This is a genomic window from Saccharibacillus sacchari (genome assembly GCF_037722395.1).
GTDB lineage: Bacteria > Bacillota > Bacilli > Paenibacillales > Paenibacillaceae > Saccharibacillus > Saccharibacillus sacchari_A.
The window spans coordinates 57,672-173,014 of record NZ_JBBKAR010000033.1 but is presented as its reverse complement, the minus strand read 5'-3'; the positions used below and the strand labels follow the sequence as shown (position 1 = coordinate 173,014).

Genomic DNA, 115,343 nt, shown 5'->3' with positions numbered 1-115,343 from the left:
AAATACTATAATTAGCCTCTGGCGTGATTCTACGCAGAAACTGCTTGGTCCGGTCTTCTTTCGGATGTTGGAACACTTCGTCCGGGGTTCCTTCTTCGACGATCACGCCGCCGTCCATAAATACGACGCGGTTCGCGACGTCGCGGGCGAAGCCCATTTCGTGGGTGACGACGATCATGGTGATGCCTTCGCGGGCGATCCCGCGGATGACTTCCAGCACTTCGCCGACCAGTTCGGGGTCGAGGGCGGACGTCGGTTCGTCGAACAGAATCACTTCCGGTTCGAGTGCCAGCGCTCGGGCGATGCCGACGCGCTGCTGCTGTCCGCCGGACAGACGGCTCGGATATTCGTTCAGTTTGGCGCCGAGGCCGACTTTTTCCAGCAGCGCGATACTTCGTTTGCGGGCTTCGGCGGCAGGCAGTTTTTTGACAACCAGCAGCGCCTCCATCACGTTTTCCAAAGCCGTTTTATGCCGGAACAGATTGTACTGCTGGAACACCATCGCCGTTTTGCGCCGAAGCTGCAAAATATCGCCGCGACGCGCGCGCGAGCAATCGACCTGAAAATCGCCGACGGCGATCTGTCCGCTGCCCGGCTTTTCCAAGTAGTTCACGCAACGCAGCAAAGTCGTTTTGCCCGATCCGCTCGGCCCTAGAATCACGACCACTTCACCTGTATTGACGTTCAAGCTGATATCCTGAAGCACCTGATTGCGCCCGAACGATTTGGATATATGGCTCAATGCGATCATGCGACACCTCCCCGATTGTATGCGCCGACTCTTTTTTCGATCAAAGCCGCGACGCGTTCGATCAACACCGTCAATCCCCAGAAGATCAGCGCCGCCGCCAGATAAGCCTCGAAAAACTTCCAATTGGTCGAAGCCACGATCTGGGCTTTGGCGTTAATATCCACGACCGATACGGCAAAAGCGAGCGTCGAACCGTGCAGCATGCCGATCACCGAGTTCGCCAAGTTCGGTAGCGCCGCCGCCAATGCTTGCGGGAACACGATACGGCGCAGCGATTGGAACGTGGTCATGCCGACGGATTGCGCCGCTTCGACTTGTCCGCGATCCACGGCCAGAATCCCCGCGCGCACCACTTCCGACATATAAGCGCCCGCCGTGATCGAGAACGAGATGTACGCAAAGCCGATCATCGGAATCGACACGGAGCGGAAGCTCCAGCCGAAGTGTTCAGCCAATCCGTCGATCACCATCGGCAGACCGAAATAAATGATCAACAGATGCGTCAGCATCGGCGTTCCCCGGATAAAGGTGACGTAAGCCGAAGCGATTTGCGCCAACACGGGAACCCGGTACATGCGAAGCATCGCCGTGACTGCCCCGATCACGAATCCGGCCAATACGGATACTACCGTAATCGACAGCGTGGTCGGAATCGCGCCGAGCAGCTGCCAAAAGGCCGTCCAAATAAATGAAGGATCAAGTTGCATCAGGCTCCGCCTCCTTTCCCGGTGTTGATATCGGCAATCACGGTCCGGTACGAACCGCGCTTTTTCAATCGGAAGGTCGATTCGCGCTTATCCTCCCTATTCTCATGGCGCGTCAAACGGCGTTCGGCGGCAAGCAGCAGTTTTTCCAAAGTGAAGCTGATAATCAGATAGATGAACGCCAGCGCAATATACGTCTCGATAAAATGTTGGGTCAACGTACCAAGCGTTTGCGCTTTGCCTGTCATCTCCATCACGCCCAGCGTAAACGCCAGCGAGGTATCTTTGAGCAAGGCGATAACCAGGTTGGAAAAGACCGGTACCGCAATTCCCAAAGCTTGAGGCAAGATTATGCGCGAAAAAGCTTGATACGGCGTCATTCCTGCAGCATAGGCGGCTTCCACTTGCCCCCGATCCACCGCTTCGACCGAAGCGCGAATCATCTCCGCCGCATAAGCCCCCGTGTGCAGTCCGTAAGTCAAAATGACAAAAAACATCACCGGAGCGCGGGTCAGATCGAGTCCGACCAGCTTCAGAATCTCCGGCAGACCGTAATAGAACAGGAACAATTGAATCAGAATCGGCGTACCGCGGAAAAAGGACAAATAAATGCCTGACAGTGTCCGCAGCACCGGAATTTTATACATGCGAGGGAGCGCGACCAGAAACCCGGCCACGATCCCCGTCAATAGCGAGCCGGCGACGATCATGAGCGTAACGCCCAAGGTGTCCAGCAGCTTCGGCAGGAACGAAAAGACGTAGCCGATATCAAAAGGCGCGCCCATCGAAAGTCTCCTTTCCCCAAACCCTTATAATGGTGCGGATGCCGACAGGTCGACGATCTGGCTGTCGCTCCGAGGCATCCGCTTGAATACATATACGCGATCGAATTATTCGGCGTGGTCGCCGGTTACGTCGCTGCCCAGCCATTCGGTGCTCAGCGCGCTCAAAGTTCCGTCTTCTTTCAGTTCTTTGACCGCGCCGTCGATCGCGTCGGACAGCGCTTTTTCGTCGGCGTCGTCTTTACGGAATACGTACAGCACGTCATCCGACGTCAATTCTTCGCCCGTTTGCTTCAGTTGGCCTTGCGGATCGATGATCGGCAAAACGAAATCGGCTGCGATCGTCGCGTCGACGCGTCCCGAGACGACTTGGCTGACCGTGTCGTTGGCTTGTCCGCTTTGGTACACGATATCGATTTTTTTATCATGGTCTTTATTGTAGTTTTCCAAAATTTGCGCTTCGGCGCTGGTTGCGCTGGTCAGCACTTTTTTGCCTTGCAGATCGTCCAGCGATTGGATCGAATCATTGTCTTTGGCGACGACGATCCGGTTGCGCCAGTGCGCGTATGCTTCGGAGTTGAACGCGTACTTCTCTTCGCGCTCCGGATTTTTTTCCATGACGTGGGCGACCAGGTCGATCTTGTCTGTCTCCAGGCTCAGCAGCAGGTTGCCGAAGTCCATCGTCTGGAACTCGAATTCGTATTGCGGCAGCAATTCGTCGATCTTGCGCAGCAGCTCTACGTCGAATCCGGTCAGCTTGCCGTTTTCGTCGATAAAGCATACCTGCGGGAACCCTGTGCCTGTGCCGACAACGATCTTTGTGACTTTCCCGCTTGTCGCAGCCGCGTCCGAACCGGAAGCTTGCGCCGCAGGTTCGCTGTTACTTCCGCACCCGGAAGCCAAAATCATCAGACCCAGTGCAGATACGATCAAGCTTTTTTTTCTGTTTTTGAAATTCATTTTATTTATCCCCTTTGAATGTGGTTGATATTATGGCGATTCGTTAAGCTTGGTTCACAACGCGGTCCGCATATGCATAGTCCGCGATATTTTTTCGGAACAGATACATGATCCCGTCCCCGTTTTTGGCATCGATCTCCAGAATGCGCTCGTACCCGCGGCGCTCGTACATCTCGACCAGCCACGGATGTTTTTTCGCCGTCGCCAGCGTGACTTCGCCGTGTCCGTGTTTGCCGAGAATGATTTCCCGCTCGACCCAATCGAGCAGCCGCCCGCCGTAGCCTTTGTTGGAATATTCGGGATCGACCGCGAACCATTTGATAAAAGGCAACTCTGTGATCGCTTTGGCTTCCCCGCTGGTAGAGTAGGTGACCGTGGCGACCACGATTCCGTTCTCCTCCAGCACGTAACACTCGTTGGCCTCGATGTTTTGCAGCACCATCGGAATATCGGCATGGGCCGCGGGCCAGTGCAATCCCAACTCGCGAATCAGCTCGTAGGCTCCGTACGTAACGTCGACCAGCCGCTGGGCATCTTCAGCCACGGCTCTCCGGAAAACCTCACTCATTTTGTGCACCCCCGCTTTAATTTTATATCACCCATTTGTTTACTCGGGATTGATTGCTGTTAACTTTATCACTCTGAAACGCCTCCGGCTAATAGAGTTTTTCGATTTGCTTATATAAAACATTGATAAGCGAACCTTGAAAGCTATATCGGCGCATGAAAAAAGAGCGAAAGGTTATTTCGCTCAGGGTGTGGTGCGGGAGGAAGCGAGAAGACTCCGAGAAAAATTCGTTCCGGTCGCGTGTTGAAATCGAGAAAATGGATTGAATTTTATTGGAATTTTCTCGATTTCAAAGGCGAACATTTCATTCCTACACTGAATTTATCTCTACGTCTTCTCGCTTCCAGTTAGGTTGGAGTTTTTAAAACCTGAAGTCAAAAGCGAAACAAACTTGCACTCATCCCGCTTCAAGACCGTCCAACATCTCCAAATACATCACTTGCAAAAACTTTTTAATACTCACTTTCGTGCGGCCTTCGCCCTGGTGTTCGTCGATTTCTTTCATTTTGGCGCGGACGTCTTCGAAATCGAAATAGAGCGGCGCGTAGTGTTCGAATTTGGGATTGCCGTAATCGGTTAGTCCGATTGAAGCGAGGTGGCTGAGCGCGACGATGACGGTGCGGCGGATGCGTTGTTCGACCGCTTTCGTTTCGCGGTCGTTGACGTGCGGCGCTCCGCCGCGATGCGCGGCCGCTTCTTCGTACAGTTGGCGCAGCGGGGGAAAATCTCCCTGCTCGCCGCGCTGCACCAGGCCTTCCATAATGGCCGTGATGTCCGTGCAGCCCGCTTCGCCAAGAATACCAAGATTCATATAGATCGGCCGAAGCACTTCGGCCGCGCTTTTGCGCTTGGCCGCCGAGGCGTTCGCGCGTCCCGTGCCGCCCAGCCGGTCGAGCCGGGACAGCGAACTTTTGAGTTCGTTCAAATATTGGCTCAATTCGAAATGTTCGCTGACGCGAGACAGCACCGATTCCACTTCGATCCGATTGATCGGTTTGCGGATAAAAAATTCGATGCCCGACCGATACGCTTCGCCGACCATCTCGCGGTCTTCGATCTGCGAGATCATCACGCATTTTCCGCCGAAGCCTTGTTCTTTGAGCTGTTCCAGCGTTTCCAGTCCGTCCTGATCCGGCATCAGCCAGTCGATCAGCACCACGTCGGCCGAAGTCTCCAGCACGACGCGCACGCCTTCTTCGCCGCCGCGCGCCGTTCCGACCACTTCGCCGAGTCCGCTATGTTCGATAATATTGGCGAGCATGGCCCGTACGGCCGGATCATCGTCGATAATACAAAAAGACGCCATGCGTCTACTCCCCCTTTTTCAGCTTATCGGTCGGAAAGTTAGCTTCGAACGCCGTGCTCCAAACGTTGCCTTCCGGCCGAAATAACGTAATATTCCCGCCCAGATCCACCACGATGTCATGCACGTGCGACAAGCCGATTCCCGTAGCCGCCACGCCGCTGTCGCCGAACTTCGTCGTAAAGCCCGGATCGAAAACATGCTCGCGGTCTTTGCTGGAGATGCCGCGGCCCGTATCGGTCACGGTGAGCCAGGTGAATCCGCCTTTTTCGCGAATTTCCAGACCCACCACGCCGGAATATTCGATCGCTTCGACCGCGTTGGCGAGCAGATTGTTCAGCAGCGACAGTAGCGGCAGATGGTTGGGCGTCGCGTAGTCGGAATGAATCCGCACGTCGAACACGACCTGCTTGTTGAGCATCAGCGCATACTTCTGATTGCCGCGCACGGCGTACCGGGCGACTTCGCCCAGCGAAAGCAGCACTTTGGATTCCTGATCGAACAGCTTCAGCAAGCCGGCCGCGATCCGCTGGGAATCTTTTTTCACCTCGTGCATCTCCTGCGTGATCCCGAGCTGGCGACGGCTGTATTCGTCCAGCCCTTCGCGCTTGAGATCGGTATACAAGCGGTAGCTGCTGGCCGTCACCCGTTCGATCGTGTCCATGGACTTGTGCAAATAAAACACTTCGCCGTACAGCCCCGAACTGATCGCCAGCATCTGTTCCATTCGTTTGGTTTGTTCCAGGTTCAGCGCCCTCACTTGGCTCACGGCGATGCTGCTGTATAGTCCCGTCATAAAAAAGCCCCGTACGACGCCGACCAGTACGATATAGCCCCAAGTCGCCGGGTTGGCGATGTCCGATGCCCCAAGCAGCGAACGGCTGAACATCTCGACCGCGTTCGACGTAAAGTCGATGCAAGCGCAGATGCCGCCCAGCACCAACAGATTCATCCGGTCGAGCCGCCGCTGCACGGCCAGCATCCCGAACGCGAAAGTCAGATAATACAGACCGCTGGACGTATGCGTTTGCAAGCTACCGAGCAGATCGAACGGAGGAACCGCAAAGATCACGTCGAGCAACGTGCGGAAAACGATAACCGTCACGGCTGTCCATATGCCCGCCTTGATATACGAAATCCGGTTCATCAAAAGCAAAAAAAGCAAAAAAGCACTGCCCCCGAGCGCGATCCGAAACAGATCGCCGGGCACAGGATTGATCTTGAACTCGCCGGCGGCCGCCGTTCCCAGCGCCACCGCGAGCAGTTGAACTTTTTCGTTGCGGAAAAACGCATGCACGGTCCGCCGTTCCTCCTTGCCGGTCGGCGCGTCGTCACGCTCTGCAAAAGTATGCGCGAGCGACGCTTGCTTCTTTTTGTTGTGTGTATATGGTATCATACGCCGCCTCCCCTGTGGGAAAAATACAACGTTCCGCACACTTCCGGCACACGTTCTTGAAGAACGGGTTTACGCCGTGCGGGCCTCCAGCCTGCGCGATAGAAGCGACAGCGCGTAATTGATCACGAAATACACCACCGCGATCAGCAGTAGAATCGGAATCGGATAATTGTGGTTTTGCGCCATCACGATCTGCGCGTTGTGCATCAACTCGGCCAACGCCACGATCACGGCGAGCGACGTGTCTTTCAGCAGCGAGATAAATTGGCTTACCAGCGGAGGAACCATGCGCCGTAGGCCTTGCGGCAGCACGACGTAACGAAGATTTTGCAGCGAAGTCAGACCCGACGAACGCGCCGCTTCGCTTTGTCCTTTGGGAATCGACTTCAATCCCGCACGCACGATCTCGGAGATCATCGCCGCTTCGAATAGCGTAAGCGCGGTGATAACCCCGGCCGTGACGGTGAATTTGAATCCGACCTCCGGCAATGCGAATTGGATGAAGAAAATGATCAGCAGCAGCGGCAAATTGCGCAAAATCTCGACTACGACCGCCAAAACCGGTGACAACACCGGAACTTGCATATACCGAATCGTTCCGACGATCGTGCCGAACGCGAAACTGAGCACGATCGACACGGCGGCCACGTACAGCGTGAGCTTCAAGCCTTCCGCCAAAAAAAGCAAATTGTCCGCCGAATAAGCGCCTATAAAGTCCATGCGTCGATCCTCCTTTTTTGTCGGTTACAGCCGATAGGCACTCAAGTACGCCCAACCGCCGATCACGCGCTTCGCGCCAGTCTTTTTTCCAAAGCCAAAGCGGCAAAGCTGAGCGGCAGCGTCAACACCAGATAGAAAACGGCCGCGAAAATATAGGTGCTGAACGTGACATACGTGTCGCTGCTGATAATGTCCGCGAAATACATCAGATCCAGCCCGGCGACGATCGTAAGCACAGACGAGTTTTTGATCAGATTGATAAACTGGTTGCTGAGCGGCGGAATGACCAGTTTGATCGCTTGAGGCAAAACGACATGCAGCATCGTCTGCATATAGGTCATGCCCGACGAACGCGCCGCTTCGCTCTGCCCTTGCGGCACAGACAGAATGCCCGCCCGGATCGCTTCCGCGATAAATGCCGCCGTATAGACGGTCAACCCCAGCGTGCCGGCCGTAAAGCCGTCCAGCCGCAGTCCCAGCGAAGGCAAGCCCAGGAAAAAAAACAACACGACGATCAAGATCGGGATATTGCGAATAAACTCCACGTAAGCCGTTCCGAGCGCCCGCAGGATTTTGAACCCGCTGATCCGCATTACCGCGATGACCGTGCCCAAAATAAAGCTGCCGATCAGCGCGAACACGCTGGCTTTGACCGTGTTCAGAAATCCTTCCATATAATCGGGAAAATGCTCCGTCAAAATCGAAAAATCCAGCATCTCGCTTGCACCTCCTTCAAATCGTTATGCGTTCGCGCTTTCCGGCAACCCGGTCGCCAAGCTCCGTTTTATTCCGCCGCCGGTTCTTTGCCGATCCATTTTTTATAGATTTCGTTATACGAGCCGTCCGCTTTCATATCGCCCAGCCCTTTGTTGACCGCTTCGACCAACGCCGTTTCGCCTTTTTTCATGGCGATGCCGTAAGGCTCGTCGGAAAACGGTTCGCCGACCACTTCGAAGTTCGGGTCTTGAGCGGCCATGCCGTACAGGATAGCGTCGTCGGTCGTGAGCGCGTCGCCTTGTCCGGCTTTGAGCGCGTTGAACGCGTCTTGATAGTTATCGAATTGCAGCACTTTGACGCCCGGCACTTTCTCTTCGATATTGGCGATCGACGTCGCGCCTTTGGAAGCCAGCACGGTAGTATCGGCGGTCACGTCGTCGATCCCGGCGATCGGGCTGCCTTTTTTCACGAGCAGCGATTGTCCGGCCTGGAAGTAGACGTCCGAGAAATCGACTTCTTTTTTGCGTTCGTCCGTGATCGTCATCGTCGCGATAACCATGTCGATATCGCCGTTGTTAAGCATCGGAATCCGCGTTTTGGACGTCACTTCTTTCAGTTCCACTTTGCTTTCGTCGCCGAGGATGCTTTTGGCCAGCGCGTGCGCCATATCGATATCGAAGCCTTCCACGTCGCCGCTGGCCGGATCTTTCAGACCGAACAGCTTGGTATCGTACTTGACGCCGACGACCAGCGTGCCGCGTTCTTTGATGCTATCCAGTTGGGAAGCCGCCGAGCCGGACGTACCGCCGGAAGCGGTCGTTCCTCCGCCCGTCGTGCTGCACGCGCCGAGCAAAGCGGTCAACGACAACAAACCGGCCAACAATAAGGAAGATCTTTTTTTCGAATATTTTTGCATAACAATCCCTCTTCTCTATAAATTTAGTGGTTGAGCAAACGGCTGAGGAACAACTGCGCCCGTTCTTCGCGAGGCTCCAGGAAAAATTGCTCCGGCGGCGCTTCTTCGACGATCCGGCCCTGGTCCATGAATACGACGCGATCCGCCACTTCTCGGGCAAAGCCCATCTCGTGCGTGACCACGACCATCGTCATGCCTTCGCGGGCCAATGCTTTCATGACGTCCAGCACTTCGCCGACCATCTCCGGATCGAGCGCGGACGTCGGTTCGTCGAACAGCATGATCTGCGGCTTCATCGCAAGTCCGCGGGCGATCGCCACGCGCTGCTGCTGGCCGCCGGACAACTGCGACGGGAACGACTGCGCTTTGTCGGCGATGCCGACTTTTTCCAGATAGTGCATCGCGGTTTTTTCCGCTTCCGATTTCGAAACGCCGAGCGCTTTGATCGGAGCCAGCGTAATATTGTCGATCACTTTTTTGTGCGGATACAGATTGAAATGCTGGAACACCATCCCGATATTGCGTCTGAGCTTGTTCAGATCCGTTTTACGTTCGTCGACCCGGGTTCCGTTTACCGTCAATTGCCCGCCGTTCGTTTCTTCCAGCCGGTTGATGCAGCGTAGCATGGTACTTTTGCCCGAACCCGAAGGACCCAACACGACCACGACTTCTCCGGATTTCACATGCAGATTGATATCCGACAACACTTGAAAGTCTCCATAGAATTTGTCTACTTCATGGAAGGTTATCATCCACATCCTCCTTTTTTCTTGAGACGAATAGCTTAAAACTCTTTTTAAAGTCATATAATCTAACATTTTTCTCAATCTTAAATTCGACCTACAAAAAACTATGTAATCCGACGAAAAACATTCTAAATTCAGCTTTAAAGTCTAAACTTTGCGTAAAAACACACAAAAAAAGACGAACCGAAGATTCGTCTTTCCCGTTTTTAAAGTTATATTTTCTCACATCATCGCAGCAGTTGATTTCCAAGTATTGCCGTTTGATCGGTTACTTGTTCGTTATTCGGCGTCGCCGGAATCGGAGCGAATGTAATAACCTGGGGCAACGTGGCTTGAGCCTGCGCTGCAACATCGAGCATCCCGTCGAATTCCAGCAGCAGGCACGTTCCTTCGGAATTCGTATACAGAAACATCCGGTCTGCCGAAGCGTACATCAAACCGAATCCTCTTCCCAACGAACGTTTGCTGCTATAGCCGGACACCACAAACGTTTTCGGCAACTCATACAGGGCAATCCCCGAGCCTTCGTCATGCACCAGGACTTGAAGCGAGCCTTCGCGCGCGAAGGCGGTAACCTCGCCGCCCAGCGCATGCTTGAGCAGATTGGTCGCCGCTTCGGATACGGCCAGCTTCACCTGCATAATCCGTTTGGGATCGCCTTGCGGCATATAGCTTGCAGCCAGGTCGCGGCTTCGGGCAATATCCGTGCGTCCGGCTACCGTGACGGCTTCCAGACGTTCCCCCAGCCGGCCGAACAGTTCTTCTTTGGTCAGGCACAACGACACCTTGCCTTCCGACAACGCCGACATGATCTCCCGATAAGCATTCAGCGTCTCGGCATGCAGCTTGTCCCGATAAGCGATCGCTGGCGTAATATCCGTCAATACGATACGTACCTCGCCGTGTTCCGGATAGAAATGCGCTTCGTACGTCCGATCTTCACTGGACAGCATTTCGTAAAAAGACGTCTGCTCCGTGTCGGCGCGTTTGGCCAACCGCACGATCGAAGCTTCAAGCGAAGGTTGTTCCAAGCCGTATAACAAACCGTCTGCCGCCAATTTCAACATCGTGCTCATGCCTACGTAAGAACCTTGCCCTTCATCCGAATTCGAACGGCGTTCCGCCGTTTGGGCATACTCGTAAGACTCTTGCGGTTCGGGCAAAGGCCCCGATACAAGACCTCTTTGCTCCAGTTTCTCGCGCAGTCCCTGCACGAAGTTCATATCCACCGCGGCAGCAAGCTGCGGATCAAGTTCCCGACCTGCCAAACGCTGCATGTATGCGCAGACCGCTTCGTCGTCACGTTCGCGTTTGACTACATGGTCAAGTCGACTGGCGATCGACAGAATACGGGATTCGTAAGGGATGCCTTTGCCTTTTAGCGCCGACGGAAAGCCTTTGCCATCCCAACGCTCATGATGATGCCGCACCCATTCTGCCGCACGCGCATCCTCCGTCAGCGTGAAAATGATCTCCGCGCCTTTTTCGCTATGGGAACGATATTCGTCTTCTTCGGACAAAGAAAGCGCGCCCCGCTTGTTGAACAGATACGCAGGCAGCGTCGATTTGCCGATATCATGCTGAATCGCAACCTGCACCAATACTCTTTTTTTCTCCCGGGGATAAGAAAGCCGATCCAGCAAATGGTCCGCGATCACGCCGCTTCGGATGCCGTGTCCTTCAAGATCCGGCGATAACCGGGATTCGAATAACAGGCTGAATCGTTCGAACGTGCGCCGCCAACCGGCAACTTCCCGAACGTATATCGTGGAAAAGTACAAAATGAAAAACAGCAACAGTCCGGTGTATACCAATTCGTAAGCCGTATCGTTTTCGAACAAATTGCCGAGAAAATGCGGAATGACCAAAATGCAGAGCAAAATCGGCACGATCGTTTCGCGCAGCCTGCCCCGAATTCCCGCCAACCAGTGCGTCCCCGACAACAGCTTGCGCATGCCCGCATCCAGCGGAAGCTTAACCGATTTAAACACCAGAGCCGCCAATGCCGCTTTGGCATATAAAGGCACATCCGGCCATGAAGCAATCAATCCGCTCAACGCCAATGCGGCTCCGCATGTGCTCAACGTATAGATCGCGAGCCGGGTCAGCCAGCGCAGCGAATCAAAATCTTTCGGCCGGAATCCGCTTTGCCGAGCCTCGTTCGCCAAGCAACTGATAAACACGCCCAACAACGCCGTATACAGCCCGAATCCGATAAGCAGCGACAAAAAGCCGATCAAACCGGCCCCGAACTCGTCTCCGCTGATCAAGCGAATCGGGAACAAATCAAGCAATAGCGTAAGCAGCAAAATCGGCAGTACATGCGCCCAAGGAACGTGTCCGGCCCCGACGGCGAGAATCGCCCCGTAGAGAAAGCCGGTCAACGCCCAAAAAGGATAAGGCGCAGGGCTGGTGGTATTCGGTGGTATTTTCACGCTCATCGGTTCCTTTCCTGTAGGATGTCGAGGTCAAACTCCGGTATGGCGGGGTCTAGTACCTTTTCAACTCTTAATCAGAGGTTATGTTCGACTGAAACGTACGCGCTTTAGGTGCGTTTCAGTCGGGCGTAACCTTACCTTTAGCGTTGACAAGGTACTGGCTACGAAACTGGTTTTATTCAAAAAATGTCCTCGCCAAGGATCTCGCGAATCTGCAACAGCTCGAAGACTTCCATCACTTCCGGGCGTACATGCTCGATTTTTACCGAACGCCCACCTTCTCTTAATTCGTCGACGGTGCGGATAATCAGACCGATTCCGGACGAGTCCACAAAGTACACTTCAGCAAAATTCAGACGTACGTTCGGATATTCCGATACGATCGGCAAAATATCCTCTTCCAATACCTCGCCGCTCTCAATATCCAGATCGCCTTCAAAGATAACGACCGCTTCTTCCTCGCTTTTAGTAATCTGATAAGCAAACATGCTGTTCCTCCTTTTTGGCTCTAAACGGAATATGGATCAGAACAATAACAGATCGCCGGTCGGGCTAAGACGGGCATGCACGTTCGACGCCGCTTCAACGAACTGGAAAGAACGGTGGCCGATTTGCACAACGGTTCCTTCCATCACCCGGGTCGCACGGATCATTGCGGTTTCCGGCACCTGGAGCTTTGTGGCTACGCCGCCGGGAGCACCGACTTCCTTGACCTTGATTCCCCGCCCCGCAAAGTAGACGCCGCCTCTCAGCGTGCCGCCTGCCTCCAATTCGCCCTGACAGTAGATCGTGGCATTGTAGGCTCCTTTTGCGACGCGCACTTGACCTCCGCAATAGACATGGCTGTTTTGCACGTATCGAAGCTCTGCGAAAATAGGTCGGTCCTCCGGCCCGCTCACCGATTCGGCCAGCTCCAGCGTCCGTCTGCGGAACGCATCCAGCTCGGCGGCATCGCGCAGGCCGCCATGCCGCAAATCCAAAAATCCATATTGGAGACGCTGCGCGTAATCTTTCCAATCGACGTCAAGCTGCGCCTCGTTTTTTGCGGCTTGCTCCGAGAAACGGCTCAGTACCGCATGCAGCGCTTTGAACTTGCCCCGAAGCAAAACGCTTAACAGCGCTCCGAGCCCGGTCTGCTGAATATCGTTCAATTTGAACGCGGCGGTCTGGCCGAGCTGCTCGATCGCCGATTGCAGCAACTGGGTTTGCGAAGCGATCTCCAGCAGCAGCGGTTCCACCTGGTCGAAAAACTCGCTCCGTTTGCCCACGCTGACATGCGCGCCGATCAGATTGCCGGAAGCGATCAACGAATAAGCGGCCTCGACCGTCGCGGAACCGATCGGTCCCCGGATATTGATACTGCCGATCGCTTCCACGTTCATTCCGTTTTGAACGCCGCCGGAAATCTCGACATCCCCGCGGAAACGGATATTGCCGGATTTCAGATCCACGTCGCCGCGATGCGACAACTTCGGCAGCACCGACAGATGGACACGGAAGCCTTGATGCTTGATGCGCGGCATGCCCGAACGAATCGCCACGGCCCGCCGGCCGTCCTCGGTAATCGACACGCCTTCTCCCGCCGCCAACTGAATCGAATGCACCGCAAGCGGTTGGATCGGCCGATCCAACAGATCCCGTCCGGGACGCCCCGGTCTGGCCGGCAACGTCCGAACCAGAACATGCCCTTCGATCACGGTCGGAAACTCGACGATTTCCCGGTAATCGATCGTGCCGTCTTCCCGGCTTTGCGGATTCAGGCGTTTCGTTTCGGTTTCGAAGTTGGTCGTAAACGTTCCGTTGGCGCCTTCGGCCGCCGGCGTGCCTTCCGCTATCATGAAAACGCCGGCTTCTTCCGAACGGCAAGCTTGCGCCAGAATTTCGGCACGAATGCCGTACACGATCCCCATTTCTTTCAAAGCGGCTCTGACTTCGGCTTCGGCAATCGGCAAAAAGGTGCGCTGTTCCGATACCGGCACGGCCAAATGCGCCTGGGGCTTGCAATCCAGCAGCATGAACTTGCGTTCGAAGCCCGGACGCACATGCAGTTGGGCATGCAGGCAGGCGTGGTCCATGTCGATCCGCCAGACCGGTTCTTCTTTTTTCGGAGCCTGTTCCAATTCCAGCACATCGCCGGCCGCCACCGATACTTTGCCTTCGACCTGCACGCCGTTGCGGTACAAAACGGCTCCCGGCGGAGGCGTCAGCAGCGGAAGCCGGCTGCCTGTCGCGCGGATACGGAACTGTCCGTTTTGGACCCCGATCTCACCTTGTTCTTCGGCAACCGCGGCATTTCCGGTCGAAGGACCCGCGACCGAAGACGAAGAAGCGGCATTCCGGACTTGATCAGACGAAGAATCGGCGGTCAAGGTCTCGCGTTCCGGCGATCCGGCATCCGGTAAGATCGAATCGGCCGGTCGGGAAAAGGCTTCCCCTGCTCCGGAATCGATGACCGTCACTTTGACCACCGCCAACCGCGTTCCCAATCCGAGCACGCCCCGCCCACCCGGTTCCAAGATTTCGATGTGTACCGATTCTTTGGCAACCGACAGCAATTTGAGCGCTTCGTCAACCGCCGATTCGGCGCTTTTGGCTCTGGTAATAATCGATCTTTCCATGGGCATTCCTTCCTTCCCGCAAAGCTATAACTTGGTCGTCTCCGACCTTATTCGTTCAATTGAATCGATACAATGCAGACATCGTCGTTTTTATCCTGCCCGAGCAGCGCCAACTTCTCGGTAAAGCGGTCGTTGGGCAAATAACGGATACGCGACGCATGCTTTTCCAAACCGCCGATTCCTTCACGGATCGAAGCTCTCGGCGTTTCGACCAAGCCGTCGGTATACAGCAAAATTTTCCCCGTTCCTTCGTACCGGTAAACGCCGCTCCCGCCTTCGATTTTTTTGCGAATCCCCAGCGGCACGCCTGTCCTTTCCAGATAATGCGCTTTCCGATCCGCTTGAAAAAACAAGCCCGGCGGATGTCCCGCATTGAAGTAACGGATTTCTTTGGCTTCCTGGTCGATCAGCAAATAAATCGCGGTCATATAGATCGAGTCGCGGCTTCCGCCGAACAAACTGAACATCTGGCTATTCAATTCCTGGCAAACCTCGGAAGGCTCGGAGATACGTTTCACCATTCCGGCGAGCAAAGCGCGAACCGACATGCTGATAAGCGCCGAGGACAATCCATGACCCGCCACATCGATCAACATAATACCGTAGCGGTGTTCGTCGATCCGTGTCCAGTAAAACATATCTCCCGACACCTCGTCCGACTGGATATACTGAGCGTGAATTTCGATGCTGCGCTCAAGCAGCGGAGGCGGAAGCACCGTTTTCTGCACCCTCTTCGCCAATTGTAACTCTTTGACCAGTCCGGCTTCCCGGCTTTTGCGGATTTCCGTTTCTTTTTTCAGCCGGATCGCCGATTGCACGCGTGCGAGCAGCTCGTACTCTGGCGCTCCTTTTTCGATAAAATCCATGCCGCCTGCTCCAAAAGCTTCCTTAAAATGCCGGCGGTCGCCCGTCAGAAAAATGATCGGCAAATCGGCGTAAGGCGGGCAGGCTTTGATGAGTCGACAGGCTTCGATTCCATCCATGTCCGGCATCACGATATCGAGCAGAATCAGATCGAAGGCAGCGGCTTTACGCGGAATGCGTTCGCCGTTCATACCGAGCCGTTCAAGGGCGACTTCCGCCGAGGAAGCCGTCTCAATCCCCGAGTAACCGGCTTCGGACAGCACCTGTTTGAAATAAGCGAGATTCATCATCGAGTCGTCGACGATCAGTATGCTCATGGCGTTTCTCCTCCGGTGCACCAGGGCCTCTACGCAACGGTCAAACGACTCCTGTCGCCGCGTTTGCGTATGCACTTGGATAATCGTGATCGATAACCTGTTTGTTTGCAAGCCAAATAAAGTCAAACAGGGTTATCTATATCATCGACAACGGAAGTCCGTTTGTTGAGAAGATCGAGACGGATGCTCGATCGCGAATAAAAAAAACTCCTGCTCCCGTACGATCGCCTTCTCAACGCCAAAGGCAACCTACGGGCAAAGCGGAGTTTTTGAGATCAACCAACTGTTCAAAAAATCACGATGCCTGCCACTGCGGACAACAGCAACACTACGACAGGATGCAGCTTGTATTTGACGATCGCCAACAGGCAACCGCCGCAAATCAACAGCATGCCCAGCGTTTCCCAACCGAACAGCCCTCCCGCTTCCGCCTGTCCGCCGAATCCGAAAGAAATCGCGGCGTACACAATCAGCGCGGTAATAACGGGGCGCAATCCGTAAAAGGCGGATCGAACGCTCAGGCGGTCATGCAATCGGATAAAAAAAGCAGCGAGCACCGCCACCAGGATCAGCGAAGGCAAAATCATTCCGGTTGTCGCAGCGATCGCTCCGGCCAGACCTCCCTGCTCATAACCGATCAACGTCGCGCTATTGGTGGCAATCGAACCCGGCGCCATCCCCGACAACGCCCCGATTTCCTGAAACTGTTCGATGCCGATCCAGCCCATTCCGGCAGTCTCCCGCTGAATCAGACTCATGACCGCGTACCCGCCGCCAAAAGCCAAACATCCAACGCGAAAAAAAACAATAAAAATCTCCCACAGCATGGCATTCACCTTCAAATATAGTATTCGGGCAACATCGCTTCTTTAGCCGATCTTTCCGACACCGGTTCGGTCCGCACATTCAGCTTTTTCGATTGACGGATGCCCATCGCGGCCATGCCGATCACCGGACCGCCCAATATCAGCCAAAACGAGCTTACATTCGTGAACAGCAGTACCGCCAGAGCAACTGCCGCAAGCGTATAGGTGAGCGTATCGAATAACGAAGCTCGTGCCATTTTCCAAGCCGCCACCAGAATTAGGGCCACGACCGCCGCATGAATGCCTTTAAGCGCCGCTTGAACCTTGACGTAGTCTTTGAAAAAAGAATAGGTCAGACTCAACAGCAAAATGATCGCCAGCGTAGGCAGCGTGATCCCGACCACAGCAGCGATCGCTCCTATCACTCCGCCGAGCCGATAGCCGATAAAAGCCGCCGAATTGACGGCTACTCCGCCTGGCGCGGAACCGGCAACCGAGACCATGTCTCCCATCTCCTCGGCCTTCATCCATCCTTGGCGCTCTACGACTTCTTTTTCAATCGTGGCCATCATGGCATAACCGCCGCCAAAAGTGGAAGGACCGATCTTTAGAAAAGCGATAAAGATCTGCGGAAGCATCCGAAGCTCTGCCGACGTGACAGCCGCAAGTTTCATTCGGTTCGCCTCTTTTCCTTTTTACGTTTTTACAACATTCCAATCACTTTATGATAACACATTTTATCATTTTGGATTTAAGTTCGATGAGAAAACAAAGAAAATAATGAAAAAAAGATGTAAAATACTTCTTATCGCGATCTTAAATCCGACTATTAACCAAATTGAAATTAAGTCGATTATTCCTATGCTTTAAGTATAGAAAAGAGGCTGGCTGTGCTTTATACTGATTAATAACCAACCAACAAACTCGGAAATGGAGAGATACGACTGATGATCGCCCGTTCTCAAACGTCTATCCGCAAGGATGTTTACCAGCGCATTCTCGAACTCGGCACCGTGTCCAAAGCCGAGCTGATGCAGGAATTCGCACTGACCAGCAGTAGCATGACCCGGCTTCTCGACGACCTGACCGCTCAGGAAATTATTCGGGTGTCGGGACTCGGCAGTTCGACAGGCGGACGCAAACCGATCCTGTTCCAGACCAACCCTACATACCGTTATCTGCTTGGGCTCGAAATCTCACGGATCTATTCAACGCTGGCGCTTTATGATATGCACTTGAATTTATTGGTTTCTACACGCTGGAAAATGGACGCGAACATGACGCCGGGACGTCTGGTCGAACGCGTAGGCAAGGAGGCCGAACGGTTTCTCGCTGAACATGAGTTGAAAACGGACCATTTGCTGGGTATCGGAATCGGCTCTGTCGGTCCGCTCGACCGGGAACAAGGCGTGATACGCCAACCGGAGTTTTTCGCGGCGCCGGGTTGGAATGAAGTCCCGATCTGCGAACTGCTGGAGCAGCGTCTCGGTGTTGCCGCGCGGCTGGATAACGGTTCGAATACCGCACTGCTTGGCGAACATTGGGCTTTGCGGGGAAGAAGCGCGCAGCATCTGCTGTATGTCCATGCTGGAATCGGCCTGCGGGCCGCGATGATGTCCGAAGGACGCCTGATCCGCGGAGCCGCCGATGCCGAAGGAGCCGTAGGCCAGATGATTATCGCGACGGACGGGCCGCGCTTTGAAGGGCGGGGCAATCACGGCGCATGGGAGGCTTTCGTATCCGTACGCGCTCTGGAGCATCGGGTTCGCAACCAATTGAAAATCGGCCGTCCAAGCGTGCTGACCGGACGTCATCCGGATGAAATTACGTTCGCCGACCTAACGGAAGCTTTAGACGCGGACGATGCACTCGTGAAGGAACAGTTTACCGAAGCGGCCGCATACTTGGGGATCGGACTTGCCAATCTGATCAATGTGCTTCACCCGGACAATGTGGTGCTGGGCGGGCCGCTGATCGAAGCCCATCCGCTCGTTTACGAGACGGCTGTCGCGACCGCTTTGAAAAACATTGCACGCGGACGGCAATACAGCCCCGCTTTTTCGCTCGCGGAGCTGAAAGAGAACGCCGTGGCGGCAGGAGCCGCTTTTATGCTGTTGCAGGAATGGGCCGTATAGCCGCCGGTTCGATCTAGCGCATATGCCGCTGCCGGAAGCGAAGCGGCGAGATGCCGAAACGTTCCGCAAAACGGCGCGAAAAATAAGGAGCGGTCTCAAACCCTACCTTTTCCGCCACGGAGGCTACAGAAGCTTCCGTGCGCAGCAGCAACAAGCGAGCCTGCTCCAAGCGGCATTCCTCCAGATATTCCATAGGCGTCAGACCGTTGACACGCTTCATGCAGCGGGTCAAATAGTTATAGTGGAAATGCAGCTCGTTCGATAGGATCGCCCCGGTTAACGGCTCCGCGTAATGCGCACGAATATAGCGTTCCGTCCGTTCAGCTACGCTTTCTGCCGGACTGCCGGACGGATCGCGGCGGCGCAGATCGAGCGAACGCAGCAGTTCCTCGAACAACCGTTGGCGCTCCCATACCGCCCCCGATAAGCTTCGTTCCTCCAAACGCAACAGTCTTTCCCCTTCTCCGCTACCTCCGGGCGCGCCGGGAAGCGTACCCAACTGCGGAAGCCGGATCGTATACGGCGGCGTACCGAATTGCGCCGCATGTCGATCCCGGTCCGCGAACGCAGGCTCGGCCTCTTCCGCTATCCCCCATTCGCCCAAAACGCGAAAATGAATCCAGGTGAAGCTCGTCTCCTCTTCGCAGGGACGAACCGAATAATGATATCGGTCCGGGAGCAACAGCAACGTATTGCCCGCCCCAACTTCCCACTGCCGATCTTCTTCTCCCATATACAGCATTCCCCGTTCAACCAGAATCAGGTCAAACAGGCCGAGCGCCCTGCGGCTGGGATGCGCGTCTCCCGGTGCATAGACGCTTCGGCCGCATTCGGTAAAGTACGGAAAAGGCGGTGCGGCAAAATAAACGGTCGGTTCTCCTTGTTGAATCATGCTCGGTTATACTCTCCTTCTGCTATCCATGTCCCGCTTCGTTTTCCGCTCAAATTTGCAAACGCAATCATAAAGAAGCAATATCGCTCGCATTTGAGTGTGAAATCGGACAAGAATTCGGGGCATTTTAGGAATCGTTCCCTTTTATTTTAAGGAATATAATGAAATCATGCCAGGCTTAAATCACACCTAAATCTACGCTCCGAAAGGAAGAATCGTAATGAACCCAATTCCGAAACCATCCGATGTACCGCAGCGCGCAGCCGTTTCGCCAACAGGCGTCACCTTGAGCGATCCGTTCTGGTCCCCGTATACCGACCTTGTGCAAAACGTCGTCATCCCTTATCAATATGAAGCGCTGCATGATCGGGCGCCCGGAGCCGAACCGAGCGGCGCGATTCAGAATTTCCGTATTGCCGCCGGGCAGGCGGAAGGCGAATATGTCGGCTGGGTATTCCAGGACAGCGATCTAGCCAAATGGCTGGAGGCCGTCGGCTATTCGCTTCAAATCAAGCGTGACGCCGATCTCGAACGCCGCGCCGACGAGCTGATCGAGCTAATCGAAGCCGCTCAGCACCCCGACGGGTATCTCAATACGTATTTCACGATCAAGGAGCCGGGTAAGCGCTGGACAAATCTCACGGACTGCCATGAGTTATACTGTGCCGGACATATGATCGAAGCGGCCGTTTCCTACTACGAAGCGACAGGCAAAGACAAACTTTTGAATGTCATGAAACGCATGATCGAACATATCGAGACTGTATTCGGTAAGGGTGAAGGTCAACTTCGCGGGTACGACGGTCACCAGGAGATCGAATTGGCGCTGGTCAAGTTGTATACCCTGACCGAAGAAGAACGATATTTGAAGCTTGCCGCTTTCTTCGTCAACGAGCGCGGTCAGGAACCGAACTTCCTTCGCCAAGAATGGGAGCAACGCGGTCGCCGAGGCCATTTCAACCCCAATCTGCAAGATCGGATCGACACTTCGTATTATCAGGCAGACAAGCCGGTGCGCGAACAAACCGTCGCGGTCGGTCACGCCGTTCGCGCCGTATACATGTACACCGCAATGGCGGACCTGGCCCGCTTGACCGGAGATCAGGAACTGGAAGCGGCCTGCCGCACGCTGTGGCATAATGTCACACGTAGCCAGATGTACGTCACGGGAGGGATTGGCTCGACCCATCACGGCGAAGCGTTCACCTTCGATTATGATCTGCCAAACGACACGATCTATGCGGAGACCTGTGCTTCGATCGGCCTGATCTTTTTCGCCCAACGTATGCTTCTGCTTGAACCGAAGTCCGAATATGCGGACGTGATGGAACGTGCCTTGTACAACAACGTGCTCGGCTCCATGGCCCAGGACGGCAAGCATTACTTCTACGTCAATCCGCTGGAAGTGTGGCCGCAAGCCTGCTCCTGCAACCCGGGCAAGCATCATGTGAAGTCGGAGCGTCAAGCCTGGTTCGGCTGCGCCTGCTGCCCGCCGAACGTCGCCCGTCTGCTCACTTCGCTCAACCGTTATGTCTATACGCAGCGCGGCGATACGTTATATGCCAATCTGTATATCGGCAGCGAACTGTCAGCCGAGCTTGGCGGAACAAGCGTGCAAATCAAGCAGCATGCCGAGCTTCCTTGGAACGGAGTGGTTCGGTTCGAGATCGCGGCGGAGCAGGAAGCCCGCTTCGCGCTTGCGCTCCGCGTGCCGAACTGGTCCCCGGACATGAACGTCTCCATTAACGGTGAAAACCTGAATTTTTCGGCCGCCGAGCTTCAGGACGGTTATCTGCTGCTTGAACGCGACTGGAAAAACGGTGACGTGGTGGAAATCTTGTTGACCATCCAAACGACATTGGTTTACGCCGATATCCGCGTCCGCGCCGACGTCCACAAAGCAGCGATCCAACGCGGCCCGCTGGTCTATTGCGCGGAAAGCGCCGATAACGGCGAACCGATCGTCGCTTTGCGCTTGAGCCAACACGCTACTTTCTCCGAACGCCCCGCCACCGATCTTCCCGGCGGCGCGATCGCGGTAGAAACCGAGGCCCTGCGCAGCGTAACGACTGCCACCGACAACGAAGCAGGCAGCCTGTACCGAACAAAACCGCCTGTGCTTGAGCCAACCAAACTAACCGCCGTCCCTTACTACCTCTGGGGCAACCGCGGCCAAGGCGAAATGACCGTATGGCTGAATACGTCGGAAAAGTGATCTTCCAAACCATCGCTTATCCGTGACTGACGTTTTGACACCTAGCCGAACGTTCCGACATCCGGGATCGGAAGGATGTAATCCCCTTTTAGAATAAGGATTATTTCATGCTGGTCTATAGATATTTTCGCTTGGATATTCAAACGGAACCTTCGCAAACCTAACCTTTTGACACTTATTCAAACGTTGCACCATTTACGCGGATACAAGCGGTCGGTAAGCTGAAAAAGAGAACGATATCTTTTATTCCCGACAGACAGGAGAATGGCTATGCCGACCGAATTTTCTGCGCCAACCGCACGGCTCGACGATTATCGCCTTGACCGCGTGCGTATCGACGACGCTTATTTACAGAATGCTTTTGCGAATGAGATCCGTTATTTGAAAAATTACGAGAACGACCGTCTGTTAGCCGGATTTCGCGAAACACGCGGACTGATCCCGCTGGCCGAAAAGTATCCGGGCTGGGAAACGACCGAGATTCGCGGCCATACGCTCGGACATTACCTGAAGGCGGCAGCCCAAGCTTACGCCGTATCCGGTGATGGCGAACTGCTGGAGCAATTAAACCAATTGATTGACGGCCTGGCGAAATGCCGCTTCGAAAACGGCTATCTGTCGGCTTTCCCGGAGGAACTGTTCGACCGGGTCGAGCGGCGTAAGCCGGCCTGGGTTCCGTGGTACACGATGCACAAGATCGTGGCCGGATTAACGGCGACGTTCGAATATACGGATAATCGGCTGGCCTTGGAACTGGCTTCGGCTCTTGGCGACTGGATCGCGACGCGCACATCGGCCTGGACGCCGGACATTCAAACTGCCGTTCTATCCGTGGAATACGGCGGCATGAACGATTGCCTGTACGACCTGTACAAACTGACCCGCCAGCCCGCCCATTTGCAAGCCGCGCACGCTTTTGATGAAATGACCTTGTTCGGCCCGGTGCGCGAAGGCCGGGACATTCTGACAGGCAAGCATGCCAACACGACCATTCCGAAGTTTTTGGGAGCGCTCAACCGCTACCGCACGTTGGGCGAAAGCGAGCGCTTTTATCTGGAAGCGGCGGAAAGCTTTTGGACGATGGTCGTGGAACATCATAGCTATGTGACCGGCGGCAACAGCGAATGGGAGCATTTCGGCGAGCCGGACCGTCTGGATCGCGAACGCTCCAACTTCACCGCCGAGACCTGCAATACGTACAATATGCTCAAGCTGACGCGCGAGCTGTTCAAGTTGAGCGGCGACGTCAAATATGCGGACTTTTACGAAAACACGTTCCTGAACGCGATTTTGTCGTCGCAGCATCCGCACACCGGCATGACGATGTATTTCCAGCCGATGGCGACCGGCTATTTCAAAGTCTACAGTTCGCCATTCGAGCATTTCTGGTGCTGCACGGGCACAGGCATGGAGAGCTTCACCAAGCTGAACGACAGCTTGTATTTCCGCGGCGAGGACAGCATCGTCGTCCACCAATACATCTCCTCGGAACTGAATGCCGAGGAATTCGGCCTTCTGTTGAACCAGCGCTCCGCTTTGCCGGAGTACGATACGGCGGTCTTCACCGTATCGACGACCCGGCCGCAAAGCAGCCGGATCACGCTGCGCTTCCGCCTGCCGGAGTGGCTGGCCGGCGAAGCCGAGCTGACGCTGAACGGCAAGCGCCTCACTGCCGGCGCCGCGGACGGCTTCGCCGCAGTGACCCGCGTCTGGGCCGACGGCGATAGAATCGAGCTTCGCCTGCCGATGACGCTGCGCGCGGTCGGCCTGCCCGACGCGCCGCATGCGGTCGCTTTCAAATACGGCCCGACCGTGCTTAGCGCCGGACTCGGTCGCGAAGACTTGACCGAATCCGCCACCGGCGTGGCGGTCAGCGTGCCGACGAGAAGCATGCTCGTCAAAGACTTCCTGACGGTCGAAGGCAGCCCGGCCGATTGGCTGGAATCTTTCGCTGCGCGCTGGCAGCAGCGCGGCGACAAGCCCGAATTCGTTCTCCAAGGCACCGACGAGGACGAACGGTTGGTCTTCGCGCCGCACTACAAGCGGCACGGCGAACGTTACGGGATCTATTGGCGAGTCGTCCAAGCGGATTCGCCGGAACTTCAACAGCATATTCTGGACGGCAAACGCAACAGCCGGGTCGAAGACGCGACGATCGACAGCCTGCCTGTCGGCAACGATCAATACGAACTGGAGCACAAGATCCGCGGCGACAAAACATTTGTCGATGTGTGGGACGGCAGCACCACGCGGCGTGCGGAGACAGGCGGCTCGTTCGGCTATACGCTCAAAGCCGAACCGAACGAAAAGCATGTGCTGGAAGTGACCTTCTTTTCCGGCCATCGGGGAGACCGCCCGATCACTATCGAGGCCGATGGCACGATCATCGCCGACGGCGTTCCGCCTTCCCGGATCGGACGCGGATTCCATACGCACCGCTACACGCTTCCCGCTGATCTGATCGGCAACCGCGACTCGCTTGATATCACCTTCCGGGTCAGCGGCGAAGAAACCGGGATCTTCGATATCTTGCGCATCATGAGCCCGTACGACACCGAACCTTCGCTGCGCCGCCTGGAATTTGCTAGCGGACAACTGGATACGCCGTTCGAGCCGTCTCGTATGCGTTACACGCTGAGCGTTCCTGCGGATACGGAAGAAGTCACCTTCCAGGCTACGCCCGCACGCAAAAACGGCTTGGTTTATGCCGACGGCGTATTGATCGAAGACACGCTGCGTCGCAGTATGCAACTCCAGAGCGCGACGACGGTTCTCCGCCTGACCTCCAAAGCGGAAGATCATGAGACGGCCAGAGATTATGTGATCAATATCGTGAAAGTTTAAGACCGTACAGTACAAAGTAGCCTTTTCCCCGTCCACAAAAAAGACCTTTCACCGCACTCTGCGCGGCAAAAGGTCTTTTTTTCGTAAACCCGTTTTTTCTATAATATATGCCCGTTTATCGTGATCCGTTACTTGCCCGCTATATCCGCACCTTCGACTACAGCCGTATCCCGCCCAGGCACGCCGAAATCCGGCAGCCCATCCTCTCTCCACGTAAAAGCTTTCACCCTCGCATGTCGGTTCGGATCGTATAACGGGTCGCCTTGAATCTCCTTGTAACTGCGAGCATGATACACCAACAGATCTTCGCCGTTTTCTCCGACCGTGAAGCAGTTATGCCCCGGACCGTATTGGCCGTTCTCCTCGTTCGTTTGGAACACAGGCTCCGATCCCTTCGTCCATGAGGCCGCATCCAGCAGATCGTCTTCTTCGTCGGCGAACAGCAATCCCATGCAGTAATGATGGTCCGTCGCGCTGCCCGAGAAGGTCATCCATACTTTGCCTCCATGCTTCACCACGGCCGCGCCTTCATTTACGGAAAAGCCGATTTTTTCCCAGTCGTATTCCGGTTTGCTAATCATCGTTTGCGGGCCTTTCAGCGTCCAGCCGTTCTCCATCGCGGATATGTACAGGTTGGAGTTGCCCGGGATCTTCGGATCTTTTTGCGCCCAGACATAATAATGCGTTCCCCGATGTTCAAAAGAAGTCGCGTCCAGCGCGAAAGACTCCCACGCCGTTTGGATCTGTCCTTTTTCCGTCCATTGTCCTTCGAGCGGATTGTCCGACGGATTTTCCAGCGCGTACATCCGATGATCGAACAGCCCTTCATCCGTTTCCGTCGTATGGGCCGCCGCGAAATAGATGTACCATTTCCCGTCTATCCGATGCAGTTCGGGAGCCCAGATATTGGCGCTAAGCTGTCCTTTTTCCCGTTTCCGCCAAACGACCGTCGCTTGAGCTTCACGCAGCCCTTCGATCGTCGTCGCCCGGCGCAGTTCGATCCGGTCGTACTCCGGCACCGAAGCGGTAAAATAGTAATAGCCGTCTTCATGCTTATAAATAAAAGGATCTGCACGTTGTTCGATCAGGGGATTCGGATATATTCTCGACACGTCCATCATCATCTCTCTCCTTGCCCAACTCAGAATAAAAATCCGTTTAACCTTTCACCGCGCCCGCCGTCATCCCGTCGATAAAGTATTTTTGGAACGCGATAAACAGAATAAAGATCGGGATGATGGAGAAAAAGGAACCGACAATCAGCAGATCATAGTTATTGCCGTAAGGCGTAAGCAGTGTTTTCAGACCGATCGGCAGCGTATATTTGCGTTCGTCGCTCAGTACCATGAACGGCCACAGGAAGTTGTTCCAGCTATTCATCCCGTTCAGGATCGCCATCGCCGCGAAAGAAGGCTTCATAATCGGCAAAATCAAACGCAGGTAGATCCCGTATTCGCTTGCCCCGTCCACGCGCCCCGCCGCAATGATCTCTTTGGGAATGCCGCTGAGATACTGCCGGAAAAAGAAGATCGTCGCCGCGCTGGCTATGCCCGGAAGAACGATCGCCGAATACGTGTTCATCATGCCCAGGTTGAAAATGAGCGTGTACAGCGGCAGCAGCAAAATTTCGAACGGAACCATCATGATCAGCAGCACGCAGATAAACAGAAAGTTTTTCCCTTTAAACTCGTACGCGGAAAAGCCGTAAGCCACCGTCGCGCTGACCAACAGCGTAAGCGCCACCTGCACGACCGTCAGCAACAACGAGTTGAAAAACCAGGTGAAATAAGCATGCTGTCCGGTAAACAGGTACGTATAATTGTCCAGACTCATCACGGACAGATCGAACTTCAGGTTCAACCCGTAGCGGATCAGCTCTTCCCCCGGCTTGAACGACGCGAGAGCGATCGCGTAGAACGGAATCAAAATGATCGCGCAAAGAATCGTAAACAGCACGAACAGCACGATTTTGAGCGGAAGCTCTTTTTTCGAACGCGTGACCGTATTCTCTTGCAGATTCAGCGCAGCTTCTCTTTTCATGTCAATCCTCCTTTTTGAACAGGCCGGAGAAGGCGAGCTGGATCATATTGATCGTCATCGCCAGCACCAACAGCACGATGCCGACGGCCGCCGCGTAACCGAGGTTGCTTTTCTCGATCCCTTGGCGATACAGGTAACCGACAATCGTGAGGCCGATGTTTTTCGGAGAATTGTTGCCGTTCCAGAGCATCAAGCTTTCGATAAACATCGCCAGACCCGCATAGATGCTGATGGTCAGCACATAGATCGTCGTCGGCTTGAGCAGCGGCATGGTGATCATGCGGAACTTTTGCCACGCCGACGCGCCGTCGATCGAAGCGGCTTCGTAATAATCGTCCGGAATATTTTTGAGCCCCGACAGGAAGTACAGCATATTCACGCCCAGCCAGCGCCAGGTCGCCAGTGCCAGCAGCGCGATAAAGCCTGTCACCTGCCCTTTCAGGAACTTGACCGGCTCGATGCCGAACCAGCCCAGGAAGCTGTTGATCAGCGAGCCGTCCATTTCCCCGAACATCAAGCGGAATACCGTGCCTGCGACGACGACCGATGTCAGCGCCGGGAAAAACAGCGAGGATTTGAAAAATTCACGGCCCCACATGAATTTATTGTTGATCAGCACCGCGAGCAGCATCGGCAGCGGAATCAGAATAAGCAGCGTACAGATCATATACACCGCACTGTTCATCATCGCTTTGAGGAAAATCTTATCGCCGAGCAGCTTCGTATAGTTGTCCAGGCCGATCCATTCGGTTTCTTGCCCCAACGTGATCTTTTGAAAACTCATCGTGACGGAACTGCCGAGCGGATACACCCAGAAGATCAGGAAAACAAGGATAAAAGGCAACACAAATACGTAGGGAGCCACCTTTTGCGAGTAAAGAAATCTTTTTAGCATCGCTTTGCACCTTCTTTATAAACGGTCTCCCGCTCACGCCGCATCCCAGGTTCAGAAGCAGCGAGCGGGAGACCCGTCGGAATAAAAAACCTATAGGGATGCGTTATTGCAATTCCTGCTCGACTTGTGCCTGCGCTTCGTCGAGAGCCGTCTGAATATCTTTGCCGTCCTCGAAGATTTCATTCAACGTAACTGTATTCAGTACGTTATTGATCGTCGGAGAAGCCGGCGTGGACTTGATTAATTGAATCTCATCCTTGATCTCGTTCAGGATATCGAATGGATTGTTTTTGAAATACTGCACGAATTCGTTATCCGGGTTATGCGTCACGTCTTCCATATCCCATACCGCCATGTTAACAGGGTCAAAGCCGAGCGTATTCCAGATTGCGATATTGCCTTCTTCCGACAGCTTGGCGTAAGCGACAAATTCTTTGGCTAGCTGAACGTCCTTCGCTGTCTTGGTTACGACCGTCCCCGTACCGCCGCCACCGTACGATCTCGGCATGCCTTTTTCGATAACCGGGATCGGCGCGATTGCGATTTTGCCTTTCAGGTCCGGCATATAGTTGGTGTAACGGGACATTTCCCACAGCGGCATGAAGGCGGTTGCATAATTGCCGGAGTTAAACTCGCCGTAAGCTTCTTCGGTATCCGGCTGCCCGCCCGCGATCGTCGCGATCACGTTGCTGTCTTGCAGGTCTTTGAGCACGGTGAGTCCTCTGACCATCTCCGGCGAATTAAGCTGCGGATTGCCGTCGGCGTCGGTATAGTCCGATTTTTGCTGGGCGAGCATCATCGACGTTTGCCAGTTGGCGCTGGTGTCGGCGGTTCCCATGTATTTGCCCGTCGCTTCGTACACTTTGATACCGGCTTGCTTGAAATCTTCCCAAGTCGCGATATCCTCGTAGTTGACGCCGGCCTCTTCCAGAATTTCCGTGTTATAAAAAGCAACCGAAGCGCCGACATGGGTCGTGGCTCCGTACACTTGTCCATCTTTGCTATACAGATCGAGCTGCGAAGGAACGATGGTGTCTTTGTACGGCTCGATGACATCGTTCAACGATTCCAACTGCGGCGTGCCTTTGAGGAAATCCGGGAATTTGCCGATTTCGATATCCGCGATATCCGGCGCTCCCGTTCCCGTTTGCAGGGCGATCGACAATTTATTATGCATATCGTCGTACGGCATAACGGTAACGTTCAGCTTGATTTGGCGATCCGGGTTTTTCTCGTTCCATTTGGCGAGCATATCTTCGAAAAATTTGCCGTGCAGTTCGACGAACGTCCAATAGGACAGTTCCGTTGCCCCTTCGCCCGCTCCCGCGTCGATCACCGATTTTTCGCCATCCGCAGCCGTGCTGGACGTTGAATTTCCGCAGCCCGTGATCGCCAATAACAGAGCCATCAGCGTGATTAAAACGATTCCTTTTTTCTTCATTTCTGACCCTCCCGGATATGGTTTGTTGAATCTCGGATCGTCCAGTGAAAAGTTGCCAGTTGCCGCATATAAGCCGCTATGTAGAGGACGAGAGACGTAAATACTTCGCCAAGCCAATGCCAAACCGTAAAACGAGTGTTTCCCCGAGCTGTAGAAGCGCTGCTTGTCCCTCCTCTTTTATTTTAGTAGAACATAAAATAGTTTATGCTATACTGAATGTATCCGCTTTCAGGAATAAAATAACATACCGTTTTTGGGATGTAAACAAGTAAATTTAAATCTTTTTAGCTTTACCTAAAGCATTCTTTGCAGTTTTCGCCTAGTGTTTTGTAAAAGGTTCATGTGATGATTTCGCCTTTTCATTTTAAGTTTTCTTGAATGAAACCGTCGTTTCTTTCTACTCTTTTTATCGAATTTTGATGAATTTCGGCGGAAAGGTCAAAATTTTCATTTTAACCGGCCTTAAGTTTATAATGGATTAAAATAAGAAAACGTTTCAGGACTATGCGCGAAAGCGAGGAGAACTGCGATGATTTATATTAAAGATTTGATGAGCGGAATCGATATTTTTAAAGCCCTAAGCTCCGAGATCCGGATTCAGATCCTGGAGATGCTCGCCGGAGACGAAGAATTGAACTTGAACGAGATTGCCCGAAGACTGGGTCTGAGCAACGGGGCTGTGACTCTGCATATCAAAAAGCTGGAGGATTGCGGCCTGATCGAGATCCGAACCGCTGGCGGCAAACACGGGATTCAGAAGCTTTGTTACTTGAATAAAGAAAAGCTGATGGTCGATCTGCGCAGCAAAGAAGCGGATAATTTGTACGAAGTCGAAATTCAGGTCGGTCATTACAGTGATTACAAAGCGCTTCCAACCTGCGGACTCGCAACCAAAGACAGCATCATCGGCGATTTCGACGATCCCCGTTATTTTGCCGACCCGCAGCGGATTCATGCCGAGATCATTTGGCTGGCGGAAGGTTTCCTGGAATACCGTATTCCGAATTATTTGAAGCCGAACCAAAGCTTTCGCGAGATTCAGCTCTCGCTGGAGATCGGTTCGGAGGCGCCGGGATTCAATAACTTTTATCCGTCGGATATTCATTTTTCCATTAATGAGATTGAGATCGGCTGCTGGACCAGCCCCGGCGACTTCGGCGATGTGCGCGGCACGTTCAACCCGGACTGGTGGCCGCCGCATCTCAATCAGTACGGCATGCTGAAGCTGCTGCGGATCAACAGCGACGGCAGCTTTATCGACGGATGCCGGATTTCGGATGTGACGCTCGCGGATATCCAATTGGATTACCGCAGTGAGCTGACGTTCCGGATCGCGGTGACGGATCAGACGGCGAATAAGCGAGGCTTGACGCTGTTCGGGCGACGCTTCGGGAATTATAGTCAGCATTTGCTCGCGAGGGTGCTGTATCACGTACATGAGGGTGGATTTGTTGAAGAGGGCGTGGGGGTGGCGCTTAAATAAACTTTAGATAGGAAAGATGCACTGGACCTGTAGGTCCAGTGCGCTTTTTCTGCGTAAACGATTTTAACAGCTTGATTTGCGGTAAAAAATATACTCGTTGAGTTTGGAGACATCCCCTTCCGAACGGTGAAGCCGCCCTTCTTTACGGATCGGTTTGATTCGGAGAACGAGTTTTATAAATAAGTGCGCTTATACACTTATTTCGTTCGATTTGCTTCTGAATGTTCGAATAAGTGCGGATATACACCTATTTGAAGAGAATCGGCACAAAAGAGCATAAAACCGAGGAATTAAGTGTATATTCGCATCTAATCTCTCCAAATCAAAAAAATCCGGGCAAATAGTAGCTTTTCTTGCTTTAATCTGAGGTTTGTGCGGGCTTGGCATTATAAATTCAGAGCTTGGAAATAAAAACTTCGGAAATCGAGAATTAAAATTGGAGACTCAGGGAGCGGAACTCAGCGTTTGGCACTCGCAACTTGAAACTCATCGCTTTTCCCCTCCCTTTGCTTCTCCGATCTTCTCTTCGCTCTCTCCTTGCTTTTCCGCCTGTCCACACCCGGCATTTTCCTGACTGCGTTTGCGCTGAACAGCTATCGTTCTTAGGCTTAACCGTTTACTCGTTTTCTTCCCCGTCCGTGTGGCCGATGCGGCGGTCGGGGTGAGGAGAGATCCGATTGTACATATAGGTCCAGCGCATGGCGGGGATTCGATAATAGGGTTCGAAGGTGCGGGTGAGGTGGGCGTAGCCTGCGACATGGCCGGGAACGGTTCGGAAAACGTACGGAGCGCCGGCAGACTCCTCGTCGGACGGGCGTATCCAGTCGGCGGGAGCGGAAGCGTCGCCGATGAAGCGGGTCATGCTGTCGGCAGCGAGAACCAGAGGGCCGTAGCTCAAGGCGGCGACGTCCGGGCTGACGCGGTCGACAGGGCGGAAACGCAGCGTAAAAGGCAGGCGCAGTTCGACCCGGTCGCCGTGCTGCCAGTTGCGTTCAACGGTCGCCCATTGTCCCGGCACGGCAGAAATCGGTTGCGGTTCGCCGTTGATACGGACGGATGCGCCGTCGGCCCAGTCGGGAATGCGCAGATTGAGCGTAAAAGCGGCCCGTACATCGGCTGAGACTTCGGAACTGCCGTTTTTCGAATTTACGCTTTTCGAATCCGCGTTTTTCGAATCCACCGCATCTATTCCGATACGGAACACGACTGGGCTTTCTTTTTCGGGAAAAGCAGATACGTTCGTCACATGTACTTCATGCGCTCCGACTGTCCATTGAACCGAAGACGGCAGGTATTGCGAGACGTAAAGGTTTTCTTCCTCACGGTAATACAGCATATTGGCGTATTCGGCTACGTCTTGAGGGAAGGTTCCGGTGCAGCATTGCCATTCGAACGATTGGCCGCCTTCCTGCAAACGCCGGTCTTCGGTCGTTTTGATGGCACCGTCGAGAAAATAATTGGCGTAATACATCACTTTGCCGCCCGGTTCGACCGGCAGCTGCGCGCCCGTGCCGTTGTACAGCATCTTTTCCGCCCATTCGCCGTATTTGGCTTCGCCCGTGAAGCGCAGCAAATAATGGCACAGCTTGAATACCGCCCAGGCGCAGCAGGAGACTTCGCAACTTCCCCACGTATCGTCGCGAGTGACTTCGTTGCCTGTAAAGTTGGTGTAGGTCAGACTGGCGCGCGAGGCGTCCCAGGTCGACTTCAACGAATCGCCGAGATAGCCTTCCGCATCGGTGAACAAACATTCTGCCGGACCGTACCCGCCTGTCGCAAAAATATGCCGGGTCGTAATAAGCTCGTACGCGATCTTCATCGCATTCAAATAACGTTCATCCCCTGTTGCTTCATAAGCCCGCGCTGCGCTGGACAAGCTGTTGACCTGACTGTAGGCATGACGCGGACCGATCCGAAAATCGCCGGCGAGCAATTTGTCCCACAAATAATCGTAGTCCCATTCCTTCGCGAATTCGGCAAAGCGTTCTTCTCCGGTTAGTTGATAAGCCCGATACAGATTTTCCGGCAGCGTATACCATTCGATCATGCGGTTGGTCCACAGTCCCGCATCCTGCAATCCGTCCCGCTTAATATCCCGTTTGAATGTCGATGCGGCGGCTTCCGTCAGTTTTTGCAAATGAATGCGTGCGCGTTCGTAGCCCAAATATTCGTATAGGTCCAACAAACCGCCCATCAGTTTATCGTATACATACGTGTCATGCTCGTACAGCTTATCCGAAGCATCCGCGCAATCCGCCCACCCGTCCGCCAACCGCAGCGCTTTGTCCTTAAGCCGTTCGTCCCCTGTAACGAGATAGAGTTTCGCGAATGCGCCCAATTTTTGACCGAATGTACTCGCGCCCGCACCATACCAACCGGTCAAGCCATGCCCTTCCGGATTCAAGCCTGCTTTTTCCCGAAAAATATGCAGCAGCCGTTCGTCCGGAATCGCGAGATAAGTCTCGACGGTCTCGTCGCGCTGCTTTTTCCAATGTCCTTCTCCCAGCTTGACGCGACGATAATGAAACCCTTGAAGACGGTCGGCCGCTTTGTTTTTTACTTTATTCACGATTCGACATCCTCCTCAGCCTTTAACGGAACCGATCATGACGCCTTTATCGAAATACTTTTGCAGGAACGGATACACGAGCAGGATCGGCAGCGTGGACACGATGATAACGCCGTATTTGACCTGGTCGGCATACTGCTGCGCATAACCGCCCGCCGCACCGCCGGAACCCGCGCCTTGCGAGAATACCTGATTGGACAACAGAATATCGCGCAGCACGATCTGAAGCGGTTGAAGATCATTGCTGCGGATATAGATCAGGCCCGTGAAAAAGTCGTTCCAGTGCGCAACCAGATAATACAAGCCGATAACCGACACGATCGCTTTGGACAACGGAAGCACGACCGAGCCGAAGTAACGGAAATGCGAACAGCCGTCCATCGCCGCCGCTTCGTACAGCTCTTTCGGAATGGAGCTTTCGAAAAAGGACCGGGCGATAATCAGGTTGTACACGTTGACGCTGAACGGCAGGATAAACACCCACATCGTATTCAACAGGTGCAGGTCCTTCATCAGCAGGTATGTCGGGATCAAACCGCCGCCGAAGAATAAGGTTACGACAAAAGCGAACATAATAAACCGTCTAGCCCGGAACTCCTGTCTGGATAATACGTATGCGGCCGGCAGCGTGAACAGCAGATTGACCGCCGTTCCCAGCACCGTGTACAGAATCGTATTGCCGTAGCCGGTCCAGATCCGCTGGTCTTTGAAAATCTCCGAATAACCGAAAAAGCTGATGTCTTTCGGGAAGATCGTCACCTGTCCGGTCGAGACGAGCGTGGAGTTGCTGATCGAAGCAATGACGACGAAATACAGCGGATACACGATACTGAGAAAAATCAACAGACAGATCGCGAATACGACCGCATCGAACATCCACTCGCCGAAATTCCGTTTATGCGCCACCGCTTTTTGCTTTTTTTGTACAAGCTGCATAAGCTATTCGCTCCTTTCTTCGGGAGACCGCCCGCGTTACCACAGACTGGTCTCCGATGTTTTTCTCGCCACCAGATTCATTGTGTACAGGAAGAAGAAGTTGATCAGCGTGTTAAACAATCCGATAGCCGCCGAGTAGCTGAACTGATTGCTCACGATCCCGATCTTGTACACGTAAGTCGAAATGACTTCGGATACGGGGAGGTTGAGCGAGTTTTGCATTAAGAAAATTTTCTCGAAACCGGTGCTGAGTACGCTGCCCATACTGAGTACGAACAAAATGATAATCGTCGGGATCAGCGCCGGAATCTCGATATTGCGGATCGTTTGCCAGCGGCTCGCGCCGTCGATCTTCGAAGCGTCGTACAATTGCGGGTCGACGGTCGACAACGCCGCTAAGTAAATGATGCTGTTCCACCCGCAGTGCTGCCAGATCTCGGACAAGACATAGACCGGCACGAACGTCGACGTGGAGCCGAGCAGATTGACGTTGCCCAGCCCGATCGACTGAAGCAAATGGCCGATAACCCCGGAGTTCGGTGACAGCAGCACGTTCAACAGACCGACCATAACGACGATCGAGATAAAGTGCGGCAGATAAACGGTTGTTTGCAGCGCTTTTTTCGCCCGTTTCCAGCGCAATTGATTGATAAGCAACGCCAGAATGATCGGAGCCGGGAAGCTGAGCACGACCGTGGACAAGCTGATTACGATCGTGTTTTTCATCAAATCCGCAAACTGGTAGCTTTCGAAAAATTGTTTGAAATAAAACAGCCCGCGCCATTCGCCGCCGGTCAAGCCTTTGGCAAAGTTGTAATCGCGGAATGCAAGCTGTATCCCGTACATCGGAATGTAGTTGAAAATAAAGATCACGACGATTGCGGGTAAAATCATAATCCATAGCTGATAGTCGCGCACGAACGTATTAAGTACCGTCGGCTTTTTCTTTTTATAAGCTCGCAGGTTGACCGGATGCTCATAGGGATTTTTGGGAACCATCGGCAGACCTCTCCTTTCGCGAAAACGGGGGCCGCTTCCGAAGTCTCCCGGAAACGGCCTCCTTTTCTCGATTGCTTAGTTTTTGCTCATATAATCGTCGTAGTATTTTTGAATGATTTCGATGTTTCGGTCCACGCCCGTTTTTTTCACGTTATCGACGTAGCCGGCCCATTGATCTTCCACGCCGCCTTTGGTGATCCATTCCGCCCATTTGGACATCGTGAGCGACAGCATAGCCGTATTATTCAAACTCATCGCATTGTTGTCTTCCACGCTGTACTTGATAAACATGCTCGGCAGCACGTCTTTTTCTTTGTCGATACCGTCCAGCGCCGCCTTCAGCGGTTCCGTCTGCGCGCCGACCGACTGCATATCCGTGCCGAGTTCCAGCTTGAGCGAATCGGAGATATACATCGGCCCGTTATCCGCCCAGCTTGTCGTCCATTTCCACGTGCCCGGGTCCATAGCTTTGTCCTCCGGAGGCAGCACCGCGTAGGAACCGTCGCCGTTGTCTTTGATATTCGTGCCGAGCGAACCGAACAAGACCTGCATGCTCACCGTCGGATCGTACAGCTCGTTGATGAACTTCATCGCGGCGTCTTTGTTTTTCGACGTGGACGCCAGCGATACCATATTCACGCCGTAGTTGAGCGAGTTGTAATCGTACGACCAGGACAGTTGATCGGTCGACGACGCGGTCTCTTTGAGCGGCGCGATCGATTCGTACTGCGGCGCGAGCGTGTTGCCGACGCGGTCGGTCACTTCCCAACCCCACGTGAAGCCGACAGCCGCCGTGTCTCCGTTGCCGCGCGCCACCGATTGATACTTCGTGTAGTCCTGCGTGAACACTTCCGGGTTAATCAAGCCTGCCGCAAAGCATTTATGCAGGAACGCGACCAGGTCTTTGTACCGTTCGTCCGTGAAAAAGTTTTTGACCTGGCCATCTTCGACGAAGTAGCCGAGGCCGCTGTTGTCCGTCAGCGTGATGCCCTGGCTGCCCAGCAGCATGGTCGGCATGAACGCTCCGAATCCGCCCGTGCCGCTCGGCGCGAAGTCCATCGGGATCTCGTCGTTTGCGTCTCCGTTGCCGTTGGCGTCTTTTTCTTTGAACGCGACCAGCACGTCATACAGCTCGTCCCAGTTGGTCGGTTCTTTCAAGCCCAGATTGTCGAGCCATTGCTTGTTGATATACTGGCGCGTCGTGGTATCCGGCCAAAAACGTTGATATTTCGGCAAACCGTAGATTTTACCGTCAAGCTGCGTCGCGATCGCTTTGGTTTCCGGTTTTTCGTCGAACATTTTCTGCACGTTCGGCGCATCGGCGGTGATTAGCGGCGTCATATCCTCGAACAAACCCGGGAACTGCGCATAGTCGGCGTCCGTGATCGCATTCGGTCCAATGATCAGGTCCGGGATATCGCCGCCTGCGAGCAAAGCGCCCTTTTTCTGTCCCCAATCCGCGCTGACTTCCTGCCATTCGATCTCGACGCCCGCTTTTTCTTCCGCTTTTTGTAACCATTCCATTTTGGAAAATTCCTGCGTCAACGGGTGCTTGGTCATAATCGCCGTCAGCTTGACCTTGCCGTCCGGCGTCGTTTTCCCGCTCTCGCTGCTCCCTTCGTCCGAACCTCCGCAACCCGACAGCAGACCTGCTCCAAGTGCCAGAACCGCCAGAATCGACATGCTTTTTTTCATTCCGATCCCCTCCATTTTTTGATTGCCGGATTGACGCGGAGAAGCATAAAAGCATATATGTATAGCGCTTCTCCGTCTGCCTCCACGGCCCCCTTTTCATTTTCGAAGCTTTTTTTGAATCCGCTTTCAAATCGATTTGATGATTCTAGATTAATCGCTTTTGACGGTCCGACAAATAGTTTAAAGTTCGAATAAGTGTCAAAAGGTTAGGTTTGTACGGGAGGGTATCTAGTCGGGGGAGGGGTTTTGTGTTAGCTTTACATTAGGGAAGCCATGCGAAAAAAGGACAAAATCAGACAAAGGGGGCTCTGCTTTGATGATTGCGTACGAACTATCTGTAGACACTCCGGTTGAGCTTGCGATTACCGGCAAATTCGTCGCGCCCGACGCCAATTGGATTCATTTGAGCCGGACTCTGACCGACTATGAGCTGATGGTCGTGACAGAGGGCGTATTGTATCTGGCCGACGGTTCTCAACAATTTACGGTATCCCAGGGCGAATATCTGCTGCTTCCGCCTTCCACCCGGCAATACGGCTATCAGGTATCGTCGTGCAGCTTCTATTGGTTGCATTTTTCTTCCAAAGACCAGAAGGTCGTCACTGTGGATGCAACGGAAGGATTACCCGGCAAGGAGGATCAGAAGATCGTTCTTCCGCGCTACGGCAAGCTGAAAAGCCTGGAGAAAATGATCGTGATGATGAAGCAGCTCCAGGACTCGGTACGCAGCTACGATATGTCGTCGCTCAACAATTACATGTCTACCGTCATTCTGTGCGAATTATATAACCAACTTTTCTACACCGATTCCACCATGCTCAAAAAGACCAGGCAGGAACAGCTTTACCACGATATCGTGGATTACATCAAATGGAGCCGCGGCGAACCCGTCAAGGTATCGCAGATCGCGGACGTGTTCGGCTACAACGAAAAATATCTGTCGCACCTCTTCTCCTCGATTGCGGGCGTCTCGCTCAAACAGTATATTTTGCAGCAAAAAATGGAACTGGCCAAATACCTGCTCACCGATACCAACCAAAATATCAGCGAAGTATCCGTCAAGCTGGGCTATACCGATTCCCATAACTTCATGAAAGCGTTTAAAAAGATCGTCGGCCTGACGCCAAGCGATTTCCGTAATGCGTATGCCAAGCGGTTGTTGTTTTACGAGTGAGTTCCAACCGATCAAGCGACAAAAACTTTTCGGCTTTTTCCGCGTATAACGAAGACATAAGGCTGTTGTTTCGGGTAAAGATGTAATACGCGTGAAGCCGAGATGACGTATTCGTTTGCCGGAAAGGAGCTGATAGGCATCATGTTTCTGTTTTTTCTGATTCTTATTGCGATTGGAGCAGTTAATGTGTTAACGCCGCAGTTCGTCTGGCGAATTCGATATGGACGAACGGCTGAAGGAAATTCCGAGCCTAATCCGTCTTTTTTGACGCTGAGCCGTTTGGCGGGGATGATGGCTTTGGTGGGGGCGACGTTGATTTTGACGAATGGGCTGTGAAAAAGGCCTATTCGGGGCACTGCGGGGAAAATTCGTTCAAAACGCTGTCTCACGCAGAAAGCCTCCGGCTTTCCGCGTTCAAAGGCGTATTGAACTGAATTTGCCTCTTCGCCTGCCGCTTCGTACGAATAAAACCTTTTTTTAGCGCATTAGGGTTAAAGGGGACGGGCTTTTTTCTATTTGACCGCTACGTAGAATAAACGCTCCGATTCGTCGTCATCTTTTTTCCATTCAAAATCGGCATAAGTCTCTACGTTCGAAAAGCCTGCTCGCAGCAGTGCTTCTTGAAGCCATTGAGGATCGTAGGCACGTTCTACGTGAAATTCGTCGAAACGATCGTAAGTGTTTTTCGAGGGACTTGAATCCTCTTGCCGGCGTACGAAAATTCGCAGATGATGCTCGATCTCTACCCGTTCTTCGTCCAATCCGCAGGTCCAAATGTACGAAATATCGCCTTCGTCCAGCACGAAAGGCTGCTCTTCTTCGTAACGGCGCAATGTATTCGGGTGGTGGACGTCGAACAAAAAAGTTCCGCCCGGCTTCAGCCCCTCACAAGTCGCACGAAAAGTAGCTTCGATCTGCTCTTCTTCCGTCAGATAATTCAAACAATCGCAAAACGAAATGACCGAATCGACAGGCTCGGGCGCAGCCCATTCCGTCATATCCTGACAAGCGAAACGAAGGCTTCCGCTGCGAAGCAGTCCCTGAAGCATCGGACGCTCATCCGCTTTGTCGCGCGCCACGGCCAACATATCTTCCGACAAATCGATTCCCGTCATTCGATATCCCTGTTCGGCCAGCATCGCAGTTAGCGTCCCCGTCCCGCATCCCAGTTCAACGACCTCACTCGGGTTTCCGTATTTTTTCCAGGCTTCCAGCGTGAATCTTTGCCACTTGGCATAAGGCATATCCTGCATGAGTTCATCGTATACGTAGGCGAATTTTCCGTAAGACATCTGTATTCCCCTTTCTTTTTGAGCAGATATTTCGTTGGTTTTCTCCATGAAAAAACGGCTCTTTCCTTTCTCGGAAACGAGCCGTTTTTACTCTTGATGATTTAGGATTCCACGATTACTCCGCGTCGGAAGAAGCTTCGTCAGACGACTTCAGGCGCGTCCAGTTCTCATCCTGCTCGATAAGACCCTGTTTCATCAATCGGCCCAAAGCGCGTTTGAATGCGGCTTTGCTGATCCCGAAGCGAAGCTTGATGATATCCGGTCCGGTTTTGTCCGAGTACGGCATCTGATTACCTTCGCGGGTACGCATATAGGCCAGAATCTTTTCCGCATCCTCGTCCATCCCGATTTCTTTCGGCTGGGCCATCGAGAGATTCACACGGCCGTCTTCTTCGCGAATCCGTGTGACACGTACATCCACCACTTCACCCAGACGCAACGGACGCGGACGTTCGGACGAATGGATCAAGCCGATTGCGCCGAAGCCCAGCACGCCGCCTTCGATAATGACGAACGTTCCCATCTGAAGCGGACGGTATACAGTCGCTTTCATCCATTGGTTTTTCCACGATTCCGGAGCGTTGAAGCACAGCGGCGACAACTCTTCCTCGCCCGATGTACGGGCAAGCAAACGTCCCTGTTTATCGCGGTCCATCCGTACGTAAATCCGGTCGCCGACTTCCGGTTGAAGCTCCGGTGTTTCCGGCAGTTCGCGCTTGGGCAGCAAAAGCTGACGGCCCAAACCCATCTCCAGGAAGCAGCCCAGGCGCGGGTGGATATCGGCTACTTCGAGCGCGGCGATTTCGCCGAATGTCAGCAGCGGTTTTTTCATCGTTGCGATCAGACGGTCTTCGGAGTCATGGTGAATAAAGACTTCCGTTTCCTGACCGTTGCGGAATTTCATATTGCCTGTGCGTTCCGTATACGGAAGCAGCACTTCTTCCTCGCCGTTTGTCATGAAAAAGCCGTGCGGCGACACTTCGCGTGCAACCTTCAGCTTGACGATTGTACCGGCTTCGAGACTCATACCGTTTCCACCACTTTCGCATCCGACCAGACGCGTTCAATATTGTAATATTCGCGCTCGTCGCGGTGGAACACATGCACGATCACGTCGCCGAGATCGATCAGCACCCAGCGTGCCGAGTCCATGCCTTCAATGCCGCGGATCGGCGCGCCGGCATCGTTTGCGCGTTTGCGTACTTCGCTTGCGATCGCTTGAACCTGCGTATCGGAGTTACCGTGGCACACGACAAAATAGTCGGCCACGAGCGAGATTCCGGTCAGGTCCAAAGCGACTACGTTCATGGCTTTTCTTTCCGCAACGGCCTCCGTCGCAAGTTGAAGCAATTCTTTTGGTTTTACACTCATTCGTTATCCTCCCTTATTTTCGGTAACCGGCTTCGCCTGACCCGCCTGCTCGCGCTGAGCAAGTTGGCGGATCAGATCGTTACGGGCCAGCACCGTTGTCGGAAATATCGTTTGTCCCCGTTCGACCAGTACGCGAAGCGTCGAGTCGAATCCGGCGATCAGTCCTTCTTCCAGGCTAAGCTGTGCTTTTTCCCGAATTAGATCCACGCCCGGAAAATCGCGTCCCGGCTCGATATAATCGGCCAGGCATACAATTTTGTCAAGCAGTGTCATATCTTCGCGCCCCGACGTATGATAACGGATCGCATCGATCACTTCACGGTCTTCGATTCCATACTCGTGTTCCGCCACATAAGCGCCGACTTCCGAATGCCACATCGGAGCATCGTAGTCGAGCAGTTCGACATTAAGCCCATGATCGGCAATCACGGCGGCTTGACGCTGAACGGGCCAATACTTGGCTACATCATGGATGATCGCGGCAAGTTCTGCCCGAACCGGATCGGCGCCGTAGCGCTCGGCCAATTCAATCGCCGATTGCATGACTCCAAGGGTATGGCGCCATCTGCGAGCCGGCATCTGCGACGACACTTGCTCAATCAGTTCCTCGCGTGAATGTCGCATGCTTTCCGCTCCTTTGCAAATAATCATAGACCTTGTCCGGTACGAGATAACGGGCTGAACGACCGCTTTTCAATCGCTCGCGGATCTCGGTTGACGAGATTTCAAGCTGCGGCATATCGACATGGTCGATCACGTCAGCTACCGCTTCCGGAAGGATGGATTTATCCAGCACATAACCGGCACGGCCAACCGCGGCAAAGCGTGTCAGGGTCGCCAGATCTTCGATTCGCTCCCATTTCGGCAGATAGTTGACCATGTCCGTCCCGATAATAAAATGAAAATCGTCGTGAGGATGTCGGCCAGTCAATGCCTCCATCGTATCAGCACTGTACGACACGCCTCCCCGGCGCAGCTCGATATCCAATGTCCGAAAAGCAGGCTGTTCGCTGATTGCCAACTCTACCATGCGCAACCGTTCTTCGCTGGAAAATCCGGCTTCGGCTTTATGCGGAGGGATATGGGAAGGCATGAACCAGACTTCATCCAAATCGAGCGCCTCGCGCACTGTTTCAGCGGCAACCAGGTGCCCGATATGAATCGGATCAAACGTTCCGCCCATAATTCCGATTTTCAAAACCGTCCACTCCTCCGCTTGCCTTTTTACGGCAGTTGAATTTCTTTGTGTTCGCGCGATTCTTTGTACAGGATGATCGTACGACCGATCACTTGTACCAATTCAGCTTCCGCGGCTTCAGCCAGCTCGACTCCGAGTTGCTTCGGCTCTTCCGCGCAGTTATTCAGCACCGATACTTTCATCAATTCCCGCAGCTCGATCGCCTCGTTGATATGACGAACCAGTTGGTCATTGAGACCTCCCTTACCGATTTGGAAGATAGCATCGAGATGATGAGCCTGCGAACGCAGGTAGCGTTTTTGTTTGCCTGTCAGCATAAGTTTGATTGACTCCTCTTTTTTGAAAATAACTGTGCTTACCGTTTATTTACCCATTTCAAATCGCGTAGCGGTCAGAGCGCCATATTCGCCAGTACCACACTTCGCATCGCATCGACCGGCGCGGATACCCCGGTCCAATATTCAAAGGCATACGCCCCCTGATAGACGAACATCCCCAAGCCTCCGTGTACACGGCAGCCTTTTTGGCGCGCGAATTGCAGCAACCGGGTTTCCAGCGGATTATAAATCAAATCGCTGACGATCTCCGTGCCTTTCAGCAGCTCGATATCCAGCGGAACGCCTTCCGTATGCGGATGCATGCCGACCGAAGTCGTATTGATCACAAGATCCGCATCTTGCAAAGCTTCGGCGGTACGAGACGAAGGCAGCGCCACAATATCGGCCAGATCGTTCCACTCGGCAGCCAGTGCTTCGGCCCGCTCCGGTGTCCGGTTCAGTAAGGTGATCCGGTCAGGATTTTCGGCAGCCAGCGCATAAATGATGCCGCGAGCGGCTCCGCCAGCCCCGAGCACAACGATGCGGCGGCCTGTAAGTTCAGCCGCCGCCTCTTCCTTCAGAGATCGAACATAACCGATCCCGTCCGTATTGCGACCGATCAGGCGACCGGCTTCATTCACGATCGTGTTGACCGCTCCTATTCGCCGGGCATCCTCGGTCAAATCATCGAGATACTGCATGACATGCTCTTTGTGGGGAATCGTAACGTTAAGGCCGCGATAGCCTTCTTCCCGCATCGTACGGATCATGTCTTCGAGCTGGTCCGGTTTCACATGCAGCGCCGCGTAATCGCCGGCGATACCCCGCTCACGCAGCGCAGCCGCATGCATGATCGGCGACTTGGAATGCGCAATCGGATCTCCGATCACGCCAAGCTTCAACGGTTGATTCAACGTTTCTTCCTCCTCAGCCTCAAGTTAAATCAGCGAATCCCGCATGATGACCTTAACGCCTTTCGGCGCATGCACCGCAACTTTCGCTCCGCTTTCACCGTTTGCTTTCACCCAGCCAAGACCGGAAACGAACAGGTCCTGTGCGCCGCCTTTCGGAATACGGAACTCATGGCGCGTCCAGTCCGGCATTTTTTCCGCTTCTTCACGCGACGGCGGAGTCAGCAGCTCGCCGATATGATCGGCGTACAGTTCGTCCGCGCGCCCAAGCTTGGTCCGATGCAGATTCAAAGCTCCGCTTGTGTAGAACGTGAACGATTGGCGCGCGCCTTCGATAAAGTCGAAACGAGCCAGTCCTCCGATAAACAGCGTCTGTCCTTCGTTCAGTTGATAGACAGCCGGCTTCAGCGGCTTCTCCGGCATGATTTTGACCAGATCGCCCGGCGTTACCAGTTCCGTATAACGGGACGGATACACGATTCCCGGCGTATCCACGATATAACGTCCGTCGTCAAGCGGGATATTGACCATATCCAGCGTCGTGCCCGGATAACGCGAAGTCGTCAATTCTTCTTCAAGGTCGCTATAATCGGTAATCAGACGGTTGATCAATGTCGATTTGCCGACATTGGTCGAACCCACGACATAGACGTCGCGATCTCCTCGACGCTCTGCGACTTCCTGAAGCAAGCGGTCGAAGCCCAGATTCTTTTTCGCACTGCATAGCACGATTTCTTCTGTTTTCAAGCCCAGTTCCTTCGCTTGCTTCTGCACCCAGTTCCGAACCTTGTTCCAGTTCGTTACTTTCGGCAGCAGGTCGATCTTGTTGACCGCGAGAATAACCGGATTGCTGCCAACGAAGCGTTGCAGTCCGGTAATCACGCTGCCCTGGAAGTCGAACAAATCGACGATATGAATAACCAGTGCTTTGCGTTCGCCGATTTGGCCCAGCATACGCAGGAACTCGTCTTGATTCATCGCGACCGATGCAACCTCATTGTAGTTTTTGATACGGAAGCAACGGCGGCAGATTTGCGCCCCGTCTTCCTTCAGTTTCGGAATATATCCGATTCCTGCCGGATCTTCCGTTTGAAGCGGCGCTCCGCAACCGTTACAACGGATCACTGCGGAGCCTTCCAGTCTTTCTGTCATTTCTTCTTTTCCTCCTCAAGCCATTTGCCCATTTTGCGCAGACGTCCGACCGCGACCCGCTCGACTCTGCGATTGAAGCGCGTGCGCCAGCCTTCGTCGCCAACAGCGATCGGCAGCACCAGCACGGTGTACAAACCCAGTCTGTTTCCTCCGAGCACATCGGTCAGCAGTTGATCGCCTACGACGATCGTCTGCTTTTCGCTCAATTCCATAAGCTTCATCGCTTTGCGGAAAGGGGCATGAGACGGCTTGCGTGCCGCATGCACGAATCGGATATCGAGCGGCGTCGCAAAAACAGACACGCGGTTCATATTATTATTGGATACAATCACAAGCTGAAAACCGAGTTCCTTCACTTTTGCAAACCATGCAATGAGTTCAGGCGTAGCGTTGGGCGCTTTCGCTCCGACCAGCGTGTTATCCAGGTCGGTGACGATCCCCCGGTAGCCCCGGTTATACAAATCTTCCAGATCAATATCGAATACAGTATCAACTTGGAGCTTCGGCAACAGTGCATCGAACAAGTTGTGGTCACCTCGTTGCATTAGTCTTTAAACTCAAACTATATCACAGTGAACGCTCCGCGTCAGCTACCGGATTGCGGCAAATTCGGCAGAACCGGATAGTGCCCTTTCCAACTTTTCCGCAGGCTGGAAGAATAACGCTGCATCTCTGCCCATTCCTCTGCGGTGACGCGTTCCGGGCTGTACCGGGCTTTTTCAAACATTCTTAAGATCGGCGCCAACGCGGCCTCCGTCCCGGTCACCGTAGTCTCCCACCGCGCAACAGATTCACGCAGCGTCTCGTTTTCTTCGCGTTTCAGCCCTTTTTGCTTCAGGAAGCGCAGGAAACGCTCGGTTTCCAGCACGATTTTTTGACCGTCCGTAAGCGGACCTCCCATTCGCAGTCCCATGAAGAAGAAATAAATCGATCGACGACGAAGCCAGAGCAGATAACCGCCCCAAGCCGCCACAACGACAGCCGCAGCAGCGACAACAATCGGCACGATGTTCGAATCTTCTTGATCTGTCGAAGCGGAAGCGGCCTGTTCGGCTTGTTCTTCCGGCTGTTCCGGTTGTGGCTCCTGTTCTTGCGTGACATCGGCATCGGCCGGAGTCACGGCTTCTTGCAGCAGCGGCATATTGAATCCTCGCGTGGCTTCAACCGGTACCCAACCATAATCGCCGAAATACACTTCAGCCCAAGAGTGCGCGTTAGCATTCGTCACTTCATACTGCGAGCTGTTTTCGTTCTCGGCAAACTGCTGCGGAATATCGGTTGTCGCCGGGTTGCCCGGCGAATACCCTTTGACCCAGCGCGCCGGAATGCCTTGCGAACGAGCCATCATCACCATAGCCGTGGAGAAATAATCGCAATACCCCTCTTGGATTTCGAACAGGAAACTTTCGACGAAGTCGTCGCTTTCCCGGCGGGACAACGCTGGATTGTTCGTGTACGTATAATTTTGCTGTAGATATTGCTGAAGCAGATAGACCTTTTCATACGGGGTCTGTCCGTCTTTTGTAATATCGGTAGCCAGATCCGTTACACGTTGCGGAAAACCGCGCGGAACCTGTACGTATCTCGGATCGACGCCGTTCGGATACAGCTCCGCAGATGTCGCGGCTTTAAGCGAATCAACCGGAATCACCGGAACTTCGGATGTGATCGTGTACGTTTTCGGATAGACCGTCGTTCCGCGGCCGGCACGTTCCTGCCAATGCAGCTCGCCCTGTTCGGGCTTCCACTGCATACGGGCTTCGCCGTTTTCAATATCCAGACTCTCTACCTTATTAATGGAAAAGGCTCCGAACAATACGGGATACGTGGCATCGCCTTGCATCGTGATCCGCTGGCGAACCGTCTTGGTCGGAGTAAGCGGCGCGGCTTCGCGTTCCAAAGCTTCTTCGCGCACCACGTCTTCGAGAGTGCCCCAACCGCTGTCCGCATCCCAACCGCTTCCGGTGTATGTCATTCTCGTCTCGCCCCGCCAGTAGCTGCGCTCTGTCGACTCGACCGTCATCACCGGCGTAAAGTCGAAATTGAATCCTCCGCCGAGCTGCCCGTCTTCCCGGCTGTATCCCGAAGCGGAAGCCTGTCCCTGAAGCAGACCGTTTCCGTTAAACGCTACATTCGAGGTTCCCTGCATCTGTCTCCAGGCTGTATAAGGGTCTGTCAGCACGGGCTGCACAAACGGCATATTCACGCCCGCCAGAATGACCAGTGAAAAAACAACCGCCGTATTGATAAACAACTTGAACGGATTGCGGCGAATCGCTTTCCACCCTTTAGGAAAACGGGATTGGAAACGGCGGAAGTGGTCGCATACCAACCATCCCATCGTCGCAAAAACAATCCAGGCAACCGCCTTCCACAACGATACGACCGTAAAGGAATCCAGTGCCGCCAACGGTACAATATTCAGAAAAGCAAAGACCAGAATTCGCCGTTGACTATTGACAGCCCGGACACAAAATTCAAATAACAACCAAGCGATCAAAGCAAACCAAACGTAAGGGAATATCGCCTCGGAAAATTGTTCGGCTCTTGCAGCCAGCATTCCTTCCGGTTGAAAAATGTCGTACCGCTCCAGTGTCGTATACATCACGATCACAAAAAGAACGGCTTTAAGTCCCAAGCGCAGCCAGGAATCGTTCGGCAGCAGCACATGAACGATCGCAACCGCCGTCAAAACGCCGAGCACCAGCGCATTCGTCTCATCGAACCAGATGGTTCGTGTATAAGTTAACCACTGAAGGGCAATAATCATTAACCAGACCGTCGAGACGCCCATATACCAAGATGACTTAAATGATTCTACCCATTTTTTCATCGGATTCCTCCTTCCAGCACGGTCGACAGCTCATCGAGACTGCCAACCCGGTAAGCGGCGACTCCTTTGGTCCGAAGTGTAGAGACCCACTGCCTGGACGCGTTGGAACTTTCCCCTTCCGATACAGGAGTTTCTGCAATCTGAACGTGGCAAAAGCTCATCTGATGCGTCTGCGCAAAGCGCACCAATTCCATTACGGGGCCATCCGAGAGCGGTGTGACCACAACAAGAATGACTCCTTTCGGTAAACGCGTCAACGCTGATTCCAACCCGGTAAGCAGGGAACCTCCGCCTTTAGGGTCCAAATCAACCAGATGATCCATCATTGCATGCAATCTGGATCGTCCCTGTGCAGGCTCGAACACACGCACTTCGCTTCCGAGCGAACACATTCCCATCGGGATAGACTCACGCCCTCCGTATTCTAGCAGTGAAGCCGCCGTCGAGACCGCTGTCTCGAACTGCCTAGCCGAGCGATAGTGATTCTCGTACGTATCGAGCACCACCATCGTTTTGGGAATCGATTCATATTCGAATTCTTTGGACTTCCATTCTCCCGTGCGTGCCGTAGCGTTCCAGTGAATCCGCGAGATCCGATCCCCATACACGTAATCACGCACGCCCCCAACCTGATTGGTTTCACGACCCGACACATGTCCCACTGACTGCGGTCCCAGAAGTCGATTGCGTCGATCCAGCAGCTGCCACCTTGCAATATGAGCCGTTCTTGGCAGCACACGGAATTCCCCGCGTGCCGAAAACGACCCCCGATGCTCAATCAGGCCGAAAATATCTTCCGTCACACACTCTGTCTCGGAAAAGGCATAACGGCCACGCTCCAGCGGAGGCGTCTGAAACAACAGCTCGCCTCGTCCGTTCAAACTAGGCACCAGACTTTCTTCAAAAGACCAAGTCTCGCCACTATGACGCTTGAGCGTCTCCCGCACGATCACATAAGGCAAAGGCAGAAATCCGGGGATTTCCAAATGCAGACGAACGCGAATCTGGTCGCCTTCATGTAGCACACCGCCCCATTCGCCCGGTTCGCCGGAAAACTGACGCTCGCCGCGAGCGCGCGCGATTCCATTCAGGCCGCCAAATAATAGGTACAAACCGAACAACGTCACCATGGCGAACAACATGATCGAAGTCTTGCCGCCCTGGAACAGCAAATAAAACAGACAACACATCCAGATCGATAGCAGCATCGACATTTTGGCCGGGGAAAGCTTCGGCTTGAAAAGATTCCAGATTTCCCGCATCCGTTAGCGTCCCATCGATACCGGCACGCTGCTGGCAGCCAGCAGATTACGGATAAGCGATTCGGCATTCAGACTGTCGAGACGTGCTTCCGGGCGGATCAGAATACGATGCGGCAGTACATAAGGCGCCAATTCCTTGATATCGTCAGGCAAAACAAAGTCGCGTTCGTTAATGAAGGCATACGCCTTCGCCGCAAGCGAGAACGAGATCGAAGCGCGCGGGCTGGCCCCCAGCAGTACGGATGGATGCTCGCGCGTTGCGCGGATGATGCCCAACATATACGAAGTAACCGCGTCATTCATATGCACTTCGCGCACTTCACGCTGGATACCGGCAATCGTCGCCATATCCGTAACCGCATGAAGCTGATCGGCCGGTTGACCGACACGGTTCGCGCCGATCAGGCTTTTCTCCGTCTCCAGATCCGGATAGCCCATATGCAGCTTCATCATAAAGCGGTCAAGCTGCGCCTCCGGAAGAACGTAAGTGCCTTCGAAGTCGATAGGGTTCTGCGTTGCGCATAACATGAACGGATGCGGCAAAGGATGCGTTTCTCCGTCAACGGTTACGCTGCGTTCTTCCATAGCTTCCAAAAGGGCAGATTGCGTTTTGGTCGTAGCCCGGTTGATCTCGTCCGCAAGCAGAATATGGGACATGATCGGACCCGGACGGAATTGGAAACGTTCTTCGCGGGGATGGTAGATGGATACGCCTGTAATATCGGTCGGCAGCAAATCGGGGTTGCATTGAACGCGTCGGTACACGCCCTCCATCGAGCGGGACAAAGCTTTAATCATCTGCGTTTTTCCGGTACCGGGTACATCTTCGATCAAGACATGTCCTCCGGCAAGCAACGCGGTCATCAATAATTTTATCTCAAAGGTTTTCCCTAATATGCATGATTCAAGATTGGACCTTACTGCGGTAACGATCTGCATAGATTCGGAACTTACGGACATATGGACAACCTCCTAAGTCATTTTGCTGTATTTCTTGCAAAAGTCACTTTACTAGTGCCTAAGGTATCGAGAATACCTAACATAGCTGGAAGCGAGAAGACGCAGAGAGAAATTCAGTGAAGGAAAGGAATGTTCGCCTTTGAAATCGGGAAAATACAAATAAAGTTTCAATCCTTTTTCCCGATTTCAACACGCGACCTGAAGCATTTCGAAGAAATGCACTTCGGAAGCGTATGCTGGCAATTTCTCTCGGAGTTTTCTCGCTTCCCGCGTCTAAGTCACTTCTCAACAGTCTATGCACTTCAGTAGTGCCTATATTGTACATGATCGAAGCCTCGAACGCACATCCTCCGCCGGAAAAGAAGATTTGGACGCGTGCCCGTGACAATTGTTGCCTAACCCTGCATACTAGAAGGATAGCGAACGTGGGGTTTCCATGTTTCGGATTTTTTTTGATGGGAGAGTGCATGTATGAATAACGAAACATTAGCATTATTCAAAGAGCTGACCGAGTTCCCGGCAGCACCGGGATTTGAGCGGGATTTGCGCGCATTGGTCAAAGATAAGCTGTCTGCTTATACGGAGGAATTCGTGCAGGATCGTATCGGCAGTTTGTTTGGAGTTAAACGCGGTCCCGAGGACGGGCCAAAAGTTATGGTTGCCGGACATTTCGATGAGGTCGGCTTCCTCGTAAACGGCATTACCGAAACCGGACTTGTCCGTTTTCAACCGCTCGGCGGTTGGTGGAGCCAGGTTGTTCTGGGTCAACGTCTTCAAATCATCACCGAAAACGGTCCCGTTGTCGGGGTAGTCGGCTCGACGCCGAAGCATTTGCTCGGCGAAGCGGAAGCCAGCCGTCCCGTGGACCTCAAAATCATGTATATTGATCTCGGCGCTGACGATCGTGCAGAAGCGGAAAGCTTCGGCATCAAAGTCGGTCAGCAGATCCTGCCGATCTGCGAGTTCACGCCCCTATCCAACCCCAAGAAGATTATGGCGAAAGCCTGGGATAACCGTTATGGCGTAGGTCTTGCGATTGAATTAATGAAAGAAGTACACGGCGTGCAATTGCCGAATACGCTGTACAGCGGAGCAACGGTTCAAGAAGAGGTTGGCCTGCGCGGAGCACGCACAGCGGCTAACTTGATCCAGCCCGATATTTTCTTCGCGCTGGACTGTAGCGCTGCGAACGATATGACCGGCGACCGCAATCTGTTCGGGCATTTGGGACAAGGCGCGCTGCTTCGTATCTTCGACCCAACCATGATTACTCACCGCGGCCTGCTGGAATATATCCAGGACACGGCTTCTACGCACAATGTCAAAGTACAACCTTTTATCTCGCCGGGCGGTACGGACGCAGGTCAGGTGCATTTGAGCGGAATCGGTGTTCCTTCCACGGTTATCGGAATCTGCGGACGCTATATCCATACTTCATCGTCGATCATCCACACGGATGACTATGCAGCAGCAAAAGAGCTTTTGATCCGTCTCGTGCGCGGATTGGACCGCACGACGCTCAATACGATTATTGAACGAGCGTAAAGTCAACCCGCATTTGTTCAACAAACAATCTTTTTTATTATTTTTTAACCTTTACTTGTAAAAAACCATAAGAAAAAAACTATCCCGTCCGATATAAGTCTTAAGGGGTGGTTTTAGTGGCAACTAAAGGACAAACATTTTGCAAGTACAGCTACGAAACAAAGTTGAGAGCCGTTCAAATGCGTATGGACGGAATGACTAAAAAGCAGGTGGCGAAAGAGCTCGGCATCTACGATCTCAATCGTCTGAAGATTTGGATGCGTAAATATAAGGCTGAAGGCGAACTAGGTCTAATTGACCACAGAGGCAGACGGGAAGATTCATTCTTGGAGCAGGATTTCATGGAAACCGAGATGGCTGCCCAAACCGTCTAATGAATGATCGATCCGATTGCTTATCGCTCGTTGCACAAAAAGCGGCAAACCCGAATCCAAGCTGAATCTCAGCCCGGGGACGCCGCTTTTTGGCGTATATTGACCGAAATACGATTCAAGCACGAATGGAGGCCTTTCGCATGGTCGCTTCTTTTTTCTCTTCAACGATTTCCGAGCCGTTTTCTGCGTTCTCTACCGCTCATCTGAGCGCATTGGGTTTATTTGCGGTTTTCGCTATTCTGATGTTTATTTTTCGAGATAAGATCCGCTCCAAGCCCAAGCTTACGCAGGCGATACGCTTCACTCTTCTTGCCGCCTTGGTTGCCGCCGAAGTTTCTTTACATATCTGGTATATCGCATCCGACGTATGGAGCGCCCAGTATACGCTGCCGCTTGAGTTATGCAGCCTTATGCTGCTTGCCGCAATCCTTATGCTGATTACGCGAAGCCGCTTTTTGGCCGGGCTTGTCTTTTTTGCGGGTATCGGAGGCGCTTTGCAGGCACTTTTGACGCCTAATCTGGCCTATGCGTACCCGCATTTTCGTTTTGTACAGTTTTTTGTCGCGCATGCCGCCATCATTCTGTCTGCGCTGTATATGATCTGGATCGAGCGCTTCCGTCCGACTTGGCGAACCGTATGGACCGCGCTGCTGTCGCTGAACGTTATTGCGCTGATCGTCTACCTGCTCGACTGGCTGCTCGATGCCAATTATATGTTCTTGCGCGGAAAGCCGGATACCCCATCCATCCTTGATATGTTCGGCGACTATCCGCTTTACCTTTTGGCCGAAGAACTGTTGGCGCTTTTCACGTTCGTCACGCTTTATATCATGTTCTTCGTCATTCCCGATGCGTTACGGCGAAAAAAGCAGTAACCCGCGTCGGTCAAAGAAGCGATTCGGCGCCGTCCACGAAGATTTCCGTGCCGCTGATATGCGAAGAGTCGTCGGAGCCCAAAAACAAAACCAGCTTGGCGACTTCTTCCGGTTTGCCGGGACGTCCTTCCAGCGGATGGCTGCCTTCGGGATATTCGACCGGGATGGCGATTTTTTTCAGATCGTCGCTCGGGAACGTATTTTTACCGATATTCGTTTCGATCGCGCCCGGACAAATCACATTGACGCGAATCTTGTAGCGGGCCAACTCCAACGCCGCCATTTTCGCAAACGCGACTTGCCCTGCTTTCGAGGAAGAATACGCCGAAAAACCGGTTCCCGAAAATGCCCGGCTTCCGTTGATGGAACTTGTGATCACGATGCTTCCTCCCTGCTTTTTCAAAAAGGGAATGGTGTATTTGACCGTGGCGAACGTGCCGCGCAGATTCGTCTCCAACGTCCGGTTCCAATCTTCGATCTCCATCGTTTCGATCGGAGCGGCCGCCCCGTTAATTCCGGCGTTCGCGAAAACGACATCGATTCGTCCCCATGTCTCGCCTGTGCGCTGAACGGCCGCCTGCACGGATTCCGGACGCGATACGTCGCATTCGATCACAAGCGCTTCGCCGCCGGCTTTCTCGATTTCCCGCTTCGTTTGCTCCGCCGTATCGGCCGTGACTTCCAGCAACGCGACTTTCGCGCCTTCGGCGGCCAACAGAATAGCGCTTGCTTTTCCGATTCCCGATCCGGCTCCTGTCACCACCGCTACTTTTCCGGCCATTTTTCCGTTTGTCATCAGCATGATCCTCCCGATTTCTTTAAAATGTTTATGGGCATAAAAAGCGTTTTCTCGTTTTCCGTCATGTATTCGGTAACCTTCTCGCTTTCCTCTGAAACCGTTTACGCAGAACCCGCTCAAAATGTTTTCGAAAAATTGAAGCTTTGCTATTGAACGAGGCTTCGCGATATGTTAAATTGAATAAGAACTTGAGAGTGAGTCTCATTCTCCCGAGAATAAAACTCATTATCTCGACAATGAAAATCATCCTCATCATTTCCGAACATTATCGGCATTTTTATTGCTGATTATTCATATTTTTTATCAAACGCGGGTTGCGGACCTGCTTATTTGTGTTATATTGGATTTAGAAGTTTTGTTGCCTCGTCGGTGAGTTTGCAGCAAACCAATCCAATATGACACGGAGGTTTTACACATGTCCACCATCCAATGCCAAGTTTCCGATTGCACGAACTGGGAGTCCAACACTTGCACAGCCGAGAAAATCGAAGTTGTTTTCGCTCCCGATCACACTGCTGAATGTACAACGTTCGAAGAAAAGCAAGAAGCTTAATTCTCTGTTCATCAAAAAGAAGCAACTCCTCAGGAGCTGCTTCTTTTTTTTCATTTTAACATGCTTCGGTACTGGATGCGATCCGATAGATGGCAGACTGATACGGTAACAATCGGAGAACATCCCCCTCTTGCTGCCGCTGAAGCGGAACGTTGAGTTCCGGTGATCCCGAACGCTCCGCCGTGCTACCCAGCAGTAACTCCCCCTGTTCAATAAGGTTTGCCCATTCTTCGTCAATCGCACAGCTTCGGGGTTGATCCGAGAAGTTAATCAACACCATCCAGCGCTCGCCTGCTATTTCACGAAGATAGGCCAATACCCATTCATCCTCCAACGCAAGCATGTTCAAGTCCCCCCGCGCAGGCACCAAAGACATTCGACGCAACTGAATCAGTTGTCGATAATGGTTCAACACAGATGCAGAATCACGCTGTTCATTTTCCACATTCGCGCTGTGCCCTTCGGGATTCATCGGAATCCACGGCGTCCCTTCTGTAAAACCGGCCGATCGCCCTTCTGTCCACTGCATCGGTGAACGCGCGCCGTCTCGGCTCCGTGCATGCAGGCTGGCTAGAATAGCCGACTCCGATTCCCCTTCAGCTAACCGCTTTTGATAAGCACTAACGGTCCCTTTATCCCGATAGTCTTCGAGTGAGCGATAATTCGCATTTGGCATGCCCAACTCTTCGCCTTGGTAGACAAGCGGAGTTCCAGGCAGCGTATGTAAAAAGGTACCGATCGCTTTGGCCGCGGCATCGTTCCAAGCCTTGCCTTCCGCTCCTCCCACGCCTGCACGATCGCCGAACAAAGTACCGACCATACGCGGGTGGTCATGCGTGCTGAGATACAGCGCATAGGCTCCCTTGCCAAATACCTCTTGATACCAGCGTACGACGCTTTCTTTGAGCAGGGCAGGCGACCAATCGGGGTCCGTTTTCCACGGATTGCCGAAGTCTTTCCCCATGCGAACCAGCTCCATCTGAAGCACCATATCCATTTCGTTGCGCTCCGGCGCCGTGTAACGGACCACCTCGTCCATCGTCACCGTCGGGGCTTCGCCCAATGTCAGCGTTCCCGGATAACGTCCGAACGTGGCCTCGTGCAGCTCGCGCAGCATCTCGTGGATACGCGGACCGTTTTTATAAAACTGCTGTCCTCTCGGATGTCTGGCATCTTGCGGCGCATCCGGAAAATCCGGGTGCTTGGAGATCATATTGATCGCATCCAGCCGAAAGCCGTCTACGCCTTTTTCCAGCCAAAACGTAATCATTTGATAAAGGTCCCGGCGCATATTCTCGCTTTCCCAATTCAAATCCGGCTGCTTTTTATCAAAAATATGCAAATAGTATTCGCCGGTTTGCTTATCGAATTCCCAGGCCGACTCTTCGGAAAAAGAGCGCCAGTTGTTCGGGGGGCCTCCGTCTTCCGCAGGCGGCTTCCAAATGTAGTAGTCTCGATACGGATTGCTTTTCGAAGATCGGGAAGCTTCAAACCAGGGATGTTCGTCCGACGTGTGGTTAATCACCAGGTCCATGATAAGCTTGATGTCGCGTTCGTGTAGCTTGACAAGTAATTCCTCGAACTGCTTCATCGTCCCGTACGCGTCGTGAATCTTATAGTAATCCCGAATATCGTAACCGTTATCTTCCATTGGAGAATCGCATATAGGTCCGATCCATACTGCGCTTACCCCAAGCTCGGCCAGATAGTCTACCTTTTCCAGCATCCCGCCGATATCTCCCCATCCGTCGCCGTTGCTGTCTTTAAAACTCGGCGGATACAACTGATACAATACGCCTTCCTGCCACTCTTGCTCGTTGCTTTGCTGCTTGTCGGCTGTGTCGATTTCGTCGTTTGTCGCTTCCACCTTTTCCCTCCTCGCTGTTCTTCTTAGGGGATAACCGAAAAAAGACACCGCTAAACAACGAATGCCCTCAAGCGCGCCGCTTATTCTCTGTATAGGAAAAAGTTTTTCAATCCATGTCGCAATATTGAATATTAAATGTCGTATGCTTTTAGTGAATTAGCCATTTCCCTATGCTATTTTAAGTATGGAAATGTCAGGATTTTAGATATCGAGTACAGGAGGGTTATACATTGGGAATTCGCATAGGCAAAGTCAGTCTGTGGCATGTTCATGCCTGGGATTACATCGGTCAAGCGCAAGCTCACCCCGACACCGAAATTACGGCCGTATGGGATGAGATTCCGGAAAGAGGCCGTGAAGCAGCCGAACGGCTGGGCGTGCCTTACCATGACACCTTGGATGAACTGCTGGCTTCGGACGAAGTGGACGCGGTCATCGTAGATGCACCGACGAACCGGCATAAGGAAGTCATGATCGCTGCCGCTCGCGCGGGCAAGCATATCTTTACCGAAAAGGTGATCGCTCCAACCGAAGCCGAAGTGGACGAGATCATCGCGGAAGTGCAACAGGCAGGCATCAAATTGACCGTTTCCCTTCCCCGTCTGAACGACGGCTACACGCTGGCGATTCAGGATATTTTGGAGCGCGGGCTTTTGGGTCAAGTCACGTATGTCCGGGCAAGGTTATCGCATGACGGCGCATTGGCGAACTGGCTGCCGGAGCACTTCTACAATGCCGAGCAGTGCGGCGGTGGCGCTTTGATCGACCTGGGCTGTCACCCGATGTATCTGTCCGCGCTGTTCCTTGGAGAACCGATCACAGGCGTCAGCGCCAACTTCGGCTACATAACGGGCAAAGAAGTCGAAGACAATGCTCTGGCTACTTTGTTCACTGCGTCGGGCGCGATCGCTTCGGTTGAAGCCGGCTTCATTAACGCGTACTCCCCGTTCACCGTTGAGGTGCACGGGACGGAAGGGACCGTTCTTTACGGTACGCCAGACAGCAAGCTGTTGCTTCGTTCGAAGAAAGATGAAGCCGCTGCCGAATGGATCGAACAATCCCTGCCCGCCAACCGGGAAAGCGCGTTTGAGCAATGGGTGCGTCATATTCAGGAGGATACGCTCGCTTCGGAAAATATCGCCTCGGCTATCCAGCTTACGCGTCTGATGGAAGCGGCCAACCGCTCGGCAAAAACAGGCACTGTCGTTTCTCCGCAAGAGCTGAACCGTTAATATGAGCGGACCTATTGCGCACGCTGTGCCTTTTCCCTACGAGACGATGTTTGAAAAAAGCGATTTGCTGGAGCGGCTTGAGATTGCGGTGACTTGGGGTCACTACGAGATTCGCGTGCTGCGCTTCCATCTCACATCGTTCGAACCGGGGCGCGTGATCAGCTTTCACAATCATTCGACTTACGAATTTCATTTTATTCCACGCGGAGCGGGTCGGGTCATTCTTGGCGATCAGCCTTACTCGTTGTCGGACGGCATGCTTTATCTGACCGGTCCGGGCGTCATGCATTATCAAGAAGCCGATTCGCAGCAGACGATGGAAGAGTTATGCCTGCATCTGGACATCGTTCCCAATCACAATCCTTCTGTCGATCCGTGGGAAGCTGCGGAAGCGGAGGAATGTATGCAGAAGTTGAACGCGCTTCCTCCAAGACCCGCACAGGACAGTTACGGGGCTATGCCTTGTTTTCTGGATGCTTATGAAGCCTGCGAAAGCAAGCGTATCGGCTACTACACGGATATTCGGATGCAGGTCATTTCGATTCTGCTGAAAACGATCCAAGCCTACGATTCGGGCGACGTCGGCATGGAAGCCCCTAGTCGCGATATGGTAGCCTACCGATACGAATACGCGGTCCGTTATATGGAAGCGAACTATACCTCCGGATTGCGTTTGGAAGACGTGGCGGAAAAGTTGGATCTTAGCCCTCGGCAGCTCCAGCGCATTTTCCGCGATATCGATCCGACCCGTCCGTTCAGCCGCGTGCTGGAGGATATCCGTCTGCGGGCGGTGTGCGATCGTCTGCGAACCGGAAGCCTGTCGATCGAACGGATTGCCGAACTTGAAGGATTCTCGACAGCGGCTTATCTGCATACTGTTTTTCGCAAACGCATGGGCATGTCGCCTTCCGTATACCGGAGAACGAAACAATCCGAGCTGCACCGTCAGCCGGCTGAAGCCCCGATCTCCCTTTTTTCCCATTCCAAAAACGAGGTGAAACCTTCATGAGTCAAACGTATAAAATCGGTATCGTCGGTTGCGGCGGTATTGCCAACGGCAAACATCTTCCGAGTCTGAGCAAACTGAAAAACGTCGAGCTGGTTGCGTTCTGCGATCTGGTCCCGGAACGCGCCGAAGAAGCCGCAGCGAAATACGGCAGCGAAGGCGCGAAAGTCTACAGCGACTATAACGAACTGCTGAAAGACGGTTCAATCGACATCGTGCACGTGCTAACGCCGAATGAATCGCATGCACGCATCTCTATTGCCGCTCTTGAATCGGACAAGCATGTCATGTGTGAAAAACCGATGGCCAAAACAGCAGCCGAAGCCCGTCAAATGGTCGAAGCGGCGAAAAAGTCCGGCAAGAAGCTGACTGTCGGTTACAACAACCGTTTCCGCCGCGACAGCCAGCATCTGAAGCGTATCTGCGAAGCCGGCACGCTCGGTAATATCTATTATGCAAAAGCACATGCGATTCGCCGCAGAGCCGTTCCGACATGGGGCGTATTCCTGGACGAAGAAAAGCAAGGCGGCGGTCCGTTGATCGATATCGGGACTCACGCGCTGGATCTCACGCTGTGGATGATGGACAATTACAAGCCGAAAGTCGTACTGGGCACGAAATACCATGAGCTGTCCCAGCGCGAAAACGCAGCGAATGCCTGGGGACCTTGGGACCCTGAAAAGTTCAAGGTGGAAGACTCCGCATTCGGCATGATCGTGATGGAAAACGGAGCCACCGTCGTACTGGAATCGAGCTGGGCGATCAACTCGCTGGACGTGGACGAAGCGAAATGCAGCCTCAGCGGCAGCGAAGGCGGAGCGGACATGAAAGGCGGCCTGCGTATCAACGGCGAAGAGTTCGGCCGTCTGTATACGAAAGAAGTCGATCTGTCTTCCGGCGGCGTCGCGTTCTACGAAGGCAAAGCGGAAAGCGATTCCGATCTGGAAATGTATCGCTGGATCGATGCCATCGAAAACGATCTGACGCCAACGGTTACGCCGGAGCAGGCTTGCGTGGTGTCGGAGATTCTCGAAGCGATCTATGAATCGGCACGGACGGGAAAAGCAGTGTACCTCAACGAGTGAGAACGAGCGGCGCTGCGGGAGAAGTTCGTTAAATCCGCTGTCTCACTCGGAAAAGTCGATTGGAATTTTTAGTGGAAGTTTTCCAAGTCCAAAGGCGGATTTAACTGAACTTCTCCCTCCGCTTGGCGTTTCGCTCGGAGGTGTGGGAAGGGAAGAAATGAAGAGCAATGCGGCTTTTTGTTTGAGCCGCCGTATATGAATTTTTTGCAATTATCTACTGCGCTGTATTTTGAACATAGAAAAGCCCCGGAAATTTTCCGGGGCTTTTTCGGTGCGCTATCGGTTTTGAAGATTTTCGTTACGATCCGGATCGGCTTGGCGGAATCGGCGGAATCAGATTCCCGCGCCGCGGTCGACGTCGCTTTTCGGGGCTTCGTCGGCGGGAACGTCCGAAGACGAATCTTCGGTATGCAAAGCGGTGGGCTCCGCTTCTGCGTCTGCGGCGGGTTGGACCGAAGCTTCCGGTTGAGCGGGCGCTTCGCCTTCGGATTCAGCTTTCGGAACTTTTTGGGCCGCGCGGTCGGCGGCTTCCTGTTCCAGACGGGCAAACTTCGCTTGTTCGGCCGGGATCGCGGACTCGTCCAGCGCTTCGGCGGTGACGCGGAACTCACCGCTGCGGATACGCAGGCGAATCCAGCCGCCGGTGATCGCGGTCAGGTCGAGATAGCGGTCGGCGGCGATGTCTTTTTTCTCCCATTCTTCGTGGCGCACGATAAAGCCGAGGCTCGTCACGTCGGGCGCGACTTCCAACAATACCGAAGCGATCCCGTCCTGCTCGCCTGCGAAGTCGACGCGGCGGTTGCCGAACGAAGCGCCCCACATCCACAGATTCCAACCGCGGTAATCGCGGTCTTCGCGTTCGTATTCCAGCACCAGCTTGCGGGGCTTGTACTCGCGCACTTCCAGCGCGAGTTGCGCTTGCACGCCGTCGCCGAACACGGAAATGACGGCGCGGCCCGGACGCACGCCTGTAACGCGGCCCGCTTGATTGACGGTGGCGATGCCGACGTCGCTCGACCGCCATTCGAGACGCGATGCCGACATCGGATTGCCGAACGGGTCTTTGGGCTCGGCTTGCAGCTTGAGGCTGCGTCCCACGTACAGACGTCGCACGCCGTCTTCGATCGTGATTCCGATCTGATGCACGGTGCGGCGTTCGATCAGAATGGCGGTGCTGCTGCGCATATCGCCGCAAACGGCGGTAATCAGCGCGCGGCCGAGGCCGATCGTCCAAGCCGATCCGTCGCGGCGGATAATGATTTTTTCCGGGTCGGAGGAATGATACGACACTTCTGCTTCCGGCATCCGCCGGCCGCGCTGGTCGCGCACGGTTGCTTGCAGGAACAATTTTTCGCCCGGCTGCACGACGCCCGGCATGTTTTCCCATTCCAGCAGCGCCGCTTCCGGCGTGTAATCGTCTTCTTCGTCATACAACACCATGCTGGACAATGCTGGCACATGCACGAAATCGGACGCTTCGCCCAGCACGGCCACGCCTGCTTTGCGATGATCGACGACGATTTTCCACGGCCGGCCGCGCGCGGGCAGCTCGATCGTCTGTTCCGATTCCGACGCGTTGTGCACGACGGCGATCGTACGCCATAGGTCGCCGCCGGCATGATCGTTCAGCGTAAAGCCGACGACTCCGCCGTGCATACGGAACACGTCCATATGCTTTTCGATATCGCCGCGCGTTTTCAGCCGGAAAGCCCGATGCGAGCGTCTAAGTTCGATCAGTCCCCGAATATAGTCGTTAACTTTGTGGAAGCGGTCTTTATTGTTCCAACGAATGCCGTTCACGATATCCGGACTGCGGTAACTGTTGTGATCGCCGAACTTGCTGCGCAGCAGTTCGTCTCCCGCGCCGATAAACGGTACCCCCTGCGAAGTCAGCACCAGCCCGTACGCGAGCAGATGCCGTTTGACCAGATGATGCTCCAGCGGGTCCATGCCGTTCAGCATGACGTACGGATCGCTCGCTTCCACCGCTTGAGCCGCCGTCAATCCTCGCGAAGGCTGACCGTCGTGAAACGCCGAGAAGCCGGTTTCGTCCCAGTTCCCGCGCGATTTGATCAATTTGTCCCACAAGATCAAATTATCGTGCGCGGTCACGTAGTTGACGCTTTCCGCCGGTTCTGCCGCAAAATCGTGCACCGCTCCGCGCAGACCCTGGGCGATCTCGCCTTCTTTGCCCGGCGCGCCGCTGACGAAGCCCGTTCCCCAGCCGTCCCCGTCGCCTTTTAGCGCGTTGCGGAAGTTGTCGTTGAATACCGCGAACCCTCCGCCTTGCTGCGATCCTTTGAGCGTGAGTTCCCGCAGCGGGGAATCCAGCGCCGTCCACGGCTCGCCGTAGATCAGCAGGTTCGGATCGACCTTTTCGTGCAGCACGGAAGCGATCGTGCGCATCGTGGTCGTGTCGATCAGCCCCATCAAGTCGAACCGGAACCCGTCTACGTGATATTCTTCCGCCCAGTACAGCAGCGAATCGAGAATGTATTTGCGCACCATCGGGCGTTCCGTCGCCAGTTCGTTGCCGACGCCGGAGCCGTTGCTGAGTTCCCCGTACTTGTTGAAACGGTAAAAGTACCCCGGCACGACCGGATCGAATGGCCCGTCTTCTACCGAAAACGTATGGTTGAACACCACGTCGACCACGACGCGGATACCGCGGGCGTGCAGCGCTTGAACCAACTGTTTTAATTCGCGGATACGCGATTCGGGATTATGCGGTTCGGATGCGTACGAGCCTTCGGGAACGTTGTAGTTTTGCGGGTCGTAGCCCCAATTGTACGATTCGGGCGTCACGTCGCATTCGTTGACCGTGCAAAAATCGTACACCGGCAGCAGATGGACATGCGTGATGCCGAGTTCTTCCAGATGATCCAGCCCGATCTTGCGTCCGTCTTTCGTCCGAATCCCTTTTTCCGTAAACGCCAGATACTGCCCGGAATGATTCATTTTCGCGTCTTCGGAAGACGAAAAATCCCGTACATGCAGTTCGTATACCACCGAATCGACGGCGTGCCTAAGCGGCGGGCGAATATCGTTTTCCCAACCTTCGGGATCGGTGCGCTTCATATTGACGATCGCGCCGCGCTGACCGTTGGCCGAAGCGGCTTTGGCATAAGGATCGACTACATATCGGCTTGTTTCGTGGTCGCCGATGTTGTAAGTGATATGATACAGGTAATAATTCCCTTCGAGATCGCCTGGCACAACAATGCTCCACACTCCGTACTCGTCTTCTTCCATGGTCAGTTCGCGGCCGCCCGAATGGTCGGTGACGCGCCCCGCTTTGTCGTATTGCCCTTCGTCTTCGTATAAAGCGACCCGCACTTTCTCCGCACCCGGCACCCAGACCTTGAACGTGCTGTACTGCGGGGAAAAAGTCAGTCCCAAATCCCCGTAAGGGTAAGCTTCGAAATCGGGACAATCCAGCGTGTCGTTAAAGCTTAGCGTATCGGCCATGTCGATTCACCCCTTTTGAAGTCTTCGTGTATCGCTTCCAGTTCACCCGATGTTCGTTCGGCATGACGTCCTATGTATGACAGGATCGGACAGAGTCGTCGACTTAATCGCGTGGTCCGATGAAACTTGTTTTGCCATTGCACATCGGTTTCGACCTGACTTACTTTATATTAGACGAAAAAGAACGGGAGGACGCATAAACTTGCAACCTTTACGTTTGCGGCGCCATTTTTTCTCCGATCAAAAAGCGGAGTGTCGACGACACTCCGCTGCTTTTGCGCTCAACGGACGAAAGACGCTTATTCGCCGAGACGCAAGCCGAGAATCACAAGGTCGCGCTCGATGCCGTCCAACACCGCAACTCTCGGCAAAGTTCCCCAAGCCTCGAATCCGTATTTTTTCAGCAACCCCAGACTCGGCGCATTATGCCCGAAAACAAAGCCGAGCAACGTATGAACGCCGAGGGCCGGGCTTTCATCGACTGCTTTTTGCAATAGAATACTGCCCGCCCCGCTTCCGCGTAGCGACTCATCCACGTAAATGCTAACCTCTGCTGTCGCATCATAAGCCGGACGTCCATAAAAAGATTGCAGGCTGATCCAAGCGAGCACACGGCCGTTTTTTCGCATCACCCAGAGCGGTCTGCGGGACGGTTCATGCTCGGCAAACCAGGCATGACGACTTTCAACCGTAATCGGTTCAAGATCGGCGGTGACCATGCGTCCGGCGATCGTGGAATTGTAAATGCTCACAATCGCCGGCAGGTCTTCAAGTGTAGCCAGTTCGATTAGCGGCTGTTCGGCGGATGTTATTTCGTTGGATGTCGTCATGTTGGTGTCCCCTTTTCCATAGTTCAAACTTCTTTTCTTATTATGCCTATCGCAAACCGACCTCAGTCTCGCTCCACGCCCACAGCTTCGCTGCCGCTTCATCGTCTTCTGCTTTACGGTCGAGGCTTTTGGGCTGACTGCGGTAAAAGTACTCGCGCGATATCCCTTCGACTTCGGGGCTATCCGCCAGATACACGGCCGTCGAAGCCCCCTCCGCAGGGGTCTGGAACGAAGGCAGCTTGCCGAGCGCGCGATACACGCCTTGCCCAAATCCCGTGCCGCGGTCGATGCCAAGTTGCGTCAATACCGCACCGGGATGGAGCGCATTAACTGCAATTCCGGAATCGTAGGTTCGCAGTGCCAATTCGCGCGCGAATAAAATATTGGCAAGCTTGGACTGGCCGTACGATTTGATTACATTATAGCTTTGACGCAAATGCGGATCTTCGAAATGAATACGGCCCGCTTTGTAGGCGCCGGAAGCGACAACGACAATTCGGCCGCGGTCCGCAGCCTGTACCAGATCCAGTAGCAGATTCGTGGCCAGAAAGTGTCCCAGATGATTAACGCCGAGCGCAAGCTCGAAGCCGTCCTTCGTTTCCTGCCGCTTGGGACTGACCACGCCTGCGTTATTAATCAATACGTCGATACGGGATACCCGCCCATGGATGTTGTCTGCAAAATTCCGAATAGAAGACAACTCCGCAAGATCGCCCAGTACAAGCTCGGCCGAACCGTTTCCTCCCGCGGCGTCCACCTCGCGTAACGCTTTTTCGCCACGTTCCTCATTGCGGCAAAGCATCAGAACGCGATATCCCCGCCGTACCAATTCGATCGTGGTTGCTAGCCCCATACCTGCGTTAGCGCCTGTTACGAGTGCTGTTTTTCCGTTCAAGCCATTCTCCTCCTTTTGAAGTGAGACAACGTATCGGATGTTTGCTTGATCAGGTGTTGATTGATTATTCTCCATCATAAACCAGCGCAAGGTGACATGACAATTAGGGCGTGCAACGAATAAATCATACTTGGCTGAGAATCGTGATAAACTCGTCAAAGGAATCCGTGACCTCGGCCAACTCCTCGCCGTCCATTAACCATACTCGGATGCTGCCCAGACTACGTTTCTCGTCCAAATCAATCAGAAAACAGTTTCCTCCCTGATCGTAAGCGAACGGAAACCAGCCTGCAAGCTCGGGAAAAGACTCCAACAAATCCCGGTATAGCTGCTCGGCAGGCAACGTCCCGTAGCGAATCGGATTGAATCCGCCAAAAGCTATCCGCTGACGCTCCATCTGTTCTTCCGGCAGGTATCCTCCGTTAAAACGCAGATAATGAGCTCGAACCGGCGCAGGTAGGCGATAACCCAGTTGCAGCTCGACTCGATCCAAATCTTTTTCCGTCAAAGATGTCTGACACTCTTCTAACATCAATGATCCTTCCGACATGACATCTCCTCCCGATCTGAATAGAACGTCAAAATGGGCAGCACCCCTTAGTGTTTTTCGCACCGTGGATTGCCGCCCTTTTTACACTTGGCCTTGATAAGATCTTTTAGTCTGCTTGCTCCGCTTCGTACTGTTCAGGAGTCAAAAGCTCTGCAAGCAGTCCGTCCGCTTCGCCGTCCGGCTGTATCTCGATCATCCAGCCGCCGCCGTAAGGCGCGCTGTTGACAAGCTCCGGCTCGCTTTCCAAAGCTCCGTTCACCGCTGCAACCGTTCCGCCGACCGGGCAAAACAGATCCGATACGGTCTTGACGGATTCGATCGAACCGATGCTTGCTTCCGCCGCGACAGCCGCTCCTTCTTCCGGCAGTTCAACAAATACGATATCGCCAAGCTGATGCTGCGCGAAATCGGTGATGCCCAGACGCAAATTGCCGTTAGCCAGCTTTTCGACCCATTCATGATCCTTGGTATAGTACAGACCTGCTTTTACTTCGCTCATCGTCCACTTCGCTCCATTTCGCTGTATTGCCGAACATTTGGCGCATTTCAACTTTTAACTGTTCGGGAATTTTCCGCGCCTTTAGCTTAAAGCAGCCTATTTGGCGTGTCAATGTTCCTCACAATATTTTTCGTAAAATTCAAACTTTTGTTGACAACACACAGGCGCATCCCTTAATAATTAGGATAAAGCATTTGATCCGCATTTGGCAAAAAACGAACGTTGCACGATATTCGCATAGGCGAATGAAAGCATAGGGAGAGAGTACCGGACGCTTACGCGATCGCAGGTACCGCCGAAGGAGTAAGCCGGATACAATGGATCGCGGTGAATCTCTCAGGCAGAAGGACCTTTGCCGGACGCCACTCTGGAGAGCATCCGCGCGTGAATCAGGCCAATGCCTGACACGCTGGCGGATCACCCAAGGGGAAACCTGCTTCGGCGCGAAGCGGGGTAACTCTCAGGTATCAAGGACAGAGCCCTTACGATCAGACCCTTCTTCCCCATTTTGCGGGAAAGGGGTCGGTCTTTGGGCATCTGTCCTTTTTTGATGGCCGGAAACACCAAATTCGATTCACAAGGAGACTTTGAAACGATGACTTCTCTCAAGCGAACCCCACTCTACCCGCTGTATGCAGAAACCGGCGAGCCGCGCTGCATCGACTTTGGCGGTTGGGAGCTGCCTGTCCAGTTCTCTGGTATTCAAAAAGAACATGAAGCGGTGCGTGAGCGTGCAGGACTGTTCGACGTGTCGCATATGGGCGAATTTATGCTGAGTGGCGAAGGCGTGCGCGAATTCCTTTCGAGGCTGACGACAGGCGATATTGATTCTTTGGAAGTCGGTCAAGCACTTTACACCTTCATGTGCTACGAAAACGGCGGGGTTGTGGACGATCTGCTGGTGTACAAGATCCGCGAAGGGCATTATATGCTGGTCGTGAACGCCGGAAATATTGAAAAGGACGCGGCTTGGATACTCTCGCATAAGCCCGAGTCGGTCGATTTCCGCGACGTTTCCGAAGGGACCGCGCTGATCGCGCTGCAAGGCCCGGCCGCTTTGGAGATTCTCAAAAAAGTCTGCAACGAGCCGGCGCTCGACGAACTCAAGCCGTTCCATTTTATCGAAACCGACGTTTTTGAAGGCACGATGGCTTATATCTCGCGTACCGGCTATACCGGTGAGGACGGATTCGAGATTTATGCCGCTCCCGAATTCGCTTCGCGCATTTGGCGCGATCTGGTCGCGGCGGGCGAAGGATTCGGTCTGCTGCCTTGCGGTCTGGGCGCACGCGACACACTGCGCTTCGAAGCCAAGCTTCCGCTGTACGGCCAGGAATTGTCGGCAGATATCACACCGCTGGAAGCGGGGCTGGGTTATTTTGTGAAGCTCGGCAAAGACGACTTCATCGGACGCGAAGCGCTCGCTGCGCAAAAAGAAGCCGGCGTGCCGCGCAAGCTGGTTGGGCTGGAAATGATCGACCGCGGTATCGCGCGTTCGCACTATCCCGTATTCGCGGGAGAACGTCAGATCGGCGAGGTGACCACGGGAACCCAATCCCCGACGCTGAAACGCAATCTCGCCCTGGCGTTGATCGAAGCGGAATTCGCGCCGGTCGGCACGCAGGTCGAAGTCGAAATTCGCGGCAAGAAGCTGAAAGCCGAAGTGGTCAAAGCTCCTTTTTATAAAAACACGCCTGCCCATAAAGCTCTGATTCAACAATCCGAAAAGGGAGTGAACACGCTTTGAAAAAACACCGCTATATTCCGATGACGCAGCAGAACGAACGCGATATGCTCGCCGCCGTCGGCGCCGAAAGTATCGAGGACCTGTTTGTCGATATTCCGAAAAACGTCCGTTACGAAGGCACGCTGCCGATGTCGTCCGCGCTGGACGAAGCCGGGTTGCTGCGCCATATGACGCAGCTCGCGGGCAAAAACGCCGACAGCGACCGCTATGCCAGCTTCCTCGGCGCGGGGCTGTACGATCATCAGGTTCCGGTCGTGATCAACCATGTCATTTCGCGCTCGGAATTCTATACGGCGTACACGCCTTACCAACCGGAAGTCAGCCAAGGCGAGTTGCAGGCGATCTTTGAGTTCCAATCCTATATTTGCGAACTGACAGGCATGGAAGTCGCGAATGCCAGCATGTACGACGGCGCGACGGCAATGGCTGAAGCGGCTTCGCTCGCAAGCGCGGCGACCCGCCGCAAAAAGATCGTGATCGCTTCGACCGTGCATCCGGAAACGCGCGAAGTGGTACGCACTTACGCTTACGGCCTGGGGATCGAAGTCGTTGAAGCCGGATTCGATAATGGCGTAACGGACCTGGGCAAGCTGGAATCGTTGATCGACGGCGAAACAGCCGCTGTTCTGGTCCAATCTCCGAACTTCTTCGGCGCGGTGGAAAATGTTCGGGCAATCAGCGATCTCGTTCATGCGAAAAAAGGCTTGCTCGTCGTAGGGGCCAACCCGCTGTCGCTCGGTCTGCTTGAAGCTCCCGGCAAGCTCGGCGCGGATATTACGGTCGGCGACGCCCAGCCGCTCGGCATCTCCGGTTCGTTCGGCGGTCCGACTTGCGGATACTTCGCCGTATCCAAAGCGCTGATGCGCAAAATCCCCGGCCGGATCGTAGGTCAGACTACGGACAAAAACGGCAAACGCGGCTTCGTTTTGACGCTGCAAGCACGCGAACAACATATTCGTCGCGACAAAGCGACCTCGAATATCTGTTCCAACCAAGCGCTGCTCGCGCTGTCGGCTTCCGTATACCTTTCCATCATGGGACGTCAGGGTCTGATCGACGTATGCGACCTTAACTTGAAAAAGGCCCATTACGCAGCCAAGCAGTTGAGCGCTATCCAGGGTGTAGACCTTGCTTTCTCCTCGCCGTTTTTCAACGAGTTCGCACTGAAGCTTCCGGAAGGCACCGATGTGAACGCCCTGAACGAAAAGCTGCTGGAAGAAGGCTTCATCGGTGGGTACAATCTGTCCCGGGCATACCCGGACCTGGATTCCGTTATGCTGCTCGCCGTTACGGAAAAACGCTCGAAAGAAGACATCGACCGCTTCGCGGAAATTTTGGAGGGAAGTCTATGAACACCAGTCTCGATCTGACCACGCCACCCCTTATCGATGCCAAAGAAGATTGCGCGCTGATTTTTGAACTGAGCCAGCCTGGACGCGTCGCTTATTCGCTGCCGGAATGCGACGTACCGACAACCGAAGACGAAGTCTCCTCCTGGCTGCCTGACGGGTTCAAGCGCAGCGACGCTGCCGCTTTGCCGGAAGTGTCCGAAGTTGACGTCATCCGTCACTACACCGGCTTATCCCGTCGCAACTTCGGCGTGGACAACGGATTTTATCCGCTCGGCTCCTGTACGATGAAATACAATCCGAAAATCAACGAAGACGTGGCGCGTTATGCAGGCTTCGCCAAAATCCATCCGTACCAACCGGTATCGAGCGTTCAAGGCGCGCTTGAACTGATGTACACGCTCCAAAACGATTTGTCCGCGCTGACCGGCATGGATGCCGTAACGCTTCAACCGGCAGCAGGCGCGCACGGCGAATGGGCCGGTCTGATGATGATCCGCAGCTACCACGAAGCCCGCGGGGAAAAGCGCACCAAAGTCATCGTTCCCGACTCCTCGCACGGCACGAACCCGGCCAGCGCCACCGTAGCCGGATTCGAGACCGTGACGATTCCTTCGAACGCCAAAGGCATGGTCGATCTCGACTTGCTCCGAGCCGCCGTCGGCTCGGATACCGCCGCGCTGATGCTCACCAACCCAAGCACGCTGGGATTGTTCGAAGAACAAATCGTCGAAATCGCCGAGATCGTGCACGAAGCGGGCGGCCTGCTGTATTACGACGGCGCCAACTCCAACGCGATCATGGGGATCACGCGTCCGGGCGATATGGGCTTCGACGTCGTTCACCTGAATCTGCACAAAACGATGAGCACGCCGCATGGCGGCGGCGGTCCGGGCGCGGGTCCGGTCGGCGTCAAGTCGATTCTGATTCCTTATCTCCCCGCTCCGGTTATCGAGAAGCTGGAAAACGGGTCGTACGATTTCGCGGCGGCTTCGCCGGATTCGATCGGTCGCGTCAAAGCCTTTTACGGCAACTTCGGCATTCTCGTTCGCGCTTATACGTATATCCGTACGTACGGCCCGGACGGTCTGCGCCGCGTTTCCGAATGCGCCGTACTGAACGCGAACTATATGATGGCCCGTTTAAATGATTACTACGAAGTTCCGTTCGCCGGCCCGTGCAAGCACGAATTCGTTATGAGCGGCAGCGGCCTCAAAAAATACGGCGTGCGTACGCTGGACGTCGCGAAGCGATTGCTCGATTTCGGGTATCACCCGCCAACCATTTATTTCCCGCTCAACGTCGAAGAATGTATCATGATCGAACCGACCGAGACGGAAAGCAAAGAAACGCTCGACGGTTTTATCGACACCATGATCCGTATCGCCAAAGAAGCCGAAGAAGATCCGGAACTGCTGCTGAACGCGCCATATACGACGCCGGTAACCCGTCTGGATGAGACCAACGCCGCGCGTAAGCCGGTACTGAACTGCGCTTGCAGTTAAACCCTATAAGCCGCTTTTCCGGAAAATCCGGCAAAGTGGCTTTTCTTTTTGTTTCCCTCGCTTCATAATAGAAACAGGGCAATTTGTTTGCATATCCAAATTTTCAGGAAGTCGAGGGTTGTACCGATTATGTCACTCACAGATAAAGGTTACCGTATTCTTATGAAAGACGTCATCCGCGAAGGCGATCCGATCTTGAGACGTAAGGTTGAGGAAGTGAAATTCCCTTTGTCCGACGCCGATCGCAATGCCATGGATGCCATGATGCGCTATCTGCACGAAAGCCAAGACGATGAACTCGCCGAAAAGTACGGATTGCGTCCGGGCGTCGGCATTTCCGCCAACCAGGTAGGCGTAGACCGCCGAATGTTCGCAGTGCTGTTCACGGACGTCATGGAAGAAGAAAATCCGACGCTGTACGAATATAAGCTTTTCAATCCGAAAATCGTCAGCCATTCCGCCGCGATGACGTACCTGCCGGACGGCGAAGGCTGTTTGTCGGTCGATCGCCCGGTCGAAGGCATCGTGCCGCGCTATGAAAAGATCAAGCTCAAGGCTTATGACGAGAACGGAAAAGAGCTGCTGCTGAAACTCAAAGGCTATCCGGCGATCGTGATGCAGCATGAGCTGGATCACTTGAACGGCGTGATGTTCTACGACCATATTAACGAGAACGATCCGCAAGCGGAACCAAAAGGCGTGAATATTCAGAGCTTGTGGTAGTTTGATGGTTGAAGCCTTCCTGAAAAGGGAGGCTTCATTTTGTCGAGAAAGTCACGGTGGAGCGGGAAGCGGGAAAACTGCGAGAGAAATTCGTTCCAGACGCTGTCTCACTCGGAAAGATGGATTGCAATTTTGATAAGGAATATTTCCGAGTTCAAAGGCGTCTTTCACTGAATTTCTCTCTCCGTTTTCCCGCTTCCAGCTACGTTAGACTTTTTTGACACATCGAGCCTTCCTTCAGGGGAGGCTTTTTTTGTTTATAATGGGTGCGCTTACGAGTCATAAGTATCATTCATATACATAATATGGTCTAAGCAGCTCAGTCAATGAAGCACGATTGTCGGAATTACAGAATTGGCTTGACTACATTGCTTTTTTGACAAGGTAGAACCTTGTTTAAGCACGAATTTTGTTCTACACCTCCTAAAAAGCAATATAGAACAACCTTAAGTATCGGTTCTGTTAGATTAAAACTTCTACATTGCTAAATGGTCAATGTAGCCTATCAGAAGGAGAAAATTCGCACAGCTATATTGCCTTTTTGTCAGTGAAGCTGAGGAAAGCAACAAAAAAATCCGGTTCCCTTAAGGGAACCGGACGGACGCAGCTTCGGCGTGCCAAAATGCTCGGCGCACACGCCGGAGCGACAGAGATCGTACGAGTACCATGACCGTATACGATGTTCGAGTTGGGCGTTCACACGCAAAGCTCATATCGAACACAGTCAAAGTACGGGTCGAAACGGATCGTGCGAAATGCGTCTTACGTCTGAATCAGACTTGGATCGCTTCGACCAGAGCCACGACTTCTTCGGCTGTCGAACATTCCAGTGCCTTCGCTGCCAGCTCCTGCATGTCCGCGCGGGACAGTTTGGAGATTTGGCTGCGCGCCGGCAGAATGGATGTCGCGCTCATGCTGAATTCGTCGAGGCCCAGACCCAGCAGCAGCGGAATCGCGACGGAATCGCCGGCCATTTCGCCACACATACCGGCCCACTTGCCTTCTTTGTGTGCGGCTTTGATAACCATATCAACAAGGCGCAGGATCGAAGGGTTGTAAGGTTGGTACAGGTACGACACGCGTTCGTTCATGCGGTCGGCAGCCATGGTGTACTGGATCAGGTCATTGGTGCCAATACTGAAGAAGTCCACTTCTTTGGCGAATTGGTCAGCCAGTACGGCAGTCGAAGGAATTTCGACCATGATGCCGAGCTGGATGTTTTCCGCTACCGGAGTGCCTTCGTTCTTCAGGTTTTCGCGTTCTTCTTCAAGAAGCGCTTTGGCTTGGCGGAACTCGACCAGGGTCGCGATCATCGGGAACATGATGCGCAGATCGCCGTGGACGCTTGCTCTCAGCAAAGCTCTCAGCTGAGTGCGGAAGATATCTGTACGATCCAGGCACAGGCGCACCGCGCGGAAGCCCAGGAACGGGTTCATTTCTTTTGGCAGGTCGAGGTAAGGAAGCTCTTTGTCGCCGCCGATATCCAACGTGCGGACAACGACCGGTTTGCCTTCCATTTTCTCAAGTACCGTTTTGTAAGCATTGTATTGAACGTCTTCGGAAGGAAGCTTGTCGCGACCCATGTACAGGAACTCTGTCCGGTACAGGCCTACGCCTTCGCCGCCGTTGTCGAGAACGCCGGCTACGTCGTTAGGCGTGCCGATATTGGCAGCCAGTTCGACGTGAACGCCATCCGTTGTTACGGTCGGCTCTTCACGCAGCTTGCGCCATTCCGCACGCTGCTCGTCGTACTTCACTTGCTTCTCGCGGTACTCGGCAACGATTTCATCGCTTGGGTTCACGATGATGACGCCTTCGAGACCGTCAACGATCACAAGATCGCCCGGCTGTACTTGCTCCAGCACGTTCTTCGTTCCGACAACGGCCGGAATTTCGAGCGAGCGGGCCATGATCGCCGAGTGCGATGTGCGTCCGCCGATGTTCGTTGTGAAGCCTTTAACGTATTTACGGTTCAATTGAGCCGTATCCGAAGGCGTAAGGTCTTCTGCGATCACGATGACCTCTTCGCTGATTTCGGCAGGATTTTGCACGTTCAAGCCGAGCAAATGTCCCAGAATACGTTTCGTTACGTCTTTCATATCCGCTGCGCGTTCCTGAAGGTAAGCGCTCTTCATGTTTTCGAACATGGAGACGAATTGCTTGGACGTTTCGTTCAGCGCGTAATCGGCATTGACTTGATCGTTGACGATCATGTCTTTAACCGGACTGATCAGCTCGGGATCGTTCAGAATCAGCAGGTGCGATTCGAAGATCTCCGCTTTTTGCGCGCCGAGTTCTTTCAGCGTGTTTTCCTTGATGCGCTCCAGTTCAACCTGCGATTTCGCAAGCGCGTCGTCAAGCTTTGCGATTTCCGCTTCAGCGTTTTTGACCGTTTGCTGGGTTACGGTATAATCCGGATGCTCCAGGCGAAACGCTTTTGCAATAGCGATGCCGGCCGAAGCCGCGATTCCGGAAATATTAAGCATTGACTTCGCCCAGACCTTCTCCGACCATAACGTCTTCCAGAGCTTGAAGAGCGGCTGCTTCTTCTTCGCCTTGAGTGATCAGTGTCAGTGTCGATCCTTTTTCCAGACCCAGGGACAGAACGCCCAGGATGGATTTCAGCGTTACGCGTTTGCCGTTGGCTTCTGCGAACGACTCAGTCGATTTGAATTTGTTAGCCGTATTAACCAGCGCTGTTGCCGGGCGTGCGTGGATACCGTCTTCGTCTACGATTTTGAATGTTTTTTCCATGATTGAATTCCTCCAATGTGTATGTTTGTTGGTGAAACGTTCTTACTTAACTATAGCTGACTTGTATGCGCTTTGCACGTTTGCCTGCTACTTGAAGATTTGACTGCCTTTTGCCATGATCACAATGATCGATGGTTCACCAGCTCGGACCGTGCCTGGTTTGAGCAGCTGTACGGCGGCTTCCCTGGGAAGGTTCATGAAGACGACAGGCGTGATGATCGAAGCGGCATGCTGCTTCACATCTTCCAGATCGACTTCCAAGATCGGCTGCCCGGGGGCAACGCGATCTCCTTCCGCTACACATACATTAAACCCCTGACCCTTGAGTTTAACGGTATTGACGCCGATATGAACCAGAATTTCTATGCCGGCTTCCGACAAAATTCCAACGGCGTGCTTTCCCGGGAACACCGTGAGCACGGTTCCGCCAACCGGAGAAAGGATACGACCCGAGGACGGGAGTACCGCGAATCCGTCACCGATCATTCGGCGGGAGAAGAAGGAATCGGGCACGCTTGAGAGATCAAGCAGCTCGCCGTCGACCGGCGAGACGATCATTTCGCCTTCCGCCTGATCTGTGGGAATGACCTGCTGATGGGCAGTTTGTACGCTGAACGAGTCCTCGTTCAGCGCGCTATGTGCCACGATCGCTTGCATCTGCGACTTGATGGCGTCGGAGCGAGCCCCAAGCAAGACATGAACCTCATCATGGTCCATCTCCCAAACGCCGAGCGCTCCCAACTGCCTGAGACGCTCCTTATTCACCTGACCGTTCTCGGCGACCCGAACGCGAAGCCTTGTCGTGCATGCGTCCAGATTCAATACGTTATCCTGTCCGCCGAGCGCCGACAAAAGTTGTTTCGGCAGCTCGTCCGGTGCATTTGGTTTCTCCGATTGATCGGACGTTGACGCCTCACGCTTGCGGATGCCGGAACCGGCTTTTTTCAGAAGCTCAAGCAGCCTCGTAAACATAGGGGCAACTTCCTCTATATTTATTCTTCCAACGACATTTAAGCGAAAGCGCAAAAAAGGCATGAACAGTACGGGAAACAGAAGTAAATATCCAGCATAAAACAGCCATGCAAAATGCACAGTCTGATCCCTGCTTGTATTTTCTTCGTTCCCGTATCGATTCATGCCTGATCGTATCAGTAACACATCGCTACAAAGATCGTTTTCAGTTCGCTTACGTTGGTCATTATAGCACTCACCAAAATAGCTGACAAGCCCTTTCACGAACAAACTGTTTTAGAGATTGTCTTTTTCCGCAAGACGCTGCAAATGTACCGTCAGATAACTGGATTCCGCTTTGTAAACCGGGAGCCCTAGCCGTTTTTCCATCACTTTGGTCAATTTCCAAGCAAGCGAATACATTTCCGGATATTCCCTTCCGAGCAACTCGGCCAAACGATCGGTCGAACGAACCTCTTCCCCGCGGCAAACCCGTTCAATCGCAAAACGAAGATGGGTCAACAAACGCGAGTAATCAAGACTGCTTCGGTTCAGGCCACCGTCCAGATTCTCTTCGATCAGATCGACCAGGTCCGCAATCAGTTCGGAATGCCCGCGCACCTCGGTAATCGGACGGTTGGTAATCGCACTGTGAATATGCAACGCGACGAAACCGACCTCATCCGGCCCAAGTGCGACACCCAGGCGCTCTTCAATCAAATTGACGACATATTGCGCTAATTCGTACTCTTCGGGGTAAATCTCCTTGGTTTCGTACAGAAAAGGATTTTGGAACGTGATTCCCTTTTCGGTACGCTTGAGCGCAAAAGCAATATGATCAGTCAAGGCGACATGGATATGCTCGTTCAGCGGCGAAGCAATCCGTGTGCCAATGGTCTGAATCGCTTCGTTCATGACTTCAATCAGGTTCTCATCGACTTGTGGAAGCAGCTGCTTGTACTGTTCCTGCTCACGGCGGCTGCGCAAAATAAACATCTTTTCCGCCGCTTCGGATTCGATCGAGTCCTTCTCCGAGCGCCCAAAACCGATTCCTTTCCCGATAACGACCACTTCACCGTAATGCGGATCGTCCGCAATAATGACATTGTTGTTCAAGACTTTGGACACCAGCATCCGCTTGCTTCCGCTCCTCTTCGTTACCGCTCATTATGACGAATAGATTACCAAAAAAACGCCCAAAATTCAACTTTGCGTCACGCTTACGCGTTTCGTGCAGGCTTGCGGCGAGACTATTTTGAGATATCGACAAACCCTTCGCCAAATACGTCGCGTACATCGTGAATCGTAACGAAAGCATCTTTATCCGCACTCTTTACGATCTTTTTCAACTGGGAGACTTCCTGCTTGCTAATCACGATGTACAAAACCTCTTTAGCCTCTTTGGTATAAAAGCCGTGTCCGGACAATACCGTTACGCCGCGATCCATCGCCGTATTGACCTGCTCGGCGATCGTATGCTGATGCTTGGAGATGATCATAACCGCCTTTTTCGGATTCAAGCCTTCGACGATAAAGTCCATCACCTTGGTTCCGACGTAAAGCAGCACAATCGTAAACATAAAGTTCTCTACTTCGATTACCATCAGCGAAGCCACGGCGACGATCACGTCGAAGAACAGTAACCCGTAGCTGATATTCCAGTCCAGGTATTTGTTCGCCAAACGGGCCAAAATAACCGTTCCTGCTGTTGTACCGCCAACGCGCACGATCATCCCGATTCCGACACCCGCAAAAATACCGGCAAAGATCGCGTTAACCGTTTTTTCCGTCGAAGCGATATCCCAGCCTTCCGTCAAATGCAGGAATAGCGAATTAAACGCAACCGCCAAAATTGTATAAATAATCGTCTTCTTATCCAGGAAACGATACCCGATGATCAACAAAAATCCATTGATAATCAGGTTGACGAGCCCGGGCGACCAACCCAGCCAATAGTACAAAATAATCGTGACACCCGTTACCCCGCCTTCGCCGAAGTCGTTGGGGATAACAAACAGATTGACCGCCAGCGCAAAAATAAAGGCGCCAAGCGCGATAAACGCGACATCGGTAATCGTTTTGGTTACTGCTTTTCTTTTCATAGGTTTATTCCCGTCCTTTTCCCGCATTTCGCCGGCGATAACGCCTGTCTGCATAACCGCCGGGCCCTACGCAATCCCCTCATTCTATCCCATGAAAAAAAGGACCGTCAACCCGCATTTTCTCTAAGGAAATACGGGATTCGGCCCTGCTTGCATACTTATTCGAAAACGGTGTAAAACCTATTCATGTGCGACTCAAATCCGCTCACTTGGACCGAGCCATTCGATCAAGATTCAGGGTTACTCTGTTTTCTCGTCCGCAGGACGTTCCGCTAAGGCAATCGCCTCGGATCTCGCTGCTTTTTCCGCTGCCAGCTTCGCGCCGACTTGCGCTTCGGTCGGTGCTTTTGCTTTGTTTCCTCCGGTTAGGTTCTGAATCATCTGCTCCAGATCCAGCCCCGATACGCTTTTCAGCATTTCGGGCGCGGTCGCCATAAGTTCGGTCACGTAACTGCTCACGCGTGCAGCGCCACCGCCTTCGCCGCGTCCGGTATCGACGACCGTAATCTTATCGACCGCCGCGATCGGCTCGGCGATTTTGCCCGCCAATTCCGGCAGCATGTTGACGATAACGTCCAGAATAGCCGCTTCTCCGTAATGTTTGAACGCTTCGGCCAATTTTTCTTTGGCTTCCGCTTCGGCAAGGCCTCGCAGACGGATAACTTCCGCTTCCGCCGTACCTTTGGCAAGCTCGGCGTCGGCGGAGGCAATACCGTCCAGACGTTTCTGCTCGGCGGATGCTTTGGCCTGTGTTTCGATCGAATATTGGTGCGCATCGGCTTCGCGCATCCGGCGGGCTTTATCCGCTTCCGCCGCGACTTCGACGGCATACCGATCCGCGTCGGCTTTTTTCTTGACTTCGGCATCGTATTGCTTTTGACGAACCAGAATTTCTTTTTCCTGCAAGTCGATCTCACGGTCTTTACGTACAAGTTCGACGCGCATTTGTTCTTCGACGGCCGTCTGCTTGGCACGCGCTTCCTGAATCAGATAAGCTTGGTCGGCGTCGGCTTTGGCCGTATCCTGATCGCGTTTGAACGCCGCAATCTTCAGTTCTTTTTCTTTTTGTCCTTCGGCAATGTTCGTATCGCGGATCAACTCGGCCTTCTGGCCTTCTTCTTCGGCGCGGGCTTTCTGAATCCGCGAATCCCGGAGCGCTTCGGCTTCGGCGATCTCGGCGTCACGCTTTACTGCGGCGATTCGCGGTTTACCCAGCGATTCCAGGTAACCGTGCTTGTCGCGAACGTCTTTGATCGTAAAGGAAACGATTTGCAGACCCATCTTTTTCAAATCGCGGGCTGCGACGCTTTGTACTTCTTGAGCAAAACGGTCACGGTTGCGATACATCTCTTCGACGGTCATAGAACCGAGGATAGACCGCAAATGACCTTCCAACACTTCCTGAGCTTCCGACTTGAGCGATTCGATCGGCTTGCCCATGTACTGCTCGGCAGCCGTCGCCACATCTTCCGTCGAGCTACCGATCTTGATGATCGCCACGCCATCAGCCAGAACGGGAACGCCTTGCTCTGTATAGACTTCGGGAGTCGTCACGTCAAGCTTATGCGACAACAGCGACAAGTATTCGGCCTTTTGGAAAATCGGGAGAATAAAGGCACCTCCGCCGCGCACGATCTTGATCTTGCGTCCGGCTTCGTCATCGGCGATATTTTTCGTGCCGAGGAACGAACCGGTCACCACCATCGCCTCATCCGTGCTAACCGTCTTGTAACGGGCCCAAAACGCCAACCCCAGTACGAGCAGCACGGCCACGACGATACCCGGAATCAATAGATAATCCGGAATCTGATCGAAAAAGTTCATTTTACTCCAACCCCTTTTCTGTTTTTTCGAGTTCGCTTACGCCCAACGTCCCGTCTTCGATATCAATGACAACTACTCTGACTCCCGCTGGAATCCAGTCTCCGTCGAAGCTGAAAGCCGTGTGCAGCGTATTGCCTGAGCCGCCCATGCTGACCATAACCTCGCCGTAGCCTTTTTGCGGAACCGGCACGGTAACTTCGCCGATTCGCCCTGTCAGATCGTTCATCGAGTAGCCGACCGAATTCTCGCTGCCCCGCATCGGCTTCACATAACCGAAGTACAGCAGCAGACCCGATAGCAGCGCGCACAGCACCGAAGCCGATACGCTCCACACCGGCGGCAAGCCTGCATAACGCTCGATCAAAATGCCGGCTCCGCCAAATACGGTTACCATTCCGGCAAGCACGACAGGCTGCAGAAACTCGAACGACAACGCGTCGAACACGCCGCCCAGCGCGTCGCCGATCCAATCCCCGAACACGACGCTGATTAACGCAAACAGGACTCCGCCCACTAAGCAACCTAAATAGAGCGCTTCCATAGTCGCATCATTCCTCCACTCCTTGAAGGTTTCCCATCCCGTTTCGACATTCGGCGGCTTTTCCGTTACGCAATAGCCCTTGTTTTATGTACGGGCTTGTTGCATGAGGCTTTATCAAACTGAAGCGCCGCCGCAAGTCGAAACGTTATCGATGAGTATATGATTACATACGGTTGATTGCCAATTCGGTTTCATTTTTCTCTGAATTCGTTTAATTTTCCTGCGAAGTAGATACTTGAGCTAAAATTCCCAATAATTCCTCTTCTTCAAATCCCGAGTCTGTGCTTGCTTGAAGGGTATAGGTTACGTCATTCGGCCTAGCTATAGCGTAAACCCTTTTATTTTCCAACCGAGCGACTTGAATCCGGGTTCCTTCTACAGAACGGGATTCCGAATCTTGGAGGGTTGCAGGTTGGTCGCTTAACGTCAACATAAGCGCCTGGCTACCTTCGTACGGTCCGTACAGCAGATTTTCAGCCGAAAGAGTCTCCTGTTCGGCATCTTTCAGCGAACCTTTATCTTTCGAGTAAACGAGTACGACACTGTCTTTGTTCGCTTGCGTAGACTCGGTATCTTGAAGTTCTTCCGGCACGGAAAATGCTGGGTCTGTATAAGCGAGACTGAGTTCCAAACCTTCGATATTCGGAATGCCGGCATCCGGATAAACCTGTTGCACTTCGCGTTCTGCGTCAGCCAATCCAGCGTTTTCGGACGGAGTCGACGAACAAGCCGCGAGCGACCCGGCAAGAAGTAAAGAAACCAGAATCTGTGGCGTCTTATTAAGTATTTTCATAATCAACCATCCCCTCTCTTATCTAACAAACGCGGAAAGCAAACAGTTAGTTACGAAAATGTTTCGAGGGGGGAGCGAGCAGGCGCTGCTGGAGGTGGAGGTAAAAAAGAAAAATCAAAACACGACCCCTGCATCAATGCCGGGGTCGTGTTTATTGTTAGACAGATGAAGATATGAGATTTGAGTTACAACTTATAGCGAAGCTTGATAGATGGCTACGACGTCTTCGCGTTGCAGCTTGTTGAAGTTGCCGAAAGGTCCGAATTTCATGGCTTTATCGGCCATTTCTTCGATACGGCTGTTGTCGATCTCGTAATCGGCCAGCGTGCTTGGGGCGCCGATGGAGTTCCAGAACGCGCGCAGCGCTTCGATGCCTTCGAGGCCGACTTCTTCGGCGGATTTGCCTGTGGCGTCGATGCCGAAGACGTTGACGGCAAGCTTTTTGAAGCGCTCGGGATCGACGCTCAGGCTGTGCTTCATCCAGTTCGGGAACAGGATCGCGAGACCGCCGCCGTGCGGGATATCGTAAACGGCCGATACGGCGTGCTCGACGTTATGGGTCGCCCAGTCGCCGGTGCTGCCCATGCTCAGAACGCCGTTCAACGCCATCGTGCCGCTGTACATGATCGTTTCGCGCAGTTCGAAGTTTTCCAGATCATCGATCAGTTTCGGACCGGCTTCGATCACGGCACGCAGCACGGATTCACAGAAGCCGTCTTGGACGGGTGTATTGCTTTCGAGGTGGAAATACGTTTCCAATACGTGCGACATCATATCGACGATGCCGTATACGGTTTGATCTTTCGGCAAGGAATACGTGAACTCCGGATCGAGGATCGAGAAGGTCGGGAACGAATACGCGCTGCCCCAGCCCAGTTTCTCCATTGTTTGTTCATTCGTGATAACGGAACCGCTGTTCATTTCCGAACCGGTTGCGGCCATGGTCAGAACTACGCCTAGCGGCAGGCCGTCTTTGGCTACGGCTTTGCGCTCCGCGAAGTCCCACATATCGCCGTCGTATTTCGCGCCGACCGCAATGGCTTTAGCGCAGTCGATAACGCTGCCGCCGCCGACCGCGAGAATCAGATCGATCTTTTCGTTTTTGCACAAGTCGACGCCTTTGTGTACCGTCGACAAGCGGGGATTCGGTTCGACGCCGGCCAGTTCGACCACGTTCGAGCCGAGTTCTTGGAGCAGGGAAGTCACGCTATCGTACAAACCGGAGCGCTTGATGCTGCCTCCGCCGTAGACGAGCAGGATGTTTTTTCCGTATTGCGGTACCAGCGTTTTGAGCTGCTCCAATTGGCCTTTGCCGAAAATCAGGCGTGTCGGATTATAGAAAGCGAAAGATTTCATGTGAATGTGTTACCCCTTCCTTTTCATAAGTTCGTATTCATTATATACCGGATTGGTCGGAAAACAAAAAAAGGCTGCCGCGATCCGAACGGATACGGCAGTCTTCGCAAGCTTCGGTTGTTTTCTATCGTTGTTTAACAGCGAGCAATCTCCCTGCTTTTACGCGTCTTGTCGATTCCAACCTAGACTGCTCACATAACGGAAGAAAGCTTCACGGCCTTCGGCGTCTGTTTTGTACACGCCCGCATGGCCCAGAATCTCCGTGAATTTAGCGCCGACTTCAAGCTCGATCAGCCCTTTCGCCGCTTCCGGCGCCAGATTACAACCGTGCGCCGCGATCAGCTCGTTTACCCACGGCAGATGCTGCGACAGCACATGGGAAGTATCGCTTTCGGCAGCAGCCAACAACGCGGCGTCCCCGCTCAGTACACGCCCGATTTGCTCCAATTCGTCTTTGAGTCGTCCCGGCAGGATCGCCAGACCCATCACTTCGATCAATCCGATATTTTCCTTTTTGATATGGTGCATTTCGCGGTGCGGGTGGAAAATGCCTTCCGGATGCGTAGCGTCGGTACGGTTGTTGCGCAGCACCAGATCCAGTTCGTACGCGCCTTCGCGGCGGCGGACGATCGGCGTCACCGTGTTATGGCGCACCTTCTCCCCGTCTTTTTCGCTGGATGCACGCACGCCTACGCTTTCGTCGCTGTACGTTTTCCACGTCTCGTAAATCTCGTTCGCCGCTTCCAGCAACTCTCCCTGATCGCCGCCCGTCAACCGGATGACCGACATCGGCCAGCGGACGACAGACAGTTTCACCGAAGGATATTGATCCTGCGCGAACACGGCTTCCGTCGGCGCCTTTTCGATCGCGAACGTGTGCTTGCCGCCCTGGAAGTGATCGTGCGTCAGGATCGAACCGCCCACGATCGGCAGATCGGCGTTCGAACCGAGGAAATAATGCGGGAAACGGTCCGTGAATTGCAGCAAACGGCGCAGCGTATCTTTGGTCAGCTTCATCGGAACATGGTCGCGGTGCAGCACGATACAGTGTTCGTTGTAGTAGACGTAAGGCGAATACTGGAACAGCCACGGCTCGTCGTTCAGCTCCAGCGGAATGACGCGAAGGTTCTGACGGGCCGGGTGATTGATGCGTCCGGCATACCCTACGTTTTCGCGGCAAAGCTGGCATTTCGGGTACAAAGGAGGCGGAAGCAGCTTGGCCTGCGCAATCTCTTCCGACGTTTTTTCCGGCTTGGACAGATTGATCGTGATTTCGATGTCGCCGAACTCCGAACCGTGCGTCCAGTACAGGTTTTTCGCTACGCGATCCATACGGATATAGTTCGAATCGATACACCATTTGTAAAAACGGTCCGTCGCCGCCGTGATTCCGCCCGCTTGCTCAGCTTGAAGGAAATCGCGCGTCACTTCGGACGGACGGGCAAGCAGCAGACCCATCAGTTTGGCGTCGAGCAAGTCGCGCTGCGTATCGGTGTTTTCCGGGATCATGCCTGTCTGCGCCGCGTAGTCGATCAGCGTATCAAGCATCGGCTGCGGGCCTTCCGGCAACGGCTCGGCCAGCGCGTCAATCCCGGCTTCGGCAGAGTTCGGATCGGCTCCGTAAGGCTCGTCGAATCCGAACTGCTCCAGCAGACGGTTGCGTCCGTAGTCGCCGTCAGCTTCCTCCAACAATTTTTCCCGCAGCGCAAAAGCCGTCAACCGCTCGATCGCTCTTAACGCTTCGATCTTCGTCACTTCCCCCGTCGAACCCTGCTGCACTTGCTGTTTCAACTTTTCGCTCATGGATACTGCCCCCGTTATCGTTTTTTGAAGCGGATTAGCCGTGGATTAGTCGTTGTAACCGTCCGGACGCGATTGATGCCAGTTCCAGGCGCTCGCGATGATCGTTTCGATATTTTCGCGCGCCGGCGTCCAGCCCAGCACTTCGCGCGCTTTTTGCGAAGAAGCGATCAGGATCGCCGGGTCGCCCGCGCGGCGAGGTTCCGTTTTGACCGGGATTTCTTGGCCTGTCACTTTGCGCGCCGTTTCGATAATCTCGCGTACCGAGAAACCGCTGCCGCTGCCGAGGTTGAACACGTCGCTTTTGCCGTCGTTTTTCAGATAGTCGATCGCCCGCAGATGCGCGTCCGCCAGGTCGCTGACATGCAGGTAGTCGCGAATGCACGTGCCGTCTTCCGTCGGGTAGTCTTCGCCGAAAACGGAGATGTGCGAACGCTGTCCCAGCGCCGTTTGCAGCACGATCGGAATCAGATGCGTTTCCGGACGGTGGTCTTCGCCGATCTTGCCGCTTTCGTGCGCGCCCGCCGCGTTGAAGTAGCGCAGAGCGACGTAGCGGACGTTCAGCACGCGGTCGTACCAGCGGATCATGCGTTCCATCATCAGCTTCGTTTCGCCGTATACGTTGGTCGGTTCGGTGCGGTCGGTTTCTTCGATCGGCGTTTTTTCCGGTTCGCCGTAAGTCGCTGCCGTCGAGGAGAAAACGATTCGGCGCACGCCCGCTTCGTTCATCGCTTCCAGCAGGCACAGCGTGCCGTACATGTTGTTGTCGTAGTATTTGCCCGGGTTTTGCATGCTTTCGCCGACCAGGGAGTTCGCCGCGAAGTGAATGACGCCTTCGATTTCATTTTCCGCAAAAAGTTTCTTCAGCAGTTCTTTGTCGCGCAGATCGCCTTCGTACAGTTTGCCGCCCAACAACGCTTCTTTATGCCCCGTTTGCAGGCTGTCGATCACGACCACTTCTTCCCCGCGTTCGAGCAAAGCCGCCACCGTATGGGACCCGATATATCCTGCGCCGCCTGTTACCAAAATCGCCATTATGTTTTCCTCCTTGGGATCGGGACGAAAGTTCGTCCTTTATAGGTTTGAATATTATGCTTGAAAAAGTCAGTTACCGAGCCGTTCCACGCCTTCGCCGACGCCGCAGACGTAGAAGTCGCCTGTGAGTCCGGTACGCGTCTCATAGTTCTCGCCGACTTCGCGGACGAAACGCTCCACGTCGTCTTCATGCACCAGCGATACCGCGCAGCCGCCGAAGCCTGCTCCGGTCATGCGCGCGCCGAGCGTACCCGGAATTTTGCGCGCTTCTTCGACCATGATATCCAGTTCGTCGCAGCTCACTTCGTACAGATCGCGCAGCGAGTCGTGGGACAGGTTCATCAGGCGGCCGAATTCTTTCAGATCGTTCGCCGTCAACGCTTCGACCGAAGCCAGCACGCGCGCGTTTTCTTCGATGACGTGCTGCGCGCGGTTGCGCACCGTCTCGTCGGTCAGCGCCGACTTGAAATCTTCGAACTGCGAAGGCCTCAGCTCGGCGAGGTAGCTCAAGTCCGCTTTGCAGCTTCTCAAGCGTTCCAGCGCTGCCGTACACTGCTCGCGGCGCTCGTTATACTTGGAATCTACCAGGCCGCGGCGCTTATTCGTGTTGCCGATCACCAGTTTGTAGCTGCCTGTTTGAAAAGGAACGTGCTTGTATTCCAGCGTATCGCACATGAGCAGGATCGCGTGGTCTTTTTTGCCGTTCGCCACCGCGAATTGATCCATGATGCCGCAGTTGACGCCGACGAAGTTGTTTTCCGCGGCTTGCGACAGCAAGGCGATCTGCACCGTGTCGCGGTCGTAACCGCCCATCGCCAGCAGGCCGTAGCCCGTCACCACTTCGATCGACGCGGAGGAAGACAAGCCGGCCCCGTTCGGGATCTCGCCGTGGTAAAACAGGTCGTAACCTGTAGATACCGGGAAGCCTCGTTCGGCCAGTTCAACCATCACGCCGACCGGGTAGTCCGTCCATTGTCCGGTTTTGTTCAATCCGATCTCGTCGACCTTGATTTCCGCTTCTTCCGGCATGTTGGTGGAAGCCAGCCTGATCACGCCGTCTGCGCGTTCGCGGATGACCAATGTCGTGCCGAACTCCAGCGCTGCCGGCAGCACGTATCCGCCGTTGTAGTCGATATGCTCACCGATCAAATTTACGCGTCCGGGCGCATGGAACACACTCGGTTCGATCGTGGACTCACCGAATTTTTGTATAAACATTTGCTTGATCTGCCTTGCGTCCATTCTGGAATCACCTCGTGGTTGTTTTGTTTACCTTGTGCCCTCAGTATAAAAGATAGCGTTCTTTTTGATAATGCACCGATGTGCGGACTGCATAGACTTATGTGACTTTCATTTTCAAGAAGAGTATACTGGAGAAAAAGGCTGCGCAAGCCGGAAAAGAAGGTTCACCATGAACGATGCCGCAAGCGAATTTTCCTACTCGGTCGCTCCGAATCCGGTTTACGACGACAAAGGCAAACTATACGTGCTGTTCGCGGGCGAAAGCCAAACCCTCCCTGAACACAAGATCGGCCCCAAAATCTACGACTACTTCCTGCTGCATATCATCGAATCGGGTCGCGGCTTATTCGTGCACGAAGGACAACGATACGAGTTGGAAGCAGGCGACGCCTTCCTGATCCGGCCCGGAAGGCTGGTCAGCTACCTATCGGATAAAAAGAAGCCTTGGCGTTACCGCTGGATCGCTTTCGCGGGTCCTCTGGCCGAAGATCTTGTGCATACCGCCGGATTAACCTCGCAGCATCCTGTTTTTCGTCCGTCTACCGAATCGAATATCCCGCGCTTGTTGACCGAGACGCTGGACGTATTCCGCTCCCGACGTGCAGGCGCGCATTTTGCTTCGCTCGGCAATCTGTATCTGATTTTGGCAGCCGCCGAGGATGTCGTGCGCGGAGACTCTGCTTTGCCTGCCGCGGATACGGCCGGGAGCCTTGCGGTCAAGCAGATGATCCGCTATATGACCGATCAATACGCGCATCCCGTTTCTATTGAAGATATGTGCCAGGGTTTGGGATACAATCGGGCCTATCTTGCGCGTCTTTTTAAAAAGGAAACAGGCGTTGCGCCGGTGACGTATCTGCTGCGGCTGCGAATCGACAAAGCACGCGGTTTGCTGCGCGAACGCCCGGACTTGTCGGTACAGCAGATCGCGTCGTCCGTCGGTCTGACCGATCCGCTGTACTTTTCCAGGCAGTTCCAGCGTTTGCACGGGCAGTCGCCTACGGCTTACCGGGAATCGGTGCTCAAGCGGAAAAGTCCGCCCAACGCTTAACCCTACAAAATCCTTGCCTAACGATGACATTATCCCAAAAGCGAACGAACGAAGCAAAAAGCCGTATTCGGCACAAAAGTCCCGCGTTTTTGCCATCCCAAGGATGCTGGGCGAAAACGCGGGACTTTTAGTCGGAAACGGCTGCTCAGAAACTTGATAAAAGGTTCAGGGTGTATACGCCAAAGCAGCGAGATGCCTTTTTGTTTTCAAACGTCTTTTATTGCTCGCTTTCGGTTTTCAAAATTTTCTCGATCCGCTCAAGTTCTTCGGCAGAGAACTCCAGTTGCTTCAACGTCTCGATATTTTCTTCGATCTGCGAAACCCGGCTTGCACCGATCAGCACGGAAGTCACGCGTTCGCCGCGCAGTACCCAGGCCAGCGCAAACTGCGCCAGGCTTTGACCGCGCGCTACAGCCATCTGGTTCAGCGCACGCACTTTACGCATCGCCTCCGGCGTAATTTGGTTCTGGTTCAGGAACGGCGAAGCGCTCGCCGCTCGGGAATCTTCCGGAACGCCGTTCAGGTATTTGTTGGTCAACAGTCCCTGCGCCAACGGACTGAACGCAATGCTGCCTGCTCCGCTCTCGTCTAATACGTCTTGAAGACCGTGCTCGATCCAGCGGTTCATCATCGAATAGCTCGGCTGATGGATCGTCAGCGGCGTGCCGAGATCTTTGAGAATAGCAACAGCTTCGCGGGTCTGCTCGGCCGAATAGTTGGATACGCCTATGTACAGCGCTTTGCCGGAACGGACGATATGGTCGAGCGCCCGCATCGTTTCTTCAAGCGGCGTATCCGGGTCCGGGCGGTGGTGATAGAAAATATCCACATAATCCAAACCAAGCCGCTTGAGGCTTTGATCCAGACTGGATACGAGATATTTGCGCGAACCCCACTCGCCGTACGGGCCGGGCCACATGTAATAGCCTGCTTTCGTGGACACGACCAATTCATCGCGGTACGCTTTGAGGTCGGTCGCCAGTAAACGTCCGAACATCTCTTCCGCCGATCCCGCAGGAGGTCCGTAGTTGTTCGCCAAATCGAAATGCGTAATGCCCAGGTCGAAGGCACGATGCACGATGCTTCGGCCGTTTTCGTAAGCGTCAACGCCGCCGAAGTTATGCCATAATCCGAGCGAAATCGCCGGAAGCTTGAGTCCCGACCGACCGCTGCGGTTATATTTCATTTGGTCATAGCGTTCCCCGCTTGCCTTGTATTCCATCGCTTTTCTCCACCCTTTCGTTTCGAAACTTGCTCCCATCCATCTTAGCGCTGAGGTTGTCGATTGGCAAGAAAACGATTACATCTTTTTTTCAACTTTCGTTACAAATATCCAAGCAAGTGTCGGACACGCTCGGCCACAGCTCCCATCGATTCCGTAACAAGCAGGTCGGCATGGCTGTCATACGGGGTAGGCGTGCGATTGAGCAAAGCCAGATGTCCGCCTGTGAACATCCCGACCAGGCTGGCCGCCGGTTGAACCGTTAACGATGTGCCACCGACAATCATCAGATCCGCTTCTTCGATCGCTTGCACGGAGGCTTCCAGCACGGCCGAATCGAGCATTTCTCCATACAACACGACATCCGGTTTAAGCAATCCCCCGCACTTCGGACATACCGGAATCGCCGCGTCGCCCATCACCGCATCGAGATCGTAAGCAGCTCCGCAGGAGGTACAGGTATTCCGAAGTACAGAGCCGTGGACTTCGAGCACTCTGCGACTGCCCGCCTTCTGATGCAAACCATCTATGTTTTGTGTAATCACCGCGTTCAGCTTGCCGCTGTTTTCCAGGTCGGCCAACAGTCGGTGCATGTGATTCGGCTCCGCCTGCGGATAGACCATACGGCTGCGATAGAAACGATAGAACATCTCGGTCTCCCCGTAAAAAAATTCCCTGCTCAACATATCTTCCGGCGAATACGGGAATTCACTTTGGCCGCTATCGTACAAACCTCCGGCTGAACGAAAATCGGGAATCCCGCTTTCGGTCGATGTGCCCGCTCCTCCGAAGAAGACAATCTTTTGGGCCTGACGTATCCACTCTGCCAGTATTTCCGCGCTATCTGTTGTCATCGAATTCGCCTCCTCCGCATGATGACCCGAACGCTCAATCAAAGTTTCGGACTTTTATACCCAATTCACCGTAATCTCCAATCACGTAATCGGCAGCAGCCATATGCGAACAGGGTCCTCCGCCCGGTACGATACCGATCGCAAGCCGTGCTCCGGCACGCTTGGCCATCTCCATATCGGCACCTCCGTCGCCGATCACGATCGCCCGCTCGGGCTGTACCCCGAGTCTGCGGCACGCTTCGAAAACAAGATCCGGTGCCGGCTTCCCCTCCTCTACCAAATCCCGGCCGTTGATGCAGTCAAATAGCCTTTCTATCCCGGCCCAACGCAGATGCTTGATCGCGGAAGACGTGCTATCCGATGTCGCGACGGCGAGCCTGATCCCCGCTGCCCGTGCGTTTTCGAGCAGCGTAATCACACCCGGAAGCGGGCGCACCGGTCTATCGGCCTCTAACCGCTTTTCCGCAGAAACCGCAAACTCGCGCACCGTATCCACACTTTTATGCCAAGGCAAGCCAGACGCATATAACTGCCACGCCAACACCCCGGTCAGCTCATCCGCTGTAGCCAATGCCAACGGGCCTGAACGGTCATAATCGAGGATTCGCCCATTTTCACCACGAACTATGCCAAAAGCTTTCTCGGCGCTGCCTATCCATTCTCCATTCAGCTCAAGCAGTTTCCGCTCCGTACGTTCCAGCATCTCATCCGCCCAGCGCCCCCACAATGCCATAAAGTCCAGCAGCGTCCCGTCTTTATCAAAAATCAAAGCCTCGCAAGCCACTTCCTGATCTGCAATAGTCAAACAAGATATAGACATGAATGTCCTCCCCGCTATAAAAAAGCCGCACAGAATCATAAGTGCGCCGAAACGCCGCAAGCACTTTGCTGATTCTGCGCGGCCGATCCTTCGATTCGACTCTTTGCGCTATTATTGCCCGGCTTCCGCAGAAATCGCATCCAGCCAGGTTGAGATTAGAGTTACCGTTTGCTCACGCTGCTCTGCTTCGGAAATCGAGGCTTTGCCGTCTCGGCTCTGCTCGCCGTAACTGCCGAAATGCCCATGGTTTCCTCCTTCGATGACTTCATACTGCGCATTTTCGGGCAGATAACTGCGGCCTTCCTCGTAACTTTCCCGATTCAATACTTGGTCTTCCGAAGCCGTGATCGACAGGGAAGGCATTTGCGTTTTGCTCAAATCGCCTTTCCCTTCCGCATAAGAAGCGAGGAAGAAAATACCCGCGATCCGATCTGTATGTTCGGCTGCATAACGTGCCGCAAAAGGTCCGCCAAGCGAATGCCCGCCGATCGCGAACGTCTCATCCGGATATTTGTCTTGTACTTTTTCGGCTTCGTTTTGTCCCAGGAAAGCAAAGTTAAAAGGCATCTTCACAACCACCACATGCCGCCCGGTTGCTGCCAGGTCACGTGCAAACGGAGCATACACTTCCGGCTTTACCCGTCCTCCGGGATAAAAAATAACACCAGGCTGCTTCACCGCCAGCGTACTATCCGACCCGATCGTGGGTTCGAATTCGATCCAATCATCCGTTTGCGACACCGTTACGATATCATCGCTTTTCAAAGCAGCAAGCGCTTCTTCGGATGGCTTATACGGCGTGCTCACATACACAACGGCAGCCGCAATCAATACGAGCACCACCACCAACGCAATCGTCAGGACCAGGCGTCCCTTGCGGCGCGGCGTCCTTCCGGTCTTGTTTGGTCTGCCTCTTCGTTTTCCACTATTGAATGGCTGAATCGGCGCTTTTGATCCTGTTAACATGACAACTTCCTCCTTGCGTCCAATAAGTTTCCCCGTCCCATTATAAAGAAACATGACGAGTCCGGCAAAGGCAATCTAGTATTTTTTTACATATCAGAAAGAAGCCCGCGTCTCCGGTTAAAGGAATGGACACGGGCTTCCGGCTCTTTTTCAGTTGTTTTTGGCTTGACGATAGGCTTCCGCGTACTGCGCCGCTTTTTCCCGAATCTTCGTCATATCTCCCGTTTTCAACGCTTCGCTGGTCAGATCGGAGCCGATTCCGACCGCTACGGCTCCTCCCGCGATCCAGTCGGCCAGGTTGCCTACGGATACGCCGCCTGTCGGCATCAAATTCGCTTGGGGTACAGGTCCTTTGAGCGTTTTGATAATCGAAGGTTCGAACATATTTCCCGGGAAAAGTTTCATGACGTCTGCGCCCAATTCCAATCCTTTTAATAGATCAGAGATCGTCACGATACCCGGCATCACCGGAACGCGATACAGATTACACATTTTGATCGTGTCTTCGTTCAACGCGGGTGAAACAACGAACTGCGACCCTGCCATAATCGCCATACGCGCCGTCACCGGCTCAAGCACCGTTCCTGCGCCGATAACCGCAAAACGGTCAGAATCTTCAGGCGCTTCGGGGTTATAGACCCGGCTCAGACGCTCGATGGCTTGCAGCGCATTAGGCACGGTCATGGTGACTTCGATAATCTTCACGCCGCCTGCAATCGCCTGTTCGGCCATTTCCACCACTTGTTCCGGAGAATCCCCCCGCAGAACCGCGACCACGCCACAGTCCAGAATACGTTGCAGCACTTTAATCTTCTTCATTAACGTTCTCATTCCTCTCCGATTCCGGCCGTGTACGGCGATTACGCCCGGCAATTTGTTATATCCCTCACGCGCCGCTATGTACTCGCTTTCATTGTGCGCCATGCCGTTTTCCGGTGTCAATGAAAAAAACGAAAATAAACCGATAAGAACGTTCATTTTATCGTAGCAAGGCTTTAACTATTCGAAGAACTTTAGCTGACACGAAAAAAGCTTTTTTCGCTTATTCCGGCTTCTTTTCGATCCCGATCCAAAAAAACAAAGAAAAATCGAAAAAAATTGCAATTGCTCGCCAACCCGCACTACTGCAAGGATTTGGAAAGAAAACCTGGGTAAGTAGGGCTTTTTTGAGCTTGCTCGGCGTTTCATCCTAAAAAAGCGGTGGTAAATAGTTGGTGCACGCGGCAATAACAACTACTGAGGAGTGATTGAGATGGCAAACAGTCAGTCGGGCAACAAGAAAATGAGTCGCGAAGAAGCCGGTCGCCTGGGCGGAGAAGCTACGGCGAAAAAGCACAGCCGGGAATTCTACCAGGATATCGGACGCAAAGGCGGCAAAGCTACGGCAAAATCGCACAGCCGGGAATTTTACCAAGAAATCGGACGCAAGGGCGGAGAAGCAACTTCCAATTCTCACGACAAGGACTTTTACCGGGAAATCGGACGCAAAGGCGGCCAGAAGTAATCTCGATTATGGGCAGGCCACCGAACCTACGTTTATTTCCCTCGCGCGCGCCAAACGCAAGAACCGATCATGCCGATTCGGTTTTTGCGTTTGGACGTGCCTTTTTTGCGTTGACAATATACTAGAAAAAAGTAACGGCATGTGTTAGACTGTTTAGAAAATTTAGCTTAATCTTTTGTTTGCTCTGTCCCGAAATAGCGGCTGCCGCGATTGACGCAACTTTGTGCTGCTCGGTTCGCTTACCCCTTTATTTCGGGATGTGTTTTCTGTCCTTGCTTTGCTCGTTAACCGCGCTAAAGCAGTCATTTTAATATATCGTTCTGGGAGGAAAGTTCATCATGGCACCGAAAAAAATGCGTTCCGACATGATCAAAAAAGGATTCGACCGCGCACCGCACCGCAGTCTTCTGCGTGCAGCCGGAGTTAAAGAAGAAGATTTCGGCAAACCGTTTATCGCGGTCTGCAACTCTTATATCGATATCGTACCGGGTCACGTGCATCTGCAAGAGTTCGGCAAGATCGTAAAAGACGCGATCCGCGAAGCTGGCGGCGTACCGTTCGAGTTTAACACGATCGGGGTCGACGACGGGATCGCCATGGGGCATATCGGCATGCGCTATTCCCTGCCAAGCCGCGAAATCATCGCCGATTCGGTAGAAACGGTTGTCTCCGCGCACTGGTTCGACGGCATGGTCTGCATTCCGAACTGCGACAAGATCACGCCAGGCATGCTGATGGGCGCTCTGCGCGTCAACATTCCGACGCTTTTTGTCAGCGGCGGACCCATGAAAGCCGGTAAAGACAAAAATGGCCGCTCGATCTCGCTGACTTCGGTATTCGAAGGCGTAGGCGCTCACCAGGTCGGCAAGATCGACGACCAAACGCTGCTCGAACTTGAACAATACGGCTGTCCGACCTGCGGATCATGTTCGGGCATGTTCACGGCAAACTCGATGAACTGTCTGGCCGAAGCTCTGGGTCTGGCTATGCCAGGTAACGGCACGATTCTTGCTGTTGCTCCGGAACGCCGCGAATTCGTTCGCCAATCCGCTACGCAGCTGATGGAGCTGATCAAGCTGGATCTGAAACCGCGCGATATCGTAACGGTAGAAGCCATCGACAATGCCTTCGCACTGGATATGGCGATGGGCGGATCGACCAACACGGTTCTCCATACTCTGGCCTTGGCTCAAGAAGCGGGCATCGAGTACCCGATCGAGCGTATCAACGAAGTGGCGAACCGCGTTCCTCACTTGGCGAAGCTCGCTCCGGCATCCGACTGGCATATCGAAGATGTGCACAATGCGGGCGGCGTAAGCGCGGTATTGAACGAACTGCTCAAGAAACCGGGCGCACTGCATGCAGACCGCATCACGGTAACAGGCAAAACGATCCGCGAGAACGTGGAAGGACAAGAAATCCAAAATACCGAAGTTATCCACAAAATCGATAATCCGCACTCCGAACGCGGCGGCCTGGCTGTTCTGTTCGGCAACCTGGCTCCGGAAGGCGCGATCATCAAGGTCGGCGCGGTTGACGCTTCGGTTGGCGGTTATCACAGAGGCCCGGCCATCTGCTTCGATTCCCAAGAAGACGCGCTGGAAGGTATCGCGAAAGGCCAGATCAAAGAAGGCCATGTCGTCGTTATCCGCTATGAAGGACCTAAAGGCGGACCCGGCATGCCGGAAATGCTGGCTCCGACTTCGCAAATCGTCGGTATGGGCCTGGGCGCCAAAGTCGGCCTGATCACGGACGGACGCTTCTCGGGCGCATCCCGCGGTATCAGTATCGGCCATATTTCGCCGGAAGCGGCGGAAGGCGGACCGATCGCATTCGTGGAAGACGGAGACTTCATCGAGCTGGATCTGAACAAACGCACGATCCAACTGGAGATCAGCGACGAAGAGTTCGATGCTCGCCGTGCGAACTGGAAAGGCTTCGAGCCGAAAGTTAAAACCGGCTACCTGGCTCGTTACTCCAAGCTCGTGACCAACGCGAGCATGGGCGGGATCATGAAAATTTAATTTAGGCAAAGCCCGGAGACTTACGTTTCCGGGCTTTTTTTGTTGGGAAATTATTTGTGCTGGGAGTGGAGGGCTGCGGGATAAATTGCCAGCGTATGCTTCCGAAGTGCATTTCTTCGAAATGCTTTACAAAACGCTGTCTCGCTTGGAAAACTGGATTGAAATTTAAATAGGTTGTTTTCCAAGCTCAAAGGCGTTTTTCACTGAATTTCTCCCTCCGCCTGGCGCTCGTAGCGGAAAGATTTTCTCAACGCGAAAAGCCCGGAGAGCGAAGGCTCCGGGCTTTTTGTTGAGGAGGTGTAAGGGAAGAAATAAAGGAGTATCTATCTTTGATTACAGGAAAGTGTAACCCTACATTAATTCGAGACAAGCTACTAGGTCTTTTCACGTAATGGCACTTGCCGGTTGGGTTTCGGCGGGGATGTTGTCTGTGGCAGCTTTTTCGCCGGAGTGCTCAAGATCCGCATGGGCAGGCTCGTCTGCTGGTTTGCGTCTGCGGTTTTCGCGTTTGTGATTTTTGAAATCGCGAGTGAGCAGGACATCCATTGGCATCAGCATGATTTTGGGAACGAGCAGTTGGGATTGTTCACCCAGACGCGATGCGCCGGAAGGATGCAGGACGCCGAGCAGGATTTTGAGATACACTCGCGTCGTTTTGGCGAACAAACTTTCCGGCAAATCAAGCACCTGGAAGCCGAATTGTTCGGGACCGCGGTTGATCATGCTCACGCCGTATAAGCCTTTGGCTTCGCGCAGCTTGGGATCGCGGCGAACGTGTTCGGCGATTTTGGGCAAGCTGCGTTCGGTCTCGCGGACCATCAAAATGGCGGTTTGCATCGCGGAGCGGGAGCGGCTGCTGAAGTCAAATAGCATTTTGTTGTCGAAATGCAGTTCCAAAATAGAATCGCCTTTTTCTAAATGCTTACCGTCTGCAAGCTGCAAGGTTTGACCCGAATATTTCGTTTGGCGGAAGTGGAAAAACGGAGCTCCTTCCGCTTCCTGAAGCCGGAAAGCCCATTTGAATGCTTTTTCGTATAACAACCACCCACCGACCAGCAGACGCTTCGCTGGCGACAGCTTTCGGCCCTTTGCCTTCTGCTCCGCTTGATGTGCTTTGTGCGTGGCGGCCATCAGTTGCTCGACGGTTACGCTACGCAGTCCTTTGGCATAGGCTTCCTTCAGGAAGCGTTCGAGCGCCCGAAGCATGTTTTCCGGCGCTTCGTCGTTGGCACCGAGCGTCGCTCCGCAGTCATGCAGCACGAGCACCTCGCCGCCACGCATTTTTCGACGCATCCGTTTTAGCAAACGGTCTTCTCCCAGTCGCTTGCGCCAATCGCCGAAAATGCCGGACCAGAGAATCAGCTTCAATTCATGCCGGCCTACCAAGTCGAACAGATTGACGATTCCCCAGGGGGGGCGATAATAAACGGAGCGTTGTCCGGTTACGCGCTCGATCACTTCGTTGGTGCGATTCACCTGCTTGCGTACCGACCCGGGCCACATCAACCAGTTCGCACGGTGTACGTAGTTATGAATCCCGATGCTATGGCCTTCAGCCTGCATCCGTTTCAGCAACTCGGGATGTTGAACAGCGTGCGAGCCCACGACAAAAAACGTCGCTTTGGCCTCGTAACGCTTCAACATGTCGAGCAGCTGCGCCGTATACCGAGGGTCCGGCCCGTCGTCAAAGGTCAGGGCGAACTCATTTTCACTCGTCCCCTTGCGGAAAGCACGGAATCCGAAAATCCGGCTGATTAACCCCGGAATGAATGCGTAAAAAGAGGATAAGTAAAAAAGCCATATCAGCAAGGTCGTTTCCATTTCCGCTCTCCGTTTCTCTATTTTGAAGTTCGAACAAGAGTTTTTGGACATTCTATTGCTCGCCGTCATCACTTTATTTTATCATAGGAATTAATGGAATCAATCCAAAAGTACGGACTTTCACGGTCTGACATCTCTTGCAAAGGAGCCTGTTCATGATATCGTTGTACCGAAAATACTGGCGCACGGCTTTTGATATTGCCCTGATCGTGCTCACGATTTACCTGGTCATGTTGGCATTCAGCTGGCTGTACAGCATTGCGGCACCTGTCTTTTTATCTATTGTCGTTTTTTTGATCATCGAACCGTTTGCCCGCTTTTTGCATCGAAGAAAACTACCCAAGCCTTTGGCCTCCGCGATCTCGGTACTTCTTTTCGTCTCGGTCATTCTGGGGGCTTTGTTCGGCGCAGGCTTGATTTTCGTTTCACAGATTGCGCGACTCGCCGACAACTTGCCGGAGTATACCGCGATCATTCAGGTTCAATTTGCGAATCTGACCGAATTTTTACATAGCGAGCTGAATGCTCTTCCGGCCGGAACCGTGGAAAAAGCCAATGAATACTTTGCTTTGTTCACGGATCAATTGGCGGGTTGGCTAAAGTTTGCATTCTCGCACGTGCTCGCCTTCCTGACTTCCTTTTCCAGCTTTATTGTCAGCTTTACGATCTCGATCATTCTGGCTTTCTTTCTTAGTTCGGAGATCGTTTGGTGGAAAAAGGTTGCTAACGACAAAACGCCGAATACGTTCAAGCAGGCTTACCAGTTTTTAAAAGATCATGTGTTCCGTTCGATCGGCTCTTATCTGAAAGCGCAGGCGATTCTGGTCTTCATCACGTTTGCTATCGTTTATGCGGGGCTATTGATTCTGCGTGTGGATAATGCGTTCGCGATTGCGATTGTCTCTGCCTTATTCGATATTTTGCCGCTGCTCGGCGTACCCGCGATCTTCATTCCTTGGGTCATCTACCTGTTCATCGTGGGCAATACCGGCCTCGCAATCGGACTCATTGTTCTGCTTGCAGTCGTTATGCTGACGCGCCAACTGCTCGAACCCAAAATTGCGGGCAACTCAATCGGAATCTCTTCCGCTTATCTGATGCTTTCCTTCGTTCTGGTTTCTACTTCATTGTTTGGCATGGCCGGGTTGATTCTGGCGCCGATCCTATTGATCTTGATCAAGGAACTGCTTCAGGCAGGATATCTGCAACGCTGGATTCGTATGCCGCAGGAAGAGTTTGCCGTGCATCCGCTCAGCCCTTCCGGCGCGCAACCGACACCTCATCCACCGTCAGATCCACCACCTGCCGCACCAAGCGGAAACTTTCCGGCCTCCCATCCAGACTCGAACGAACCCGACTAAATAGATGTACGCAGACGTTTCCTGGATAGGAGCGTCTTTTTTCATTTTCCGAATAACATTTAAAGTCCGAATGAAAGTTCGATGAAGGACGTTTGGTTAACGTTTTAACGATGTGCGCTCCGGGTATAGGATTGACGTATGCCCATTTTATGTAAGGTAACTCCACCATCCGAAGCGAAGGAAAGGGGACTTCACATGAGCGACGAAAAGAAACCGCAAAACGGCAGCGAGCAGCAACAAGACGATAACAAGACTTTGACCACCCGGCAGGGCCATCCCGTTCGGGACAACCAAAACGTACGCACGGTAGGCAGCCGAGGACCGACGACGCTTGAAAACTATCAGTTTCTTGAAAAGATTACCCACTTCGACCGCGAACGGATTCCGGAACGCGTCGTCCATGCGCGCGGAGCGGGAGCGCACGGCGTCTTTACCGCTTACGGGACAGCAGGCGACGAACCGGTATCGAAATACACCCGCGCCAAGCTGTTCCAGGAAAAGGGGAAAGAAACGCCGGTATTCGTCCGTTTTTCCAGCGTTATTCACGGCGGCCATTCCCCGGAAACGCTGAGAGATCCGCGCGGGTTCGCCACCAAATTTTATACGGAAGACGGCAACTGGGATTTGGTCGGCAACAATCTCAAAGTGTTCTTTATTCGCGATCCGCTGAAGTTCCCCGATATGGTTCATGCGTTTAAGCCGGACCCGATCACCAACGTGCAGAGCATGGAACGATTTTTCGACTTCGTCTCGCTCAGCCCGGAGGCGACGCATATGGTGACGTTCCTTTTCTCGCCGTGGGGCATTCCCGCCAACTATCGGCAAATGCAAGGCTCGGGCGTCAATACGTATAAATGGGTCAACACCGAAGGCGAAGCTGTATTGGTCAAATATCATTGGGAACCGCTGCATCAGGGAGTCAAAAACCTGACCCAGCAGGAAGCCAATTCGATCCAATCGACCGAATTCAATCACGCGACGCTCGACCTGTACGCGGCGATCGAAAAAGGCGATTATCCCGAATGGGAACTTTGCGTGCAGATCATGGAAGACCATGAGCATCCGGAACTGGATTTCGATCCGTTGGACGATACGAAGCTGTGGCCGCCAGAACAGTTTCCTTTCCTTCCGGTCGGCAAAATGACGCTGAACCGGAATCCGGAAGATTACTTTACCGAAGTCGAGCAAGCCGCGTTCGGCACCGGCGTGCTGGTCGACGGCCTGGACTTCTCCGACGATAAAATGCTGCAAGGACGTACCTTCTCCTACTCCGACACCCAGCGTCACCGCGTCGGAGCCAACTATTTGCAGCTTCCGATCAACGCGCCGAAAACGCATGTCGCCACCAATCAAAGTGGCGGTCAAATGCAATACAAAGTCGATCGCGCGCCCGGCCAGAATCCGCACGTCAACTATGAACCTTCGTCGATGGGCGGCTTGCACGAAGCTCCCAAACCGGGCAAGGATCATGAACCGGAATACCATGCCAAACTGGTCCGCGCCCCGATCGACCGTCCGAACAACTTCGGCCAAGCCGGCGACACGTACCGCTCGTTCGAAGACTGGGAACGCGACGAACTGGTCAATAACCTGATCGGCGCTTTGTCGCAATGCAAACCGGATATTCAGGAGCGCATGATCGACCACTTCACGCAAGCCGACGCCGACTACGGCCGCCGCGTCTCCGAAGGACTGGCTGCCGCCAAAGCTTAAAACGCCGTGACCGCAGCTATTGTAATTTCCAAGGTTTTGGGTCGCCAGATCGTAAACGGATGCTACAGCTTTCTCTTCTCCGAAGCATCCAAACCAAATGGTTCAAATCAAAGCCTTGCATCGTTACGAAAACGGCTCGAAGCTTAATGAGGCTTCGAACCGTTTTTTTCATGACTCTGAACGATTCAGGCTATCCGCATTTCGCTCCTTCTTCTTGTACTCATCTCTCTACTCTTCACTAAAATAAGTGCTAAACTGCAATTAATTTTCTCTATCCAGGCTTAAATCAGAAAATAAGTGCTCATATACAATTATTTCTTCAAAAACAGACTCCGGACGCATGCAACCACAACATTAATTGCACCTCAGCACTTATTTTCTTAAAATACCTAAATATGCAGAAATTAAGTGTATATCCGCACTTATTTTTACCTCCTCCTCTTTGCGCTCCGTTCCTGTTCCTATTCACTTTACTCTTCTTCACTCCCCTCTTTCCTTGCTCGATTCTCTACCTTCCCCTCCACCATCAAATTTTCACACATAAAAAAACTGCCCCAACGCCGATCCCCTCGGCTGCTGAAGCAGTTTCTTTTAGCTTGCTTGATCTTGTCTTTGTTTTGGCCTTACCCTACTCCCACTGCCAAAAGTCGCAGGGGCGGAGAAAGAGTTCAGTGAAGGAGCGATAGCGTTCGCCTTTGCAGTCGGGAAAATTCCTTATTAAAATCCAATCCATTTTCCCGACTGCAACAAGCGACCGTAACGAACTCTTTTGCAGCCCCACGTACTTCCCCCACCCTTACACTGTGAATTTCGAGATCGAATCTTTCAGTTCGTTCGACGCATTGCTCAGCTTCGCTGACAACTCAACGAGTCTCACGCCGACGTTCTGTTGTTCGCTGCTTAGCGATGCCACTTCCTGCGACGTTGCCGAAGATTGTTCCGCGACTGCGCTAACGCTGGTCATTGCTTCGGCCATCGTCTTCTGCGCGCTGCCCAGTTCGCCGATCGAAGCGGTTACGCCGTCCAGCTTGCCGGAGAACAATTCCATCTGCGCCTGCACGGAATCGAAGATGCCTGTCGTCTGCTTCACGGATTGGACCTGTTCCTGGAACATCGGATACACCGCCGAGAGCGTGCGTACGGTCTCGTCCATTTCCGATTGGATGTTATCCGTAATCTCGCCGACCATATCGATCGATTCGCGCGAACGGCTTGCCAACTGGCGGATTTCTCCGGCTACGACCATGAAGCCTTGTCCGGCTACGCCTGCACGCGCTGCTTCGATCGTGGCGTTCAGCGAGAGAATATTCGTTTGCTTCGTAATATTTTGCATCACATCGAGTACCTTCATGACCGAAGCCGTGCTTTCTTTCAACGCATCGACTCTTGTGACCAGCGAGCGAACCATATCTTCCGTGCTGCCCGTTTGAGTCAACAATTTATCGAGATGCTCCGTACCTTGACGGCTCGCCGTTTGAACTTCGCGGGCAGAAACGTCCATTTCGCGGTTGGCCGAAACGACGTTTTCCATCCGTTCGCCAATACGTTCTGTCAATTCGGTGCTTTTCTCTGCTTCTTGAGCCAGGCTGGATGCACCGTTTGCGATTTCTTCCGTAGCAATAGCGATCTCCCGTGCGGAGCTTGCCGTCTGTTTCGAAGCTTGCTCCAACTCGCCCGCGGTATCCAGCACCTGTTGCGCCGTATCTGTCGTTTGGCGGATCAGATCGGTAATGCGGTCCATCATGCGGTTAAACGCACTGGACAGCTCGCCGATTTCATCTCTGGAACGATAATCCGTGCGTACGCTCAGGTTACCTGTCGCCCCTTCTTGCATCAGGCCTTTCAAGTGGCCCAATGGACGACCGATCATGCGTACCATCCAAATCCCGATGACAACAGCGACGATGATAGCCACCAATACGAAGATCACAATCAGAGTCAGGATGCCGGATGCACCTTCCATCAGCACTTCAACAGGAACCGTACCGATCAATTTCCAACCGGAGCTTTCCATCGTGTTATAAGCAGCCAATACCGTAGTCCCAAACTGCTTGGCTTCAAATTTGCCGTTTGCCCCCAGCTCGTCTTGCCCGAATACGTAAGTGGTTGGTTGTCCTGCCGAGCCTTTGACGTCCGAAGCCACGTTTGTGCCATCAGCGGACAACAGTTCGATATGGCTGCCTTCGCCGAAGTTTACAGATGCCAACTGGTCTTCCAGCGTCTTGACGTCAAGCTGCAAGCCGATAATGAATTTAGCACCGCTACCATTTGTCGTGGACATCAAACGAGCCAATGTATAGCTTCCGCGAGTTGCGTCCGTCGGCAGCCATAACACATTGTTTTTTCCGCCCGTCAGATCCGCATACCAAGTCGTGCCGCGAATCTCTTCCGGAGTCGGCAACTGATTGCCCGCCGTGAAGAATTCGGTCGAAGTCTCATCCGTCGGCAAGAAATAGATCGCTTGCAGGCCCGTTGTAACGTTGACCTGGTTGCTCAGCGACTCATTGATTTCGCGAATAGCCTGGAAACGGTCAAAATCGGTTGCCGATCGTTGTAAATTATTAATTGCGTCTTGAATTTCCGGATTGAAAAAGATTTGCGTCGACGAGTCCATATAGCGCTGCAAAATGATATCGAGCTTCTGCGACGTTTGAATAACCGTTTGTTCGTTCGCGGAGGCTGCGTTATCTTTGATCGTATCGCGTGCTTTTACATAAGACATGATACCCAGCGAAGATACGAACACGACCATGCTTGCAAGGAAAATAAAGAACAATCGGATACCGACCGATTTGCTTGGATCAAGCGCACGCCAGTTTTTTACAAAATCAAATACCGTTGTTCCCAGGTTTTGAGTGAAACGTTTTGATTTTGTTGGCTTAAACCCTTTTTTCTTACCGAAAGAACTAAAAGCACTAAACCCTTTCTTTTTTAAAGCGTTATCATTTTGCACAGTGCCATTAGAACTATCTTCTAAGTCCGACGGTAGCGTTTTCGGTAGCGTTTTCTTTTTTTCGCGTACTTTTTTCGGACCCTTATCTTTTTTCAGCAGTTTCAGCGAAGGCTTCCCTTTTCCTTCGATCTTGCTGCCATCCGGCTCGAGTATCGGATTTTCCCCATTGTGCTCGCCCTGTTTCTTCATCATACCCATGTCCCCACCCGCCAGTCATTAGAATCAGCGTTGTAACACCGGAAATTGAGAAAGCGTTCTCTCGCTTATCTATGTATCTACTTTCATCGTAAAAAAGTCCCGGATTACAAAATGCTGGATATCTTTATTATCGACAGAAGCAAGCAAAATGCAAAGGGAAATCAGCATTTTTTTAAAAAAAGTTAATAAAAAGCGAAAACCCTCCAGATCCGTCAAGGATATGAAGGGTTTTGAAAGGAGTTCTAAAGAACCATGACCGAAGTCTTTCAAACTTCTATTTTTTTACATTCTTTTTACGCATCATATCGAAATAGCGAAGAGGCTGATCGACTTTCAATGTGATTCGCTGCATAGGGTGGCGAGCGGCATCCAGTTCATTGCCTTCTTCGTCCCAGATCGTTCCGACGGTCTGTTTAAAAAACGTACCGTTCGGACCGAAAAATTCGATTTCCGTTCCCGGTTTGAAATGGTTGCGCTGTTGAATCGTCGCCATTTCGGTCTCTGCATCGTAATCAAGCACCAGTCCCGCAAAGTCATACGGCACTGCTTTTTCCTCCGGCTCGTAGATATGATCTTCGTGATCCGGCGTATCGTAAAAGAAGCCTGTGTTGAGCGGACGGTTCGCGGCTTTGTTCAGCTCTTCCATCCATTCCGGCTTCAGCGCGTAGTTGTCGGGATCAGCCATATAAGAATCGATCGCCTGGCGATACACGTTGACCACGGTCGCCACATAATGGATCGACTTCATGCGACCCTCGACCTTGAAGCTGTCGATGCCGACTTCGATCAGATCAGGGATAGAACCGAGCATGCACAAGTCTTTCGAACCCATCGTGAACGCATTGTCTTCCGCCAGGAACAAAGGATTGCTTTCCGTTTCCAACTGCTGTTCTTCGGATACCCATTCGCCTTCCGGAGAAGAGTTTTCGAACAGATCGTATTTCCAACGGCAGGATTGGCAGCAGCCGCCCCGGTTGGAATCGCGGTCCGTGAAATGGTTCGACAGCACGCAGCGGCCCGAATACGATGAGCACATCGCGCCGTGCACGAACGATTCGATCTCGATATCGACGTTCTTTTTGATCTCGGCGATCTCTTCCAGACTGGTCTCGCGCCCCAGCACGACACGCGGCAGTCCTTCTTCTTTCCAAAATTGCACGGCTTGCCAGTTGAGCGTCGACTGCTGGGTGCTCAAATGGACTTCGATCAGCGGAGCCGCCGTTTTGGCCGTCTCCACGATGATTGGATCGGCTGTGATGATTGCGGCAATCCCTGCATCCTGCAAGTTGCGAAGATACTCGGCGATTCCGTCCAGATCTTCTTCATGCGTATAAATGTTGGTCGCGACGAATACTTTGGCTCCGTATTTGTTCGCGAACTCTACGCCTTCCTTCATTTCCTCGAAACTGAAGTTGTCCGCGTTCGATCGCAAGCCATAAGCCTGTCCCCCGATATAAACGGCGTCCGCACCATAGTGCACAGCAAATTTCAGCTTCTCCAGATTGCCGGCCGGCGCCAACAGTTCGGGCTTGTCCAGACGATAACGTTTCCCTTTATGCTGCGGCTTCGATTGAACCGGCGTTTGTGTCATTTCCACGATGCAATCCCCTTTCCTTTCTCAATAAACCTGTTCTTTGTAGAAAAATCCGAATGACAGTTCGCGGCGGTGGTCCTGCAAATCGCGAATCTCGTCCAGCCAGGCTTCATCGAACGCATAGCCTTCCGGATCGGTCACGAAAGCCTCGATCGCTTTGCGATACGCACGCGCGGCTGCCACATTATAAGCTGTATTTTTCAGAATTCCTTCGATCTTGAAGCTCTGCACGCCGGCCTCCATCAACAGATGCAGGTCTTCCAGAATACAGATATCGCCGGAACTCATAATATGCGTACCGTTGGAATCCTCGTAAATCGGGAACAATTCGTCGCGACGCTCCGCTTCGATCAGGTAAAGTCCACGATTCAGTCCGACATTGTCGTCTTCCACCGGCCGTCCCTGATTCGCCATATAGCTATGCACCAGACTGCGCTTGGAATGGTAGATGTTCGTCATGCCGTGCACCTGTACCTGCGCTTCCACTTCCAGATGCGGCATCATGCCCGTCACTTCGTCCATATTCAGCTCGCGGGCCAAAACGACTCTTGTCGCGCCACGGCGTCCCCAATAGTTGGATGTACCGTGGTTCGTCGACGTCATCTCCGCATTCCAATGCAGCGGCATATTCGGCAGCAGTTTGCGTGCCTGCATCAACACGGAAGGATCGCCGAATTCGATGCCGTCGACGCCGATCTCACCCATTTTCTCCAAATAGCCGGGCAGGGCGGGCAGCGTATCGTTATCCATCAAGTTGTTGACGCAAACATAGATCTTGATTCCTTTCGGATGTGCGAAAGCAACCGCCTCCGCGATCGTCTCCGGCGTAAACTCGCCCGGCAGACGCATGCCGAACTTTTCTTCCCCCAATAAAAAAGCATCGCAACCGGCTTCCGCCAGTGCTTTCAATTCATCCAGTGTGCCGCAAGTTGCCAACAATTCGGGTCTGTATCCCAAAACGGCCACCCCCTTCTTTATTCCTTATTGCAATAATCAGTTGCTGCCGGCGTTGCTTTCTTCAATATTTTGTTCATGTTCGGCAAACGTCTTCGCAAATAAATGCTCACCCGAGCCGTCTTTTTTCGTTACGTAAAAGAAATAATCGGAGGCTTCAGGCTGAAGCGCTGCTTCGATCGATTTCAAGCTCGGCGAAGCGATCGGTCCGGGCGGAAGTCCTTCGTTTTTGTACGTGTTGTAGGGACTGTCGATCTCCAAATCCGAGTACAGCAACCGTTCCTTCTGCTCACCCAATGCGTACTGGACAGTGGCATCGATCTGAAGCTTCATCGGGTCGTTCAACCGGTTGTAGATGACTCCCGCGATCAGCGGGCGTTCCGTATCGACGACAGCTTCTCGCTCAACCAGCGAAGCCACGGTTAAAAGCTCATGCACCGTCAGCCCGCGCTCTTTGAGTAACTTGTCAAAGTCGGGAATCGATTGCAGCTTCTTGCCGGTTTCCTGCACCAATCGACGAACGACGTCTTCTTCGGTGGCAGTTGTACTAAATTCATACGTATCCGGGAACAAATAGCCTTCCAGCGCATACTGAAGTCCTTCGTTATCCGGAACGCCCGCAGGCAGATCATCCGCAAACTTCTCCGGTTCGCGAGTCAGCTGGCGAATCGTTTTCGCATCCCAGCCTCCGGCTTCGCTAAGCCGATCTGCGATCTGTTTGATCGTAAAACCTTCGGGAATCGTCACTTTGACCGTATCTGTTTGCTCCCCCGGTGTCACGCCCGCTTTTGCGTTCAAAGCCGCGGTGATCGACGCATAATCGTCACCCGGAAACAATTCGTGCGTCCCCGCCTTAAACGAACTTCCTTGATTCTCGATCCTTAAATAAATTTTGTACAGAAGAGCGCTTCGAATCAACCCTTCTTCCTGCAAGCGGTCGGCTATCCCGGCGGTACCGGTACCTTCCGTGATTTCAAAAGTGACCGCTTGATCCGAAGCCGGAACCGGACGCATCGAGACGTAGACAAAGGTCCCGATCGATGCGATGAGCAGCAAGATAATCAGGAAAAAAGCAAGCGGAGCTTTTGATCTCTTTTTCGTTTTCGTCACTACAGCGCACATCCTTTTCAGGCTTCCAGTATGGAAAATCGAGTAAAAAGGGCGGACTGCTCCGCCCTTCAACGTTTTTTTTGCGCATGGCAAAACGGACCAGGCTTACCGGGTCCGCTTGCTTTACCGATTCCCTTAGATTTCTTCCGGGAAAGTGAGTTCGTCGAACAGCTCGGCTACATTTTCCCACTCGTCATCGTCGTCGATCGTCGTCAATTGAACTTCGCCTTCCGGGGAAGTTTCGATCTTGAGAATCTGCACATCGTCATCGGCTCCGGCGTTCTCGTTTTGCAAAACTGCATAAGCGCCGCCGCCCACTTCGAACTCTTTTAAGATTCGGTACGTCACCGATTCGGCATTCTCGTCGATCAGTTCGACATCCAATCCGTATACCTTCTCCAACTTGTTCGTGTATACGACTTGACTTGCGGAAAATTCAGTCATAGCTTTTATTCCTCCCCGTCCAATTCGGCAACAAGTGTGTTGAAAGTCTCTTCGACGATCTGCCATTCGGCTTCGTCTTCAATTACATAGAGCTTCAAATCATCGTCGTCTTCCTCATAGCGGAACGCATAGACTTCGTCGGCTTCTTCGTTATCCGAATCCAGCGGGACAACCATCATATACTTGCTGTCAGAGCCATCCACTTCAAATTTCATGATGACTTCAAAGCCTTCTTCCTGACCTTCTTCATCAGGGATATAAATAATTTCCGGCTCTTCGCCTACGAGATTGGAATCGTTTGCCATGCCCGTCACCCTTTCACCGTTTTGATTTGGAATCGAGATAATTTTGCAAGATCAGACCCGCCGCGATCTTATCGACGACCTGTTTGCGCTTTTTGCGGCTGACATCAGCTTCGAGCAGCGTTCGCTCGGCGGATACTGTTGTCAGACGTTCATCCCAGAGGTGAACAGGCAGACCCAGCAATTCCCGCAGCGACTCGGCGAACTCGATGCACAGTTCGCCGCGCGGACCGATCGTGCCGTTCATGTTTTTCGGAAGACCGACAACGACCTCTTCGGCTTCATTCAGCTTCGCAAGCTCGACGATCCGCTGCAAATGCGAACCGTCTTCGCGACGCTGGATGACTTCAATGCCTTGCGCAGTCCAGCCGAAGGCGTCGCTGACCGCGACGCCGATTCGGCGATCCCCGTAATCGAGACCCAGCAATTTCATGATACCTATCTCCTATCGAAGCTTGGACAAATAAGAACGGACCAGCTCTTCGATCAACTCGTCGCGCTCCTTCTTGCGGATCAGGCTTCGCGCGTTGTTATGTCTCGGGATGTAAGCCGGATCGCCGGACAATAAGTAGCCTACAATCTGATTAATTGGATTGTACTCTTTCTCCACAAGCGCGTCGTACACGGTAAGCAAGATCTCCTCTGCGGAAGTTTCTTCATCGCCTTGTACGTTGAACTTTACAGTTTTGTCCATGGAATCCATAAGGATTACACCTCGCTTCGCAAAGCGTCCGCGTGCACGCGGCGCGCCTTGACGCCTTAATTGTTGAATCTTATTTATCATATCACACTTTCCCCCGATCAAGAAACGGGGAATCGGGCGAAGACGAAGGTCAAGAATCAAGCGTTCAGCGATTGTTCAAGAACGGATACAGCCTTATCGAGCGCTTCTTGCAGCTTCGATGCGTCCTTGCCGCCAGCTTGCGCCATATCAGGACGGCCGCCGCCCCCGCCGCCGCATACGGTCGCGGCTTCCTTAACCAGCTTGCCGGCATTCAAGCCGCGAGCCGTCAGCTCTTTTGGAACGACAACGACAAAGTTGACTTTGTCTTCGGAAGGCGCGCCCAGCACCAATACGGCTTGAGGCAGTTTCACTTTCAGCTCATCCGCCAACGAGCGAAGGCCGTCCATATCGGAAGCCGATACTTTCGAAGCCAAGACCTGTACGCCGCCTACTTCGCGAACGTTGTCCGTCAGTTGACCGGCTTCGATCGCGCCCAGCTTGCCGCGAAGCGATTCAATCTCGCGCTCTGCATCCTTAAGCTGCTTGTTCAGACCCTCGATCCGCTTCGGAACTTCAGTAACCGGCGTTTTGAGCGTCGCTGCGGATTGCTTCAGCAACTCAAGCTGCTCGTCAAGGTACAAGTACGCGCCGCGGCCCGTCAAAGCTTCGATCCGGCGCACGCCCGAACCGATGCCGCTTTCGCCGACAAGCTTGAACAATCCGATCTCGCTCGTATTCCGAACATGGCAACCGCCGCACAGCTCCAGGCTATAATCGCCGATTTCGACCACGCGGACGATATCGCCGTATTTTTCGCCGAACAAAGCCATCGCGCCCATTGCTTTGGCTTCTTCGATGCCTTTGAGTTCGATTCGTACGTTGACGCCTTTCCAGATCTGCTCGTTCACGCGACGTTCCACGTCAGCCAGCTCTTCTTGCGTAATGCTGCCGAAGTGCGAGAAGTCGAAGCGCAGACGCTGCGGTTCGACAAGCGAACCCGCTTGGTTAACATGCGTGCCGAGCACTTCTTTGAGCGCTTTGTGCAGCAGGTGCGTTGCGGTATGGTTCTTCTCGATAGCGGCACGCGAATCGCGTTCCACACTTGCGCGAACCTCATCGCCGACATGCAGCTCGCCGGATTCGACCGTTACCTGATGCACATGTTGGCCACCCGGTGCTTTGACCAGACCTTCGACATTCAAGGTTCCGGTAAAGGAAGAGATCGTGCCCACGTCGCTAACCTGACCGCCGCTTTCCGCGTAGAACGGGGTCTTGTCCAGTACGACGAGTGCCGAATCGCCTTCGCCTACGGATTCTGCGATTGCGCCGTCTTTGATCAAAGCGACGATTTTCGCTTCGACAGACGTCTCGCTATAGCCTACGAATTCGCTCGCAACTTCCAATTCGGACAAAGCGCCGCCCTGGATGTTCATGCCGCCGCCTTTTTTGTGTGCTTCGCGGGCACGCGTACGCTGTTCTTGCATCGCGTTCTCGAATCCGTCGCGATCCACGGTCATGCCGTGCTCCAACGCGAAGTCTTCCGTCAGGTCGAGCGGGAAACCGAACGTATCATACATTTTGAACGCGTCTTCGCCGCCGATCACGTTTTGGCCTACGGCTTTGGCACGCTCTGCTGTCTCCGTCAGAATCGCCAGACCATCCGACAAGGTCTTCAGGAAACGTTCTTCTTCCAGACGGATCACACGTTCGATCAGTTCGCGGCTGTCCACGACTTGCGTGTAATACACGCCCATAACCTCGCCTACGGTGCGAACCAACTCATACAGGAACGGACGGTCAAGCCCGATCACGCGTCCGTAACGAACGGCACGACGGAGCAAGCGGCGAATGACGTACCCGCGTCCTTCGTTCGAAGGCTGAACGCCGTCGCCTACGGCGAACGTTACCGTACGCACGTGGTCCGCGATGACTTTAAGCGCAACGTCATGCTCTTCGCTTACGCCGTATTCGATGCCTGCAAGCTTCGCGGTATGTTGAATCATCGGCTGGAACAGATCCGTGTCGAAGTTGGAGTTTACGTCTTGCAGAATGGAAGTCAGACGCTCAAGACCTGCGCCCGTATCGATGTTCTTGTTCGGAAGCGGTGTATAGCTGCCGTCTTTATTATGGTTGAACTGCGAAAATACGAGGTTCCATACTTCAAGGAAACGCTCGTTTTCGCCGCCCGGATACATCTCCGGATCATTCGGGTCCAAGACGCCGTAAGCGTCGCCGCGATCGTAAAAGATCTCGCTGCACGGTCCGCAAGGGCCTTCGCCGATATCCCAGAAGTTTTCGTCGCCCAGTCTGATGATACGCTCGGTCGGCAGACCTACTTTTTGATTCCAGAGCATGAACGCTTCTTCGTCTTCTGCATACACGGTTACGCTGATACGCTCAGGATCGAAGCCGATCCATTGCGGGCCGGTCAGGAACTCCCAAGCCCAAGTGATCGCTTCTTCTTTGAAGTAATCGCCGATGGAGAAGTTGCCCAGCATTTCGAAAAAAGTATGGTGACGACGCGTTTTGCCTACGTTCTCGATATCGTTGGTACGAATACATTTTTGCGAGTTTGCGATTCTTGGGTTTTCCGGCTTCACGCGACCGTCGAAGTACGGCTTAAGCGGCGCCATACCGGCGTTGATCCACAGCAGGGACGGATCGTTGTGCGGCACAAGCGGTGCGCTCGGTTCGATATGGTGACCTTTTTGCTCGAAAAATTCAAGCCATTTGGAGCGGATTTCACTAGCTTTCATGGTTTTCGGACCTCCGTTTATGAATATTAAAAAACATAAAAAACGCCCCTGAAATATTCAGGGACGATTGCTCGCGGTACCACCCTGGTTATCGTCCCGTGACTTTGGTCTGCATCAAGCAGCGTGAAGCCAGATCCGGACGATCTCCTCGTTCGTGTCCGTTAACGGGGACAAGTCGGCTGCGGCAGCATGCTGCCAAGCACTCCGGAATCAGCTTTCGGTCCGTGGGCCTCCCAGGCTCTTCCACCCATGTGCCGGATGCACAAGGAGCCTGTTCGCTGAGGAGGCGTCCCTTCAGGACGTACTTCATTCCTTCATCGTGTTACGTATTATGGATGAATGCCTTCCCAGTATATCGGGCACCCGAATTTCTGTCAATGAAAAAGCAACGAGCAAAATCAGGATGAAGACGCCAAAAAAAGCCGGAAGATCGCGGGATATCGCTCATCAGAGCATACCCCGCTTCTTCCAGCTTCACACCTCAGCTCAAGAAGTCGCCTGAAGCTGATGCGCAGAGTTCGCTGCATTTTCCAGACAAAACAAATCGTCCAGCGAACTGAGCGTTCCGTCTTTTTCGACTTGGTAAACCGACATCTTTCCGGCATTAACGGTCAATTCGATAAAGCAGCTCCAGCAGTAGAACTGATGCGAGCCGATTTTCCCGATATCTTTGGAACTGCAATTTGGACATTTCATTATGGGGATCACCTATCCGTCCGCTTATTTGAATGTCGTGAAGACGTCTATCCTCTTCCGATTGAACGATTATTCACAATCTGAATCGCGAAACAAATCTTGTGCTAGCGTCAATTCGTTTCGGATCGCCTTGCGGGGCATATCAATGATTCATACGCACGCGGCCGATAACCGTTTCAATACTTTTGACGACTATTTCGATTTCCTTCGGAGTATTACCCAATCCGAAGCTGAATCGAATCGCGGAATGCAAAACATTTTCAGGCAAATTCATGGCACGCAACACATGGGACGTCTCCAGCGAACCCGACGTACACGCTGAACCGCTCGCCACAGCAATCCCTTCCATATCCAGGTTCATTAACATCGTCTCGGTGCCTACTGCCGGGAAGCTGATGTTCACGACATGCGCCAACGTATGCTGCAAATCTCCGTTGACGACAAACTGATCCTCGCCGATTGCAGTCTTCAACCCTTCCAAAAGCTGATTGCGCAATGTCACCGACGCTGTATGACGTTCGTCGAGTTCGGATACGGCCAGTTCAACGGCTTTGGCAAACCCGGCCATGCCGGCCAGATTCTCTGTACCCGCACGGCGCTTACGCTCCTGATTGCCGCCATGCAGCAAAGCAGGCAGCTTGATGTGCGGTGCTACGTACAAAGCTCCGATCCCTTGCGGACCATTGATCTTATGCGCGGAAAAGCTAATCAAATCCGCATTCAGCTCTTCGCAGTCGATCTTCAGCGAACCGAGGGCCTGAACCGCATCCGTATGGAACCAGATTCCCCGTTCACGGGCAAAAGCGCCGATCTCGCGGATCGGTTGTATCGTGCCCACCTCATTGTTCGCAAACATCACGCTGATCAGCGTCGTGTCCGGGCGAACATGTTCGCGAATCCAATTCAGATCCACGCGTCCGACCGTATCGACAGGAATATACTCCACCTCGAAGCCCTGTGCAGCCAGTCGTTCGGCCGCATGCAGGACTGCGTGATGCTCAATTTGCGAAACGAGCAGATGACGGCCTTTGTCCACACGCGCCATCGCGGCGCCGAACAGTGCCGCATTGTCGCTTTCCGTGCCGCCCGATGTGAATACCAGATCGGCCGGACGGGCATGAATCGCCGCGGCGACGACTTCGCGCGCCGAGCTGACGATTCGCTTGGCATCGCGTCCGAACGCATGCACGCTGGACGCATTGCCGTAGGTTCCGGTCATGATACGCAGCATCTCCTCGGCCACCTGCGGATGCACCGGCGTAGACGCTGCATGATCCATATAAATTCTGTTCATTTTTGCGTTCACCCCAGCCTAAATATAAAACATGTAGTTATCCGGTTCCCCTTTGTCGCGGAACGAGATCAAATCGCCCAGTGTCGTCGAGTCGATCACGTCGGCAATCGCGTCACGGATTTTTTTCCACAAATCACGCTTGGCCGGGTCATCTTCTTCGGCGAAGTCCACGACCGAGATCGGACCTTCCAGCACGCGAATGATTTCGCCTGCCGTCACCGTATCGGGATCGCGCGACAGAATGTAACCGCCGTAGGCGCCACGGATACTTTTAACAAGACCTCCGTTACGCAGCGGCGCAATCAGTTGCTCCAGATAATGCTCGGACAATGAGTTTTTCTCCGCGATACTTTTCAGGGAAGTCGGTCCTTCCCCGTATCTTGCTGCAAGTTCCATCATAATGGTTAAGCCGTAACGGCCTTTAGTCGATATCTTCAATAGAGGCACCTCTTTCGATTCATTCGGGGTTATAGCCTGTGTATACTCAGACTATCGTAACATAATCGCGGAGTGTGATGCACTACAGAATCTGCGCTTTGTGAAAATGTCCGTAAGGAAAGGACTTATTGCGCTTTAAAACTCGTCCGCGATAGTCGTAAATATCCGTTTTTTGTGGTAAAATGTTGCGGAGCGTGCGCGGATGAACGGCGAGAAAGTTACGTTTGCGCGGGAAGCAAGAAGACTCCGAGAGAAATTCGTTCCGGTCGCGTGTTGAAATCGAGAAAAGGATTTGAATTTTAGCGGAATTTTCTCCATTTCAAAGGCGAACATTTCATTCCTTCACTGAATTTCTCTCTCCGTCTTCTCGCTTCCAGTTACGTCAAATTTCTCGACCTTTCAAACGCGCAAAGCGCGTTATTTTGTTTTTTTAGTTTGGTAGAAGTTCAAACACATTTCTTATAGAAGACGGTGATAGATATGAATAAATCTCCTCAAGAAACACGGGTTGTCGTCGGCATGTCCGGCGGGGTGGATTCTTCGGTTACGGCGCTGCTGCTTAAGGAGCAAGGGTATGACGTGATCGGGATCTTTATGAAAAACTGGGACGATACCGACGAGTTCGGGCATTGTACGGCCGAAGACGACGCCGAAGATGTTCGTCGCGTTTGCGAAAAGATCGGGATTCCTTACTATACGGTAAACTTTGAAAAGGAATACTTCGATAAGGTGTTCTCGTATTTCCTGGATGAGTACAAGCGCGGGCGGACGCCGAATCCGGATGTGATGTGTAACCGCGAGATCAAGTTCGGCGAGTTTTTGAACAAAGCGCTGGATCTCGGGGCTGATTATGTGGCTACCGGGCATTATGCGCGGGTAACGGAAGAAAATGGCGAATTCAAGCTATTGCGCGGCGTGGACAACAATAAGGATCAGACGTATTTCTTGAATGCGCTGAATCCGTATCAACTGTCCAAAACGATGTTCCCGATCGGCCATCTGCCGAAGCCGGAAGTTCGCCGGATCGCGGAAGAAGCAGGACTCGCGACTGCACGCAAAAAAGACAGCACGGGCGTATGCTTTATCGGCGAGCGTAACTTCCGTGAATTCCTTGGCGGTTATCTGCCGGCCAAATCCGGCGAGATGGTCGATATCGCAACAGGCGAATCAAAAGGCCGCCATGACGGGCTGATGTACTATACGCTCGGTCAGCGCCAAGGTCTGGGGATCGGGGGTTCCGGTAACGGCGAGCCTTGGTTCGTAGCGGATAAAGATTTGGAAAATAACATTCTATACGTCGTGCAAGGCGACAAACATCCAAGCCTGTACTCTACAAGTCTCGTTGCAAGCGGCGTGACGTTTACTTCGGGAAAAGACGAGTTGGCCAACGGTCCTCTGACTTGCACGGCTAAATTCCGTTACCGTCAACCGGATCAAGGCGTAACCTTGACTGCTCTCGAAGACGGTTCGGTTCACGTTGCTTTTGCAGAACGTCAAAAAGCGATTACGCCAGGCCAAGCGGTTGTTTTCTATGATGGCGAAACTTGCCTCGGCGGCGGTACGATCGAAACGGTTGAAAAAGTTCCTTACGGAGAAACCGAAGAAGCCAGCGTTTTATAAAAAACGACTAATCGCTTTTCCGCCCAAAAAAGAAGCCTGCTATTCACCGAGTTTGGTGAGCAGCAAGCTTCTTTTTTTCGAGCTTTTATTTAGGCTTTTATTAGATATTCTAAGACACTCTTATTGCCCTGTGTCTCCTGCGGGTTGACCTTCTTGGTCAGTATGCGAATCGCCGCCGTCGTCCGTATCGTCTACAATCAGATCGGCCGCCGTCGAACTCGGATCGAGCCACTTATTGATTGCCTCGATCGTCTCGTTCAAGTCATCGTCGTCCAGCTCGTAATACCAAGCATCGCGCGATACGCCTTCGCCTTGCAGCATATGGCTGCTGATGGTCGGCGTCGCATCGCTCATGATGACCGTCTTGGCCAACGACAGCATAAAGTCGGAGGTCATATTCGTTTTGAAATTCTGTCCCGCGATTCCGATCAATTCCGGAATTTTGGTTAGATTCTCCACGCTTTTCATCCGGTTCAGCATTTGCTTAAGGAAAATCCGATGGCGTTCGGTACGCTTGAAGTCGGAGTCTTCGCGGTAACGGACGTAATTCAAAGCTTCCGTTCCGTCATAGATCGGTTTATTGGCTTCGATCGTGAACTTTTCGTGGTCGGCTTGCTTGTTTTCGATCGTCTCGGTAATTGGCAGTTCTACCCCGCCCATAGCGTTGACGACGTCTTTCAAACCGTTGAAGTTGATCGTGGCGTAATAATCGACATCATGTTCGAGCAGCGCTTCCACGGTATCGACGCTCATTTGCGCGCCGCCGTACGCGTAAGCCGCGTTAATCTTCGTTTCTGAACGCGTACCTTTGATTGTCGGAGTGCCGACCATTTTTACGTAGGAATCGCGCGGAATCGAAATCAACAACACTTTATTGTCTACCGGACGGACGACCGAATAAATGATGGAGTCGGTACGGGCAATCTCATCATCGCGTTGGTCGGTACCGAGCAGCAGTACGGAGAACGGTTCTTTGGTCAGTTCCGCAACGGTCATCTCCGGCTCGTCGCCTCCGCCTTTGCCCGGCTGATCGATCGGCACGTAAGATTCGTCCAGCGCGTCCTTGACCGTACCGGCCAGGAACGTATCGAAAGCCAGGACCATCAATTCTTTACGGAAAATAAATCCACCGAGTCCCAAAACGAGTACGACACAAAGCGCAATCAGCCAGGCTCTGCCTCTGTTCTTTTTTGCTTTAGGCTTTTTCTTCTTTTTGTGCCTCTCCGCTCTCGTCAATACATGAGCCTCGACCGGCTGGTTTTTATCCATTTCGTTTGTACCTTTCTCTCCCCACAAAAGTCGTCGGCCTGCATCGTGTCTTCCAAACGGACGTCATCCTATCCGGCGAATGCCAGGCGAGAAAACGGGCCGAAAAGAGCCGACAGGCTACGTTGACCGAATTCGATAAAATAAAATCGACCGGCTTTTGAAATCCCTTATGGAAGCTAAAATAGAAGCGATAAGCTACTTTTATCCATTCATATTAATCTTCAAACTTGAAGACACACCTTAGATTACTACATTTCGCATTGTTCTGACAATTCTAACATACGAAACCCGTACAATAAATACGCACGATCAGCCGAGCGGATCAGACAGCAAAGCAACAGCAGCGCCATCTGTATCCCGTACGTCCCCTGCATTTTATCTCTGAATTTTTTACTTTTGCTCCCGACGGCGTTGTTGATTTAGACGGATTTTCGATTCGTTCCCCTGCTCTGTCGCCTCATAAAAAACAGTGCCGTCCAATTCTTTGGGCAGATAGGCCTGTTTGACATAATGATTCGGAAAGTTATGCGGATATTTGTAGCCTTCATGCCCAAGCTTCTCTGCCCCTTTGTAATGGGTGTCGCGCAAGTGAAGCGGAACCTCCGTTGTTGCCGTTCGCCCGAAAGCAGCTTCTGCTTTGGCAATCGCCGTATATACGGCGTTGGACTTCGGACTTTCGACGGCGAACAGAATGGCCTGTGCCACGTTGAGCTTCGCTTCCGGCCAGCCGTTATTGCGATACGCTTCCAGAGCGGACACAGCTTGAACCATCGCTTGAGGATTCGCCAACCCTATATCCTCGCTACTCGCGGCAATCAAACGTCGAATAAAAGTCATCGGGTCCATGCCGAGCTTTTCCACCGCATACAAGAACCAGTACAACGCCGCATCGCTGGAGCCTCGAATCGACTTGTGAAAAGCAGATAAAACATCATATTGCGTCGATTCATCCGCTCGCGCGATCGGCCTGCGTACCGACTCTTCTGCGGCTTCCAACGTAACGACCACCTTGCCGTCCGGTTGCGGAGGCGTGGTCAATGCTGCCAGCTCCAGCGCATTCAGCGCACGACGAATATCGCCGCCAGACATGGATGCCATATGCTGAAGCGCATCCTCATCGACGCCGAGGTCCATG

100 protein-coding genes and 2 riboswitches (2 of these 102 cut by a window edge) are annotated in these 115,343 nt (G+C 53.3%); of the genes, 23 read left to right on the top strand and 77 right to left on the bottom strand.

Annotation, left to right across the window (positions count from 1 at the left end; all coding sequences use genetic code 11):
* The 17 genes from WKI47_RS09700 to WKI47_RS09620 form a co-directional block, all read right to left on the bottom strand.
* A protein-coding gene (locus tag WKI47_RS09700; protein ID WP_340226941.1) for an amino acid ABC transporter ATP-binding protein crosses the window boundary here: on the bottom strand, positions 1-751 show its 5' portion. It extends 2 nt beyond the left edge of the window; the window shows 751 of its 753 coding nt (coding positions 1-751); its start codon is at positions 749-751; the stop codon is cut by the window's left edge — 1 of its three bases falls inside, at position 1.
* Positions 748-1,458, bottom strand: coding sequence for an amino acid ABC transporter permease (locus WKI47_RS09695; RefSeq protein ID WP_340226940.1), 711 nt, complete (start codon positions 1,456-1,458; stop codon positions 748-750). Before WKI47_RS09695 ends, WKI47_RS09700 begins: the two co-directional genes overlap by 4 nt.
* Positions 1,458-2,240, bottom strand: a complete 783-nt coding sequence (locus WKI47_RS09690; protein ID WP_340226939.1) for an amino acid ABC transporter permease — start codon at positions 2,238-2,240, stop codon at positions 1,458-1,460. Before WKI47_RS09690 ends, WKI47_RS09695 begins: the two co-directional genes overlap by 1 nt.
* Positions 2,241-2,345: 105 nt before the next feature.
* Positions 2,346-3,197 carry a transporter substrate-binding domain-containing protein gene (locus WKI47_RS09685; protein ID WP_340226938.1) on the bottom strand — a complete coding sequence of 284 codons (852 nt, stop codon included), beginning with the start codon at positions 3,195-3,197 and terminating at the stop codon, positions 2,346-2,348.
* A 43-nt stretch (positions 3,198-3,240) separates the two neighbouring features.
* A complete protein-coding gene (locus tag WKI47_RS09680; protein WP_340226937.1) occupies positions 3,241-3,765 on the bottom strand; it encodes a GNAT family N-acetyltransferase in 525 nt (174 codons plus the stop codon).
* A gap of 397 nt (positions 3,766-4,162) precedes the next feature.
* Positions 4,163-5,071: a response regulator gene (locus tag WKI47_RS09675; RefSeq protein WP_340226936.1), complete on the bottom strand. Its 909-nt coding sequence runs from the start codon at positions 5,069-5,071 to the stop codon at positions 4,163-4,165.
* A 4-nt stretch (positions 5,072-5,075) separates the two neighbouring features.
* On the bottom strand, positions 5,076-6,464 hold the full coding sequence (locus WKI47_RS09670; RefSeq protein WP_340226935.1) for an ATP-binding protein: 1,389 nt from the start codon (positions 6,462-6,464) through the stop codon (positions 5,076-5,078).
* A 69-nt stretch (positions 6,465-6,533) separates the two neighbouring features.
* Positions 6,534-7,184, bottom strand: a complete 651-nt coding sequence (locus WKI47_RS09665) for an amino acid ABC transporter permease (protein WP_340226934.1) — start codon at positions 7,182-7,184, stop codon at positions 6,534-6,536.
* Positions 7,185-7,246: 62 nt separating this feature from the next.
* Positions 7,247-7,900, bottom strand: a complete 654-nt coding sequence (locus tag WKI47_RS09660; RefSeq protein ID WP_340226933.1) for an amino acid ABC transporter permease — start codon at positions 7,898-7,900, stop codon at positions 7,247-7,249.
* 68 nt (positions 7,901-7,968) lie between these two features.
* Entirely contained in the window at positions 7,969-8,817 is an 849-nt protein-coding gene (locus WKI47_RS09655) for a glutamate ABC transporter substrate-binding protein (RefSeq protein ID WP_340226932.1), read from the bottom strand.
* A 23-nt stretch (positions 8,818-8,840) separates the two neighbouring features.
* Positions 8,841-9,569: an amino acid ABC transporter ATP-binding protein gene (locus WKI47_RS09650; protein WP_340226931.1), complete on the bottom strand. Its 729-nt coding sequence runs from the start codon at positions 9,567-9,569 to the stop codon at positions 8,841-8,843.
* 221 nt (positions 9,570-9,790) lie between these two features.
* Positions 9,791-12,004, bottom strand: coding sequence for an HD domain-containing phosphohydrolase (locus WKI47_RS09645; protein WP_340226930.1), 2,214 nt, complete (start codon positions 12,002-12,004; stop codon positions 9,791-9,793).
* A 176-nt stretch (positions 12,005-12,180) separates the two neighbouring features.
* Positions 12,181-12,489 carry an STAS domain-containing protein gene (locus WKI47_RS09640; protein WP_340226929.1) on the bottom strand — a complete coding sequence of 103 codons (309 nt, stop codon included), beginning with the start codon at positions 12,487-12,489 and terminating at the stop codon, positions 12,181-12,183.
* A 36-nt stretch (positions 12,490-12,525) separates the two neighbouring features.
* A complete protein-coding gene (locus tag WKI47_RS09635) occupies positions 12,526-14,619 on the bottom strand; it encodes a FapA family protein (RefSeq protein ID WP_340226928.1) in 2,094 nt (697 codons plus the stop codon).
* A gap of 47 nt (positions 14,620-14,666) precedes the next feature.
* Positions 14,667-15,800: a fused response regulator/phosphatase gene (locus WKI47_RS09630; RefSeq protein WP_340226927.1), complete on the bottom strand. Its 1,134-nt coding sequence runs from the start codon at positions 15,798-15,800 to the stop codon at positions 14,667-14,669.
* A gap of 287 nt (positions 15,801-16,087) precedes the next feature.
* Positions 16,088-16,627, bottom strand: coding sequence for a chromate transporter (locus tag WKI47_RS09625; RefSeq protein ID WP_340226926.1), 540 nt, complete (start codon positions 16,625-16,627; stop codon positions 16,088-16,090).
* Between the two features lie 11 nt (positions 16,628-16,638).
* Complete coding sequence (locus WKI47_RS09620) at positions 16,639-17,280, bottom strand: chromate transporter (protein WP_340226925.1); 642 nt, start codon at positions 17,278-17,280, stop codon at positions 16,639-16,641.
* Positions 17,281-17,553: 273 nt separating this feature from the next.
* On the opposite strand from WKI47_RS09620, the gene WKI47_RS09615 reads away from it, so the two are divergent.
* Complete coding sequence (locus WKI47_RS09615) at positions 17,554-18,741, top strand: ROK family protein (RefSeq protein ID WP_340226924.1); 1,188 nt, start codon at positions 17,554-17,556, stop codon at positions 18,739-18,741.
* Between the two features lie 13 nt (positions 18,742-18,754).
* Here the strand turns inward: WKI47_RS09615 and WKI47_RS09610 are convergent, their stop codons facing one another.
* Positions 18,755-19,633, bottom strand: coding sequence for an AraC family transcriptional regulator (locus WKI47_RS09610; RefSeq protein WP_340226923.1), 879 nt, complete (start codon positions 19,631-19,633; stop codon positions 18,755-18,757).
* Positions 19,634-19,853: 220 nt separating this feature from the next.
* On the opposite strand from WKI47_RS09610, the gene WKI47_RS09605 reads away from it, so the two are divergent.
* Both WKI47_RS09605 and WKI47_RS09600 read left to right on the top strand, forming a co-directional pair.
* Positions 19,854-21,848, top strand: a complete 1,995-nt coding sequence (locus WKI47_RS09605) for a glycoside hydrolase family 127 protein (protein WP_340226922.1) — start codon at positions 19,854-19,856, stop codon at positions 21,846-21,848.
* Positions 21,849-22,118: 270 nt separating this feature from the next.
* On the top strand, positions 22,119-24,692 hold the full coding sequence (locus WKI47_RS09600) for a beta-L-arabinofuranosidase domain-containing protein (RefSeq protein WP_340226921.1): 2,574 nt from the start codon (positions 22,119-22,121) through the stop codon (positions 24,690-24,692).
* 128 nt (positions 24,693-24,820) lie between these two features.
* On the opposite strand, the gene WKI47_RS09595 is transcribed toward WKI47_RS09600, so the two are convergent.
* The 4 genes from WKI47_RS09595 to WKI47_RS09580 all read right to left on the bottom strand — a co-directional run bounded on the left by WKI47_RS09595 (position 24,821) and on the right by WKI47_RS09580 (position 29,068).
* A complete protein-coding gene (locus tag WKI47_RS09595; RefSeq protein ID WP_340226920.1) occupies positions 24,821-25,810 on the bottom strand; it encodes a glycoside hydrolase family 43 protein in 990 nt (329 codons plus the stop codon).
* Positions 25,811-25,850: 40 nt separating this feature from the next.
* Positions 25,851-26,732, bottom strand: coding sequence for a carbohydrate ABC transporter permease (locus WKI47_RS09590; RefSeq protein WP_340226919.1), 882 nt, complete (start codon positions 26,730-26,732; stop codon positions 25,851-25,853).
* A gap of 1 nt (position 26,733) precedes the next feature.
* Positions 26,734-27,627 (bottom strand): sugar ABC transporter permease, encoded by an 894-nt coding sequence (locus tag WKI47_RS09585; protein ID WP_340226918.1) that lies wholly within the window; start codon positions 27,625-27,627, stop codon positions 26,734-26,736.
* A gap of 103 nt (positions 27,628-27,730) precedes the next feature.
* On the bottom strand, positions 27,731-29,068 hold the full coding sequence (locus WKI47_RS09580) for an ABC transporter substrate-binding protein (RefSeq protein WP_340226917.1): 1,338 nt from the start codon (positions 29,066-29,068) through the stop codon (positions 27,731-27,733).
* Positions 29,069-29,597: 529 nt separating this feature from the next.
* Between WKI47_RS09580 and WKI47_RS09575 the strand changes: the two genes are divergently transcribed.
* Positions 29,598-30,551, top strand: a complete 954-nt coding sequence (locus WKI47_RS09575) for an ArsR/SmtB family transcription factor (RefSeq protein WP_340226916.1) — start codon at positions 29,598-29,600, stop codon at positions 30,549-30,551.
* Positions 30,552-31,167: 616 nt separating this feature from the next.
* Here the strand turns inward: WKI47_RS09575 and WKI47_RS09570 are convergent.
* The 4 genes from WKI47_RS09570 to WKI47_RS09555 form a co-directional block, all read right to left on the bottom strand.
* Positions 31,168-33,120, bottom strand: coding sequence for a beta-L-arabinofuranosidase domain-containing protein (locus WKI47_RS09570; RefSeq protein WP_340226915.1), 1,953 nt, complete (start codon positions 33,118-33,120; stop codon positions 31,168-31,170).
* Positions 33,121-33,135: 15 nt separating this feature from the next.
* Entirely contained in the window at positions 33,136-33,996 is an 861-nt protein-coding gene (locus WKI47_RS09565) for a carbohydrate ABC transporter permease (protein WP_371873200.1), read from the bottom strand.
* Between the two features lie 96 nt (positions 33,997-34,092).
* Positions 34,093-35,055 carry an ABC transporter permease gene (locus tag WKI47_RS09560; RefSeq protein WP_340226914.1) on the bottom strand — a complete coding sequence of 321 codons (963 nt, stop codon included), beginning with the start codon at positions 35,053-35,055 and terminating at the stop codon, positions 34,093-34,095.
* Between the two features lie 75 nt (positions 35,056-35,130).
* Entirely contained in the window at positions 35,131-36,750 is a 1,620-nt protein-coding gene (locus WKI47_RS09555) for an extracellular solute-binding protein (RefSeq protein ID WP_340226913.1), read from the bottom strand.
* A gap of 316 nt (positions 36,751-37,066) precedes the next feature.
* Between WKI47_RS09555 and WKI47_RS09550 the strand changes: the two genes are divergently transcribed.
* Both WKI47_RS09550 and WKI47_RS09545 read left to right on the top strand, forming a co-directional pair.
* The gene (locus WKI47_RS09550; protein ID WP_340226912.1) at positions 37,067-37,924 is read left to right on the top strand and encodes an AraC family transcriptional regulator; all 858 of its coding nucleotides are present in this window, start codon (positions 37,067-37,069) and stop codon (positions 37,922-37,924) included.
* 141 nt (positions 37,925-38,065) lie between these two features.
* Positions 38,066-38,260, top strand: a complete 195-nt coding sequence (locus WKI47_RS09545) for a DUF6199 family natural product biosynthesis protein (protein WP_340226911.1) — start codon at positions 38,066-38,068, stop codon at positions 38,258-38,260.
* Between the two features lie 176 nt (positions 38,261-38,436).
* Here WKI47_RS09545 and WKI47_RS09540 read toward each other — a convergent pair whose 3' ends face one another.
* The 12 genes from WKI47_RS09540 to WKI47_RS09485 all read right to left on the bottom strand — a co-directional run bounded on the left by WKI47_RS09540 (position 38,437) and on the right by WKI47_RS09485 (position 49,220).
* Positions 38,437-39,216, bottom strand: a complete 780-nt coding sequence (locus tag WKI47_RS09540) for a class I SAM-dependent methyltransferase (RefSeq protein ID WP_340226910.1) — start codon at positions 39,214-39,216, stop codon at positions 38,437-38,439.
* 115 nt (positions 39,217-39,331) lie between these two features.
* The gene (locus tag WKI47_RS09535; RefSeq protein WP_340226909.1) at positions 39,332-40,243 is read right to left on the bottom strand and encodes a CvfB family protein; all 912 of its coding nucleotides are present in this window, start codon (positions 40,241-40,243) and stop codon (positions 39,332-39,334) included.
* On the bottom strand, positions 40,240-40,587 hold the full coding sequence (gene rsfS / locus WKI47_RS09530; protein ID WP_340226908.1) for a ribosome silencing factor: 348 nt from the start codon (positions 40,585-40,587) through the stop codon (positions 40,240-40,242). Before rsfS ends, WKI47_RS09535 begins: the two co-directional genes overlap by 4 nt.
* Positions 40,588-40,590: 3 nt before the next feature.
* Positions 40,591-41,211 carry a bis(5'-nucleosyl)-tetraphosphatase (symmetrical) YqeK gene (yqeK, locus tag WKI47_RS09525; protein WP_340226907.1) on the bottom strand — a complete coding sequence of 207 codons (621 nt, stop codon included), beginning with the start codon at positions 41,209-41,211 and terminating at the stop codon, positions 40,591-40,593.
* Positions 41,183-41,785, bottom strand: a complete 603-nt coding sequence (locus tag WKI47_RS09520; protein ID WP_340226906.1) for a nicotinate-nucleotide adenylyltransferase — start codon at positions 41,783-41,785, stop codon at positions 41,183-41,185. The genes yqeK and WKI47_RS09520 overlap by 29 nt, the downstream gene beginning before the upstream one ends.
* Positions 41,786-41,811: 26 nt before the next feature.
* Positions 41,812-42,102: a ribosome assembly RNA-binding protein YhbY gene (gene yhbY, locus WKI47_RS09515; protein WP_340226905.1), complete on the bottom strand. Its 291-nt coding sequence runs from the start codon at positions 42,100-42,102 to the stop codon at positions 41,812-41,814.
* Between the two features lie 74 nt (positions 42,103-42,176).
* Complete coding sequence (gene aroE, locus WKI47_RS09510) at positions 42,177-43,016, bottom strand: shikimate dehydrogenase (protein WP_340226904.1); 840 nt, start codon at positions 43,014-43,016, stop codon at positions 42,177-42,179.
* 24 nt (positions 43,017-43,040) lie between these two features.
* Positions 43,041-44,165 carry a ribosome biogenesis GTPase YqeH gene (gene yqeH / locus WKI47_RS09505; RefSeq protein ID WP_340226903.1) on the bottom strand — a complete coding sequence of 375 codons (1,125 nt, stop codon included), beginning with the start codon at positions 44,163-44,165 and terminating at the stop codon, positions 43,041-43,043.
* On the bottom strand, positions 44,162-44,689 hold the full coding sequence (locus WKI47_RS09500; protein ID WP_340226902.1) for a YqeG family HAD IIIA-type phosphatase: 528 nt from the start codon (positions 44,687-44,689) through the stop codon (positions 44,162-44,164). The genes yqeH and WKI47_RS09500 overlap by 4 nt, the downstream gene beginning before the upstream one ends.
* Before the next feature lie 62 nt (positions 44,690-44,751).
* Positions 44,752-46,998: a transglutaminase domain-containing protein gene (locus tag WKI47_RS09495; RefSeq protein WP_340226901.1), complete on the bottom strand. Its 2,247-nt coding sequence runs from the start codon at positions 46,996-46,998 to the stop codon at positions 44,752-44,754.
* Positions 46,995-48,260 carry a DUF58 domain-containing protein gene (locus WKI47_RS09490; RefSeq protein ID WP_340226900.1) on the bottom strand — a complete coding sequence of 422 codons (1,266 nt, stop codon included), beginning with the start codon at positions 48,258-48,260 and terminating at the stop codon, positions 46,995-46,997. The genes WKI47_RS09495 and WKI47_RS09490 overlap by 4 nt, the downstream gene beginning before the upstream one ends.
* 3 nt (positions 48,261-48,263) lie before the next feature.
* On the bottom strand, positions 48,264-49,220 hold the full coding sequence (locus WKI47_RS09485; protein ID WP_037290185.1) for an AAA family ATPase: 957 nt from the start codon (positions 49,218-49,220) through the stop codon (positions 48,264-48,266).
* A 471-nt stretch (positions 49,221-49,691) separates the two neighbouring features.
* Here WKI47_RS09485 and WKI47_RS09480 point away from each other — a divergent pair, with 471 nt between their 5' ends.
* From WKI47_RS09480 to WKI47_RS09470, 3 genes are all read left to right on the top strand, one after another.
* The gene (locus WKI47_RS09480; RefSeq protein WP_340226899.1) at positions 49,692-50,765 is read left to right on the top strand and encodes a M42 family metallopeptidase; all 1,074 of its coding nucleotides are present in this window, start codon (positions 49,692-49,694) and stop codon (positions 50,763-50,765) included.
* Between the two features lie 116 nt (positions 50,766-50,881).
* A complete protein-coding gene (locus tag WKI47_RS09475; RefSeq protein WP_340226898.1) occupies positions 50,882-51,139 on the top strand; it encodes a helix-turn-helix domain-containing protein in 258 nt (85 codons plus the stop codon).
* Between the two features lie 140 nt (positions 51,140-51,279).
* Positions 51,280-52,014: a TIGR02206 family membrane protein gene (locus tag WKI47_RS09470; protein WP_340226897.1), complete on the top strand. Its 735-nt coding sequence runs from the start codon at positions 51,280-51,282 to the stop codon at positions 52,012-52,014.
* Positions 52,015-52,024: 10 nt separating this feature from the next.
* Here WKI47_RS09470 and WKI47_RS09465 read toward each other — a convergent pair whose 3' ends face one another.
* Positions 52,025-52,810 (bottom strand): SDR family NAD(P)-dependent oxidoreductase, encoded by a 786-nt coding sequence (locus WKI47_RS09465; protein WP_340226896.1) that lies wholly within the window; start codon positions 52,808-52,810, stop codon positions 52,025-52,027.
* Between the two features lie 418 nt (positions 52,811-53,228).
* Here WKI47_RS09465 and WKI47_RS26195 point away from each other — a divergent pair, with 418 nt between their 5' ends.
* Positions 53,229-53,366, top strand: a complete 138-nt coding sequence (locus tag WKI47_RS26195) for a DUF1540 domain-containing protein (RefSeq protein WP_084778263.1) — start codon at positions 53,229-53,231, stop codon at positions 53,364-53,366.
* Between the two features lie 55 nt (positions 53,367-53,421).
* Here the strand turns inward: WKI47_RS26195 and WKI47_RS09460 are convergent, their stop codons facing one another.
* Positions 53,422-55,233 carry an alpha-glucosidase gene (locus WKI47_RS09460; protein ID WP_340226895.1) on the bottom strand — a complete coding sequence of 604 codons (1,812 nt, stop codon included), beginning with the start codon at positions 55,231-55,233 and terminating at the stop codon, positions 53,422-53,424.
* Between the two features lie 230 nt (positions 55,234-55,463).
* Here WKI47_RS09460 and WKI47_RS09455 point away from each other — a divergent pair, with 230 nt between their 5' ends.
* The 3 genes from WKI47_RS09455 to WKI47_RS09445 are packed head-to-tail and all read left to right on the top strand — an operon-like array spanning position 55,464 to position 58,556.
* Complete coding sequence (locus tag WKI47_RS09455; protein WP_340226894.1) at positions 55,464-56,465, top strand: Gfo/Idh/MocA family oxidoreductase; 1,002 nt, start codon at positions 55,464-55,466, stop codon at positions 56,463-56,465.
* Between the two features lies 1 nt (position 56,466).
* Positions 56,467-57,474, top strand: a complete 1,008-nt coding sequence (locus WKI47_RS09450; protein WP_340226893.1) for an AraC family transcriptional regulator — start codon at positions 56,467-56,469, stop codon at positions 57,472-57,474.
* Positions 57,471-58,556 carry a Gfo/Idh/MocA family oxidoreductase gene (locus tag WKI47_RS09445; protein ID WP_340226891.1) on the top strand — a complete coding sequence of 362 codons (1,086 nt, stop codon included), beginning with the start codon at positions 57,471-57,473 and terminating at the stop codon, positions 58,554-58,556. The genes WKI47_RS09450 and WKI47_RS09445 overlap by 4 nt, the downstream gene beginning before the upstream one ends.
* 333 nt (positions 58,557-58,889) lie before the next feature.
* Here the strand turns inward: WKI47_RS09445 and pulA are convergent, their stop codons facing one another.
* The 5 genes from pulA to gcvH form a co-directional block, all read right to left on the bottom strand.
* The gene (gene pulA, locus WKI47_RS09440; protein ID WP_340226890.1) at positions 58,890-62,024 is read right to left on the bottom strand and encodes a type I pullulanase; all 3,135 of its coding nucleotides are present in this window, start codon (positions 62,022-62,024) and stop codon (positions 58,890-58,892) included.
* Between the two features lie 299 nt (positions 62,025-62,323).
* A complete protein-coding gene (locus WKI47_RS09435; protein WP_340226889.1) occupies positions 62,324-62,854 on the bottom strand; it encodes an N-acetyltransferase family protein in 531 nt (176 codons plus the stop codon).
* Positions 62,855-62,900: 46 nt separating this feature from the next.
* On the bottom strand, positions 62,901-63,749 hold the full coding sequence (locus WKI47_RS09430) for an SDR family oxidoreductase (RefSeq protein WP_340226888.1): 849 nt from the start codon (positions 63,747-63,749) through the stop codon (positions 62,901-62,903).
* 124 nt (positions 63,750-63,873) lie between these two features.
* Positions 63,874-64,299, bottom strand: coding sequence for an SMI1/KNR4 family protein (locus WKI47_RS09425; protein ID WP_340226887.1), 426 nt, complete (start codon positions 64,297-64,299; stop codon positions 63,874-63,876).
* 106 nt (positions 64,300-64,405) lie between these two features.
* On the bottom strand, positions 64,406-64,798 hold the full coding sequence (gene gcvH / locus WKI47_RS09420) for a glycine cleavage system protein GcvH (RefSeq protein WP_340226886.1): 393 nt from the start codon (positions 64,796-64,798) through the stop codon (positions 64,406-64,408).
* A gap of 245 nt (positions 64,799-65,043) precedes the next feature.
* A riboswitch (glycine riboswitch) is annotated at positions 65,044-65,160 on the top strand.
* Positions 65,161-65,163: 3 nt separating this feature from the next.
* A riboswitch (glycine riboswitch) is annotated at positions 65,164-65,277 on the top strand.
* 116 nt (positions 65,278-65,393) lie between these two features.
* Between gcvH and gcvT the strand changes: the two genes are divergently transcribed.
* From gcvT to def, 4 genes are all read left to right on the top strand, one after another.
* Positions 65,394-66,545, top strand: coding sequence for a glycine cleavage system aminomethyltransferase GcvT (gene gcvT / locus WKI47_RS09415; protein WP_340226885.1), 1,152 nt, complete (start codon positions 65,394-65,396; stop codon positions 66,543-66,545).
* Entirely contained in the window at positions 66,542-67,897 is a 1,356-nt protein-coding gene (gcvPA, locus tag WKI47_RS09410) for an aminomethyl-transferring glycine dehydrogenase subunit GcvPA (protein ID WP_340226884.1), read from the top strand. The genes gcvT and gcvPA overlap by 4 nt, the downstream gene beginning before the upstream one ends.
* Positions 67,894-69,399 carry an aminomethyl-transferring glycine dehydrogenase subunit GcvPB gene (gcvPB, locus tag WKI47_RS09405; RefSeq protein WP_340226883.1) on the top strand — a complete coding sequence of 502 codons (1,506 nt, stop codon included), beginning with the start codon at positions 67,894-67,896 and terminating at the stop codon, positions 69,397-69,399. Before gcvPA ends, gcvPB begins: the two co-directional genes overlap by 4 nt.
* Before the next feature lie 129 nt (positions 69,400-69,528).
* Entirely contained in the window at positions 69,529-70,122 is a 594-nt protein-coding gene (gene def, locus WKI47_RS09400; protein ID WP_340226882.1) for a peptide deformylase, read from the top strand.
* 773 nt (positions 70,123-70,895) lie between these two features.
* Here def and ptsP read toward each other — a convergent pair.
* The 12 genes from ptsP to WKI47_RS09340 form a co-directional block, all read right to left on the bottom strand.
* Positions 70,896-72,608: a phosphoenolpyruvate--protein phosphotransferase gene (gene ptsP / locus WKI47_RS09395; protein WP_340226881.1), complete on the bottom strand. Its 1,713-nt coding sequence runs from the start codon at positions 72,606-72,608 to the stop codon at positions 70,896-70,898.
* Positions 72,601-72,876 (bottom strand): HPr family phosphocarrier protein, encoded by a 276-nt coding sequence (locus tag WKI47_RS09390; RefSeq protein ID WP_087796520.1) that lies wholly within the window; start codon positions 72,874-72,876, stop codon positions 72,601-72,603. The genes ptsP and WKI47_RS09390 overlap by 8 nt, the downstream gene beginning before the upstream one ends.
* An 87-nt stretch (positions 72,877-72,963) precedes the next feature.
* Positions 72,964-73,911, bottom strand: coding sequence for a glucose PTS transporter subunit IIA (locus tag WKI47_RS09385; protein ID WP_340227498.1), 948 nt, complete (start codon positions 73,909-73,911; stop codon positions 72,964-72,966).
* Positions 73,912-74,124: 213 nt separating this feature from the next.
* Complete coding sequence (gene glcT / locus WKI47_RS09380; protein ID WP_340226880.1) at positions 74,125-74,961, bottom strand: glucose PTS transporter transcription antiterminator GlcT; 837 nt, start codon at positions 74,959-74,961, stop codon at positions 74,125-74,127.
* 116 nt (positions 74,962-75,077) lie between these two features.
* Positions 75,078-75,929 carry a YitT family protein gene (locus WKI47_RS09375; protein WP_340226879.1) on the bottom strand — a complete coding sequence of 284 codons (852 nt, stop codon included), beginning with the start codon at positions 75,927-75,929 and terminating at the stop codon, positions 75,078-75,080.
* Between the two features lie 240 nt (positions 75,930-76,169).
* Complete coding sequence (locus tag WKI47_RS09370) at positions 76,170-77,753, bottom strand: flotillin family protein (protein ID WP_340226878.1); 1,584 nt, start codon at positions 77,751-77,753, stop codon at positions 76,170-76,172.
* Between the two features lies 1 nt (position 77,754).
* Positions 77,755-78,294: a protease gene (locus WKI47_RS09365; RefSeq protein ID WP_340226877.1), complete on the bottom strand. Its 540-nt coding sequence runs from the start codon at positions 78,292-78,294 to the stop codon at positions 77,755-77,757.
* 211 nt (positions 78,295-78,505) lie between these two features.
* On the bottom strand, positions 78,506-79,087 hold the full coding sequence (locus WKI47_RS09360; RefSeq protein WP_340226876.1) for a hypothetical protein: 582 nt from the start codon (positions 79,085-79,087) through the stop codon (positions 78,506-78,508).
* A gap of 192 nt (positions 79,088-79,279) precedes the next feature.
* Positions 79,280-80,443, bottom strand: a complete 1,164-nt coding sequence (locus WKI47_RS09355; RefSeq protein ID WP_340226875.1) for an iron-containing alcohol dehydrogenase — start codon at positions 80,441-80,443, stop codon at positions 79,280-79,282.
* Positions 80,444-80,602: 159 nt separating this feature from the next.
* A complete protein-coding gene (locus WKI47_RS09350) occupies positions 80,603-82,246 on the bottom strand; it encodes a UDP-glucose--hexose-1-phosphate uridylyltransferase (protein WP_340226874.1) in 1,644 nt (547 codons plus the stop codon).
* Positions 82,247-82,291: 45 nt separating this feature from the next.
* On the bottom strand, positions 82,292-83,278 hold the full coding sequence (galE, locus tag WKI47_RS09345) for a UDP-glucose 4-epimerase GalE (RefSeq protein ID WP_340226873.1): 987 nt from the start codon (positions 83,276-83,278) through the stop codon (positions 82,292-82,294).
* A gap of 69 nt (positions 83,279-83,347) precedes the next feature.
* Positions 83,348-84,520, bottom strand: a complete 1,173-nt coding sequence (locus tag WKI47_RS09340; protein WP_340226872.1) for a galactokinase — start codon at positions 84,518-84,520, stop codon at positions 83,348-83,350.
* A 169-nt stretch (positions 84,521-84,689) separates the two neighbouring features.
* Between WKI47_RS09340 and WKI47_RS09335 the strand changes: the two genes are divergently transcribed.
* The gene (locus WKI47_RS09335; protein ID WP_340226871.1) at positions 84,690-85,571 is read left to right on the top strand and encodes an AraC family transcriptional regulator; all 882 of its coding nucleotides are present in this window, start codon (positions 84,690-84,692) and stop codon (positions 85,569-85,571) included.
* A gap of 217 nt (positions 85,572-85,788) precedes the next feature.
* Here WKI47_RS09335 and mgrA read toward each other — a convergent pair whose 3' ends face one another.
* From mgrA to WKI47_RS09310, 5 genes are all read right to left on the bottom strand, one after another.
* Entirely contained in the window at positions 85,789-86,793 is a 1,005-nt protein-coding gene (gene mgrA / locus WKI47_RS09330) for an L-glyceraldehyde 3-phosphate reductase (RefSeq protein WP_340226870.1), read from the bottom strand.
* Between the two features lie 101 nt (positions 86,794-86,894).
* Positions 86,895-87,647, bottom strand: a complete 753-nt coding sequence (locus WKI47_RS09325) for an NAD-dependent protein deacylase (protein WP_340226869.1) — start codon at positions 87,645-87,647, stop codon at positions 86,895-86,897.
* Between the two features lie 34 nt (positions 87,648-87,681).
* The gene (locus WKI47_RS09320) at positions 87,682-88,467 is read right to left on the bottom strand and encodes an HAD family phosphatase (protein WP_340226868.1); all 786 of its coding nucleotides are present in this window, start codon (positions 88,465-88,467) and stop codon (positions 87,682-87,684) included.
* Positions 88,468-88,578: 111 nt separating this feature from the next.
* Positions 88,579-89,433, bottom strand: a complete 855-nt coding sequence (locus tag WKI47_RS09315) for an alpha/beta fold hydrolase (protein WP_340226867.1) — start codon at positions 89,431-89,433, stop codon at positions 88,579-88,581.
* A gap of 150 nt (positions 89,434-89,583) precedes the next feature.
* Complete coding sequence (locus WKI47_RS09310; protein ID WP_340226866.1) at positions 89,584-90,252, bottom strand: bifunctional 2-keto-4-hydroxyglutarate aldolase/2-keto-3-deoxy-6-phosphogluconate aldolase; 669 nt, start codon at positions 90,250-90,252, stop codon at positions 89,584-89,586.
* 433 nt (positions 90,253-90,685) lie between these two features.
* Here WKI47_RS09310 and WKI47_RS09305 point away from each other — a divergent pair, with 433 nt between their 5' ends.
* The gene (locus tag WKI47_RS09305; RefSeq protein WP_037290253.1) at positions 90,686-90,937 is read left to right on the top strand and encodes a KGG domain-containing protein; all 252 of its coding nucleotides are present in this window, start codon (positions 90,686-90,688) and stop codon (positions 90,935-90,937) included.
* A gap of 338 nt (positions 90,938-91,275) precedes the next feature.
* Entirely contained in the window at positions 91,276-92,961 is a 1,686-nt protein-coding gene (ilvD, locus tag WKI47_RS09300) for a dihydroxy-acid dehydratase (protein WP_340226865.1), read from the top strand.
* 384 nt (positions 92,962-93,345) lie between these two features.
* Here ilvD and WKI47_RS09295 read toward each other — a convergent pair whose 3' ends face one another.
* Positions 93,346-94,782, bottom strand: coding sequence for a polysaccharide deacetylase family protein (locus WKI47_RS09295; RefSeq protein WP_340226864.1), 1,437 nt, complete (start codon positions 94,780-94,782; stop codon positions 93,346-93,348).
* Between the two features lie 155 nt (positions 94,783-94,937).
* On the opposite strand from WKI47_RS09295, the gene ytvI reads away from it, so the two are divergent.
* Positions 94,938-96,143 (top strand): sporulation integral membrane protein YtvI, encoded by a 1,206-nt coding sequence (gene ytvI, locus WKI47_RS09290; RefSeq protein ID WP_340226863.1) that lies wholly within the window; start codon positions 94,938-94,940, stop codon positions 96,141-96,143.
* A gap of 195 nt (positions 96,144-96,338) precedes the next feature.
* Positions 96,339-97,856, top strand: a complete 1,518-nt coding sequence (locus WKI47_RS09285) for a catalase (RefSeq protein WP_340226862.1) — start codon at positions 96,339-96,341, stop codon at positions 97,854-97,856.
* 796 nt (positions 97,857-98,652) lie between these two features.
* On the opposite strand, the gene WKI47_RS09280 is transcribed toward WKI47_RS09285, so the two are convergent.
* From WKI47_RS09280 to cymR, 12 genes are all read right to left on the bottom strand, one after another.
* Complete coding sequence (locus WKI47_RS09280) at positions 98,653-100,632, bottom strand: methyl-accepting chemotaxis protein (RefSeq protein ID WP_340226861.1); 1,980 nt, start codon at positions 100,630-100,632, stop codon at positions 98,653-98,655.
* A 649-nt stretch (positions 100,633-101,281) separates the two neighbouring features.
* Positions 101,282-102,598 (bottom strand): U32 family peptidase, encoded by a 1,317-nt coding sequence (locus tag WKI47_RS09275; protein ID WP_340227497.1) that lies wholly within the window; start codon positions 102,596-102,598, stop codon positions 101,282-101,284.
* 27 nt (positions 102,599-102,625) lie between these two features.
* Positions 102,626-103,558: a peptidase U32 family protein gene (locus WKI47_RS09270; protein ID WP_340226860.1), complete on the bottom strand. Its 933-nt coding sequence runs from the start codon at positions 103,556-103,558 to the stop codon at positions 102,626-102,628.
* 36 nt (positions 103,559-103,594) lie between these two features.
* Positions 103,595-104,665 (bottom strand): endolytic transglycosylase MltG, encoded by a 1,071-nt coding sequence (gene mltG, locus WKI47_RS09265; RefSeq protein WP_340226859.1) that lies wholly within the window; start codon positions 104,663-104,665, stop codon positions 103,595-103,597.
* 135 nt (positions 104,666-104,800) lie between these two features.
* Positions 104,801-105,109 carry a DUF1292 domain-containing protein gene (locus WKI47_RS09260; protein ID WP_037290263.1) on the bottom strand — a complete coding sequence of 103 codons (309 nt, stop codon included), beginning with the start codon at positions 105,107-105,109 and terminating at the stop codon, positions 104,801-104,803.
* 5 nt (positions 105,110-105,114) lie between these two features.
* On the bottom strand, positions 105,115-105,414 hold the full coding sequence (locus WKI47_RS09255; RefSeq protein WP_340226858.1) for a DUF1292 domain-containing protein: 300 nt from the start codon (positions 105,412-105,414) through the stop codon (positions 105,115-105,117).
* 13 nt (positions 105,415-105,427) lie between these two features.
* A complete protein-coding gene (gene ruvX, locus WKI47_RS09250) occupies positions 105,428-105,844 on the bottom strand; it encodes a Holliday junction resolvase RuvX (RefSeq protein WP_340226857.1) in 417 nt (138 codons plus the stop codon).
* A gap of 12 nt (positions 105,845-105,856) precedes the next feature.
* Entirely contained in the window at positions 105,857-106,114 is a 258-nt protein-coding gene (locus tag WKI47_RS09245) for an IreB family regulatory phosphoprotein (RefSeq protein WP_037290272.1), read from the bottom strand.
* A gap of 137 nt (positions 106,115-106,251) precedes the next feature.
* Positions 106,252-108,891, bottom strand: a complete 2,640-nt coding sequence (alaS, locus tag WKI47_RS09240; protein ID WP_340226856.1) for an alanine--tRNA ligase — start codon at positions 108,889-108,891, stop codon at positions 106,252-106,254.
* 486 nt (positions 108,892-109,377) lie between these two features.
* Complete coding sequence (locus WKI47_RS09235) at positions 109,378-109,587, bottom strand: hypothetical protein (protein WP_340226855.1); 210 nt, start codon at positions 109,585-109,587, stop codon at positions 109,378-109,380.
* Between the two features lie 142 nt (positions 109,588-109,729).
* The gene (locus WKI47_RS09230) at positions 109,730-110,881 is read right to left on the bottom strand and encodes a cysteine desulfurase family protein (RefSeq protein WP_340226854.1); all 1,152 of its coding nucleotides are present in this window, start codon (positions 110,879-110,881) and stop codon (positions 109,730-109,732) included.
* Positions 110,882-110,899: 18 nt separating this feature from the next.
* Positions 110,900-111,319 carry a cysteine metabolism transcriptional regulator CymR gene (gene cymR / locus WKI47_RS09225; RefSeq protein ID WP_037290279.1) on the bottom strand — a complete coding sequence of 140 codons (420 nt, stop codon included), beginning with the start codon at positions 111,317-111,319 and terminating at the stop codon, positions 110,900-110,902.
* 480 nt (positions 111,320-111,799) lie between these two features.
* Here cymR and mnmA point away from each other — a divergent pair, with 480 nt between their 5' ends.
* Positions 111,800-112,939: a tRNA 2-thiouridine(34) synthase MnmA gene (mnmA, locus tag WKI47_RS09220; protein WP_340226853.1), complete on the top strand. Its 1,140-nt coding sequence runs from the start codon at positions 111,800-111,802 to the stop codon at positions 112,937-112,939.
* Positions 112,940-113,059: 120 nt separating this feature from the next.
* Here the strand turns inward: mnmA and WKI47_RS09215 are convergent, their stop codons facing one another.
* Entirely contained in the window at positions 113,060-114,208 is a 1,149-nt protein-coding gene (locus WKI47_RS09215) for an LCP family protein (protein ID WP_340226852.1), read from the bottom strand.
* 390 nt (positions 114,209-114,598) lie between these two features.
* Positions 114,599-115,343, bottom strand: partial view of a replication-associated recombination protein A gene (locus tag WKI47_RS09210; protein WP_425355448.1) — the 3' portion only. It continues 572 nt past the right edge of the window; the window shows 745 of its 1,317 coding nt (coding positions 573-1,317); the start codon falls outside the window, past its right edge — the gene reads right to left on this strand; the stop codon is at positions 114,599-114,601.

Bases quoted from the DNA above. Each gene is read 5' to 3' on its own strand.
- mnmA (WP_340226853.1), top strand. From the start codon at position 111,800: ATGAATAAATCTCCTCAAGAAACACGGGTTGTCGTCGGCATGTCCGGC.
- WKI47_RS09310 (WP_340226866.1), bottom strand. From the start codon at position 90,252: ATGAAGAAGATTAAAGTGCTGCAACGTATTCTGGACTGTGGCGTGGTC.
- WKI47_RS09245 (WP_037290272.1), bottom strand. From the start codon at position 106,114: ATGGATTCCATGGACAAAACTGTAAAGTTCAACGTACAAGGCGATGAA.
- WKI47_RS09645 (WP_340226930.1), bottom strand. From the start codon at position 12,004: ATGAGCGTGAAAATACCACCGAATACCACCAGCCCTGCGCCTTATCCT.
- WKI47_RS09695 (WP_340226940.1), bottom strand. From the start codon at position 1,458: ATGCAACTTGATCCTTCATTTATTTGGACGGCCTTTTGGCAGCTGCTC.
- WKI47_RS09335 (WP_340226871.1), top strand. From the start codon at position 84,690: ATGAACGATGCCGCAAGCGAATTTTCCTACTCGGTCGCTCCGAATCCG.
- WKI47_RS09585 (WP_340226918.1), bottom strand. From the start codon at position 27,627: ATGCTAAAAAGATTTCTTTACTCGCAAAAGGTGGCTCCCTACGTATTT.
- WKI47_RS09545 (WP_340226911.1), top strand. From the start codon at position 38,066: ATGTTTCTGTTTTTTCTGATTCTTATTGCGATTGGAGCAGTTAATGTG.
- WKI47_RS09315 (WP_340226867.1), bottom strand. From the start codon at position 89,433: ATGTTAACAGGATCAAAAGCGCCGATTCAGCCATTCAATAGTGGAAAA.
- WKI47_RS09340 (WP_340226872.1), bottom strand. From the start codon at position 84,520: ATGGACGCAAGGCAGATCAAGCAAATGTTTATACAAAAATTCGGTGAG.
- WKI47_RS09390 (WP_087796520.1), bottom strand. From the start codon at position 72,876: ATGGAAAAAACATTCAAAATCGTAGACGAAGACGGTATCCACGCACGC.
- WKI47_RS26195 (WP_084778263.1), top strand. From the start codon at position 53,229: ATGTCCACCATCCAATGCCAAGTTTCCGATTGCACGAACTGGGAGTCC.
- WKI47_RS09355 (WP_340226875.1), bottom strand. From the start codon at position 80,443: ATGAAATCTTTCGCTTTCTATAATCCGACACGCCTGATTTTCGGCAAA.
- WKI47_RS09425 (WP_340226887.1), bottom strand. From the start codon at position 64,299: ATGTCGGAAGGATCATTGATGTTAGAAGAGTGTCAGACATCTTTGACG.
- WKI47_RS09630 (WP_340226927.1), bottom strand. From the start codon at position 15,800: ATGAGCATACTGATCGTCGACGACTCGATGATGAATCTCGCTTATTTC.
- WKI47_RS09680 (WP_340226937.1), bottom strand. From the start codon at position 3,765: ATGAGTGAGGTTTTCCGGAGAGCCGTGGCTGAAGATGCCCAGCGGCTG.
- WKI47_RS09365 (WP_340226877.1), bottom strand. From the start codon at position 78,294: ATGGAAGCGCTCTATTTAGGTTGCTTAGTGGGCGGAGTCCTGTTTGCG.
- WKI47_RS09490 (WP_340226900.1), bottom strand. From the start codon at position 48,260: ATGCGGGAAATCTGGAATCTTTTCAAGCCGAAGCTTTCCCCGGCCAAA.
- WKI47_RS09255 (WP_340226858.1), bottom strand. From the start codon at position 105,414: ATGGCAAACGATTCCAATCTCGTAGGCGAAGAGCCGGAAATTATTTAT.
- yqeH (WP_340226903.1), bottom strand. From the start codon at position 44,165: ATGACAGAAAGACTGGAAGGCTCCGCAGTGATCCGTTGTAACGGTTGC.
- WKI47_RS09625 (WP_340226926.1), bottom strand. From the start codon at position 16,627: ATGCTGTGGGAGATTTTTATTGTTTTTTTTCGCGTTGGATGTTTGGCT.
- WKI47_RS09350 (WP_340226874.1), bottom strand. From the start codon at position 82,246: ATGAGCGAAAAGTTGAAACAGCAAGTGCAGCAGGGTTCGACGGGGGAA.
- glcT (WP_340226880.1), bottom strand. From the start codon at position 74,961: ATGCTGGTGTCCAAAGTCTTGAACAACAATGTCATTATTGCGGACGAT.
- ytvI (WP_340226863.1), top strand. From the start codon at position 94,938: ATGATATCGTTGTACCGAAAATACTGGCGCACGGCTTTTGATATTGCC.
- WKI47_RS09610 (WP_340226923.1), bottom strand. From the start codon at position 19,633: ATGATTCAACAAGGAGAACCGACCGTTTATTTTGCCGCACCGCCTTTT.
- WKI47_RS09660 (WP_340226933.1), bottom strand. From the start codon at position 7,900: ATGCTGGATTTTTCGATTTTGACGGAGCATTTTCCCGATTATATGGAA.
- WKI47_RS09575 (WP_340226916.1), top strand. From the start codon at position 29,598: ATGATTTATATTAAAGATTTGATGAGCGGAATCGATATTTTTAAAGCC.
- WKI47_RS09565 (WP_371873200.1), bottom strand. From the start codon at position 33,996: ATGTTCGATGCGGTCGTATTCGCGATCTGTCTGTTGATTTTTCTCAGT.
- WKI47_RS09215 (WP_340226852.1), bottom strand. From the start codon at position 114,208: ATGGATAAAAACCAGCCGGTCGAGGCTCATGTATTGACGAGAGCGGAG.
- WKI47_RS09665 (WP_340226934.1), bottom strand. From the start codon at position 7,184: ATGGACTTTATAGGCGCTTATTCGGCGGACAATTTGCTTTTTTTGGCG.
- ilvD (WP_340226865.1), top strand. From the start codon at position 91,276: ATGGCACCGAAAAAAATGCGTTCCGACATGATCAAAAAAGGATTCGAC.
- WKI47_RS09305 (WP_037290253.1), top strand. From the start codon at position 90,686: ATGGCAAACAGTCAGTCGGGCAACAAGAAAATGAGTCGCGAAGAAGCC.
- WKI47_RS09615 (WP_340226924.1), top strand. From the start codon at position 17,554: ATGATCGCCCGTTCTCAAACGTCTATCCGCAAGGATGTTTACCAGCGC.
- WKI47_RS09485 (WP_037290185.1), bottom strand. From the start codon at position 49,220: ATGTCCGTAAGTTCCGAATCTATGCAGATCGTTACCGCAGTAAGGTCC.
- WKI47_RS09640 (WP_340226929.1), bottom strand. From the start codon at position 12,489: ATGTTTGCTTATCAGATTACTAAAAGCGAGGAAGAAGCGGTCGTTATC.
- alaS (WP_340226856.1), bottom strand. From the start codon at position 108,891: ATGAAAGCTAGTGAAATCCGCTCCAAATGGCTTGAATTTTTCGAGCAA.
- WKI47_RS09480 (WP_340226899.1), top strand. From the start codon at position 49,692: ATGAATAACGAAACATTAGCATTATTCAAAGAGCTGACCGAGTTCCCG.
- WKI47_RS09260 (WP_037290263.1), bottom strand. From the start codon at position 105,109: ATGACTGAATTTTCCGCAAGTCAAGTCGTATACACGAACAAGTTGGAG.
- WKI47_RS09590 (WP_340226919.1), bottom strand. From the start codon at position 26,732: ATGAAAAGAGAAGCTGCGCTGAATCTGCAAGAGAATACGGTCACGCGT.
- WKI47_RS09325 (WP_340226869.1), bottom strand. From the start codon at position 87,647: ATGACAACAGATAGCGCGGAAATACTGGCAGAGTGGATACGTCAGGCC.
- WKI47_RS09465 (WP_340226896.1), bottom strand. From the start codon at position 52,810: ATGACAAACGGAAAAATGGCCGGAAAAGTAGCGGTGGTGACAGGAGCC.
- yqeK (WP_340226907.1), bottom strand. From the start codon at position 41,211: ATGCGACATTCACGCGAGGAACTGATTGAGCAAGTGTCGTCGCAGATG.
- WKI47_RS09675 (WP_340226936.1), bottom strand. From the start codon at position 5,071: ATGGCGTCTTTTTGTATTATCGACGATGATCCGGCCGTACGGGCCATG.
- ruvX (WP_340226857.1), bottom strand. From the start codon at position 105,844: ATGAAATTGCTGGGTCTCGATTACGGGGATCGCCGAATCGGCGTCGCG.
- WKI47_RS09650 (WP_340226931.1), bottom strand. From the start codon at position 9,569: ATGATAACCTTCCATGAAGTAGACAAATTCTATGGAGACTTTCAAGTG.
- WKI47_RS09635 (WP_340226928.1), bottom strand. From the start codon at position 14,619: ATGGAAAGATCGATTATTACCAGAGCCAAAAGCGCCGAATCGGCGGTT.
- WKI47_RS09450 (WP_340226893.1), top strand. From the start codon at position 56,467: ATGAGCGGACCTATTGCGCACGCTGTGCCTTTTCCCTACGAGACGATG.
- WKI47_RS09375 (WP_340226879.1), bottom strand. From the start codon at position 75,929: ATGAAAAGAAAAGCAGTAACCAAAACGATTACCGATGTCGCGTTTATC.
- WKI47_RS09385 (WP_340227498.1), bottom strand. From the start codon at position 73,911: ATGCCTTTTTTGCGCTTTCGCTTAAATGTCGTTGGAAGAATAAATATA.
- galE (WP_340226873.1), bottom strand. From the start codon at position 83,278: ATGGCGATTTTGGTAACAGGCGGCGCAGGATATATCGGGTCCCATACG.
- WKI47_RS09555 (WP_340226913.1), bottom strand. From the start codon at position 36,750: ATGAAAAAAAGCATGTCGATTCTGGCGGTTCTGGCACTTGGAGCAGGT.
- WKI47_RS09560 (WP_340226914.1), bottom strand. From the start codon at position 35,055: ATGGTTCCCAAAAATCCCTATGAGCATCCGGTCAACCTGCGAGCTTAT.
- WKI47_RS09535 (WP_340226909.1), bottom strand. From the start codon at position 40,243: ATGAGTCTCGAAGCCGGTACAATCGTCAAGCTGAAGGTTGCACGCGAA.
- WKI47_RS09235 (WP_340226855.1), bottom strand. From the start codon at position 109,587: ATGAAATGTCCAAATTGCAGTTCCAAAGATATCGGGAAAATCGGCTCG.
- gcvH (WP_340226886.1), bottom strand. From the start codon at position 64,798: ATGAGCGAAGTAAAAGCAGGTCTGTACTATACCAAGGATCATGAATGG.
- WKI47_RS09435 (WP_340226889.1), bottom strand. From the start codon at position 62,854: ATGACGACATCCAACGAAATAACATCCGCCGAACAGCCGCTAATCGAA.
- WKI47_RS09620 (WP_340226925.1), bottom strand. From the start codon at position 17,280: ATGAAACTTGCGGCTGTCACGTCGGCAGAGCTTCGGATGCTTCCGCAG.
- yhbY (WP_340226905.1), bottom strand. From the start codon at position 42,102: ATGCTGACAGGCAAACAAAAACGCTACCTGCGTTCGCAGGCTCATCAT.
- WKI47_RS09360 (WP_340226876.1), bottom strand. From the start codon at position 79,087: ATGAAAATACTTAATAAGACGCCACAGATTCTGGTTTCTTTACTTCTT.
- def (WP_340226882.1), top strand. From the start codon at position 69,529: ATGTCACTCACAGATAAAGGTTACCGTATTCTTATGAAAGACGTCATC.
- WKI47_RS09295 (WP_340226864.1), bottom strand. From the start codon at position 94,782: ATGGAAACGACCTTGCTGATATGGCTTTTTTACTTATCCTCTTTTTAC.
- WKI47_RS09550 (WP_340226912.1), top strand. From the start codon at position 37,067: ATGATTGCGTACGAACTATCTGTAGACACTCCGGTTGAGCTTGCGATT.
- rsfS (WP_340226908.1), bottom strand. From the start codon at position 40,587: ATGAGTGTAAAACCAAAAGAATTGCTTCAACTTGCGACGGAGGCCGTT.
- WKI47_RS09230 (WP_340226854.1), bottom strand. From the start codon at position 110,881: ATGAACAGAATTTATATGGATCATGCAGCGTCTACGCCGGTGCATCCG.
- WKI47_RS09670 (WP_340226935.1), bottom strand. From the start codon at position 6,464: ATGATACCATATACACACAACAAAAAGAAGCAAGCGTCGCTCGCGCAT.
- gcvPB (WP_340226883.1), top strand. From the start codon at position 67,894: ATGAACACCAGTCTCGATCTGACCACGCCACCCCTTATCGATGCCAAA.
- pulA (WP_340226890.1), bottom strand. From the start codon at position 62,024: ATGGCCGATACGCTAAGCTTTAACGACACGCTGGATTGTCCCGATTTC.
- WKI47_RS09605 (WP_340226922.1), top strand. From the start codon at position 19,854: ATGAACCCAATTCCGAAACCATCCGATGTACCGCAGCGCGCAGCCGTT.
- WKI47_RS09685 (WP_340226938.1), bottom strand. From the start codon at position 3,197: ATGAATTTCAAAAACAGAAAAAAAAGCTTGATCGTATCTGCACTGGGT.
- WKI47_RS09320 (WP_340226868.1), bottom strand. From the start codon at position 88,467: ATGTCTATATCTTGTTTGACTATTGCAGATCAGGAAGTGGCTTGCGAG.
- WKI47_RS09370 (WP_340226878.1), bottom strand. From the start codon at position 77,753: ATGAACTTTTTCGATCAGATTCCGGATTATCTATTGATTCCGGGTATC.
- WKI47_RS09655 (WP_340226932.1), bottom strand. From the start codon at position 8,817: ATGCAAAAATATTCGAAAAAAAGATCTTCCTTATTGTTGGCCGGTTTG.
- WKI47_RS09595 (WP_340226920.1), bottom strand. From the start codon at position 25,810: ATGGACGTGTCGAGAATATATCCGAATCCCCTGATCGAACAACGTGCA.
- WKI47_RS09285 (WP_340226862.1), top strand. From the start codon at position 96,339: ATGAGCGACGAAAAGAAACCGCAAAACGGCAGCGAGCAGCAACAAGAC.
- WKI47_RS09495 (WP_340226901.1), bottom strand. From the start codon at position 46,998: ATGAAAAAATGGGTAGAATCATTTAAGTCATCTTGGTATATGGGCGTC.
- WKI47_RS09540 (WP_340226910.1), bottom strand. From the start codon at position 39,216: ATGTCTTACGGAAAATTCGCCTACGTATACGATGAACTCATGCAGGAT.
- WKI47_RS09600 (WP_340226921.1), top strand. From the start codon at position 22,119: ATGCCGACCGAATTTTCTGCGCCAACCGCACGGCTCGACGATTATCGC.
- ptsP (WP_340226881.1), bottom strand. From the start codon at position 72,608: ATGCTTAATATTTCCGGAATCGCGGCTTCGGCCGGCATCGCTATTGCA.
- WKI47_RS09690 (WP_340226939.1), bottom strand. From the start codon at position 2,240: ATGGGCGCGCCTTTTGATATCGGCTACGTCTTTTCGTTCCTGCCGAAG.
- WKI47_RS09275 (WP_340227497.1), bottom strand. From the start codon at position 102,598: ATGACACAAACGCCGGTTCAATCGAAGCCGCAGCATAAAGGGAAACGT.
- gcvT (WP_340226885.1), top strand. From the start codon at position 65,394: ATGACTTCTCTCAAGCGAACCCCACTCTACCCGCTGTATGCAGAAACC.
- mgrA (WP_340226870.1), bottom strand. From the start codon at position 86,793: ATGGAATACAAGGCAAGCGGGGAACGCTATGACCAAATGAAATATAAC.
- WKI47_RS09580 (WP_340226917.1), bottom strand. From the start codon at position 29,068: ATGAAGAAAAAAGGAATCGTTTTAATCACGCTGATGGCTCTGTTATTG.
- WKI47_RS09470 (WP_340226897.1), top strand. From the start codon at position 51,280: ATGGTCGCTTCTTTTTTCTCTTCAACGATTTCCGAGCCGTTTTCTGCG.
- WKI47_RS09445 (WP_340226891.1), top strand. From the start codon at position 57,471: ATGAGTCAAACGTATAAAATCGGTATCGTCGGTTGCGGCGGTATTGCC.